The 115343-nt window shown below is 72.0% G+C and carries 107 protein-coding genes, 1 other RNA gene, 1 pseudogene and 1 other annotated feature (1 of these 110 running past the window's edge); of the genes and pseudogenes, 36 read left to right on the plus strand and 73 right to left on the minus strand.

Annotated features, from left to right (window positions below; all coding sequences use genetic code 11):
• Window positions 1-410: 410 nt before the first annotated feature.
• The 4 genes from DQ239_RS11785 to DQ239_RS11800 all read right to left on the minus strand — a co-directional run bounded on the left by DQ239_RS11785 (window position 411) and on the right by DQ239_RS11800 (window position 6114).
• Complete coding sequence (locus DQ239_RS11785; RefSeq protein ID WP_113834623.1) at window positions 411-3029, minus strand: PHP domain-containing protein; 2619 nt, start codon at window positions 3027-3029, stop codon at window positions 411-413.
• Between the two features lie 5 nt (window positions 3030-3034).
• On the minus strand, window positions 3035-3757 hold the full coding sequence (locus DQ239_RS11790) for a PaeR7I family type II restriction endonuclease (protein WP_113834624.1): 723 nt from the start codon (window positions 3755-3757) through the stop codon (window positions 3035-3037).
• Complete coding sequence (locus DQ239_RS11795) at window positions 3754-5439, minus strand: N-6 DNA methylase (RefSeq protein ID WP_113834625.1); 1686 nt, start codon at window positions 5437-5439, stop codon at window positions 3754-3756. Before DQ239_RS11795 ends, DQ239_RS11790 begins: the two co-directional genes overlap by 4 nt.
• 261 nt (window positions 5440-5700) lie before the next feature.
• Complete coding sequence (locus DQ239_RS11800) at window positions 5701-6114, minus strand: response regulator transcription factor (protein WP_158544823.1); 414 nt, start codon at window positions 6112-6114, stop codon at window positions 5701-5703.
• Between the two features lie 69 nt (window positions 6115-6183).
• On the opposite strand from DQ239_RS11800, the gene DQ239_RS11805 reads away from it, so the two are divergent.
• On the plus strand, window positions 6184-6915 hold the full coding sequence (locus DQ239_RS11805) for a TIGR02391 family protein (protein ID WP_113834627.1): 732 nt from the start codon (window positions 6184-6186) through the stop codon (window positions 6913-6915).
• Between the two features lie 44 nt (window positions 6916-6959).
• Here the strand turns inward: DQ239_RS11805 and DQ239_RS11810 are convergent, their stop codons facing one another.
• Entirely contained in the window at window positions 6960-7214 is a 255-nt protein-coding gene (locus DQ239_RS11810) for a helix-turn-helix transcriptional regulator (protein WP_113834628.1), read from the minus strand.
• 291 nt (window positions 7215-7505) lie between these two features.
• On the opposite strand from DQ239_RS11810, the gene DQ239_RS11815 reads away from it, so the two are divergent.
• From DQ239_RS11815 to DQ239_RS11825, 3 genes are all read left to right on the plus strand, one after another.
• A complete protein-coding gene (locus DQ239_RS11815; RefSeq protein WP_113834629.1) occupies window positions 7506-8225 on the plus strand; it encodes a hypothetical protein in 720 nt (239 codons plus the stop codon).
• A gap of 90 nt (window positions 8226-8315) precedes the next feature.
• Window positions 8316-8633: a transposase gene (locus tag DQ239_RS11820; RefSeq protein WP_158544824.1), complete on the plus strand. Its 318-nt coding sequence runs from the start codon at window positions 8316-8318 to the stop codon at window positions 8631-8633.
• Window positions 8594-8722 (plus strand) — a sequence feature (AL1L pseudoknot). Its footprint overlaps the gene before it by 40 nt.
• Complete coding sequence (locus DQ239_RS11825; RefSeq protein WP_233489154.1) at window positions 8681-9592, plus strand: IS3 family transposase; 912 nt, start codon at window positions 8681-8683, stop codon at window positions 9590-9592. Its footprint overlaps the feature before it by 42 nt.
• Before the next feature lie 214 nt (window positions 9593-9806).
• Here the strand turns inward: DQ239_RS11825 and DQ239_RS20350 are convergent, their stop codons facing one another.
• Window positions 9807-9983 carry a hypothetical protein gene (locus DQ239_RS20350; RefSeq protein ID WP_158544825.1) on the minus strand — a complete coding sequence of 59 codons (177 nt, stop codon included), beginning with the start codon at window positions 9981-9983 and terminating at the stop codon, window positions 9807-9809.
• A 323-nt stretch (window positions 9984-10306) separates the two neighbouring features.
• On the opposite strand from DQ239_RS20350, the gene DQ239_RS11830 reads away from it, so the two are divergent.
• From DQ239_RS11830 to DQ239_RS11840, 3 genes are all read left to right on the plus strand, one after another.
• A complete protein-coding gene (locus tag DQ239_RS11830; protein ID WP_113834632.1) occupies window positions 10307-10573 on the plus strand; it encodes a hypothetical protein in 267 nt (88 codons plus the stop codon).
• A 75-nt stretch (window positions 10574-10648) separates the two neighbouring features.
• The gene (locus tag DQ239_RS11835; RefSeq protein ID WP_113834633.1) at window positions 10649-11044 is read left to right on the plus strand and encodes a hypothetical protein; all 396 of its coding nucleotides are present in this window, start codon (window positions 10649-10651) and stop codon (window positions 11042-11044) included.
• 319 nt (window positions 11045-11363) lie between these two features.
• Complete coding sequence (locus DQ239_RS11840; protein ID WP_147252095.1) at window positions 11364-12146, plus strand: TetR family transcriptional regulator; 783 nt, start codon at window positions 11364-11366, stop codon at window positions 12144-12146.
• 20 nt (window positions 12147-12166) lie between these two features.
• Here the strand turns inward: DQ239_RS11840 and DQ239_RS11845 are convergent, their stop codons facing one another.
• Window positions 12167-12913, minus strand: a complete 747-nt coding sequence (locus DQ239_RS11845) for a hypothetical protein (protein WP_113834635.1) — start codon at window positions 12911-12913, stop codon at window positions 12167-12169.
• A gap of 119 nt (window positions 12914-13032) precedes the next feature.
• On the opposite strand from DQ239_RS11845, the gene DQ239_RS11850 reads away from it, so the two are divergent.
• The 8 genes from DQ239_RS11850 (at window position 13033) to DQ239_RS11890 (ending at window position 18743) form a co-directional block, all read left to right on the plus strand.
• Window positions 13033-13362: a hypothetical protein gene (locus tag DQ239_RS11850; protein ID WP_113834636.1), complete on the plus strand. Its 330-nt coding sequence runs from the start codon at window positions 13033-13035 to the stop codon at window positions 13360-13362.
• Window positions 13363-13367: 5 nt separating this feature from the next.
• Window positions 13368-13583: a hypothetical protein gene (locus tag DQ239_RS11855; RefSeq protein WP_147252096.1), complete on the plus strand. Its 216-nt coding sequence runs from the start codon at window positions 13368-13370 to the stop codon at window positions 13581-13583.
• A complete protein-coding gene (locus tag DQ239_RS11860; protein ID WP_113834638.1) occupies window positions 13580-13768 on the plus strand; it encodes a hypothetical protein in 189 nt (62 codons plus the stop codon). Before DQ239_RS11855 ends, DQ239_RS11860 begins: the two co-directional genes overlap by 4 nt.
• 362 nt (window positions 13769-14130) lie before the next feature.
• Window positions 14131-16275, plus strand: a complete 2145-nt coding sequence (locus DQ239_RS11870; protein ID WP_113834640.1) for a type IV secretion system DNA-binding domain-containing protein — start codon at window positions 14131-14133, stop codon at window positions 16273-16275.
• Between the two features lie 203 nt (window positions 16276-16478).
• On the plus strand, window positions 16479-17231 hold the full coding sequence (locus DQ239_RS11875) for a replication-relaxation family protein (RefSeq protein WP_158544826.1): 753 nt from the start codon (window positions 16479-16481) through the stop codon (window positions 17229-17231).
• Window positions 17232-17246: 15 nt separating this feature from the next.
• The gene (locus DQ239_RS11880; protein WP_113834642.1) at window positions 17247-17600 is read left to right on the plus strand and encodes a hypothetical protein; all 354 of its coding nucleotides are present in this window, start codon (window positions 17247-17249) and stop codon (window positions 17598-17600) included.
• Between the two features lie 65 nt (window positions 17601-17665).
• Window positions 17666-18046 (plus strand): helix-turn-helix domain-containing protein, encoded by a 381-nt coding sequence (locus DQ239_RS11885; protein ID WP_113834643.1) that lies wholly within the window; start codon window positions 17666-17668, stop codon window positions 18044-18046.
• 28 nt (window positions 18047-18074) lie between these two features.
• On the plus strand, window positions 18075-18743 hold the full coding sequence (locus tag DQ239_RS11890) for an ImmA/IrrE family metallo-endopeptidase (RefSeq protein WP_113834644.1): 669 nt from the start codon (window positions 18075-18077) through the stop codon (window positions 18741-18743).
• On the opposite strand, the gene DQ239_RS20940 is transcribed toward DQ239_RS11890, so the two are convergent.
• The 13 genes from DQ239_RS20940 to cutA form a co-directional block, all read right to left on the minus strand.
• Window positions 18683-20059: a hypothetical protein gene (locus DQ239_RS20940; protein ID WP_233489124.1), complete on the minus strand. Its 1377-nt coding sequence runs from the start codon at window positions 20057-20059 to the stop codon at window positions 18683-18685. The genes DQ239_RS11890 and DQ239_RS20940 overlap by 61 nt on opposite strands.
• A 373-nt stretch (window positions 20060-20432) precedes the next feature.
• Window positions 20433-20808: a transfer-messenger RNA gene (gene ssrA / locus DQ239_RS11905) on the minus strand.
• A gap of 70 nt (window positions 20809-20878) precedes the next feature.
• Window positions 20879-22504: a DASS family sodium-coupled anion symporter gene (locus DQ239_RS11910; protein ID WP_113834645.1), complete on the minus strand. Its 1626-nt coding sequence runs from the start codon at window positions 22502-22504 to the stop codon at window positions 20879-20881.
• 99 nt (window positions 22505-22603) lie between these two features.
• On the minus strand, window positions 22604-23482 hold the full coding sequence (locus DQ239_RS11915) for a hypothetical protein (RefSeq protein ID WP_113834646.1): 879 nt from the start codon (window positions 23480-23482) through the stop codon (window positions 22604-22606).
• A gap of 41 nt (window positions 23483-23523) precedes the next feature.
• Window positions 23524-23901 (minus strand): VOC family protein, encoded by a 378-nt coding sequence (locus tag DQ239_RS11920; protein ID WP_113834647.1) that lies wholly within the window; start codon window positions 23899-23901, stop codon window positions 23524-23526.
• The gene (locus DQ239_RS11925; RefSeq protein ID WP_113834648.1) at window positions 23901-24797 is read right to left on the minus strand and encodes an amidohydrolase family protein; all 897 of its coding nucleotides are present in this window, start codon (window positions 24795-24797) and stop codon (window positions 23901-23903) included. The genes DQ239_RS11920 and DQ239_RS11925 overlap by 1 nt, the downstream gene beginning before the upstream one ends.
• A 37-nt stretch (window positions 24798-24834) precedes the next feature.
• Window positions 24835-25755, minus strand: coding sequence for an NADP-dependent oxidoreductase (locus DQ239_RS11930; RefSeq protein ID WP_113834649.1), 921 nt, complete (start codon window positions 25753-25755; stop codon window positions 24835-24837).
• A gap of 108 nt (window positions 25756-25863) precedes the next feature.
• Window positions 25864-26340, minus strand: coding sequence for an SsrA-binding protein SmpB (smpB, locus tag DQ239_RS11935; RefSeq protein WP_113834650.1), 477 nt, complete (start codon window positions 26338-26340; stop codon window positions 25864-25866).
• Between the two features lie 47 nt (window positions 26341-26387).
• Window positions 26388-27410 carry an acyl-CoA dehydrogenase family protein gene (locus DQ239_RS11940; RefSeq protein ID WP_113834651.1) on the minus strand — a complete coding sequence of 341 codons (1023 nt, stop codon included), beginning with the start codon at window positions 27408-27410 and terminating at the stop codon, window positions 26388-26390.
• A 37-nt stretch (window positions 27411-27447) separates the two neighbouring features.
• Window positions 27448-28341 carry a permease-like cell division protein FtsX gene (ftsX, locus tag DQ239_RS11945; protein WP_113834652.1) on the minus strand — a complete coding sequence of 298 codons (894 nt, stop codon included), beginning with the start codon at window positions 28339-28341 and terminating at the stop codon, window positions 27448-27450.
• Between the two features lie 47 nt (window positions 28342-28388).
• A complete protein-coding gene (gene ftsE / locus DQ239_RS11950; protein WP_199582959.1) occupies window positions 28389-29069 on the minus strand; it encodes a cell division ATP-binding protein FtsE in 681 nt (226 codons plus the stop codon).
• Between the two features lie 179 nt (window positions 29070-29248).
• Complete coding sequence (prfB, locus tag DQ239_RS11955; RefSeq protein ID WP_113834654.1) at window positions 29249-30361, minus strand: peptide chain release factor 2; 1113 nt, start codon at window positions 30359-30361, stop codon at window positions 29249-29251.
• Window positions 30362-30421: 60 nt separating this feature from the next.
• Window positions 30422-30748, minus strand: coding sequence for a divalent-cation tolerance protein CutA (gene cutA, locus DQ239_RS11960; RefSeq protein ID WP_199582935.1), 327 nt, complete (start codon window positions 30746-30748; stop codon window positions 30422-30424).
• 82 nt (window positions 30749-30830) lie between these two features.
• Between cutA and DQ239_RS11965 the strand changes: the two genes are divergently transcribed.
• Window positions 30831-31067 (plus strand): hypothetical protein, encoded by a 237-nt coding sequence (locus tag DQ239_RS11965; RefSeq protein WP_113834656.1) that lies wholly within the window; start codon window positions 30831-30833, stop codon window positions 31065-31067.
• Between the two features lie 246 nt (window positions 31068-31313).
• On the opposite strand, the gene DQ239_RS11970 is transcribed toward DQ239_RS11965, so the two are convergent.
• Window positions 31314-31808 carry a GNAT family N-acetyltransferase gene (locus tag DQ239_RS11970; RefSeq protein WP_199582937.1) on the minus strand — a complete coding sequence of 165 codons (495 nt, stop codon included), beginning with the start codon at window positions 31806-31808 and terminating at the stop codon, window positions 31314-31316.
• Window positions 31809-31903: 95 nt separating this feature from the next.
• Here DQ239_RS11970 and helR point away from each other — a divergent pair, with 95 nt between their 5' ends.
• Window positions 31904-34045 (plus strand): RNA polymerase recycling motor ATPase HelR, encoded by a 2142-nt coding sequence (gene helR / locus DQ239_RS11975; RefSeq protein ID WP_113834657.1) that lies wholly within the window; start codon window positions 31904-31906, stop codon window positions 34043-34045.
• Window positions 34046-34054: 9 nt separating this feature from the next.
• On the opposite strand, the gene DQ239_RS11980 is transcribed toward helR, so the two are convergent.
• Complete coding sequence (locus DQ239_RS11980; RefSeq protein WP_113834658.1) at window positions 34055-35674, minus strand: multicopper oxidase family protein; 1620 nt, start codon at window positions 35672-35674, stop codon at window positions 34055-34057.
• Window positions 35675-35887: 213 nt separating this feature from the next.
• Between DQ239_RS11980 and DQ239_RS11985 the strand changes: the two genes are divergently transcribed.
• Window positions 35888-36877, plus strand: coding sequence for a YihY/virulence factor BrkB family protein (locus DQ239_RS11985; RefSeq protein ID WP_113834659.1), 990 nt, complete (start codon window positions 35888-35890; stop codon window positions 36875-36877).
• An 8-nt stretch (window positions 36878-36885) separates the two neighbouring features.
• Here DQ239_RS11985 and DQ239_RS11990 read toward each other — a convergent pair whose 3' ends face one another.
• The 3 genes from DQ239_RS11990 to DQ239_RS12000 form a co-directional block, all read right to left on the minus strand.
• A complete protein-coding gene (locus DQ239_RS11990) occupies window positions 36886-37893 on the minus strand; it encodes a lipase (RefSeq protein ID WP_113834660.1) in 1008 nt (335 codons plus the stop codon).
• A gap of 87 nt (window positions 37894-37980) precedes the next feature.
• Window positions 37981-38742, minus strand: coding sequence for a hypothetical protein (locus tag DQ239_RS11995; RefSeq protein WP_113834661.1), 762 nt, complete (start codon window positions 38740-38742; stop codon window positions 37981-37983).
• Between the two features lie 286 nt (window positions 38743-39028).
• On the minus strand, window positions 39029-42805 hold the full coding sequence (locus tag DQ239_RS12000) for an ABC transporter ATP-binding protein (RefSeq protein WP_113834662.1): 3777 nt from the start codon (window positions 42803-42805) through the stop codon (window positions 39029-39031).
• Between the two features lie 208 nt (window positions 42806-43013).
• Between DQ239_RS12000 and DQ239_RS12005 the strand changes: the two genes are divergently transcribed.
• Window positions 43014-43442, plus strand: a complete 429-nt coding sequence (locus tag DQ239_RS12005; RefSeq protein ID WP_113834663.1) for a hypothetical protein — start codon at window positions 43014-43016, stop codon at window positions 43440-43442.
• A 21-nt stretch (window positions 43443-43463) separates the two neighbouring features.
• Here the strand turns inward: DQ239_RS12005 and DQ239_RS12010 are convergent, their stop codons facing one another.
• From DQ239_RS12010 to DQ239_RS12030, 5 genes are all read right to left on the minus strand, one after another.
• A complete protein-coding gene (locus DQ239_RS12010) occupies window positions 43464-44444 on the minus strand; it encodes a phosphotriesterase (protein ID WP_113834664.1) in 981 nt (326 codons plus the stop codon).
• Window positions 44445-44475: 31 nt separating this feature from the next.
• Window positions 44476-45972 (minus strand): AMP-binding protein, encoded by a 1497-nt coding sequence (locus DQ239_RS12015; RefSeq protein ID WP_113834814.1) that lies wholly within the window; start codon window positions 45970-45972, stop codon window positions 44476-44478.
• A gap of 93 nt (window positions 45973-46065) precedes the next feature.
• Window positions 46066-46815, minus strand: a complete 750-nt coding sequence (locus DQ239_RS12020) for an aminoglycoside phosphotransferase family protein (RefSeq protein ID WP_113834665.1) — start codon at window positions 46813-46815, stop codon at window positions 46066-46068.
• 292 nt (window positions 46816-47107) lie between these two features.
• A complete protein-coding gene (locus tag DQ239_RS12025) occupies window positions 47108-47359 on the minus strand; it encodes a hypothetical protein (RefSeq protein ID WP_113834666.1) in 252 nt (83 codons plus the stop codon).
• A 39-nt stretch (window positions 47360-47398) separates the two neighbouring features.
• Window positions 47399-47773: a hypothetical protein gene (locus DQ239_RS12030; protein ID WP_147252098.1), complete on the minus strand. Its 375-nt coding sequence runs from the start codon at window positions 47771-47773 to the stop codon at window positions 47399-47401.
• Window positions 47774-48361: 588 nt separating this feature from the next.
• On the opposite strand from DQ239_RS12030, the gene DQ239_RS12035 reads away from it, so the two are divergent.
• Window positions 48362-48589, plus strand: coding sequence for a hypothetical protein (locus tag DQ239_RS12035; RefSeq protein ID WP_113834668.1), 228 nt, complete (start codon window positions 48362-48364; stop codon window positions 48587-48589).
• Window positions 48590-48773: 184 nt separating this feature from the next.
• On the opposite strand, the gene DQ239_RS20630 is transcribed toward DQ239_RS12035, so the two are convergent.
• From DQ239_RS20630 to DQ239_RS12095, 11 genes are all read right to left on the minus strand, one after another.
• Entirely contained in the window at window positions 48774-49589 is an 816-nt protein-coding gene (locus DQ239_RS20630) for a hypothetical protein (RefSeq protein ID WP_199582967.1), read from the minus strand.
• 423 nt (window positions 49590-50012) lie between these two features.
• On the minus strand, window positions 50013-50480 hold the full coding sequence (locus DQ239_RS12050; protein WP_113834670.1) for a hypothetical protein: 468 nt from the start codon (window positions 50478-50480) through the stop codon (window positions 50013-50015).
• Entirely contained in the window at window positions 50477-50890 is a 414-nt protein-coding gene (locus tag DQ239_RS12055) for a TadE/TadG family type IV pilus assembly protein (RefSeq protein WP_113834671.1), read from the minus strand. The genes DQ239_RS12050 and DQ239_RS12055 overlap by 4 nt, the downstream gene beginning before the upstream one ends.
• On the minus strand, window positions 50880-51086 hold the full coding sequence (locus DQ239_RS12060) for a hypothetical protein (RefSeq protein WP_113834672.1): 207 nt from the start codon (window positions 51084-51086) through the stop codon (window positions 50880-50882). Before DQ239_RS12060 ends, DQ239_RS12055 begins: the two co-directional genes overlap by 11 nt.
• Before the next feature lie 29 nt (window positions 51087-51115).
• Window positions 51116-52057 carry a type II secretion system F family protein gene (locus DQ239_RS12065; RefSeq protein ID WP_199582944.1) on the minus strand — a complete coding sequence of 314 codons (942 nt, stop codon included), beginning with the start codon at window positions 52055-52057 and terminating at the stop codon, window positions 51116-51118.
• Window positions 52054-52743 carry a type II secretion system F family protein gene (locus tag DQ239_RS12070; RefSeq protein WP_233489126.1) on the minus strand — a complete coding sequence of 230 codons (690 nt, stop codon included), beginning with the start codon at window positions 52741-52743 and terminating at the stop codon, window positions 52054-52056. The genes DQ239_RS12065 and DQ239_RS12070 overlap by 4 nt, the downstream gene beginning before the upstream one ends.
• 170 nt (window positions 52744-52913) lie before the next feature.
• Complete coding sequence (locus tag DQ239_RS12075) at window positions 52914-54134, minus strand: ATPase, T2SS/T4P/T4SS family (protein WP_233489128.1); 1221 nt, start codon at window positions 54132-54134, stop codon at window positions 52914-52916.
• 39 nt (window positions 54135-54173) lie between these two features.
• A complete protein-coding gene (locus DQ239_RS12080) occupies window positions 54174-54611 on the minus strand; it encodes a hypothetical protein (RefSeq protein WP_113834673.1) in 438 nt (145 codons plus the stop codon).
• 30 nt (window positions 54612-54641) lie between these two features.
• Window positions 54642-55541, minus strand: coding sequence for an IS5 family transposase (locus tag DQ239_RS12085; protein ID WP_199582945.1), 900 nt, complete (start codon window positions 55539-55541; stop codon window positions 54642-54644).
• A 95-nt stretch (window positions 55542-55636) separates the two neighbouring features.
• A complete protein-coding gene (locus DQ239_RS12090) occupies window positions 55637-55957 on the minus strand; it encodes a hypothetical protein (protein WP_113834674.1) in 321 nt (106 codons plus the stop codon).
• A gap of 951 nt (window positions 55958-56908) precedes the next feature.
• Entirely contained in the window at window positions 56909-63319 is a 6411-nt protein-coding gene (locus tag DQ239_RS12095; RefSeq protein WP_113834675.1) for a DNRLRE domain-containing protein, read from the minus strand.
• An 878-nt stretch (window positions 63320-64197) separates the two neighbouring features.
• On the opposite strand from DQ239_RS12095, the pseudogene DQ239_RS20945 reads away from it, so the two are divergent.
• Window positions 64198-64325, plus strand: a pseudogene (locus DQ239_RS20945) (IS481 family transposase); the annotation flags it as partial.
• A gap of 91 nt (window positions 64326-64416) precedes the next feature.
• On the opposite strand, the gene DQ239_RS12100 reads toward DQ239_RS20945, so the two are convergent.
• The 4 genes from DQ239_RS12100 to DQ239_RS12115 form a co-directional block, all read right to left on the minus strand.
• Window positions 64417-64881 (minus strand): SRPBCC family protein, encoded by a 465-nt coding sequence (locus DQ239_RS12100; RefSeq protein WP_113834676.1) that lies wholly within the window; start codon window positions 64879-64881, stop codon window positions 64417-64419.
• A gap of 18 nt (window positions 64882-64899) precedes the next feature.
• The gene (locus DQ239_RS12105) at window positions 64900-65319 is read right to left on the minus strand and encodes a nuclear transport factor 2 family protein (RefSeq protein WP_113834677.1); all 420 of its coding nucleotides are present in this window, start codon (window positions 65317-65319) and stop codon (window positions 64900-64902) included.
• 73 nt (window positions 65320-65392) lie between these two features.
• Complete coding sequence (locus tag DQ239_RS12110) at window positions 65393-68011, minus strand: bifunctional diguanylate cyclase/phosphodiesterase (protein WP_147252100.1); 2619 nt, start codon at window positions 68009-68011, stop codon at window positions 65393-65395.
• 130 nt (window positions 68012-68141) lie between these two features.
• Window positions 68142-69680, minus strand: a complete 1539-nt coding sequence (locus tag DQ239_RS12115; RefSeq protein ID WP_113834679.1) for an acetolactate synthase large subunit — start codon at window positions 69678-69680, stop codon at window positions 68142-68144.
• A gap of 242 nt (window positions 69681-69922) precedes the next feature.
• Between DQ239_RS12115 and DQ239_RS12120 the strand changes: the two genes are divergently transcribed.
• Window positions 69923-70219, plus strand: coding sequence for a WXG100 family type VII secretion target (locus tag DQ239_RS12120; protein ID WP_113834680.1), 297 nt, complete (start codon window positions 69923-69925; stop codon window positions 70217-70219).
• Window positions 70220-70304: 85 nt separating this feature from the next.
• Here DQ239_RS12120 and DQ239_RS12125 read toward each other — a convergent pair whose 3' ends face one another.
• The 11 genes from DQ239_RS12125 to DQ239_RS12175 all read right to left on the minus strand — a co-directional run bounded on the left by DQ239_RS12125 (window position 70305) and on the right by DQ239_RS12175 (window position 87441).
• Window positions 70305-70892 carry a hypothetical protein gene (locus tag DQ239_RS12125; protein WP_113834681.1) on the minus strand — a complete coding sequence of 196 codons (588 nt, stop codon included), beginning with the start codon at window positions 70890-70892 and terminating at the stop codon, window positions 70305-70307.
• Window positions 70889-72172, minus strand: a complete 1284-nt coding sequence (locus tag DQ239_RS12130) for a hypothetical protein (RefSeq protein ID WP_113834682.1) — start codon at window positions 72170-72172, stop codon at window positions 70889-70891. Before DQ239_RS12130 ends, DQ239_RS12125 begins: the two co-directional genes overlap by 4 nt.
• The gene (locus DQ239_RS12135) at window positions 72169-73626 is read right to left on the minus strand and encodes a putative T7SS-secreted protein (RefSeq protein WP_113834683.1); all 1458 of its coding nucleotides are present in this window, start codon (window positions 73624-73626) and stop codon (window positions 72169-72171) included. Before DQ239_RS12135 ends, DQ239_RS12130 begins: the two co-directional genes overlap by 4 nt.
• Window positions 73623-73916 carry a hypothetical protein gene (locus DQ239_RS12140; RefSeq protein ID WP_113834684.1) on the minus strand — a complete coding sequence of 98 codons (294 nt, stop codon included), beginning with the start codon at window positions 73914-73916 and terminating at the stop codon, window positions 73623-73625. The genes DQ239_RS12135 and DQ239_RS12140 overlap by 4 nt, the downstream gene beginning before the upstream one ends.
• Window position 73917: 1 nt before the next feature.
• Complete coding sequence (locus DQ239_RS12145; RefSeq protein ID WP_113834685.1) at window positions 73918-74547, minus strand: hypothetical protein; 630 nt, start codon at window positions 74545-74547, stop codon at window positions 73918-73920.
• Window positions 74544-78920 carry an FtsK/SpoIIIE domain-containing protein gene (locus DQ239_RS12150; protein WP_113834686.1) on the minus strand — a complete coding sequence of 1459 codons (4377 nt, stop codon included), beginning with the start codon at window positions 78918-78920 and terminating at the stop codon, window positions 74544-74546. Before DQ239_RS12150 ends, DQ239_RS12145 begins: the two co-directional genes overlap by 4 nt.
• A gap of 9 nt (window positions 78921-78929) precedes the next feature.
• Window positions 78930-80948: a serine/threonine-protein kinase gene (locus DQ239_RS12155; protein WP_113834687.1), complete on the minus strand. Its 2019-nt coding sequence runs from the start codon at window positions 80946-80948 to the stop codon at window positions 78930-78932.
• A gap of 13 nt (window positions 80949-80961) precedes the next feature.
• Window positions 80962-82248, minus strand: a complete 1287-nt coding sequence (locus DQ239_RS12160) for a hypothetical protein (protein WP_113834688.1) — start codon at window positions 82246-82248, stop codon at window positions 80962-80964.
• 1 nt (window position 82249) lies between these two features.
• On the minus strand, window positions 82250-85084 hold the full coding sequence (locus DQ239_RS12165; protein ID WP_113834689.1) for a hypothetical protein: 2835 nt from the start codon (window positions 85082-85084) through the stop codon (window positions 82250-82252).
• Between the two features lie 138 nt (window positions 85085-85222).
• Window positions 85223-86158 carry an NADP-dependent oxidoreductase gene (locus tag DQ239_RS12170; protein ID WP_113834690.1) on the minus strand — a complete coding sequence of 312 codons (936 nt, stop codon included), beginning with the start codon at window positions 86156-86158 and terminating at the stop codon, window positions 85223-85225.
• An 86-nt stretch (window positions 86159-86244) separates the two neighbouring features.
• Window positions 86245-87441 carry an acyl-CoA dehydrogenase family protein gene (locus tag DQ239_RS12175; RefSeq protein WP_113834691.1) on the minus strand — a complete coding sequence of 399 codons (1197 nt, stop codon included), beginning with the start codon at window positions 87439-87441 and terminating at the stop codon, window positions 86245-86247.
• Between the two features lie 161 nt (window positions 87442-87602).
• Between DQ239_RS12175 and DQ239_RS12180 the strand changes: the two genes are divergently transcribed.
• The gene (locus tag DQ239_RS12180) at window positions 87603-88031 is read left to right on the plus strand and encodes a DUF4190 domain-containing protein (protein WP_113834692.1); all 429 of its coding nucleotides are present in this window, start codon (window positions 87603-87605) and stop codon (window positions 88029-88031) included.
• A 55-nt stretch (window positions 88032-88086) separates the two neighbouring features.
• Here the strand turns inward: DQ239_RS12180 and DQ239_RS12185 are convergent, their stop codons facing one another.
• The 3 genes from DQ239_RS12185 to DQ239_RS12195 all read right to left on the minus strand — a co-directional run bounded on the left by DQ239_RS12185 (window position 88087) and on the right by DQ239_RS12195 (window position 91015).
• Complete coding sequence (locus DQ239_RS12185; RefSeq protein WP_113834693.1) at window positions 88087-89040, minus strand: CoA ester lyase; 954 nt, start codon at window positions 89038-89040, stop codon at window positions 88087-88089.
• Window positions 89041-89210: 170 nt separating this feature from the next.
• Window positions 89211-90143 (minus strand): DMT family transporter, encoded by a 933-nt coding sequence (locus DQ239_RS12190; protein ID WP_233489129.1) that lies wholly within the window; start codon window positions 90141-90143, stop codon window positions 89211-89213.
• A complete protein-coding gene (locus tag DQ239_RS12195; RefSeq protein WP_199582946.1) occupies window positions 90140-91015 on the minus strand; it encodes a PhzF family phenazine biosynthesis protein in 876 nt (291 codons plus the stop codon). The genes DQ239_RS12190 and DQ239_RS12195 overlap by 4 nt, the downstream gene beginning before the upstream one ends.
• A 25-nt stretch (window positions 91016-91040) precedes the next feature.
• Between DQ239_RS12195 and DQ239_RS12200 the strand changes: the two genes are divergently transcribed.
• The 3 genes from DQ239_RS12200 to DQ239_RS12210 all read left to right on the plus strand — a co-directional run bounded on the left by DQ239_RS12200 (window position 91041) and on the right by DQ239_RS12210 (window position 93645).
• Window positions 91041-92279 (plus strand): CBS domain-containing protein, encoded by a 1239-nt coding sequence (locus DQ239_RS12200; protein WP_199582947.1) that lies wholly within the window; start codon window positions 91041-91043, stop codon window positions 92277-92279.
• Window positions 92272-92793, plus strand: a complete 522-nt coding sequence (locus tag DQ239_RS12205) for a DUF1003 domain-containing protein (RefSeq protein ID WP_113834696.1) — start codon at window positions 92272-92274, stop codon at window positions 92791-92793. The genes DQ239_RS12200 and DQ239_RS12205 overlap by 8 nt, the downstream gene beginning before the upstream one ends.
• Window positions 92794-92892: 99 nt before the next feature.
• Window positions 92893-93645, plus strand: a complete 753-nt coding sequence (locus DQ239_RS12210) for an aquaporin (protein WP_113834697.1) — start codon at window positions 92893-92895, stop codon at window positions 93643-93645.
• Window positions 93646-93651: 6 nt separating this feature from the next.
• Here the strand turns inward: DQ239_RS12210 and DQ239_RS12215 are convergent, their stop codons facing one another.
• From DQ239_RS12215 to DQ239_RS12225, 3 genes are read right to left on the minus strand one after another with little or no spacing between them, the layout of a single operon-like run.
• Window positions 93652-93969 carry an AzlD domain-containing protein gene (locus tag DQ239_RS12215; protein WP_113834698.1) on the minus strand — a complete coding sequence of 106 codons (318 nt, stop codon included), beginning with the start codon at window positions 93967-93969 and terminating at the stop codon, window positions 93652-93654.
• On the minus strand, window positions 93966-94664 hold the full coding sequence (locus tag DQ239_RS12220; protein WP_113834699.1) for an AzlC family ABC transporter permease: 699 nt from the start codon (window positions 94662-94664) through the stop codon (window positions 93966-93968). Before DQ239_RS12220 ends, DQ239_RS12215 begins: the two co-directional genes overlap by 4 nt.
• An 11-nt stretch (window positions 94665-94675) precedes the next feature.
• The gene (locus tag DQ239_RS12225) at window positions 94676-95197 is read right to left on the minus strand and encodes an SRPBCC family protein (protein ID WP_233489130.1); all 522 of its coding nucleotides are present in this window, start codon (window positions 95195-95197) and stop codon (window positions 94676-94678) included.
• Between the two features lie 154 nt (window positions 95198-95351).
• Here DQ239_RS12225 and DQ239_RS12230 point away from each other — a divergent pair, with 154 nt between their 5' ends.
• A complete protein-coding gene (locus tag DQ239_RS12230) occupies window positions 95352-96503 on the plus strand; it encodes an Mrp/NBP35 family ATP-binding protein (RefSeq protein ID WP_113834701.1) in 1152 nt (383 codons plus the stop codon).
• Between the two features lie 103 nt (window positions 96504-96606).
• Here DQ239_RS12230 and DQ239_RS12235 read toward each other — a convergent pair whose 3' ends face one another.
• From DQ239_RS12235 to sigE, 4 genes are all read right to left on the minus strand, one after another.
• On the minus strand, window positions 96607-96972 hold the full coding sequence (locus tag DQ239_RS12235) for a twin-arginine translocase TatA/TatE family subunit (RefSeq protein WP_113834702.1): 366 nt from the start codon (window positions 96970-96972) through the stop codon (window positions 96607-96609).
• A gap of 28 nt (window positions 96973-97000) precedes the next feature.
• On the minus strand, window positions 97001-98452 hold the full coding sequence (locus DQ239_RS12240) for a trypsin-like peptidase domain-containing protein (protein WP_233489131.1): 1452 nt from the start codon (window positions 98450-98452) through the stop codon (window positions 97001-97003).
• Window positions 98453-98565: 113 nt separating this feature from the next.
• Entirely contained in the window at window positions 98566-99138 is a 573-nt protein-coding gene (locus DQ239_RS21300) for a zf-HC2 domain-containing protein (protein WP_199582949.1), read from the minus strand.
• Window positions 99135-99722 (minus strand): RNA polymerase sigma factor SigE, encoded by a 588-nt coding sequence (gene sigE, locus DQ239_RS12250; protein WP_113834820.1) that lies wholly within the window; start codon window positions 99720-99722, stop codon window positions 99135-99137. The genes DQ239_RS21300 and sigE overlap by 4 nt, the downstream gene beginning before the upstream one ends.
• A 212-nt stretch (window positions 99723-99934) precedes the next feature.
• Between sigE and DQ239_RS12255 the strand changes: the two genes are divergently transcribed.
• Window positions 99935-100588: a class I SAM-dependent methyltransferase gene (locus tag DQ239_RS12255; RefSeq protein WP_113834703.1), complete on the plus strand. Its 654-nt coding sequence runs from the start codon at window positions 99935-99937 to the stop codon at window positions 100586-100588.
• Between the two features lie 86 nt (window positions 100589-100674).
• On the opposite strand, the gene DQ239_RS12260 is transcribed toward DQ239_RS12255, so the two are convergent.
• Window positions 100675-101175 carry a 2'-5' RNA ligase family protein gene (locus tag DQ239_RS12260; RefSeq protein WP_113834821.1) on the minus strand — a complete coding sequence of 167 codons (501 nt, stop codon included), beginning with the start codon at window positions 101173-101175 and terminating at the stop codon, window positions 100675-100677.
• A complete protein-coding gene (gene glgC / locus DQ239_RS12265; RefSeq protein WP_113834704.1) occupies window positions 101175-102395 on the minus strand; it encodes a glucose-1-phosphate adenylyltransferase in 1221 nt (406 codons plus the stop codon). The genes DQ239_RS12260 and glgC overlap by 1 nt, the downstream gene beginning before the upstream one ends.
• A 108-nt stretch (window positions 102396-102503) precedes the next feature.
• Between glgC and glgA the strand changes: the two genes are divergently transcribed.
• From glgA to DQ239_RS12285, 4 genes are all read left to right on the plus strand, one after another.
• Window positions 102504-103679, plus strand: a complete 1176-nt coding sequence (gene glgA / locus DQ239_RS12270; RefSeq protein ID WP_113834705.1) for a glycogen synthase — start codon at window positions 102504-102506, stop codon at window positions 103677-103679.
• Window positions 103680-103917: 238 nt separating this feature from the next.
• Window positions 103918-104892, plus strand: coding sequence for an ABC transporter substrate-binding protein (locus tag DQ239_RS12275; protein WP_113834706.1), 975 nt, complete (start codon window positions 103918-103920; stop codon window positions 104890-104892).
• A gap of 11 nt (window positions 104893-104903) precedes the next feature.
• Entirely contained in the window at window positions 104904-106001 is a 1098-nt protein-coding gene (locus DQ239_RS12280) for an iron ABC transporter permease (protein ID WP_233489132.1), read from the plus strand.
• On the plus strand, window positions 105998-106798 hold the full coding sequence (locus DQ239_RS12285; RefSeq protein WP_113834707.1) for an ABC transporter ATP-binding protein: 801 nt from the start codon (window positions 105998-106000) through the stop codon (window positions 106796-106798). Before DQ239_RS12280 ends, DQ239_RS12285 begins: the two co-directional genes overlap by 4 nt.
• Before the next feature lie 3 nt (window positions 106799-106801).
• Here DQ239_RS12285 and DQ239_RS12290 read toward each other — a convergent pair whose 3' ends face one another.
• From DQ239_RS12290 to DQ239_RS12305, 3 genes are read right to left on the minus strand one after another with little or no spacing between them, the layout of a single operon-like run.
• Entirely contained in the window at window positions 106802-107776 is a 975-nt protein-coding gene (locus tag DQ239_RS12290) for a patatin-like phospholipase family protein (protein WP_113834708.1), read from the minus strand.
• 42 nt (window positions 107777-107818) lie between these two features.
• On the minus strand, window positions 107819-108670 hold the full coding sequence (locus DQ239_RS12300) for a biotin-dependent carboxyltransferase family protein (RefSeq protein ID WP_113834709.1): 852 nt from the start codon (window positions 108668-108670) through the stop codon (window positions 107819-107821).
• A gap of 1 nt (window position 108671) precedes the next feature.
• Entirely contained in the window at window positions 108672-109301 is a 630-nt protein-coding gene (locus tag DQ239_RS12305; RefSeq protein WP_233489133.1) for an allophanate hydrolase subunit 1, read from the minus strand.
• 75 nt (window positions 109302-109376) lie between these two features.
• On the opposite strand from DQ239_RS12305, the gene DQ239_RS12310 reads away from it, so the two are divergent.
• The 4 genes from DQ239_RS12310 to DQ239_RS12325 all read left to right on the plus strand — a co-directional run bounded on the left by DQ239_RS12310 (window position 109377) and on the right by DQ239_RS12325 (window position 113419).
• A complete protein-coding gene (locus tag DQ239_RS12310) occupies window positions 109377-110468 on the plus strand; it encodes a hypothetical protein (protein WP_113834710.1) in 1092 nt (363 codons plus the stop codon).
• Window positions 110469-110775: 307 nt separating this feature from the next.
• Window positions 110776-111279, plus strand: a complete 504-nt coding sequence (locus DQ239_RS12315; RefSeq protein WP_158544827.1) for a response regulator transcription factor — start codon at window positions 110776-110778, stop codon at window positions 111277-111279.
• A gap of 99 nt (window positions 111280-111378) precedes the next feature.
• Window positions 111379-112065, plus strand: a complete 687-nt coding sequence (locus tag DQ239_RS12320) for a response regulator transcription factor (RefSeq protein WP_113834712.1) — start codon at window positions 111379-111381, stop codon at window positions 112063-112065.
• Between the two features lie 64 nt (window positions 112066-112129).
• On the plus strand, window positions 112130-113419 hold the full coding sequence (locus tag DQ239_RS12325) for an ATP-binding protein (RefSeq protein WP_113834713.1): 1290 nt from the start codon (window positions 112130-112132) through the stop codon (window positions 113417-113419).
• A gap of 29 nt (window positions 113420-113448) precedes the next feature.
• On the opposite strand, the gene DQ239_RS12330 is transcribed toward DQ239_RS12325, so the two are convergent.
• On the minus strand, window positions 113449-114978 hold the full coding sequence (locus tag DQ239_RS12330) for an ATP/GTP-binding protein (protein WP_113834714.1): 1530 nt from the start codon (window positions 114976-114978) through the stop codon (window positions 113449-113451).
• On the minus strand, window positions 114975-115343 hold the 3' portion of the coding sequence (locus tag DQ239_RS12335) for an SCO6880 family protein (protein ID WP_113834715.1). 1161 nt of this gene lie beyond the right edge of the window; only the last 369 of its 1530 coding nucleotides appear in the window; its start codon lies beyond the right edge, outside the window; it ends in the stop codon at window positions 114975-114977. The genes DQ239_RS12330 and DQ239_RS12335 overlap by 4 nt, the downstream gene beginning before the upstream one ends.

Genomic DNA, 115343 nt, shown 5'->3' on the forward strand with positions numbered 1-115343 from the left:
CTCGGACACCGTCGAGGCCTTCCGGTCGGGCAGCTTGGTCGCTTCCGATCTTGGAAGGCCTCGACCCGTTCCCGGCCTCAGCTCCCACGCGCGAGTCCCTCACACCCACCGCAGGTACGAAGAGCCCCTTATCCCATCGCCGACTCTTCCGGCGCCTCGCAGACGTCGCTGCATGCCGCGCTTGTCCAGAATGTTGCGAATGGCCGAGTGTGACCGGTTAGTTAGTTCGGCGATTTCACGCAGCGACCGGCCAGCCGCGTAGGCGCTCAAGACAAACTGCTCGACCCGTTGCTGTACAGCCGGATCAGGTCGCGGCACGTTCGTCCCTACGAATTCAGGCAGCGGCCGGAGTTGCGGCCGCGGCGGATAGGGCGCCAGACCTTCGACGGATAGTGCTGAACTAGAGCGCGCTAGTCCTCAGTGGAGACCAGCAGCTTGCGAGTGCGCCGCTTAAACGGAACCGGGCCGCCTTCCAGGTGATGCAGCGCCAACCGGTTCAGGTCATGGCGCTCCAACGAGCCGCACGCCTCTACTTCGCCCTTGCCGGCCGTCGCCTTCATGGTCACGATTTGCTCGGCGTCACCGCTCACAACAATTCCCGGACTACGCGTTGCGAAGATGTATTGTCGGGATCCGCGCAGGGACCGAAGCCGGTCTACCAGATACTCCTCGATCCACGGCGCGTGCAGAGCGTCCTCAGGCTGATCCACCAGCACTGGCGTAGTGCCATCGGCCAGCAGGATGACGAGGATAGCGGTGCACTTCTGCCCGTGCGCCAGGCTCTCGATAGGGACATAGCTGCCACCGTCGGGCTTCTTAAACTTGACCGTTAAGACATCAGGCCGGTCAATCAGTTGCAGGTCGAGCAGCTGGACGCGCAGGTCGCGTTCCTCGATATTGGCATACAGGCGCGCTAGACTAGTGGCATCTATACCCGCGTCCGTATTGACGAGTTCATTGAAGGTGCCATCAAGCATATGACGGGCGAAACGGATTGGGTGAATTGTCCGAGCGATGGCATCCAGGACGTCCTCGCGGACCCGTGATCCCACTTTCAGTATGTTCAGGTCGTCCCTGAATGCTGTCCAATTGCCCGTATTGGGAACGTCCAGTTTGACGAACCCGGCCGTCTTTTCATTCAAGGTGAGCACACGCTGCCGCCGCAGATCACGGCGCTGGCGGCGCAGATCCTGCAGGCGCGCAATGAGCGTTTCACGCGCGCCCGTTACTTCCTCCAGCGCTGGACGAGCGACCTTGTCCAACTCATCCTTGGCAGCCCGCGCCTCAACCAACTTGGCCTGCAGCGATTCGAGCCGTCCGCGAAGTGAGATCAGTGACGAGCCCGGGTTGATCGCTTCGAGCTTGGCATCCAGCTGCTGCTTGAACGCCTCAAACCGCGTCGACCACTCACCCTTGATTGCGACCAGCTCGGCAGTTCCCTTGTCCATAGCCGCCTTGAGGTCGGCTACCGCCTTGTCAGCCGCCTGCTGCAGGGCATCAACCTGCGCCTCAACCTTTAAAAACAGATCGTCGTTACTCTCGACCGGTGTCGGCCGCTTGGCCTCTGGTACAACGATTGCCGGCGGCGCCAGGCCGGCCACCTGGTCTGACAGGGTCCGCAGCGCGGTACGTTCCGCCTGCCAGGCTTCCTGTTGCTTTACGACGTCAGTGTCGAACAGGGCCGCCAGCTGCCGAACCTGTTCCTCCAGCTCGACCTGCTTGGCAGCGAGCACCTCCAGCTCCTCGACGCGACGACGTCCATCGAGCAGAGACTCGGCGTTTGCCTTCAGATCGCGCCGGGTGCGTGCAAGGTCAGCCTCGATAGCCGCGAGGTCAATACCGGCGTCGATCAAAGACATCCGGCCCACCGGTTCGCGCGAATACTCCAGAACCTCGCCCTGAGAGAAGGCGGCAAGCGTGACAAGGGCGGTCGGGTCCGCGTCCACGACCACCCAGTCGTCGGCAGTCTGCTGCAGCACGGTCGGCCCGGCGCTGCCATCAGCTGCGAAGACGCGCTCGACGACATAGCGTTGACCGTCCGCCGCGAACTGCACGCGCACGACGCCCGTGTCCCCGAGGGCTGCCTGGAGGCGGGAATGCACTTCTTTCCAGATGGCCGGAAAGGCTCGTTTGTCGATCTGCTGGTCAAAGGCATACCGGATAGTCTCCAGCACCAGCGATTTGCCGGCACCGGTACCACCCAACAGACAGTTCAAGTCAGCGCACAGCTCAATGGCCTGCCCGCCCAGGAAGCCGCCAGTCAGCTCTACCCTCTCAATAACGGGATGGCTGGCCTCGGCCGCCACCGGCTCCAAGGAGATGCGCAGGTCGGGATCAGCCAGCGCGTGTCGGATGCCCACCAGGTCCGGACGGCTAGCCTTAACCCAGGTGCGCCGCGCCCCGATGCCAGACAAGGCATGCGTGCTGCCGACCGGGTCCCAGGTGTCCGAGCCGCGCACGTAGGCCACGGCACGCTCATCCTTGAGCTTATCGTCAACCGTGGTCCGCGTATCGAGGTGCACAACCTCTAGCGCAGACAGGTGCTCCGCAAGCAATGTCTTCTTGAGATGGGCACCGACGCCGAGCTTGAGCAGGCCCTTGGGCTTCTCAATGTGCGCCGGGATGGCGATGCCGCCGGCGTCCTCAACGTGGCGCGCGGTGTCCATGATGCCGTAACTGGCGGCTACATCGAGCTTGCCGTGGTCGGCGGATTTGATGCCGAGGACGACCAGCAGGTCGTTGATAACGGCACTGCTGGTGCCCTCTTCAAAGATGGCCAGCAGATGACCTTCGGTGGTGCTAATCTCGACACCCGGCAAGACAACCAGCTCGGTCCCCGCAGCGGCAGCGGCGACCTGATCACACCAGGCTGACGTGTTGTGATCGGTGATAGCAATAGCGTCCAAACCGGCAGCCAGCGCGGCAGCAACGATGTCAGCCGCCGTGCCATAGTTCTCCGGCTTGGCGTCTGACGATCCCGGCGTATGGACGTGGAAATCGACAGCCCAAAACTTGGCGTGCTGCCCCATGACCTTCAGTAGTCCTGCTTCGCCAGGGCCTTGATGTAGGACGCCCGCCCCACGATGGCAGCTCGGAAGGCCGCGAAGGACAGCTCGTCCGCCGGCTGATGGATCGGCGTCGTCGGATCAGCCGAGGACGTCACGAAGCAGGCAGCGTCGTAGAGGCGCTCCCGCAACAGCCGCTGACACAGGATCTGGTAGCGGTCCTTGTAGGAGGTCTGTTCAAAGACCGGATCGGCCGGGAACAGCGACTTGGCGACGCGGACCGGTGTCGTCGACTTGGCGTGCTCCTCTAGGAAGAAGACATAACCGACCCACGGCCGGACGCCGCCAAAGGAGCCGGCCTCCCAGGCTCGCCAGATGTCAGTGGCGTTGCCGAGTGCTTCCTCGACCCGGTTGTTGAAGTTGTTGCCAAAGGATGGTCCCACCTGGGACTTGAACTCGATGGCCGCCACCAGGACGTCGTCCTCAACGACTAGCAGGTCCCACTTCTTGGTCGGTCGGTAGTAGCCGGGTAGTTCGACGCCGGCCGAGCGCTTGATGCTCTCCTTGTTGAATCCCGATGCCACAAAGGCGTCTTCAATGAGCTGCGCCATCGCGTCCAAATGGGCGCCGCCAGTCACCTCACCGCGGGTGCCGGCGTCGGTCTTACCCTCAGCTAGCTTCTTGGCCGCTTGGGCCTGTCGGACGCTCCAATAAGATCGGACAGCCTGTTCAAACTTCTGATCGTCGGTCATTCAGCAAATCCTCCAATTTCATTAAGCTTGTAAAGCCGCACCGCCACCGCCGTTGCAGCCTCGACGTCCCGAGCTTCAAAGGCCGCACTCAAGGCATCTGCGTCGGCCGGCGTCACCGACGCCAGCTCCGGCACTCGGATGCGCCTGAGGTACTGCGACTGGAACCGCAGCGTTCCACCTCGCATCTTGACGGCATAGGCCTCGATGAAGGCGTTAGCGACACGCGACATCAGCAAGCCGCCCAGGACGCGCAGGTCCCACTTGTCGGAGGTGACGTAGTACAGGTTGTGGTGCGGGTAGGCCGCGCCCTCGTCAAGGACGGGATGCAGCGTCATCCGCATGTCGGGGATCAAGAGCTTGGGACGGCCGGTCAGCCCGACATCGACGCGGTCGATGGTCCGGAACCAGGTCTTCGGCCGGGCGGTCGCCACATGGCGCTTCCGGAGAGCGGCGCCGTGCTGCTCCAAGTAGCTGCGTAGGCGCGGGTAGTCGTCCAGCTCGACCAGGCCAGTCGCTTGCCACGGGCTGACTAGGTAGTTGCCGGACCACTCGAAGGCGCCGGATGCCAGGTCCCGCACCATAGCCATCGGCAGCAGGCGGTCATCTTCGACATCGATCCGCTCGGGAACGACGTAAATTTTGTCGGCCCCCGTGGCGATACCGATTCCCACCTTGGTGCCGGTGGCGGCGTCTTCCAGCGGCCGGAAGTTGTCCGTCAGGTATTCGATCATCGCCAGGCGCCCCGGCGAGCCCTGAGGCCAGGACTCGGCACCTCTGAACCAGTGCGGCAGCCGGGCGAGCTTGTACGGCTTGCCCTTCGGTCGGACGACCCCGGACCCGCCGGCCGCGAAATCCAGGACGTCGGCTGCATGGCTTGGACCGAAAGCCGCCGTCGTGTCAGCGATGACAGCTGAAGCTTGGCTGCGGTTGCTCAGTACAGTCACGGCAGGGTAGGCGCTGACCTCGTTCTCGAACGCATCCACGTCGTGCATTGTCACCACGGCGTCGACGGAGAAGCGCTCACCGATCAGTTGACGTAGGTGCTTGCCGTATTGATTACGCATCCAACGATCAGCGCAAATAAAGCCCAGCTTGCCGTCGGGCTTGAGGCTGCGCAGGCCCCGTTCAATGAAGCCGATGAAGACGTCGGCGCGGCCCGTCATCGTCGGCCAGGTACTTCGGTACGCCGCCATACGGGCCGGCGGGATGTCTTCAAGGCGGATGTACGGCGGGTTACCCACGACCACATCGGCGGTCGCCAGCTCAAACTCGGCCAGGAGGTAGTCCCCCGGGTTGACCCAGGCCTCTGCAATAAGCTGGGTGTCATCAGCGGGCCAGCCGTCGGCCATCAGCACGCTCCGCACCACGCTGCGGGCCTGCATGACGTTGTCCGGGAGCAGGTCGAAGCCTTGGACGGCATCCCGTGCCTCAGTAATGTCGCGGCCATGCGTACGGCAGGACTTGCTCAGGCGTTCGGCGATGACAGTAAGGAAGGCGCCACAGCCACAGGCGGGTTCGACGAGTTGCAAAGCGGCAAGGTCGCGGTCACTGGTATAGCCGACAAGGTCAAGGATCAGTTCGACGACCCAGCGTCGCGTGAAGACTTCACCGTGCTCGCCTGAAAGATCGAGCGGCGGCTGAGGAAGTGCTAAAGCCGCTTGGAACGAGCTTGTGCTTTTCATTGCGCTACTGCCATACTGCTCATTATTTTATGGTCAGCCCACCACATAAGCAAGGCAGATTTGCTCGGCACAGCCTGAGACTGTACGTGCCAGCAACGACGCAACCCCGTCACCAGCGACCGACTCGCTGCCGTTCGGGCCTGCCAGGGTGTCAGCAGGGCTAGCGACCAGCGGCCTGCTCGGCGGCGAGGCTCACCGCACCTCGGTCCCGTCGGCGCAGACCGGGCTTGGCCAAGACCACGGGGCCCGCAGCCGCTGGAGCTAAGAATTGTCGTTATGGTCGAGCAGCCCCGGCCAAGCTGTCCCACCGGCGGCCACCTCGCGGACGTAGTTCTCCAAGTCGTCAGGGTCGACCGACTTGTGCAGGTAGCCGACCGCGCCGACGGCACGGGCCCGGGCATAGTCAGCTGGCCCGGCGCCGATGGCACTGAAGAAGATCACGTGGCAGTGGGGCTGTACCGCCAGAAGCGCCTCAGTGGCCGCCCAACCGTCGCCGCCATCCATGTTGCAGTTCATCAGCACGACGTCTGGAGCAAGCGTGTGGGCTGCGTCGACCACCTGGTCACCGCGACCGCAGCCGCCGACAACGCGGACGTCTTCTGTCCGGTACTCGAAGCAGGCGGCCAAGCCTTGCCGCACGACCAGGTGGTCATCCACCACCATCACGCGGATCACGCCGCCGAGCCTGACACGGGAGGTGGCGACACGGCAGCGACGCATGAGCTAGCGTCACCTGCCATCACGATGAGCATGTCCGGCCCCGTAGAGCCTGAGTTGATCCGGCAGCTCCCGACGGCCGAGCTGGCACTGCACCTGCTGACCACCCTGGCCAAGGGTCGGACCGTCAACGCCAACAGCACGCTGCGTGGGGCAGAACAGGCCTTTGTCTACAACCGCGAGCCTGACGTCGACCTCCTGCTCGGCCGCCTGTCGGACGCCTGGGCCTGGCTCGAGTCTCGTGGTCTCATCGGGCCAGCGATCAGGGACACCGGGTCGGCCTGGCGGCGCCTGACCGCCGCGGGGCAGGAACTTGCGCAGGACGCCGCAGCACTGCCGAAGTTGTGGGGAGGTGAGCGGCTGGCCGGGGCGCTGGACCCGGTCCTGGAGGATAAAGTCCGGCCGATCTTCAACCTCGGCGACTACGAGACGGCCTGCTTTGCGGCCATGAAGGCCGTCGAGGTCGAGGTCCGGCGGGCGGCCGGGCTCGGCGACTCGGTCATCGGCGTCGCCCTCATGCGCGAGGCTTTTAAGCGCGACGGCGGGCCGCTGGCTGACAGCGAGGCTGACCCCGGCGAGCGGGTGGCGCTGATGGAGCTGTTCGCCGGCTCGATCGGGGCCTTCAAGAACCCGTCGAGCCACCGCACAGTGCACTTCGATGACCCCGTTGAGGCTGCGGAGGTTGTCCAGCTCGCCAACTTGTTGCTGCGCCTGCTCCGGCGTGCAGAGGCCCGGCGGCAGACACAGGAAGAGCCGTAAGCACAACAGGGGCGACGTCCCGCCCGTACATGGGCCAAGGGCCTTCAGTCCGCGTCGCGCGGCGGCTTCAGACCGCGGACAAGCTCGGCAGGGTCGACTTTCAGCCCGCTGGCAAGCTTCAGGATGTTGTGCAGCGTCAGGTTGCGCCGACCGCGCTCCACCTGGCCGACGAACGTCCAGTGCAGCCCACAGGCCTCGGCCAGGCCTTCCTGGCTGAGGCCGAGCTTCTGCCGCCGTGTGCGCACCCGCTCGCCGAACTGGGTAGCGGCCGGCGAAACCGGGGCGGCGGAGACAGGCATGGCCGGGCAAGCACATACGTCCCATGACCCTGCGACCAGAGACGATACGCCCCATGACCTTGCGTCCTAGTCGAGTCCGCCTTACGTTGACCGGGCCGGTCGACCGTCGGCCGGACCCCTCAAGGGGCGGACATGAGGGTGGGGTGGCACCGACATGAACGGTGGCGGCGGTTGAACATGAGGTCGTCTTGACCATCTGACCGGAGCGCCGCGGCGGTCCTGCTTGGCGGCACGGCCGCCGCGGTGTCTCCATGGGCCAGCGACTGTCGGCACGCTGCGGACACTTGCCCTATGGACGAACACCGCCACCTCGCCGACGGCGCAGGCGCCAACGACGCTGTCCAGGTCGCCACGCGACGTTACCTGTCGTCGGAGCACCTTTGGTCGAGCCTGCACGCTACCCGTCGTTGCCGGGCGATTGAGACCGAGCTCCTCGGTAAGGTCCGCGTGGACATTGAGCACCGGACCTATGCCATGACCGCCGTACTATCTGCCGTCGCCTTCCTTGAGGCACTGGTCAACGAGACGTACGACGACGCCCACGACACCCAACATGACAGCGGCCGCATCGCCGCACTTGACGGACGGGCCCGTGGCCTGATGGCCGCGTTCTGGCAGGCCACCCGAGGCCGCGACCGCTACGTCGGCGTCCTCGACAAGTACCGCATGGCCCTGCTTTTCGCCGGCGCTCCGCCGTTCGACCAGGGCGCGAACCCGTACCAAGACGCCGAGCTGCTCATCCGGCTGCGCAACGAACTGGTTCATTTCCGGCCGACGTGGCACGAGCAGGGCGTCCCCGACAAGTTCGGCGACAAGCTGGCCGAGCGCTTCGCTCCCAGCGGACTGCTGCCGGCCAACGACGGTTCCCCGTGGATTACTAGGGCCCTCGGAGCTGGCGGGGCCGCGTGGGCCTACAACACCTGCAAGGCCTTCGCCGACGCTTGGACGGACCGGCTGGGGATAGCGCGGGCCTACGAGGCCGACTTGGCGGCCTGGGAGCAAGGCCCCTAACCCAGTGATGAAGCGACCATCCCGGTCGCTACGGCCAGTGTCCCGTACCGGGTCTGATGGAGGCTCTCAATCCACGTGAGGATGAGAGTCATGGCGGCACCGAGGAAGTACCCCGACGAGCTGCGTGAGCGGGCGACCCGGATGGCGGTCGACGCCCGGCGTGACCCCGCGACCCGGACCGGGGCGTTGAAGCGGATCGGCGAGCAGCTGGGCATCAACCCCGAGACGCTGCGCAACTGGGTCATCCAGGCCGAGATCGACCAGGGCCACCGGCCGGGGACCACGACCGATGACGCCACCCGGCTGGCCGAGCTCGAACGTGAGGTCCGCGAGCTGCGCCGGGCGAACGCCATCCTGAAGAGCGCGTCGGCTTTCTTCGCGGCGGAGCTCGACCGCCCGTCCCGCTGATCGTCGCCTTCATCGACGCCCACAGGCTCGAGCACGGGGTCGAGCCGATCTGCGCAGTCCTCACCGAGGCCGGCGCGAAGATCGCCCCGAGCACCTACTACGCGCACCGGTCGCGGCCGCCGTCGGCGCGGTCGGTGACCGACGCGGCCACCACCGAGGTCATCGAGCGGGTGCACGCCGAGAACTACGGCGTCTACGGCGCCCGGAAGGTGCACGCCGAGCTGCGCCGGCAGGGCCACCGGGCGGCCCGCTGCACCGTCGAGCGGCTGATGCGCACGGCCGGCCTGCGAGGCCTGAGCCGGGCGACCGGCCCGCGGACCACGGTGCCCGGCACCGGCCCGGACACCCGCCCGGACTTGGTCGACCGCGCGTTCACCGCGACCGGCCCCGACCAGCTGTGGGTCGCTGACATCACCTACTGCCGGACCTTCTCCGGCTGGGTCTACGCCGCCTTCGTCATCGACGTCTACTCCCGGCGCGTGGTCGGCTGGCAGCTGTCCCGCTCGCTGCGCACCGACCTGGCCCTCGACGCCTTGGAGATGGGCATCTGGACCCGCCGGCGGGCCGGCCGCGACGTCGGCGGCCTGGTCCATCACTCGGATAAGGGATCGCAATACGTTGCCGTGCGCTACACCCAGCGCCTCGCCGAGGCCGGCGCGGTCGCCTCGGTCGGCTCGACCGGGGACAGCTATGACAACGCGCTGGCCGAGGCGTTCAACTCGCTGTTCAAGGCCGAGCTGGTCCGCAACCGCGGCCCCTGGACGGGCATCGACATCGAGCTCGACTACTCGGACTGCGGCGTCGAGTACGTCAACGTCGTCGACTTCATCGCCAGCTCAGAGCGGACGCGGGTGTCGCAGAGCCCCAAGACCGTGCCGGGGCAGCGAATCAGCGTCGGCTTCGACGGCTGGGTGTTCCCCCGGTCCGGCGTGGCGTTCGTGTGGGTTACGAAGCCGTAGGGCGGCAGGCTTCGCTCGAAGCACTGGAGCACCGGTCGCACTGCCACAAGCCAGTATGGCGTCACACCTAGGGACGCCCGCATTCTCAATAAAACCCAAAGGGCCGGAAAGCAGAAAGCTTCCGGCCCTTTGGCGGGGGTGTCCGACTTCTCTTCGGCTCGTTTAACGGGCGGCTGAAAACCCACCCGCCCCCTCTTAGTTTACACCAAGTTGATCAGTACTTGGTGTCGACGACGTTGTGCTGTGAGTCGTAGATCGTCGTCATGTGGTTGCCCTGGGTGTCCTGCTGCGACACGAAGAAGTGGTCGTCCGAGTACTTCGGGTCGTCCACGCTGCCGATCGTGACGCGGTAGGTGCCGTCGTCCGAGATGTCGCGGTGCTGCCCAGCCATGTCATCCCCAATCCCTCCTAGCTCCAGCAGCTAGAAGTCCGAGCCGGCGCGATGGGAGCGGCCACCCCGGGAAGCGGCCTGCCTGAGCAGTGCCGGAGCTGCATCAGGGATGCCAAGGCTGACACAGCTGAGCCAACGGTGCAAGAGCTGTCCCACCGCCGGTACGTCTTGTACCAGACGTGGAACAGCAGTGTTTACGTTGGTGACGACTAGGGGTAGGTTGGTGCGACCTGATCCGGTGGCGGGACCAGGTCAGGAAGGTCGTCCCGCATCGACCGCCCCCACTCACGGCGCTCGCGCCACGACGCGCACAGGGAGGTGTCATGAGCGCAAACGACCGCTTCGGAACCGGCGAGGTCGGTGGGTCACCGGACTACGAGCCGCCCGTCCATGGATACATGGATGGCTACGGTGAGGTGACCGCCTCCTTCGGCCGCGGAGCAGCCGACGGGGAGACCCTCCTCGCCGACGGCCACGCCCGGAGCCGATCGCAGTTCGACGGCCACCGCGGCAAGCGAGGTCACGACCACTACGACGGCCAGGGCGGCGGTGCAGACCACCGCGGCAAGTACAACGGACCCGGTCACTGACTGAGGTCGCGGGCAGTTTGGCAGTTCTGCCCCGCATCCCTATGATGCGAAATCAAAAACTGCCATAATAGAGGTATGACAGCGTACATAACCTCGGAAACCACCGATGACCTCAAGCGGGCCTATCTCAGCCTGCTTGAGATAGCCGACTCGGCGCCGCACCTCGCCCAACAGTGCGGCGATGTTCTATTTGCGCTCGGCACCCTTGAGATGGCTCTCAATGCCGACGGTTGCTCCCAAGCGCCGTATCACAATCTGAAAGAGTACTTCTTGTACCTGGAGGACACGCAGCGGCCCGATACCGACGGGCATCAGCGCCAGCAGGCGGTGCGCCAGATGGAAAAGTTCAAGCGATCCGTACGCAGTTGGGCGCAGAGCGAGCCCTCCACGCCTGCGGCTGGGGCGCCGGCCGTTGAGGTGCGACCTTCCGATCCTGAGACCCAAGCGGGCACAGCGGGACTGTCCTCATAGGTGAGGTGCGTGCAGCGCGTCCAGACCATCGCCGGCTGACTGAGCTGACCCGCGCGGCGACCAGGTCCAGGCGGCTGCGCTCCAGCTCCGAGGATGCCCTCACTCTATGGGGCAACCCACAGGGGGCTCCGACACGCTGTGCGTTGACGGGGCGTCTAGGTTTGGGGCATCCAGTACCACCTGGCGACAGCACACTGCCGCGTGAGTATTGCCAGTACTGATAGGGAGCACGAACGAACTGTTGGCTGCCACAGATGCGCTCCAGCTGCCCAAGGCTCAGGAGCCCGAGGACCAGCACGCTTCGCAGGTGCGTCGCCGGATGCTCGACGCTGCGCAGCGACTCGTCGAACGAGCTGGCGGGCTGAGCGTCAACTTGGAGAACCTGAGCTATCCCGACATCCTCAAAGAGGCTGGGGTGGCGCGGACATCGGTCTACCGGGAGTGGAAGACCAAGGAGGACTTCTACGTCGACCTCCTGTGTGACCTGGCGGGGCCGAGCTGGCAGGGAACCGCCGCCTTCGACGAGAAGACCATCAAGATCGCCCGAGACATTGTGGCCGACCGCGTTGCCGAGCTCCAGGAACCGGCAGGACGCGAGCAACTCCTTCGCGACGTTGTCCGTGTTGCAGCGCAACAGAACTTCGATGCGCTCATGTCATCCACGGCCTGGCGGACCTACGTCGCGTTGAGTGCGACGGTCATGGGGCTACCCGACGCCGACAGTCGTCAGCGCGTGCTGGCAGCGCTGCAAGAGGCAGAGCGGACCTTTATACGCAACATGGCTGAGTTCTACGCCGACATGGCGACGGTCCTCGGCTTTCGCCTGAGAGCGCATGCCAAGTCCTTTGACGTCGTTGCCGCGGCTGGGGCCTCCGTCGTAGAGGGCATGGGGCTCCGCAGATTGCTGGCCCCTGAGTTGGTAGACCGCCCACTCGATGTCGAAGGACCCCACGGCGCGGAACAGTGGCACCTCGCCGCCTTCTCGTACTGGACAATCCTGCAAGGCATGATCGAAGCGGACCCGGACTATGACTACGCCAAGGCCCTTGCTACGTATCTGAAGCGGCTCGCCCAGCGCGAGCTGGCCGCCGGAGTGCACTGACGCCTCTCGTCGCCTTCGGCCTAACGCCACCAGAGCGCGTACAGCCGGTCGCGCCGCGGGTCACGGAAGCGGCAGATGTAGGCGCCCTCATGCGGGCGCAGTGGGTAGCGCTCACGGGCGAAGGCGACCTCGAAGAAGCTGTCGGCGACCACCGCCCAGACCGCCGTCGGGTAGGGGTGCTCCAAGAACGAGACGCCCATGGTCAACGCGCTCGGCCGCCAGTCACGCGGGAAGCCGTAGACCAGGCAGGGCGGTGACGGCTCCGACGTCGGGTTGTCGAGGTGCTGGCTGTCGCCGACCTGGTTGCCGCCGTCGACCGCGGTGAAGCGCGACAGGGTGCAGCCAAGGATACGGTCGCCGCGCACCGCCGCCATGACCACCAGGTGGCCGGCGAAGTAGTCGGTGATCAGGCTGGCGCGCAGCTCGGCCAGCTTCTCGTCCGACCAGCGGCTGAGCGTCTTGACGGTCCGGCCGATGACGCGGCCATAGCCCGTGCGGCGCTCCATCAGCCAGTCCGTCTCCGGCCCCGTCGGCTGCCGGCCGAGGTGCTGCGCCAGGTCGAGGCCGAAGTCGACCGCGAGCGCCGTCGCCCGCTCCCCCGGGCCGAGCGCCGCCAGGGCAGCCCGTAACCGCTCGTACGCCTCCTGCGGGTCGCTGGTGCCAAGCGCCGACATGACGGCGCCGCTGGCGTCCAGACGCGCCCTGGTCAGGCCCGGACCCTCGCGCAGCTTCCGGAGCTGCTGCCAGACCGGATCGTCCGTGTCCACTGACCTGTCCCATCTTTGGGGTCTGGATCGCCTCCTGACGCGCCCGGGGCGCCCGGAGCCTCGATGACGTGGCCGTTGCCTCTCAGCAGTCCGCTGAGACGGCCACGTCAGGAGGCACCATGCACACCCTCTCCCCCTACGGCAGCGCTGACCTGCTGCCGAGCGACGCCCGCCGTGCCGGCCGGGCCGTCAGCCGCTATCAGACCGGCGGCCAGCTGCGCACCGCCCAGGTCGACGTCGACACCGACGTCGCCATCGGCAAGGCCGAGGCTGCCACGGCCGTCACCGGTGCGGCGATGGCCAACGTCGTCCGCGTCGCGCAGGCGCAGCGCCACCTTGAGCAGCTGGCACCGGAAGCCTCGGGCCGCCTGGCCCTGCTGGCCGACGATCACGCCCTCACGATGGCGGACGTTTGCACCGACCACCGGCGTGCCCTGCGGCGGCGGTGACGGCCATGCTGACCGTCCTGGCACTCGTCGGCGTGCTGGTCCTTGGGTTGGCCCTCGGCCTCGTCTGGCGCGGCGCCGTCCTGATCGGCGACCGCCGGACGCTCGATCGGCTGGCCAGCCAGCTGGAGGCCGAACAGTGCATGGCGGCTGCCACGCACGCCACCCTGGCGGCCATGCGCCAGACCGTCCGGCGCGGCGTCTCCGGCGACCGCCGTCAGTGACGCGGCCGCCGCGGTCGTGGGCCGCCAGCATCGTGGGCTTCTGCTTCGCGGTGCTGGCGGCCTGCCTGGCCCTCAACTGGGCCGCCGAGCTGCTGCGTGAGGCCCTCCCCGTGCTCGTCCCGGTGGGCGTCACCGTGCTCGTCGGCATCGGGCTCTGGCGCTGGCGGCATCCCCGCGGCTGGTAAGCGGCCGACGCGTCCATAACAGCGTACGCACCGTTCCATTCGGTGCCGCTGAATAGACAACAATGGTTGACCGTTGAGTCAACTCAACATATAACAAAAGGACGTGCATGTTGAGTTGACTCAACACTTAATACGGCACGGTGGAAGGGGGGTAGCAATGAGCAATAGGCATCGTCGACAGTCGAAAGGAGGGAAGCGCATCCGCCGCATTTCCGTCCGTGCCGTCTGTCGGGAGCAGCCCGACCTGCACAAGCTGAGCCGCGCCCTCATCCGGCTGGCCATGGAGCAGGCCGCCGCGGAGGCCGCCGCCAAGGCGCAGGCCGAGAGCGAACACACGCCAACGCGCACCACGGAGGCAGCTGATGACTAGCCCGCGCGCCCTTGTCTGGCGACAGCTGCACTGGCAGCGACCGCTCGAGCTGGTGCGCAGCGCAGCGGTCCTCCGTCAGTGGGCGACCGACGCCCGCAGTCCGGTGGTAGTCCTCGAAGCCCGCGCCAGCGCGGCCGGCGTGGTCTATCTGCTCGGCGCAGCACCTGCGGCTATCACCGGCCTGACGACGGCGCTCGGCGACCTCGCAGGCGCTAAAGCCACGACGCTCGGCCAGGAGGCCGCCCGTCTCCCCGTCGACGTGGCAGGCAGCCTGCGCCTGAGCACCCGGCATCGGCCGCTGAAGACGGCCGAGCCTGAGACAACCGTCTACGCCATCCTGGCCGCCCTGACGCGGGTGCGCGCTAGCGAAGAGCTGGTGCTGCAGTTGGTCCTCGGCCCGCGGCGCATCCCCTTGGCCGTGCCGACGCACAGCCCGTCCGCGCTGACGGCGCCCTGGTACGTCACCGCCTGGCACGGCAATGGCAGCACGCTCGACGGCGACAAGCGCACAGCCCTGCGCACCAAGGTTTCCGACCACGGCTTCGCCTGTGCGATCCGCCTCGGCGTCCGATCGGCAACGGCAGAGGCCCGTCGTGTCCGGCTGCTCGGGCTGCTGGCGGCGCTGCGCACGGTGGAGGCTCCCGGCGTCCAGCTCCGCCTCGTCCCTGAACGTCCTGACCGGCTGAACACCGCACGGACGCCCTGGCGCTGGCCGCTGCGGTTGGGCGTGCCGGAGCTGGCGCCCCTCACCGCCTGGCCGCTCGGCGATGGCTTCCTGCCGGGCCAGCCAGCCGCCCACCCACGACCGCTGCCGCCGACGCCGGGCACCGTGGGCCGCAAGCGCGTCCTGGCCAGTGTGACGGCGCCCGGACACCGGGGCACGCTGGCGCTCGGCATCCCGGCAGCGCTCCAGCACCTGCACGTCGTCGGCCCGACGGGCACCGGCAAGTCGACCTTGCTGGCCAACCTCATCCACCAGGACATCGCCGACGGCCGGGCGGTCGTGGTGGTGGAGCCCAAGGGCGACCTGGTGGCTGATGTCCTGGCCCGCGTGCCGCCGGAGCGCTGGGACGACGTCGTCGTACTGGATGCGCAGGACCCAGTACCGGTCGGGCTGAATCCACTTGCCCGGCACGGCCGGCGCCCGGAGCTCGTCGCCGACACCGTCCTGTCGATCTTCAAGCAGCTCTACGGCAAGAACGTCGGGCCGCGGAGCCAGGACATCCTCTACGCCAGCCTGCTGACCTTGGTGCGCCGCGACGACGCCAGCTTGGCCATGCTGCCGCTCCTGCTGACCAATCCCGGCGTCCGCCGCCGGCTGACGGCCGGCATCCGTGACCCGCTGCTGCTCGAGCCGTTCTGGGCGACCTACGAGGCCTGGTCCGAGGCGGAGCGCCTGAGCGCCGTCGCACCGGTCATGAACAAGCTGCGGCCGTTGCTCCGGCCCGGACTGCGCGGCGTGCTGGCGCAGCGGCAGCCCCGCTTCGGGCTGAAGCAGGTGCTGACCGAGCGCCGCATCCTGCTCGTGCCCTTGCAGCGCGGCGTGGTCGGCGACGACGCCGCCCGACTGCTCGGCTCGCTCGTCGTCGCCGAGCTCTGGCAGACGCTGCAGTCGCGGGCGGCCATCCCGGCCCAGCGCCGCCACCCGGTCATGGTCTACATCGACGAGGTCCAAGATTTCTTGCACACCGGCACGCCGCTCGACGAGGTGCTGGCCCAGACGCGCGGCTACGGCGCCAGCTTCACCCTGGCGCACCAGTTCCTCAAGCAGCTGCCGGACACCATGCAGAGCGCCGTGCTGGCCAACGCCCGTTCCCGGGTGGCCTTCACCCTCAGCGAGGCTGACGCCCGCGTCATCGCCCGCGGTCACCCCGAGCTCAGCGCCGACGACCTGGCGGCCCTCGGCGCCTACGCGGTCTACGCCAGCCTGTACACCGGCCAGGGCGTCAGCCCCTTCGTCTCCGGCAGGACCCTGCCGCTACCCCCGCCGACCGCCGACCCGGCGGAGCTGCGGCGTCGCAGCCGGGAGCGCTGGGGCCGTCCGCTCGACGAGGTCGAGGCCGGCCTGGCCGACCTGCTGCTGCCAAGTTCGACCGCACCTGAGGCACCGACTGGGCGCCGCCGGAGGCAGCCATGAGTCCGGCTGAAGGGTGGTCCGATCGGTGGTCCGATCGCGTCGAGCCCGAGACGATGAACACCGAGGTCGGCGCTCGGTACCGCGGCGATACGGCGCCCGAAAGTCTGTCCTCCCTCGTGCGCTCCGGAAGGTCTGTCCGGGGGCGGACCAGCGCCCGGCGGCTGCTCCGGCTGCAGAGCGATCTGAGCGACCGCGAGCGCGGTGTGCTGCTCGGCCTGGCCGACTGCCGGCTGCTGACGACGGGCCAGCTGCAGCGCCTGCACTTCGCTGATCACGCCACCGAGGGCGCCGCCAGCCGCATCTGCCGCCGTGTCCTTGCCCGGCTCCAGCGCCTGGGTGTCATCGAGCACCTCGACCGCCGCATCGGCGGGGTGCGGGCCGGTTCGGCGTCCTACGTCTGGCGCGTCGGCCCGGTCGGCGAGCGCCTGCTCCGGCAGGACGATGGGGCGCCCCGCGGCCGCCACAAGCAGCCCGGGTTGCGCTTCGTCGATCACGTGCTGGCCGTCGCTGAGTGCAGCGTGCAGCTGGTCGAGGCTGACCGCCGCGGCGACCTGGAGCTGCTGACCACTGAGCACGAGCCCACCTGCTGGCGCGGCTTTCTCGGAGCCTACGGCAGCGCAGAGACGCTCAAGCCCGACCTGTACGCCGTGACGGCGACCGCCGAGTACGAGGACAGCTGGTTCATCGAGGTCGATCGCAGCACCGAGAGCCTGCCGACGCTGCTCAAAAAGTGCGCCCAGTACGAGCGCTACCAGCGCACCGGCCGGGAGCAAGAGCAGCGCGGCGTCTTCCCGGCGGTGCTCTGGGTGGTGCCAGACGACCGGCGGGCCGAGGTCCTCGTCGCGGCGATCCGCCACCGCTACGGCACCGACCACGAGCTGTTCCGGGTCACGACCGCAGCCAGCTTCGTGAGCGTCATCGTTGGCGCCGCCGACCCGCCGGGGCCAAGCAACTAACCGAAAGGAGGCGATATGAGCCATGAAGTACAACAACACGAACAAGAACTGGAGCAGCAACGCACCGAGACAGCCTGGACCGTCTTCCAGCTGTGGTCCGGCAGCCGAGACGAGGACTGCTTCCGCCGCAGCTACCTCGGCCACTACGCCAGCCGCGACGCCTTCGGCCAGGAGCTGCTGGCCCGGCTCGGCGCCGACGGCCGCATCTACCGGCTGCCCGACTGGCTGCAGGCCTACATCCGCCTTGATGGCGAGGCCGTGGTGCAGGACTTCGAGGCGGCCGGCCACTTCTACGTCTTTGACGCGCCAGACGACGGTGGCACGTTCGTCTTTGACGCTTATGAACACCCGGCCCGCGTTGTGGAATAAGCGCCGAAACGTTGAGTCAACTCCACAATAGGGCGATAATAGGAACACTAACAGGAGCACTGCCTATGACCCCATCTCAGCGCGACGAGCTTGCCGAACTACTGACAAGTCGCCGGAAGGCCAAGGGCCTGTCCATCCGCGGCGTGGCCAGCGTCGCCGGCGTTGACGCTGCCACGGTGCTCAGCCTGGAGCAAGGCCGCATCGAGCAGCCGAAGGCCGCCAAACTGCGGGCCATCGGGGGCGCGCTCGGCATTCCCGCCGCCGAGCTGTACGCCGCCGTCGGCTGGCTGCCAGGGGCTGAACTGCCGGCCTTCCGCCCTTACCTGCGCTCCAAGTACCGAGAGCTGCCCGAGGAAGCCGTCACCGAGATTGAGGCGGTCTTTGATCGCCTGTCCCGGGACTACGGCCTGCACGGACCACGGGACGGGGAGGACGAACGCGCCTAGAGCAACGACTAACGAAAGGAGGAACGCCATGAGAGAGACCACTAACGAGAACCGCAGCGTCCTGGCGTCCCTCCGGGCCGTCATCCCGATCCGGCCGCTCGAGCCGAGTGAGGCACTACAGGTCGCCGAGCTGCAAGCCGCCCGGTTGCTGGAGCTCACCAACAACACCGAGGCGCCGCTCGACTGGACGGTCATCGCCGGGCTGCCCCGCCTGCGCATCCGCCGCGAGTCCTTGCCGACCTCTGGCATGAGCTTCTGGGACGGCCACAACTGGGTCATCGTGCTGAACCGGGACGAGCCACGAACGCGCCAGCGCTTCACCCTGCTGCACGAGTACAAGCACATCGTCGACCACGGCGCGACCGACCGGCTGTACGTCGGCACGGGTCGACACCAGGCCTCGGATCAGGCCGAGCAGGCCGCTGACTACTTCGCCGGTTGCGCCCTCATGCCCAAGCGGCTGGTCAAGCGGGCCTGGGGGCAGGGGCTGCAACAGTCGGCCGCCCTCGCCTGGCGCTTCGGTGTCTCTGAGCGCGCCATTGAGGTCCGGCTGGCACAACTGGGCCTTGTGGAGCCGCGGCCGCGCTGCACGCCACCGTCCACAGCCCGAGCCGACTTCCGACCCCGACGCGCCTACTATCGCCAGTTCTCCCCGGGGTGGCTGGGCCAGCCCGCGCACGAAGGGGCCCCCGCATGAACAGCCGCCGCCTGGACGCGCCGAAACGGGCCGTGCTCTACCTGCGGGTCAGCACGGTCAGCCAGGTGACCACGGACTACGACCCCGAGGGCATCTCCATCCCGGCCCAGCGCGCGGCCTGCCAGCGCAAGGCCGAGGGGCTGGGCGTCGAGATCGTCGATGAGTACGTCGAGCCCGGCCGCTCGGGTACGAGCATGAAGAGCCGGCCGGCCTTCCAGGCGATGCTGGAGCGCATCAAGACCCAGCGCGACGTCGATGCCGTCATCGTCTACAAGCTCAGCCGGATGAACCGGAACTGGGAGGAAAGCGCCCAGGTCATCATGCAGCTGCGGGCCGCGAAGGCCCAGTTGCTGTCGGCCACCGAGAACATCGATGAGACCCCGGTCGGGCGGCTGACGCTCGGCATCATGAGCGCCATCAACGAGTTCCGCTCCGCTGAGGACGGCGAGGACATCCGCTACAAGATGGGCGAGAAGGCCAAGCGCGGCGGCACGATCAACAAGGCGCCCCTTGGTTACCGCAACGTCCGCGAGGACTTCGAGGGCCGCCTGGTGCCCAGCGTGGCCGTCGACCCGGAGCGCGCCCCGCTGATCCGCCAGGCCTTTGAGCTCTACGCCACCGGCGAGTACAGCCTGGACCGGCTGACGCAGACGATGGCCGACCTCGGCCTGAGGAGCCGGCCGACGAAGCGCTTCCCGGCCAAGCCGGTCTCGCTGGAGCAGCTGCGCCAGATCCTGGCCAACCCCTACTACACCGGCGTCCTGGTCTACCAAGGCGCCCTCTACCCCGGTCGGCATGACCCGCTCGTTGACCAGCGGCTCTTTGAGCGGGTCCAGGAAGTCGCCGACCTGCGCTCCCGGCGGGGCTCCCGCGACCACGTCCACTCGCACTTCCTCAAGGGCATGCTCTTCTGCGGCCGCTGCCAGAAGGCCGGGCGGGAGCATCGGTTGATCCTGACCGAGGGCAAGGGGCGCGGCGGGTCCTACTTCTACTTCCTCTGTCGGGGCCGCCAGGAAGGCGTCTGCGACCTGCCGTACCTCCGTGTCGAGGGGGTTGAGGACGCCGTCGAGCGCGAGTACGCCAACCTGGCCCTGCCGCCGGACTTCGCGGCCAGCGTCGAGGCCCGGGTGGGCGAGACGATGGCCGATGAGCAACGCTCCACGCGCCAGCTGCGCAGCAACCTCAACGCCGAGTTGGCGCGCCTGAGCAGCGCCGAGGAGCGCCTGATCGACCTGGCTGCCGAGGGCGCCCTGCCCGTCGCCAAGGTCCGCTCGCGGCTCACCAAGCTGCAGCAGGACAGGGAGCGCATCGGCCACCAGCTGGAGACGGTCGAGCAGGACCTGGCCGAGGGTGCCGAGGCCCTGACGGCTGCACTGCGGTTGCTCGACAAGCCGCAGCAGCTCTTCCAGACGGCCGGGGACACCACTCGGCGGCTGCTGACCCAGACCTTCTACGAACGTCTCTACATCGACGATGACGACATCACCGAGGTCCGCTATCAGGAGCCCTTCGGTGATCTGCAGGAGGCCGGGCGTACCTGGTCAGCCGCGCTGTCCGGCGGTCGCCGCGGTCGGACGGCGTCCAGACAAGCGAAGAGCCCCGACACCAACGGTGCCGGGGCTCTTCAAGGGGGGTGGGCCGCCTTGCTCGCCTCCGCGTCGTTGGACGCGGGTTCGAGCAAGGCGGCTCTGGTGGAGGTGGCGGGAATCGAACCCGCGTCCTTCGACGCATCACCAGGGCTTCTCCGAGCGCAGTCTGCGTTGCCTCTGCTCGACCCCGTCGATCATGCAGACAAGTCGACGTGACGGGCCCAGTCGCTGTGCGATGTCCCGAACGCGCCCGCGACCGGCACGTGCGGTGAGTCATCTAGCTGATGCCAGGATCCGGGTCGATGACGAACCCGGGCTGACAGACTCGCCTAGCTGCTATCAGGCAGCGAGAGCGAAGTCGCGCTGATTGGAATCGGCGCTTATGGGGTTTGCAACGGATCGTTAACGAGATGATCGTTGCCTTCCTCGGCTCGCTTCCCCTGGTCACCCGACCGAAGTCGAGACCATTCACCCCCTGTGTAGTTGTGCAGACAGCCTAACGGCAGGCACCAGGGACTTGTTCCCCCGGCGCCGCCGCCACGGCCGTCAGCCGACGCTGCCCAGCACGAGGTCCACCATCACCGGCAGCAGGATCACGATCAGCAGCGCGCCCAGGATGTCGAAGGAGATGCCGCTGCGGATCATCTTCGTGATGGGCACGACGCCCGAGCCGTAGGCGATCGCGTTCTGCGGCGTCGACACCGGCAGCATGAACCCGAATGACGCGGCGAACGTCGCGGCCAGCGCCGGCACGAACGGGTTGATCCCGGCCGCCATGGCCACCGGGATGATGATCGGCACGACGACGGCGGCCGAGGCGGTGTTGCTGGTCGTCTCGCTGATGATGATCGCCAGGATCACCGCGAACACCGTGATGGCGAAGGTGCTGCTCAGGCCCAGGTTGTCCGCCGAGGCGTTCCCGATGGTCTCGGCCAGCCCGGTGCTGGCCAGCAGCGAGCCGAAGATGATGCCGGTGCCGAAGAGCAGGATCGTGCCCCAGTCGATCTTCGCCGCGTCGCTCCAGTTGAGCGTGAACTCGCGGGCCTTCCAGTCGGTGGGCAGCAGGAACAGCAGCGAGGCACCGAGGACGGCGATGATGCCCTCGTCCATCCGGTCGCTGATCGTCGTGTACAGGTCCGAGTCGGTGCCCGCGGTGAGCGCGATGACGCCGGGGAAGATCCAGCAGGCGACGGTCAGGCCGAAGGCGATCAGCGTGTTCTTCTCGGCGCGGGAGAACTTCCCGAGACCGGCGCGCTCGGCCTGCACGTACTCGTTGACGCCCTCGATCCGGCGGATCTCCGGCCGGTTGAGGAGCAGCAGGACGGCGACCAGCGCGACGAACATCAGCGCGCAGATGGGCAGCGCCATGAGCATCCAGTCGAGGAAGCCGATCCGCTCCCCGGTCGCCTCCTCGATCAGCCCGCGGCCGATGAGGTTCGGCGGGGTGCCCACCGGGGTGATCAGCCCGCCGACGCTCGCGCCGTAGGCCAGCATCAGCATCAGCGCCGCACCCACCCGCAGCCGCAGCGGGTCGAAGTCGGGCTTCACCAGCTCCTTGTCCTGCAGGAGCTTCGCGATCACCGAGAGGATCCCCAGCGCCGTCGGCAGCAGCATGGCCACGGTCGCGGTGTTGGACACGAACGCCGACAGCAGGCAGGTGATCGCGCCGAAGGCGATGACCACCCGGTAGGTCGACGTGCCGACCCACTTCAGCGACAGCACGAACATCGCGAACCGCCGCGCCAGGCCGTGCTTGAGCATGGCCATCGCGAGGATGAAGGCCCCGATGAAGGTGAACACCGTCGTCGAGCCGAACGGCGCCAGCGCGTCGTCGGCCGGGACGACGCCCATGGTCACGATCGCGCCGATGCCGATGAGCCCGCCGATCGGGATCGGCACCGGCTCGGTGATCCACAGGACGATGACGCCCAGCAGGATCGCCGCGAGCAGGTGCTGGTCGCGCGGCAGGTCGAACGGGATGAGCGCGAAGACGATGGTGACGGCCGGCGCCAGGAACAGCCCGACGGTGCGCCGCCCCTTCTCGAACCGCTCCTCGGCGGGGCTGAGCTGCTGCTCCCCGAGGCTGCGGTAGGTCGCGCTGCCGCGGAACGCGGCGTCGACGTCGGTGCGCGTGCCCTGCTGCTGCTCCTGCTGCCGCTCCGTCGCGGTCATCTCGCCTCCCGGGCCTGGGGAACGATCCGACCCTAGAAGGACCCTCTTGTCCCCCACCACTGGCGAGCTCGCGGCGGGCCCTGCAGGAGGGTCGGGCGATCAGCCCCTGGCCAGGCCCGACGTGGCCAGGGCACCGTTGGCGACCAGGGTCCGCGAGAGCTCCTTGGCGATCTCGATGACCCGTGCGGTGCGCTCGGGCCCGAGGAGCAGCCAGGGATCCGCGGAGAGCGCGTCGGTGTGCACCTCGAGGCGGGCGCGCAGCTCGGCGCCCTCCTCGGTGAGCCCGGCGTCGTCCATCAGCCCGCGGTCGGCCAGCGCCTGCACGGCGTCGGCCCACTCCTGCTCGCTCCACCCGCGGGTCGCCTTCGCCGCCTCCGGCGTGAAGCCGCGGCCCAGGGCGGTGTGGGTGACCAGCGCCTCGATGCCCGACAGGCCGGAGTGCAGCAGCGCCGCGACGTGCCCGTCCCCGCGGTGCTCGCGCAACAGCGTGGCCGCGTGCCAGAGGACCAGCAGCGGCTCCTCGGGCCAGGGCAGGTCGGCGTGCCCGGCGTAGAGGGCGCGCCCCTCCGGCGTCAGCACCGTGGTGGCCTCGCGCAGCAGCTCCCCCAGCTCGGCGACCTCGTCGGAGGACGCCGAGTCGCCGAGCAGCCGGGTCAGCGAGGCGCGGGCGGCGTCGAACCGGGCGGCCAGCACCCGCTCCGGCGAGGCCAGGGTCCAGGCCTCGGGGATGGTGCGCGCGACCAGCGTCGGCGAGAAGTTGTAGAACGTCGCGATCACGGTGCCGGCGCCCACCGGACCCATGGCCGCGGACCGGCCGGCGAAGTAGCACATCCGACCGGGGCGCAGGCCCGCCGCGGTCAGGTGCTCCTCGGTCTCGGGCGCGAAGTACACGTGGGAGTGCAGGAGCTCGACGGCGCGGTGGGCCCGCGCGATCTGCTTCGGGTCGAGGGCGGCAGAGGACTGACCGGTGGGGACCATGCGCCGCACCCTAGCCATGCGCCCCTGTCGGACGCCCGCCGTCAGCGGCGCACGAACAGGCAGAACGGGTGTCCGGCGGGGTCGCGTAAGACCCGCACGAACTCCTCGTCGTCCTCGTGCCCGCCGATCTGCTGCGCGCCGGCCTCCTCGGCGAGCGCGCAGGCGGCGTCGAGGTCGTCGACGAGCAGGTCCAGGTGCTGCTGCATCTGCTGGGTGCCCGGCTCCGGCGGCCAGACCGGCGGGACGTGGTCGCGCTCCAGCTGGAAGGACAGGCCGGTGCTGCCGTCGGCCGGCCGCAGCGTCGCCCACTGGTCGGTGTCGTCGCGCAGCGGCCAGCCCAGCAGCCGCTGGTAGAAGCGCGCCAGCCCGCGGGGGTCCGGCGTCCCGAGGACGCTCGCGACCAGGGTGACGTTCGGCATCAGGTCTCCAGTTCGAACAGTCGGGCGCCATTGCCCCAGAGGACGGCGCGCAGCCACTCCTCCCCCAGTCCGAGCCGGTGCAGGGCCTCGAGCTGGTGGGCGTAGGCGTAGGGGATCGACGGGAAGTCGCTGCCGAGGAGCACCTTGTCCCGCAGGTCCGACAGTCTCGGCAGCTCGGCGCGGTCGAAGGCGTTGGAGCCACGCTCGGTGAAGTCGGTGGCGAACATCGTCGTGTCCAGGTGCACGCGCTCGTACCGCTCAGCCAGGTCGAGGAAATCGCGGTACTCGGGCATGCCGAGGTGGGCGATGACCAGCTGCAGCCGGGGGAAGCGCTGGAGCAGCCCTGCCATCGGCTCGGGCCCGGTGTGCTCGCCGGCCAGGGGGCCCGACCCGCAGTGGATGACCACCGGGGTGCCGGTCTCCTGCAGCCGCGCCCACACGTCGTCGAGCAGCCGGTCCCGCGGGTCGAACGCCCCCACCTGCACGTGCACCTTGAACACCCGGGCACCCCGGTCGAGGGCATCGGCGACGTAGCCGGCGGCGTCCGGCTCGGGGTAGAAGGTGGCCGACTGCAGCACCTGCGGCCGGCCCTGCGCGAACTCGTGCGACCACTCGTTCAGCCACGCGGCCATCCCCGGCTTGTGCGGGTAGGGCAGCGTCGAGAAGGCCCGCACACCGAGCTGCTCCAGCACGGCGAGCCGTTCCTCGACCGGCAGCCGGTAGGTGATCGGCCAGGCGGCGGTGCCGTAGTGGTCCCGCGCCCGGCCGAAGTAGTCCCACACCTTGGCCTGCACCCGCTCCGGCAGGAAGTGCACGTGCACGTCGACCAGCCCGGGCAGCCCGAGCTCCCGCCAGTAGCGCGGGACGTCGGCGTCGTCGACCGGAGCTGCGATCACGGCTGCGACCCTAGGGCGCCGGTCGGGGGCGGTCCGGTCAGAGGGTGACGACGACCTTGCCGCGCACGTGCCCCTGGGCGACGAGCCGGTGGGCGGCGACGAGGTCCTCGAGCGGGAACGCCTTGGCGATCGGCACCCGCAGCTGGCCGGCGTCGGCCATCCGGCCGAGCTCCTCCAGGTCGTGCTGCTCGGGGCGCACGAAGACGTAGCGCCCGCCCATGTCATTGGCCGAGGGGTCCACCACCGACGCGATGCGGGCGACGTCGCGCACCTGCTTCGGGGCGTCCGCGAGGGCATCGCCGCCGACCAGGTCGAGCACCGCGTCGACGGGCTCGGACAGCTGCCCGCTGATCGGTCCGGCCGAGTAGTCGAGCACCTCCGCGGCGCCGGCGTCCCGCAGGAAGCCGTGGTTGCGCGGGCTCGCCGTCCCGATCACGTGCGCGCCCAGGGCGACGGCGATCTGCACCGCGTTGAACCCGACGCCGCCCGCCGCGCGGTGGACCAGCACCCGGTCGCCCTCGCCGACGTCGAGCACCTCGGTCAGCGCCTGGTAGGCGGTCAGCCCGGCGAGCGGGAGCGCCCCGGCCTCGGCGAAGGAGAGCGACGCCGGCTTGTGCGCCAGGCAGCGCTGCGGCGCGGGCACCAGCTCGGCCGCCGTCCCCCACTGGACGTCGTCCCGGCGGACGTAGCCGAACACCTCGTCACCGGGTGCGAACGCGACCACCGCCGGGCCCACCGCCTCGACGACACCGGCGACGTCCCAGCCGGGGATGATCGGGAAGTGGTGCGGGAAGAAGCTCGCCAGCCCGCCGGCGCGGATGCCCATGTCCACGGGGTTGACGCCCGCGGCCCGCACGCGCACCAGCACGGTGTCCGGCCCGACGGGCGGATCGGCCAGGTCGTCGCGCAGCGTCAGGACGTCGTCGTCCCCGAACCGGTCGTAGGCCATTCCTCGCATGCCGCCCACCGTAGGCGGGTGCGTGGGGCGCGGCGCAGGACGGCTACCGCGGGAACCCACCCGGTACCGCGTTGCACGGCGGTACCGGCATCGCTCCGGCGGTAGCGGTCAGCGGCGGCCCTTCACGTACCGGCCGAACGCCTTCTGGATCTCCCGCCGGGAGTCGCGCTCGGCCATGTCGTGCCGCTTGTCGTAGGACTTTTTGCCCTTGGCCAGGGCGAGGGTGGCCTTGACCTTGCCGTCCTTGAAGTACAGGTCCAGCGGGACGAGCGTCAGCCCGCCCTCCTTGATCTTGCCGATCAGCTTGTCGATCTCGCTGCGGTGCATGAGCACCTTGCGCTTGCGGCGCGGCGTGTGGTTCGTCCACGTGCCCGCGACGTACTCGGGGATGTGCACGTGCTGCAGCCACACCTCGCCGTCGTCGACCGAGGCGAACCCGTCGACGAGCGAGGCACGGCCGGCACGGAGGCTCTTCACCTCGGTACCGGTGAGCACCAGGCCCACCTCGTAGGTGTCGAGGATCGAGTAGTCGTGCCGCGCCTTCTTGTTCTGGGCGATCAGCTTGCGCCCTTGTTCTCGCGGCATGTCGCCAGGTTAACGCCGGGGATGCCGCGCGAACTTCCCGGTGACGATCACGGCGCCGCGTCGCGCCGCAGCTGCGCCTCGGTCGGGGCCTGCACGGGCAGGAACGCCACCTCGCGCACCCGCCTCGCCGTGCCGCTGCCCGCGAGGTAGCCCGGACTGCCGGTCACCGCCGACTCCAGGCGTACGGCGGAGGCGGCGACGTCCATCGCGTCCAGCCGGAGCCGGGCGAGGTCGCCGGGGGTGGTGCCGACCCGGGAGCCCGCCCGGTCCTCCATCCGGTTCGCGACGTCGTCGCGGCGAGCGGCGAGCTCCTCGTGCTGCGGCCGCAGGACAGCGGTGACGCCGATCAGCCGCCCGGCAGCCGCGTCGAGCACGGCGTCCGCCAGACCCACGGCCAGGGCCGACTGCAGGAGCAGCATCGTCGGCCGGCACAGCCCCATGAAGTCGGCGAGGTCGTCGCTGAGCACCTGCCCGCGGCCCACCGCAACGCCCTCGAGCTGCAGGGCACCGGTTCCAGTGCCGTTCAGGCCGAGCAGGTCGCGGCGAGGTGTCACCGTCGCCCCGGGTGCGGTGCACCGGAACGCGACCACCATCCGGCCCTCGTCCGGAGTGCGCGCCGGGGCCACGACCACGGCGTCGTCGAACAGGTTCGAGGTCCACTCGATCGTGCCGGACAACCGCCAGCCGTCGCCGTCGGGCGTCGCGAGGACGGGCAGTTCGCCCCGGCCGGCGAGATCGGAGATCGCCGGCGCGAGCGCGGACGCACCGGTCACCTCGGCCGTGCGCAGGACCGGTCCGAGGTCGGCACCCGGATCGTCCGGCGGGGAGTAGCCGAGGTAGTCGATGACCATCCGCTGCGACCAGGCCGAGAAGGCCGCGGCCAGCGACGCCGTCGCGAGCTCGCGGACCAGCCGGACCGAGCCGAGCAGCTCGTCCACCGGGTCCGCCCCCGGTGCGCCGAAGGCACCGAGCTCCCCGAGCCGACGCAGGACCGGCCGGACGTCGGCCCGCCCGGTGTCCAGGTCGACCGCGTCCTGCTCACCGAGGCCCGTCGCGCGCGCTGCCGTCATGGAGGCGTCCTACCCACCTCCGCGCGAACGGAAAGCGCTAGAGGCGCACGTACAGGCGGAGCGTCACGTAGGCGGCGGACGCGGCCAGCGCGACGCCGACCCCCGTGATGATCGCGCTGTTCAGGATCACCGCACTCCACTCGACCTGCGGGATGATGCCCGCCTTGATCGGCCCGGCCAGCGTCTTGTCGACGAACAGCACCTTGGCCACCACCAGCCCGCCCGCGGCCAGCAGGCCACCGATGAGACCGGCGAAGGCGGCCTCGAGGATGAAGGGCAGCTGGGTGTACCAGCGGGAGGCGCCGACCAGCCGCATGATGCTGGTCTCGTTGCGGCGGTTGAACGCGGCGAGCTGGATCGTGTTGGAGATCAGCAGCAGGGCCGCGAGCGCCTGGACGACGGCGACGGCGAGCGTCCCGTTGCGGGCGCCGTTGAGCAGGCTGAAGAGCCGGTCGAGGAAGTCGCCCTCGTCCCGGACCCGGTCGACGCCGTTCTCCCCGTTCGGGAACTGCTCGGCGATGACCGGGTAGCGCTCGGGGTTGACCAGCTCGACGCGGAAGCTCTCCGGGAGCGCGTCGGCCGGCGTGTTCTCCACCAGCTCGGGCTGCTGGCTGAACTGCTGCTGGAAGCGCTCGTACGCCTCTTCCTTGTTCTCGTAGACGAAGCTCTGCACCTCCGAGGACGAGCTCAGCTGGGCCTCGATGGCGTCGCGCTGCTCCTGGGTGACGTCGTCGGTCAGGAAGATGGACACCTGCACCTTGTCGTAGAAGATGTCCTTCATCTTCGGGATCATCCCGCCGGGTCCGCCGATGAGCAGACCGACGCCCATGAGCCCGAGCGAGATGGCCGTCGTGAGGATCATCGCGACCGTCATGGTGAGGTTGCGACGCAGCCCGGTGGCCACCTCGGAGAGCACGAAGTTGACGCGCATGGATTCCCTGTCGTGGAGTTCGGAGAGGCGCGGTCAGCGGGGCGGGGTCAGCGGCCCACGCCGTAGACGCCGCGCGACTGGTCGCGGGTGAGTGCTCCCCCGTTGAGCTCGATCACGCGGCGCCGCATCGAGTCCACGATGTGGTAGTCGTGCGTCGCCATGATCACGGTCGTCCCGGTCCGGTTGATCCGCTCGAGCAGCAGCATGATGCCCTCGCTGGTCTCCGGGTCGAGGTTTCCCGTCGGCTCGTCGGCCAGCAGCACCAGCGGGCGGTTCACGAACGCGCGGGCGATGGCCACGCGCTGCTGCTCACCGCCGGAGAGCTCGCTGGGCAGCCGGTTGGCCTTGCCCTCCAGACCGACCATCTCCAGCACCTCGGGGACGACCCGCCGGATGGTGCGGTGCGGCTTGTTGATCACCTCGAGGGCGAACGCCACGTTCTGCGCCACGGTGCGGTTGCGCAGCAGGCGGAAGTCCTGGAAGACGCACCCGATGGTGCGGCGGAGCTTGGGCACGTGCCACTTGCTCATGGTGTTCAGCGTCTTGCCGTTCACCACGATGGTCCCGGAGGTGGGGTCCTCCTCCTTCAGCAGCAGCCGCAGGAAGGTGGACTTGCCCGAACCGGAGGAACCGATGAGGAAGACGAACTCACCCTTGTCGATCTCCGTGGTCACGTCGTCGAGAGCCGGCCGGCCGCTCGCCGGGTACAGCTTGGTGACGTGTTGCATTTCGATCACGAGGCGCAACGGTACTAGGAACAGGTCCCTCTACCCCGGGTTCGCCACGGAACTCGCGGGACTCGTTCTCGCCGTCCGTGACCGCGCGCCGGAAATGCCCAGGATGCCGGTCACGCACAGTCGGGATGCGGCCGTCACCGGCCGCCGGAGTGACCTCGCCTACAGGCGGTCTAGGCCGCCTCGCCCTCCTGCTGACGGCGCCACCGGATGCCGGCCTCGATGAAGGCGTCGATCCCGCCGTCCAGCACGTCGCCGGGGTTGCCGCTCTCCTGCTCGGTGCGCAGGTCCTTGACCATCTGGTACGGGTGCAGGACGTAGGAGCGCATCTGGTTGCCCCAGCTGCTCCCGCCGTCGCCCTTGAGCGCGTCCAGCTCGGCCCGCTGCTCGGCCTGCCGGACGACGAGCAGCCGCGCCTGGAGCACGCGCAGGGCCGCGGCCCGGTTCTGGATCTGGCTCTTCTCGTTCTGGCAGGACACCACGATGCCGGTGGGGATGTGGGTCATGCGGACGGCGGAGTCGGTGGTGTTGACGCTCTGCCCACCGGGCCCGGAGGAGCGGAAGACGTCGACCCGGATCTCGTTCTCGGGGATGTCGACGTGGTCGGTCTGCTCGACGACCGGCAGCACCTCGACGCCGGCGAACGAGGTCTGCCGCCGTCCCTGGTTGTCGAACGGCGAGATGCGCACCAGCCGGTGGGTGCCCTGCTCGACCGACAGCGTGCCGTAGGCGTAGGGCACCTTGACGGCGAAGGTCGCCGACTTGATGCCGGCCTCCTCGGCGTAGCTGACGTCGTAGACCTCGGTCGGGTACTTGTGCCGCTCGGCCCAGCGCAGGTACATGCGCATGAGCATCTCGGCGAAGTCGGCGGCGTCCACGCCACCGGCCTCCGACCGGATGGTCACCAGGGCTTCGCGGGAGTCGTACTCGCCGTTGAGCAGCGTGCGGACCTCGAGCTCGTCGATGACCGCCCGGATGCTCTCCAGCTCGCGCTCGGTCTCCTCGAGGGTGGCCTCGTCCCCCTCGTCGGCGGCCATCTCGTGCATGAGGGCGACGTCGTCCAGGCGGGTGCGCAGTTCCTCGACCCGCCGCAGCGTGCCCTGCAGGAAGGACAGCCGGGAGGTGAGCGCCTGCGCGGCCTCGACGTCGTTCCACAGATCCGGCGCGGCGGCCTGCTGCTCGAGCTCGGCGATCTCCTGGCGGAGGTCGTCCACGTCCAGGACGGCCTCGATCGACTCCAGGGTCGTGTTCAGTTCGTCGAGTACGACGGAGAAGTCAGCGGCCACGTCTACCCAGGGTAGTGGGCGGCGCGACGGCCGGAGCCATCGCTCGCGGAGGCGGCGGTCTCACGGCTCCCGGGTCTCCTCGACGATCCAGCGGAGGTAGGCGGGGTTGCCGCCCACCACCGGCAGCGCGAGCACGCACGGCACCTCGTAGTCGTGCAGCTCACCGACCCGCGCCACGACGGCGTCGACGAGCGACCGGCGGGTGTGCAGGGCGACCCGCGCCTCCGTCTCCTCCTGCACCGCGCCGTCCCACCGGAACACCGAACGGACCGGGGCGACGTGCTGCCCGCAGGCCACGAGCCGCTCCTCGACCAGCGTCCGGGTGAGCGCGGTCAGCCGCCCCGCGTCCGCGTCGGTGACCACGATCTCGCAGCACTCCTCGTCCACGCCCCGATCCTGGCGCACCGACGGGCGGGCGACTTGGCTGCGGCCGGATTGAGCTCGCCGGGCCCGGGGGTAGGAGGCGCGCATGAGCGACGAGAAGACGATCGAGATCGACGGCGAGACCTACGTGGTGCGCCACGACGGCGAGGGCCTGCAGGTGGGCCGGCGGGTCGACGGCGACGTGACCTGGCTCGACACCGTCGACGACAGCCTGCTGCCCGAGGCCGCCCGCTCGGCGGTGCAGTCCGGGGACATGTCGAACGAGGCGCTGCAGACCGCAGTGCGCGGCGTGCTCGCGGCCGAGGTGCGGCGCGGCGGCTGACCGCTCCGGAGTGAGACGCCGCGGGGCGGCCGCGGACGCGCGCGGCCGCCGCCGCGCCGGCGGCGGCGGGACGGGCACGGTGGGGGAGGGACCGTCGCCGTCGACGACGTCGCCGCGCTGGCCGGTACGTACTGGGTGTCCGCGGACCCCGAGCGTGCCGGCTACACGCGCTTCCGCACGGTGGACGGCGAGATCACCGCGATGGAGAGCATCTACACGCCCTGAACCGTGGCCGCCCACCTGCCGTCAGCGGTGCCGCTCGTACTCGACGAGCACCGGGTGCGGCGGGAAGGAGGTGCACCGCTCCTCCCCCGTGACCGTCCACCCGAGCTTTTCGTAGAACCGCCGTCCGCGGCCGTTGCCGGCGAAGACCCACAGCCGGACCCGCCGCACCTCGGGCGGGAAGGTGGCCAGCAACGCGTCGTGCAGCCAGGCGGCCAGCCCGCTCCCCCAGGTCTCCGGCGCCGTGCCGAAGTGCAGCAGCTCGTCCTCCCGGCGGGCGGCGAAGCCCAGGAGCCGCCCCTCGGGTCCGGTGACCACGGAGGCGGCGACGGACTCGTCGCGCAGCTCCGCGACCCACTGCTCCCGGATGGCGTCGGCGGGGAACGGGTGCGTCTCCTGCGGGAACACCTCCGCCAGACCCAGGACGGCTCCCCGACGCTGCAGGTCCACCAGCTCGCCCAGATCGGCCGGCTCCATCGGGCGCAGCGACCACGCCGCGTCGTCCGGATGCCGTCGCACGCCGACCCTCACCTTCTTTGTAGCAGTTCCGGGCGCCCCTCATGAGGCCGAGGAATTCCTCCTATGGTCCCTGGCCTCAGATCGGAGCTGATGCCGTGGAACCGCTGACCGCCCGCACGTTCGCCCTCCCCGACAGCCGGTCCGCCAAGGCCGATCCGGCCCTCATCGCCGCCGACGAGCAGCACTTCGCGGCGATCGCCGCGAGCCTCGCCTCCGCCGTCGCCGAGCTCTCGGCACGGCTCGACGCCGAGCGCCGCTCCCCCGGTGGCGACGGCGAGGCGGCCCTGAACCGCGACCTCGAGGTCCACCGGCTCACCTCCCGGTTGCGCACCCTGCGCCGGTTCGGCCTGGACCTCTGCCTGGGGCGGATCGTCGCCGCCGACGACGCCGAGCCGGTGTACGTGGGCCGGCTGGGCCTCACCGACGACACCGGCCGGCGGCTGCTGGTCGACTGGCGCTCCCCCGCCGCCGGACCGTTCTTCGCCGCGACCCACGCCTCCCCGATGGGACTGGTCAGCCGGCGTCGGTACCGCTGGACCCGCGGCCGGATCACCGACTACTGGGACGAGGTGTTCGCACCCGACGGCCTGGAGGGGCACGCCGCGCTGGACGACCAGTCCGCGTTCATCGCCAGCCTCGGCAGCACCCGATCGCCGCGGATGCGCGACGTGCTGGGCACCATCCAGGCCGACCAGGACGCGATCATCCGCGCGGGCTCCCCCGGCGCCCTCGTCGTCGACGGCGGCCCGGGCACGGGGAAGACCGTCGTCGCGCTGCACCGGACCGCCTACCTGCTCTACGCCGATCCGCGGGTGGGGCACGACCGCGGCGGGGTGCTGTTCGTCGGTCCGCACGAGCCCTACCTGGCCTACGTCTCCGACGTGCTGCCGAGCCTCGGCGAGGACGGCGTGCGGACGGCGACGCTGCGCGACCTGGTGCCCGAGGGCGCGACGGCGGCGGTCGAGGCGGACCCGGAGGTGGCGCGGCTGAAGTCGACCGCGCGACTGGGCGGGGCCGTCGAGGCGGCGGTGCGGTTCTACGAGGAGCCGCCGGCCGGCCGCCTGGTGATCGAGACCCCGTGGTCGGAGCTGCGGCTGACCGCCGACGACTGGGCCGAGGCCTTCGCCGCACCGGACCCCGGCACGCCGCACAACGAGTCACGCGGCCGGGTGTGGGAGGAGCTGCTCGCGATCCTGACCGACCAGGCGGCGGACGACGTCTCCCCCGACCAGCTCCGCGCGGTGCTCGACCAAAACCGGGAGCTGCGGACCGCCTTCGACCGGGCGTGGCCTCTACTGGAGGCGACCGACGTCGTGGGTGACCTGTGGTCGGTGCCGGCCTACCTGCGCCGGTGCGCGCCGTGGTTGTCCGCCGACGAGGTGCGGGCGCTGCAGCGGCCGGAGGCGTCGGCGTGGACGCTGTCGGACCTGCCCTGGCTGGACGCGGCCCGGCAGCGGCTGGGCGACCCGGGGGCGGAGCGGCGGCAGCGCCAGCATGACGCCGTCACCGCCCGCGAGCGCGAGCGGATGGCCGGCGTCATCGACGAGCTCGTCCAGGCCGACGACTCCGAGCTGCTGCTGATGACCTCCCTGCGGCACGGCGACCTGCGCGACGCCCTGGTCGACCAGGCCGCGCTGCCCACGGCGGACCGCGATCCGCTGGCCGGGCCGTTCGCGCACGTGGTGGTGGACGAGGCGCAGGAGCTGACCGACGCGGAGTGGCAGATGCTGCTGCTCCGCTGCCCGTCGGGGAGCTTCACCATCGTCGGTGACCGGGCGCAGGCGCGACACGGGTTCGCGGAGTCGTGGGAGGAGCGGCTGGCCCGCGTGGGGGTCAACGCGGTGCGGCTCGCCTCGCTGACCGTCAACTACCGGACGCCGTCGGAGGTCATGGCCGAGGCCGAGCCGGTGATCCGTGCAGTGCTGCCGGACGCGAACGTGCCGACGTCGATCCGCTCGAGCGGGGTCCCGGTGCTGCACGCGTCGGCGGCCGAGCGGGACGCCGTGGTGGCCGGATGGCTCGCCGAGCACGCCGAGGGCATCGGCTGCGTGATCGGCGATCCGACCTTCCCCGCGACCGACCGGGTGCGGTCGCTGACCCCGGTGCTGGCCAAAGGGCTGGAGTTCGACCTCGTGGTCCTGGTGCACCCGGAGTCCTTCGGCACGGGTGTCGAGGGCGCGGTGGACCGCTACGTCGCGATGACGCGGGCCACCCAGCGCCTCGCCGTCCTCACCTGAGACCAGCCGTCAGGACGCGGGCAGGTTCCGCGCGGGGGCTGAGAAGGGGTCGTTCGCGGCCGTGTTCTCCCCGACCCGGAACTGGTACATCATGTCGTGGTCCTCGTGGCTGGTGTTGTGGCAGTGGATCATGTACCGGCCCGTGCGGCGGATCGGCTGCCCCGCCGCGTCGGTGCCGATGGCACCGCCGAAGCGGGCGATGATGCGGATGTTCTCGTTCTCGCCCAGGTAGACGACGTCCTTGGGCCCGCGCTCGAACGGCTGCGGTGGCCGGCCGTTGCGGTCCAGGACCTTGAAGTCGACCAGGTGCACGTGGATCGGGTGGAACCAGCCGCCGGAGTTGTTCTGGAACTCCCACAGCTCCACGTCGCCGGGCTTGGGGTCGGCGAGGACGTCCTCGAACCCCGACCGTTCGACGTCGGCCCAGGTCTTCTGGTCGATCGTCCACAGCCCGTTGCCACGGCGGAACCGGAAGGTGCGCCTGCGGACCGCGTCCGCGGCCGTCAGGTCCATCAGCGGCTTCTCACCGGGGACGGCCGCAGTCGCCGGGGGCAGGGTGAGCGGGGCTTCCCGGAGGGGAGGGCTGTCGGTGACCTGGAAGGCCATCACCTTGTCGGTGTCGTCATAGTCGATCGCGTTCTCGACCCCGAGGTTGCGCAGCTCGACCCGCTGCCCGGCGCGTAAGGCGCTGAAGTCCACGACGACCTCGTAGCGCTCCGCCATGCCGGCCTTGAGCGTGGTCACCTCCACGGGGGCCGGCATCAGGCCACCGTCGGTGGCGACCACCGTCATCGGCGCCTGGGGCGAGAGCTGCAACCGGTAGCCGCGCCCCAGCGAGCCCACCAGGATGCGGAACCGGTAGCGGCGTCGCTGCACCGGCAGCACCGGCCACGGGACGCCGTTGACCAGGATCACGTCGCCGTTGATACCGGACTCGCCGTTGTCGTCGAACAGGAGCTGGCCCCTGCTGGTGAAGGCCGCATCGGTGATCATCAACGGGATGTCGAACTCGCCGCTGGGGAGGGTCCCCTCACCGGGGTTGCGCACGACGTAGAGGCCGGCCAGACCCATGTAGACGTTCGTCGTCGTCCGCATGACCGCGTGGTCGTGGTACCAGATCGTGCGCTCCTCCTCGATGTTGTCGTACAGGTAGTCCTTGTACTGGCCGGGCCGGGTGAGGTCGTTGGCGTAGCCGTCGTACTGCGGCCGGGACGGCGCCCCGTGCAGGTGCGTGGAGGTCGCGGGCAGGTAGCCCAGCGTGGGGTGCTTGTCCGGCAGGTAGTTGGCCTGGCGGACGACGATCGGCACGTTGCGGGTCGCGCGGATGGTCGGCCCGGGGAACTGGCGGTTGTAGCCCCACATGGTGGTCTTGAAGCCGGGGATGACGTCAGCCTCGAACTGGCGCTGTTCGATGGTGTACAGCAGGCGCTGCACCCCATCGACCGTCACTGCCCCGCTCGGGAGCAGATCGGTCGGCCGGCGGAACGGGAGGGTGTAGGGCCTCGGCAGGTTCCGCAGTTCCGAGACCCTCTTGGCGCTCAGCGTCCCGGACAGCGGGAGCGCGAGCGCGGCTGCGCCGAGAGTGCCGATCTTCAGCGCGTCGCGGCGGGTGATCTCTGGTTGGTCCATGGGGGTCTTCTTCCGGGTTCTGGCCCCGTGGGTTGCGCTGTCGTGGGACGAGGGTGGGCCACCTCCACCCGCCGTCGGTACCCCGCTCCTGGGGGTCTTCGGGAACCCGAAAACACGGGGAAACCGCGGCCGGGCGCCGCGGGCGGGTCCGATGTGCGTGTGACGTCGGCCGGTCCGGGAGCGCGGGGGCGGTCGTCGTGATCGACTGCGCGCGTGGCTCTCGTGGACCGGCTCGACCGCCTGCAGCGCCGTCATCCGGCGGCGGGCTTCCCGATCGCCGTCGTCTACAAGTACGTCGACGACTCCGGGCCGTTCCTGGCCGCGCTGATCACGTACTACGCGTTCGTCTCGATGTTCCCGCTGCTGCTGCTCTCCTCGACCATCCTCGGCACCGTGCTGGCCGGGAACCCGGAGCTGCAGGAGCGGCTGATCGACTCCGCGCTCAGCCAGCTGCCGGTGGTCGGCGAGCAGCTGGGCGAGCCGCAGAGCCTCAGCGGCGGCACCACCGCCGTCGTCGTCGGTGTGCTCGGTGCGCTGTACGGCGGGCTGGGCGTCGCGCAGGCGCTGCAGCACGCCATGAACACCGCCTGGAACGTGCCGCGCAACAACCGGCCCAACCCGTTCCTGGCTCGCGGCCGCAGCCTGCTGCTGCTCGCCACGGCCGGGCTGGCGGTGATCGGGACGACGGCGCTGTCCACGGTGGGCGCGGCCGACGCCGGCTCGTTCGGCGGGGTCGTGCGGACCCTGGTCCTGGTCGCATCGGTGCTGATCAACGCGGTGATCTTCACGTTCGCGTTCCGGTTGGCCACCACCCGCAAGGTGAGCCTGCGCGACGTGCTGCCGGGTGCGCTGCTCGCCGCCGTCCTCTGGCAGCTCCTGCAGACCTTCGGGGTCACCTACGTCAGCCGAGTGATGGACAGCGCGAGCGCGGTCAACGGGGTGTTCGCCCTGGTGCTCGGCCTGCTGGCCTTCCTGTACCTGGCCGCGGTCTTCGCCGTGCTCTGCGTGGAGGTCAACGTGGTCCGCGTCGACAAGCTCTACCCGCGCGCACTGCTCACCCCGTTCACCGACGCCGTCGAGCTCACCCCCGGCGACCGGCGCAGCTACACCGGCAAGGCCAAGGCCGAGCGCCTCAAGGGCTTCGAGACCGTGCACGTCACCTTCGACGAGCCCGAGCGGCAGTCGGGGCGCGACGGCGACTGACCGCCTCCCTACCGGCGGGCGAAGACGTACGGCTTCAGCGGGGGCTCCTCGGGCACGTCCGGGGCGTTGCCCGCCGGGTTGCCGGCGTAGGTGACGAGCCCTGCGAAGTCGGTGGCGAAAGTCGCGGGGTTCACGCCGGGTTGGTACAGCTGCGCGCACGTGGTGACCGGGATCCGGGTGCGGACGGCGGGACCTGGGTGGGCGAGCGCGTCGGCGACGATCGCGAAGCCGACGGCGTCGAAGCTGCCGATGGCGAAGTGCTCGGCGGTGTTCGTCGGGCAGACGTCCTGCAACGCAATGTTGGCGATCCGGCCCTGTCCGGTGCGCAGCGCGGAACTGGGGGTCGGGCCGGCGTTGGGGACGACGACCTCGTCGAGCCGGGTGTAGGCGACCGTGTAGTCGATGCCGGCGAAGGTCTCGGCTCCGCTGTTGAGCGCGCGGAGGAACTGCGACTGCGAGGCCTGCTGGTGGAACGCCGGGTTACAGTCCCCGCACGTGACGTCCGAGAGGACGGTGCCGTGGTTCGAGGGGCTCAGCCCGACGACGTCGTCGACGGTCGTCCGGGTGTCGGGCCAGAAGCGCAGCGCCCACCGCGGCACCATGCCGCCCTGGCTCCAGCCGACGACGTCGACCTCGCGGCCGGACTTCCGGTTCATCGTGCGCAGCGAGTGGACGACGTACTCGGCGGCGACCTGGATGTCACCGGTCGCGTCGAACGGCAGCGTGACGGCGCACCAGCGGATGCCCATGGCGGTGAAGGCGCGCTCGTAGTTCCAGGAGAAGTTCGGCTCCGGCGTCACGGTGGTGCCGGGGACCAGCAGCACCGGGTCCTTCGTCAGCCCGGTGAGCGGTCCGTTGCAGCTGAGGGCCGCGTTCAGCTGTGCCTTCGGGACGCTGAGCGCCGGACCGGGGCGGTCGAGCGGCGCGAACCCGTCGGTGGCGGACGCCGCCCCGGGCAGTGCGACGACCATGGCGGCTGCGGCCGCCGCCACCAACCAGGAACGGACTCCGCGCACGGGGCACTCCTCGACTCCCGGGCACGCTCCGGCGCGCGCCGCCGGGTTGGTCAACGACCCGTCCGGCCGCAGGTTGTGGTCGTCCGGTCAGCTGGTGAACAGGCGCACCGCCCCGCTGCGTGCCGCCTTGAGGATGTCGTCCCAGACGCCGGCCTTCTTGGCCGGGTTGGATCGGGCCAGCTCGGCCGCCTCGTCGGCCACCGCCGCCGCGTTGCCCGGCGGTGCCGCCACCTCCTGCTTCACCGCGGTGTACAGGGAGGCGCAGCTCTGCTGGACGCTGAAGGCCTGCCGGAGCAGGTCCTGCCACTGGACTCCCGGGTTCGTCTGCGCCATCGCTCCGAACTCCTGGGCGCACCCCGTCACCAGGTCCCGGTACCGGCCGGTCCGCGATTGCGGCACCTTGCTCGCCAACCAGTCGCCCACGGAGCCGGCTGCCATGGCGGTCGCGGTCCCCCGCGCGTCGACCTGCATGTCGAGGGTGAAGGACTCCCCCGTCTGCGACGTGACCGTGACCGACACCCCTGGCGGCAGCAGGGCCGCGCCGGTGGAGAACGTGCCTGCCGGGACAGCGCTCGCGACCGCCAGTTCGCCGATGGTGTCTCCGGGCGCGTCACCGAACTCCCAGTCCACCGCGCTCTCGACGGGGAAGACCACCAGCGTGGAGGCGGCGGTGATGTTGGCGAGCGTGAGCACCGCGCCGTCCGTGCTCCGGCACGCCGTGACCCAGGCGTCGTACCGCGCATCGATCTCGAGGCGGTCAGGCGTGTCCGGGGTCTCCTCGCAGCCCGCCTCCGCCGCGGTGCCGGGCTGCGCCGGGCCGGCCGTTCCCGGTCCGGCGGGGGTGGGCACGCCGTCCCCACCCGAGGAGTCCGGAGGAGCCGTCGTGCCTCCGTCGCCGCCACCGTCGTCCGGGGCGCACGCGACGATGACTGCCGACGCCAGGGACGCCGCGGCTGCACAGCGCCAGTCCCGCGCCGATCGACGACTCGTCCGATGAGATCTCATGGGGGCTCCCCGACGCAGGGTCGCGATCGGGGGCAGCGTGACGAGCAGGGCGCCCGCGTGTCTACCCACCGGCGCGCGGTGCTGAGGGCAGGCCCCAGTCCGGCGCGACCGGATCGCGTGCGACCGCGGGTCAGTCCATGAGCGGGTCGGCGTCCTCGTCGGCCATGAACGCCGCCCACAGCGCGGCATAGGCACCGCCCGCGGCGAGCAGCTCGTCGTGCGTCCCGATCTCGACCAGCCGCCCGTGGTCCAGCACGGCGACCCGGTCCGCGCGCGCCGCCGTCGTCAGCCGGTGGGCGACGACCAGCGTCGTCCGCCGCCGCGCGACCGCGTCGGCCGCCCGGGTGACCGCGGCCTCGGTGGCCAGGTCCAGCGACGCCGTCGCCTCGTCGAACAGCAGCACGTCCGGGTCGACCAGCTCGGCGCGGGCCAGGGCGAGCAACTGCCGCTGCCCGGCCGACAGCGCCCGGCCGCGCTCCCCCACCCGCGTGCGGTAACCCATCGGGAGGCCGGCGACCATGTCGTGCGCGCCGACGGCCCGGGCGGCGGCCTCGACCTCGGCGTCGGTCGCGTCGGGCCGGCCGTAGGCGATCGCGTCGCGCACCGTCCCGGCGAACAGGTACGCCTCCTGCGGCACCACGCCCAGCCGCGCCCGGTACTGCAGCAGATCCAGCGAGCGCAGGTCAGCACCGTCCACGCACACCGCGCCGGACGTCGGGTCGTAGAACCGGGCGACCAGCTTGACCACCGTCGATTTGCCGGCCCCGGTCTCGCCGACCAGCGCGAGCGTCTCCCCCGGCGCGACGGTCAGCGACACGTTCCGCAGCGCCGGAGCGGGCGCGCCGCGGTAGGCGAAGGTGACGTCGTCCAGCCGGACCTCCCCCTTCAGCCGCCCCACTGGTTCCGCGTGGTCGGCGGCCGGGGTCGACGTCGGGGTGCGCAGCAGGTCCCGCACGCGCCGCAGCCCGACCGAGGCCTGCTGGTAGCTGTCGAAGACCTGCGAGAGCTGCTGCACCGGTGAGAAGAAGGTGTCGACGTAGAGCACGAAGGCGATCAGCACGCCGGCGGTGATGCTGCCGGAGGTGAGCCGGGCCGCGCCGACCGCGAGCACCGCGGCGGCGGCCACCTCGGACAGGAACTCGACGAACGGGAAGTAGGTGGCGATGTACCGCTGCGCCCGCAGCCGGACGTCGCGGTAGGCCCGTGCGTAGCCCTCGAAGACGGCGGTCGAGTGCTCGGTGCGGTCGAACGCCTGGATGACCCGCACCCCGGCGACGTCCTCCTGCAGCCGCGCGTTGACCGCGCTGACCCGCTCGCGCGCCTCCGTGTAGGCCGGCACCGACCGCGACCGGAACCAGACGGTGGCCACCGCCAGCACCGGCAGCACGGCCACCAGCACGAGCGCCAACTGGACGTCGAAGAGGAACAGCGCGACCAGCACCCCGGTCAGGGTGAGCACGCTGACCACCGCGGTCGTGAGCCCGGTCTGCAGGAACGCCGACAGCGCGTCGACGTCGGTCGTCATCCGCGTCATGATTCGGCCGCCGAGCTCGCGCTCGTAGTAGTCCAGGCCGAGCCGCTGGAGCTGGGCGAAGGTCTTCACCCGCAGCGTGTAGAGCAGCCGCTCACCGGTCCGCCCGGCCAGCCAGGTCGAGCCGCGGGACAGCCCGTAGTCGGCCACCACGACGGCCAGCGCGATACCGGCCACGGCGAGCAGCAGGGACAGCGACTGTGCGGCGACGCCGTCGTCGACGCCCTTCCGGACGAGGGCGGGGATGGCCAGCTGGGCGGCGGTGTCGCCGGCGACGAGGAGGAGGGCCCCGGCCAGAGGCCAGCGGAAGGGCCGGATCAGCCGCCACAGCGAGAAGTCGGGGTCGGCGGCCCGGGCCCGATGCGCGGGCACGTCCGGCAGCTCGTCCGCCGGCAACAGCCGGTCGACCAGCTGTCGCAGCGCCGGGGTGGGAGCGGCGGCAGCGGCCATGCCCGCGCCTCCTCCGCCTCCGCGCCCGGGCGCGCCGATGGCGGCGGTGGCGGCCCGCGACGGCCCGTCGTCCTCGGCCGGCGTCTCGGGCTCCGGCCAGGCCTCCGGCGTGATGCCGCCGGGGCTCTCGACCAGCGGCGGGACGTCGCCCTCCGCTCCGGAGAGCAGCATCCGGTACAGCGGTGACCGCGCCTCGAGTTCCGCGGCGGTGCCGACGTCCACCACCCGGCCGGCGTCCAGGACGGCGACCCGGTCGGCCAGCGCCAGGGTGGACCGCCGGTGCGCGACCAGCAGCGTGGTCCGGCCCCGCATCTCCCGGCGCAGCGCCTCGTGGATCCGCGCCTCCACGGCCGCGTCGACGGCGGACGTCGCGTCGTCGAGGACGAGCACGCGCGGGTCGACCAGCAGCGCACGGGCCAGCGCGACCCGCTGGCGCTGGCCGCCGGACAGGGTCAGCCCCTGCTCCCCCACCACCGTGTCGTAGCCGTGCGGCAGCTCGCTGATGAAGCCGTCGGCCTGCGCGGCGCGGGCGGCGGCGCGTACCTCGTCGTCCGTGGCGTCCGGGCGGCCGAAGGCGATGTTGGACCGGACGGTGTCGGAGAACAGGAAGCTGTCCTCCAAGACGACGCCGAGCGCGGACCGGAGACCGTGGATCTCGAGGTCGCGGACGTCGACCCCGCCGATCCGCACCGCCCCTCCGGACACGTCGTAGAACCGGGGCAGCAGGTTGACCACGCTCGACTTGCCCGAGCCGGCGGTGCCGATGAGCGCGAGGGTCTCCCCCGGCTCGATCCGCAGCGACACCCCCGACAGGACCGGCCGCTCGTCGTCGTGGCCGAAGGTGACGTCGTCCAGCTCGACGGTCAGCGGCCCCTCGGGCAGCGCGCCGGTGCCGGAGACCAGCTCGGGCCGGGCGTCGACGATCTCCAGGACCCGCTCGACCCCGGCCCGCGCCTGCGGCCCGATGGTGAGCAGGCCGGCCAGCTGGCGCACCGGGGAGACCAGCGCCGCGAGGTAGGTGGCGAAGGCCAGGAACGTGCCGAGGCTGATGTCGCCGCGCAGCGCGAGCCAGCCGCCGAGCGCGAGCACTCCCACCTGGCCCAGCGCCGGCACGCCCTGGAGCAGGGGGTTGTAGCGCGAGGTGTAGCGGACCACCCGCATCCGCGTGCCGTACAGGCGGCGGGCGCCGGCGTCGACCCGGTCCAGCTCCCGGTCCTCCTGACCGAAGCCCTTGACCACGCGGACGCCGGTGACGGCCGCCTCGACGTCGCCGACGACCGCCCCGGCCTGCTGCTGCGCCGCCCAGTTCGCCGGGAACAGGTCGCGCCGCGAGCGCAGGCCCACCCACCACAGCGCCGGGCCGACGGCGAGCGCGACCACGGTGAGCAGCGGGGACAGGTAGGCCATGACGCCGAGCGAGACGACGAAGAGCAGGGCGTTGCCGGTCAGGTTGGGCAGGAAGGCCAGCAGCCCCTGGACCAGCGTCACGTCGCTGATCGCCCGGCTGACCGTCTGGCCGGTCTGCATCCGGTCCTGCCCGGGCCCGTCGAGCCGGGCGAGCGCGGCGTGGACGTCGTTGCGCAGGTCCATCTGGACGTCGAGGGAGAGCCGGCCGGCCAGGTACCGGCGGACGAACCCGGCGGCGAACCGCAAGGTCCCGGCCCCGACCAGCGCAAGGACGAACGGCGTCACGTCCACCGCGCGGCCGGCCTCGACGCCGGCCACCACCCGGTCGACGACCTCGCGGGTCAGCAGCGGCGCGATCGCTGCCACCACCGACGCGACGAGCGCAGCGGCGAAGGCCCCGAACAGGTCACCGCGGTGGCGCAGGCAATAGCCGACGAGCCGTGTGAGCCAGCCGGCCTCGGGCGGCGGTGGCTCGGCCAGGCCGCGAGTGCCGGTCGGCTGGAGTTCGGTCGCCGTCACGAGCTGGCCGCCGCCCCCGGGAGGACGACGGAGGGGGACGGCACACCTCCAGTGTGCGACGGACCGTGCAGTCCGCGCCGGAAGGGGTCCGGCCGGTCAGCCCGACGTCGGGGCGGGGCCGACGCGTTGCCGCGCTCAGGGGCAAGGACCTCCCGTGATGCGCCGTCTCCGGATACCGTGCGTTCGACCTACCAGCACGAGGATGATGATGCGTCGCTCGCTCCTGGCCTGCGTGATCGGCTGCGCACTGACGGCGTGCGGTGGCGGTGGGTCGTCCGACGGTGCTGCCGAGTCGTCCGCCCCGTCGGCTGCGGCGGAGACGACCACCGCCTCCACGGCCGACCGGGCCGCCGCCGCGCAGGCATGCACCGAGACCCGTCTCGCCCTCGCGCCCGTGGCCGACGGCCTCGCCGGTGGGGATCTGGAGAGCGCCCTGCTGTCCGCCGAGCTGCCGAGCACGGAGCCGTCCGGGACGACGCCGACGGTGGAGCTGGCGCTGGGGAGGTTGGAGCTCCAGTTGTCCTTCGCGAAGCAGGCGGCAGAGCTCGGCGTCTTCGGTACCGACAACCGGGCGGACCTGCAGCGGGCCTTCGACGAGCTCGCCGACGCCTGCACGGGGATCGGCGCCGACTTCTGATTCCGCCGGTCCGTCAGCCGGTCACTCGAAGTAGCGCCGCGGCGCCTCGACCAGCATCTGCCGGATCTGCTCCTCGGTGACGCCCCGCTCCCGGAGCAGCGGCAGCACGTCCTTGCTGATGTGGGTGAAGTTCCAGTTCGGCGCGATCTGCTCCTTGGCCGCCTGCGCCTCGACGCCGGGGAAGTAGTCGATGTAGCAGCTCGCGTCGTGGGCGAGCACCATCCGGTCGGCGTAGCCGCGTCCGGCGAGCGCGACGATCGTGTCCACCCGCGACGTCGTCGGGTTGTAGATGTCCAGGCCGAAGCGGTCCATGCCGAGCAGGCAGCCGGCGTCGGCCAGCTCGCTCAGGTAGTCGAGGTCGTTGCTGTCGCCGGCGTGCCCGATGACCACCTTGGTGAGGTCGACGCCCTCGTCGCGGAACACCTGCAGGGCCAGCCGCCCCGCCTGGTTGCCCACCGACGTGTGCACGGTGATCGGCGCCCCGGTGTCGCGATGGGTGGCCGCGCAGGCGCGCAGGTTCCGCTCCACGCCGAGGGTCAGGCCCTTGGCCTCCACCACGCACTTGAGGAACGCCGCCTTGACGCCGGTGTTCGCGATGCCGTCGCGGATGTCGCGGGTGAAGTCGTCGACCATCGGGTCGCGCGGCAGGTCGAGCAGCAGGCCCGGGCCGCGGTGCTCGTACTGGTGCGGCAGCTCGTCGTAGGTGTACAGGCCGGTGGCGACGATGATGTTGAGGTCGGTCTGCTCGGCGACCCGCTGCACCCGCGGGATGTAGCGACCCAGCCCCCACACCGTCGGGTCGAGGATCGTGTCGATGCCGAGCGCCTTGAGCTCGTTAAGCTTGGTGACCGCGTCGGCCACCCGCTCGTCCTCGTCCCACCAGTCGCCGTCGCCGTAGTTCTGCAGGTGCTCGGTGGAGAGCACGAACACGTGCTCGTGCATGAGGGTCGGCCCCATGTCGGCGGTGTCGATCGGGCCACGGACGGTCTCGACGGTGGGCATGGCTTCCCCTCGGGTAGTTGGGCTGTCGGGCTCAGCGCACCGGCTGCCAGTCGGTGCCCTCGCGCAGCGTCGGCTTGAGCACCTTGCCGCCGGGGTTGCGGGGCAGCGGCTCGGAGCGGACGACGACGTACTGCGGCACCTTGAAGTCCGCGAGCCGCTCCTTGGCGAACGCGATCAGCTCGGTGGCGTCGAGCGAGCTGCCGGGCAGCGGGACCACGACCGCGCCGACCTTCTCGCCCATCATCGAGTCGGCGACGCCGACGACGGCGACCTCACCCACGGCCGGGTGCGCGGCGAGGGCGTTCTCCACCTCGACGCAGTACACGTTCTCGCCGCCGCGGTTGATCATGTCCTTCTTGCGGTCGACGATGTAGACGCGTCCCTCGTCGTCCATGCGGGCCAGGTCGCCGCTGTGCAGCCAGCCGTCGACGAACGTCTCCGCCGTCTGCTCGGGCTTGCGCCAGTAGCCGGCGACGACGTGCGGGCCGCGGATGAGCAGCTCCCCCACCGCGGTCTCCGGATCGGGCGCCTCCACCTGGACGTCGACCACCGGGGCCGGGTAGCCGACGGAGTCGGCGTGCTCGGCGGCGTCCTCGTGCGGCAGGTAGGTGGAGACCGAGGAGGTCTCGGTGAGCCCGAAGCCGTTGCCCACCCGCGCCGTCGGGAACGCCTGCTGGAGGCGGTGCACCAGGTCGGGGGCGATGGGCGCGCCGCCGTAGCTGAGCGACATGACCGAGCTCGTGTCGATGTCGGCGAAGTTCGGCTGCTGGAGAGCCAGCCAGTAGATGGCCGGCACGGTGGTGAGGACGTCGACGCGCTCGTCCTGGATCGCGCGCAGGAACGCCTGCACCTCGAACGCGGGCATGATCACCGACGTCCCGGCCACCGCGGTGACCACCAGCAGTTGGGAGTTGCAGCCGGTGACGTGGAACAGCGGCACGGATATCAGCGTGGTGCGGGGCTCCCGGCCGAGGTTCAGGCAGCGCAGGCAGGTCTCGATGTTGGAGATGTAGTTCTCGTGGGTGGTCATCGCACCCTTGGGGAAGCCCGTCGTGCCGGACGTGTAGAAGATGCCGGCCAGGTCGGTGTGCGCCTGGTCGGTGGTCTCCAGCGGCTCGCCGTCGGGCAGGGCGGCGCCGGGCTCGAAGACGAAGGCGGCGCCGGAGTCCTCGACGACGTAGCGGACCTCGGGTTCGGCGAAGCGGGTGTTCACCGGGACGACGACGGCGCCGGCGAGCAGCGTGCCCCAGAACGCGTAGACCCAGTCGTTGCCGTTGGGCAGCCGGTTGGCGACCCGATCGCCCGGCTGCACCCCGCCCGCGCGCAGGCCACCGGCGACCCGGGCGGCACGGTCCCACAGCTGCCGGTAGGTCGCCCGCTCGCCACCGAGCTCGACCAGGGCCTGGCCGTCCGGGCGCCTGTCCACCGCCGACCGCAGGACCTCGGGCAGGTTCCGCGGCAGGTCCCGGTAGCGGCGGATGCCGTCCGGGCCCTCCTCGATCCCACTGCGGTCGAAGGGGTACGGCATGCCGACCTCCGTGACGTCGTCGTCCGGTGCTGGTTCCCGGAGTCTGTCGTCGGGGAGGCCGCGCGTCCAGACCAGCGCGACGCGGGCGCTCAACTACCGGCAGTCCGCCAGCAGCGCCTGCAGTTGCGCCCGCCCCTCGTCGGCGAAGACCAGGTCGTCGTGCTCGGTCGCCCAGGCGATCGTGCTCACGGCCGCACGCGCACGGTAGACGCGCAAGAGGTGGCGGGTGCGGTCGTCGATGGGCCGGCCGTACCCGGCCAGGAAGGCCTGCTGCAGATCGGGTCGACCGCTCCACTCCCGCGCCTCGAGCCGCTGCAGGTCCACCCACCACGGCTCGACGTCACAGGCCCCGAAGTCGATGAGGCGGACGTGACCCGCATCGTCGACCAGCCAGTTCCGCTCGGTGTTGTCCCGGTGGGCGGGGACGCCGTCCACCGGGCCGAGGTCGGCGACAGTTGCCGCGATAGCCCGCGCCCGGCCAAGATCCGAGGCGTCGACCAACGCCGCCGCGCGCTCGGCCCAACCGTCGAAGCTCTTCAGGAGCTGCTGCGCGTAGTCCGGCAGAGGCTGCGGCGGCGCGCTCTCGTGCAGCCGGCGCAGCAGCCGCCCCGCACGCTCGTGGACAGCCGGCTGCTCGGACCACCGCGGGCTGCTGGCCAGGTCACCGGGCAGGAACGTCACCACCAAGACCTGCGCGGTCTCATCGAGGTCCAGCAGTTGCGAGGCGTCGCCGGCGAGGAGCGGGGTGAACTCGCGGAGCGCCCGCACTTCGCGGGCGAACGTACGGGGTGAGCGCACCCACTTGACCACGACGTCTCCGGAGCCGGTGCGCACCCGAGCCACACACGCGACTCCCCGTGCGGCCAGGTCCACTCCTCGACCAGCTCGACCCGGCCGTACCGGTCGGCGGCGATCCGGAGCAGCTGTGACGTCCCTGGCTCGGAGCAGGTCACCACCCGACCCTAGCCAGCTGGGGACCGCTTCGGTGCCCAACGTCCTGCCTCAGCGTCAGGGTGCTGAGCACCGACTCGAAGGCCGACGGCGCGACAAAGCCGTTGTCGTGGCTGGACGACGAGGCACGAACGCTTCTCCAGCGTGCACGCCGACGTCATCCAGAAGGGGATGAGCAAAGGCTTCAGCGGCTTTCCTCGGTGGAATCCGGGCAGCCCTCGACGGAATGGACCTGCTGGTCGAGGAAACTTTCCGCCCAGTTGGCTTCGCGGAGAAGGCGAGGAATGACAACGCCAGCCAGGAGAATCACGAAGGCCAACAGGCACAGGCGCAGCAGATCCTGGGCTAGTGCCACCTGACCGATCAACACGAGGATGACGAAGAGCATCGAGAGCGCCGAGCGCCGCTGAAGTTCCAATTGCCGCGCAAGGCTCACCGCGAGGTCCAGATGAGCGGGATCGAGCGGCTCGCGTCCTCAAATCTCGCGGACCAGCTCCTTCCGCTGCCCGGAGGTCAGCACGCTCGCCGGCATGCGCCAGCCTGCCCCGAACAGTCCTGCTCGACCGAGCGACACGAGGGAGGCGACACCACCTACCGCACCGATTCCGAGGAGGGTGAAGCCGACCGCGTACTGCCATGAAGCAGGCTCGTTCACGTCAGTGGAGTGCCAACCAGCGGCAGTGCCGCTTCCCAGGGCCACGCCGACCACACCGACGGAAAGCACCGTTCCGGCGGCGATCAGCCAGACCGCCCTCCACTGCTCGCGCTGGCGTGCTACTGCGGTCGGCGTCGAGCGATTATTCAGGATGGAGTCCGCTTCGGCGCAGCGCTCATCATCGGCGCTAGCCACCGTCATAGTCTTCCACGCGTCACCTTGTCGTCCCGGCGGACACGAATCAATTCCCCCAGCGCGAGGGAGAGCGCTTTAAGTGGAGCACTCGGCAAGCTGGATGCACGGGCGATCAGCAAGCTCGATTTGCATCGCATGTCATCGCGCTGGAGCCAACCCCCATGGTTCTCGACCGACCCGACCCGTCGCAACCATCACAGCTGTCCTGCCGCGGCAAATATCATCGCGAATGCAATTTCGGCCCGCCTCGTCGGTAGCGGCGCTCTCCGTCGCGTGGGGCGGCGTCCCCGCTGGGACGTCAGCGACGCGTCCCGGTGCGGGCAGCCCCGTGGATGCGGTACCGGCCGGCGACGCGTCGTCACCCGCCCACGTTCCCGCGGGAACGTCCCGACCGGGCGTTCCCGCGGGAACGTCCGGCCCGAGGCGTGCTCGTCCTCGTCGCACGGTGACCATCGGCCGGGGGCGGGCTCGGCACCCGGGACCTCTGCCCCTCCCGCCGGACCGCGACAGCACTACCGTCGTCCTCGGGCGCCGGGTCGCCGTCGTCCGGACGCCGGTCTCCGTGGCCGGCCTCCCTCGGGAGTCGTCATGACCGTTCCCGTCGATCGGCCGCCCGCCGCGGACGAGCAGAACCGTCCCGTCGCCGAGCACCCGGACCCTCCGGACCGGAAGACCACCGCCGAGAAGCTCGGCATCGAGGACCACATGGTGCTGCTGCTGGCCGTCGTGGCGGCCTGCGTCCTGCTCGCCTTCACCGCGAAGATCCTCCTCACCGCGCTCGGCGGGGGGACGGACTACGTGCCCTGGGGCGACTGACTACCGAGGGCGCGAGGCGGGGCAGCGATCATGGCGCGGAGCCCTAGCCCTCCGGCGTCAGCTGTCGACGTAGCGGTCGCGCTCGACGACGAACTGACCGGTCGCGGTGTTCGCGTCGATGAACTCCGGCAGCAGCGGAATCCGCACCGTCACCGTCACGCACACCGAGCGATTTGCTCCGGCCCTACCCAGTCGGCGGAGTGATTCGATATATGAACACGGCAGAGTCGTCGTACGTGCGGTGGCGGTGATATTTGCCGTCAGATGTGAGCCAGAACTCCACACGCACATGATCCCCAACGTCTCCTGGGTCGTCACACGACCACGTCAGTTCGACATCACTCCCGATGACGCTTTGACGGGTTCTCAGCCCGACAACCAACTCCCATTGAAGGGGGCGCCCTTTGGGATCAGTGGCCCTGCATTGATACGCGACCGAAGTTCCAAAGGGCAGAGACATGCCCGTATGACAGGTACCACCGTCTAGAGCAGTCGAACCGGTGGTCGTCTTGCCGAACTGGTCGGTGATCGACTCGATGCGGGGGTAAAAGTCACCGCTCGGGTCTTCGCTACTCATGTATACCGCCACTCGATTACGAAGCTCGCCAGCTATTCCGGAGAGTAGGTCTGCTTCGAATGGAAGCAACTCTCTGCTATGCCCTACCGTGTTGCGCAGGTTCTCCATGCGACGCAAGAGAGCGCCAGTGTCCGCCTTCTTGCCCAAAGCGCCGGAAAGATGGGTCCAATGCTTCTCCGCTATTTCAACCAGTTCGTAGAACTCTGCATAGGCGAGCAAGTCCTGCGGCACCGCAGCGACACCCTTCTTGCCACGCTTCGCTTCCTCATCAGATCGCCGCGATAGCCACTTCTCTCGTTGCTCTTTTTTGCTGATGCTCTCTAGCCAGCCCGCGCCCAGAGCGCGGGGGAAGGCCGCTGACATGAGCTGGCGCAACGCCTGTTCCCCTGTAGCGAGGGCTCGGCCGGAGTCCATTGCAGGCACCAATGCTGTCTACCGCAGCAAGCGCAACTCGGCTAGCCGACTACCCGTTGCCCTCTCGGCAAACGGGTCCAGCGAGTCGGCGGTCTAAGCGGAGACGCCATGCATGTCCTCAACGGTGGCGTTGACGGCCAGCGACCCGAGGCCCTTCGGAGCCGGTGCGAGGAGGAGGTTGCCGAAGAACGCGGCGCCGGCCGTGCGGGCGATGTCTCGGGTCAGGCCGAGGCTGACCGCCGGACGCGAGAATCGGCGTGGTCAGCTACGACCGACCGCGCGGGGCGATGAACACCCGCCCCGGCTCGTTCACCCAGATCTCCTCGACCTCGGGGTCGTCGAGATAGCCCTGCAGCGGACCGAAGCCGGCCACCCGGTCCAGCACGTCGCGGACGATCGACGCGGCGGCGCCGATCGGCGACAGCGCCGAGGTCAGCTGTCGACGTAGCGGTCGCGTTCGACGACGAACTGGCCGGTCGCGGTGTTGGCGTCGATGAACTCCGGCAGCAGCGGGATCCGCACCGTCACCGTGACGCAGACGGAGAACTCCTCCCCCGGCGTCAAGGTCGGTGAGTACGAGCCGGCCGCGTCGCAGTCCGAGCCTTCCGGCGCGTACTCCACCCGCACGTCGGTCGCCTCGACCGACTGGTCCTCCACCGCCAGCTGCGCGGCCCGCAGCGCCTGCTCCTGCCCGGTCACCGGGTCGGACGCGGTGCCCATCGCCCGGCCCGCCTCGCGCGCGGCCGCCGTCGCCGCGAACACCCCGCGCTGCACCGCCGAGAACCCGGCCACGATGTAGACCAGCGGCACGAACACCACCAGCGCGATGAACACGAACTCCACCAGCGCCGACCCGCGCTCGCCGTCGACCTGCCCGAGCCGGGCGCGCAGCCACCTCACGCGCCCTCCTTCACCGCACGACCGGTGACCTCCAGCGGCAGCAGGTTGCCCAGCGCCGAGATCAGCGAGGGCACCGACCCCGAGCAGCGGACGACCACCAGGGTCAGCCCGCTCGGGTCGGTCTCCTCCGCCGACGTGCACGCCAACCCCTCGGCGGTCCGCTCGGTGGTCGCCCGCGCGACGACCTCCACCGTCCGCGCGGCACCCAGCGACGAGTCGACGTCGGCGTTGGCCGCGAACCGGGCGCCTTCCTGCGCGCTCGCCGTCACCACGTTGCGGACGTGCGCGTAGACCGCCACCTGCAGCACGGCCAGCAGCAGCGCGACGATCAGCAGCGAGACCAGCACGAAGTCGACGACGGCACTCCCCCGCTCACCGTCGTCGTCCGGGCGGGACCGGCTAACCGGCACTCGTGACGGAGGTGAGCGCGTTGCTCACCGCGTCGACGATCGCCGTCCGGAAGGGGATGAGGATGGCCAGCACCAGTGCCGCCGTCATCACCGTGATCATGACCCAGCCCGGGACGTCGCCCCGCTCCGGATCGTCGGCCTCCAGCCGCGCGGTCAGAGCCGCCAGGGCCGCGATCAGGTACGCGAACGGGCGCATGGTGCGTCCTTTCTCCGTGTCCACCGGCATCACTGCGCCAGCGAGACGATACTGATCAACCCCGGGAACAGGGCGAAGAGAACGGTGACCGGCAGCACCAGGAACACGACCGGGACCATCATGGCGATCTCCTTGCGGCCACCGGCCTCGAGCAGGCGGCGCTTGCCGGCCTCCCGGACGTCGGCGGCCTGGGCGCGCAGCACCTCGGCCAGCGGGGTGCCCCGCTCGATGGCCACGAGCAACCCGTCGATGAAGCGGGCCAGCGCGTCCACCGAGGTCCGGTCGGCCACCTGCTGCAGCGCCTCGGTCAGCGGCACACCCGCTCGCGCCCGGCCCAGCGCGTTGCCGAGCTCTCGGGCGAGCTCGCCACCGGAGAGCCGGGTGACCCGCGCGATGGCCGCCGTCGGGCTCTCCCCCGCCGTCACCGCGAGCGCCAGCAGCTCGGCGACCACCGGGAACTCGGCCAGCAGCAGTTCCTCGCGGCGGTTCACCTGCTGGGTCAGCCACCAGTCGCGGCCCAGCACGCCGCCGACCAGCCCGGCCACGCAGAGCAGGAGTGCGCTCAGCACGTTCAGGCTGCCGGCCGCCGCGGAGCCGACACCGGCCACCAGCACGCCGCCGAGCAGGCCGAGCCCGCCCCACACCACCTGCTCGACGCGGAAGTCCTCGACGGTCATCTCGCCGCCCAGCGCGTCCAGCCGGCGGCGCACCGCGGCCCGTCCGCCGAGGAAGCGGTCGACCAGCCGGGCGCCGTCGCCGATGGCCGGGCCGAACACCCGCCGGACGGCGACCAGCAGTCCGGGCTCGGTGACGGTGCCCAGCAGCCGGGACGGCGGAGGGGTGTCGTGCACGTAGGGCGCGAGCCGGTCGACCAGCCGCACGGCGCGGAACGGCGGCGCGTACCGGACCGCGAGGATCAGCCCGGACGCCGCGGCGAGGCCCAGCAGCATGCCGAGCAGTCCGGGGCTCACTGCAGCACCCGCACGTCCTGGGGCAGCCGCCCGATCCGCAGCATGAGCCGGTAGGCCACCAGGCAGACGGCGCCGCCGCCGAGCAGGATCACCGTGCCCAGCGGGGTGTCGTAGGCCGACAGCGTCGTCGACTGGGTGGCCAGCAGCAGGAGCACCACCCACGGCGCGGCGACCGCCAACCGCGCGGCCGAGACGACCCAGCCCTGTCGGGTCTCCAGCTCGGCGCGGGCCCGGGCGTCCTCGCGCAGGAACGTGGCCAGGGTGCGCAGCACCCGGCCGAGGTCCGTGCCACCCACCTCGCGCGCCACCCGGAGCGTCTCCACGATCCGGTCGCCCACCGGGTCGGCGAGGTCGTCCTTGAGCCGGTCGAGCCCTTCGCTGAACCGGCCGCTGGAGCGGTAGTCGGCGGCGAACCGGGTGAACGGCGGGCGCAGCACCTCCGGGCCGCGGGTGCCGAGCGCCGCCAGCGCCTCCGGCAGCGACATCCCGGCCCGAACGGCCGAGGAGAGGTTGTCCACCACCTCCGGCCACACCTCGCGGAGGTCGGCCTGCCGCTTCGCGGCCAGCCGGCGCACCTGCGCGTACGGCAGCGCGAACCCGAACAGCGCGAAGGCGAGGCTCACCGTCACCGTGCCGGTGGTCAGCAGGACGACGACCAGCACGAGCAGCCCCAGCCCGACCTGCAACGCGATGAGCTGCGCGGCGTTGATGCCGGTCAGCCCCGCCGCGCCGAGCAGCTGCTGCGTCCGGCCCGGTCACTTCGCCGCCGTCGACCGCTGGGGTGCCCGCGGACCGCTGCGCCAGATAAGCAGCAGCCCCAGCCCGAACAGGAACCCGAGCAGCGCGCCGGACTCCGTCATGCCAGCAGCCCGGCCAGGTCGAACCCGCGGGCGGTGAACCGGTCGGGGTGCGGCGGATAGCCGTCGGCCCGCACCAGCCGCCCGTCCCGGCTGGTGAAGATGTCGGCGGTCTCGATGACGCCGCCCTCGGCACGGCCGGGCAGCGCCAAGATCTCGCGCACCCGCCGCTGCCCGGAGGGATCGGTGCCGACGTGCACCACCAGGTCGACGCTGGACGCCACGGTGGGGACGACGAACGCCGTGCCGATGTTCTCCCCCGCCAGCAGCGGCAGCGTGCACATCTTCACCACGGCCTCGCGGGCGCTGTTGGCGTGCAGCGTGCACATGCCGGGCAGACCGGAGTTCAGCGCGATCAGCAGGTCCAGGCACTCCTCCTGCCGCACCTCGCCGACGACGATCCGCGAGGGCCGCATCCGCAGCGCCTCCTTGACCAGCCGGCGCAGCGGGATCTCCCCGGCGCCCTCGAGGTTCGGCTGGCGGGTCTGCATCGCCACGACGTCGGGCAGCGGCACCCGCAGCTCGAAGACCTCCTCGCAGGTGATCACCCGCTCCTGCGCCGGGATCGCCGCGCACAGGCAGTTGAGCAACGTGGTCTTGCCGGCCTGCGTACCGCCGGACACCAGCACGTTGAGCCCCGCCGCGACGGCGGCCTCCAGGAACCGCGCCGCCTGCACCGTGATGGTGCCCAGCGCGATCAGCTCGTCCAGCGAGTGCGCCTGCAGCACGAACTTCCGGATGTTGACCGCCATGTGCCGGCGGGTGATGTCCGGGATGACCACGTGCAGCCGCGACCCGTCGGGCATCATCGCGTCGACGAACGGCGTCGACATGTCGATCCGCCGTCCCGACGTGCGCAGCATCCGCTCGACCAGGTCGGCCAGCTCACCGGGCGCGAGAATCGTCGTGGTCAGCTCCGACCGGCCGCGCCGGGCGATGAACACCCGCCCCGGCTCGTTGACCCAGATCTCCTCGACCTCGGGGTCGTCGAGGTAGCGCTGCAGCGGACCGAAGCCGGCCACCCGGTCCAGCACGTCGCGGACGACGGACTCGGCGTCGTCGATCGGCGGCAGCGCCGAGGTCAGCGACCGCTCGGAGTAGTCGGCGACGACGTCACGGACCAGCAGCCGCACCGGGCCCGGGTCGGTGAACGGGTCCAGGCCACGGCGACGGATGAGCTCGCGGACCTCGCCGTCCACCACGTCCAGAGCGCTCGCCACGGCGGGACTGTAAGAGAACGGATCGGCCCGAGGCGGGGCTCAGCAGCCTTCCTGTGGACGACGGGGGGCCAGGTCCACCCACGCGGGTGAACGTCCGACCCGATGCTGGGTCAGCCCCCCCGAACGGACCGCCGCGCGCACGCCCCAGCCGGTGACGGTGTCGGCTGCCCGGCGCCACAGCGGCCGCCCGTGGCGCTCCAGCCGCGCCAGCCGGGCCTCGAGGTCTGCGACCCGCCCCGCATCCGAGCTCTCGACGTGCGGACGGGCAGCCATCGCGGCCAGGCCATCGGTCAGTCCGGCGACCACGCCGGCCGCATCCTCGGCGGACAGCCGCGCCGTGCCGACGCACGTTCCGCCGCGCCACAGACTGAGGACGGCCACCCCCTCCTCGACGTGCGTCGAGACCCGGATCGACCGGCCTTCACCGCGGGCGTCCGCTGCCCAGTGCCCGTGCACGGGCAACGCGACCACTGTCATCGCCTCAGCGGGCGTTGGGTAACCCGGTGACTACTCGTTGAGGTCTTCGGCGAGCCGCCGGGCGGCCTCGGTCTCGATCGGACCCTCGGGCTCGATGTCCTCGCCGGCCAGACGGGCGGCCATCAGCCGGATCATGGCCACGTCGATCATCGCCTCGGCGTGGGCGGTCTTGCGTTCACAGTCGCGCGCCAACCGTCTGCACCTCGTCAACCAGCCGAAGGTTCGTTCCACCACCCAGCGGCGGGGCAGCACCTGGAAGCCTTTCACGTCGGCGTTGCGCGGCACGACCACCAGCTCGATCCCTTCGTGGTGCTCGGCCCAGCCGATGAGGCCTCGATCGACGGTGTTGACGTAGCCGCCGTCGACCCAGACCAGGCCCAGCTGCGGATGCTCGGCGTGCACGCCGGTGAGCAAGAGTTTGGCGCCGGCCCGGTCCTGCACGCCGGCGGCGTGCACCACCCGGTGCAGCAGCAGCCCGTTGGTGTCGACCAGCAGGTGGCGCTTGCGGCCGCGGACCCGCTTGCCGGCGTCGTAGCCGTTCGCCTCGCCGCCCTCGGCGCTCTTGGCCGACTGGGAGTCCAGCACCGCCGCGGTGGGCTGGGCGTCGCGGCCGTCGCGTTGCCGGACCCGGTCGCGCAGCGCCGCGTGCACCTGCCGCCAGGTGCCATCGGCGGCCCAGGCGCGAAACCAGCGGTAGGCCGCGTCCCAGGGTGCCAGATCGTGCGGCACCAGCCGCGAGGCGCAGCCGGTGCGCAGCACGTACAGGATCGTGTCCAGGACCAGCCGCCGGTCGTACTTCAACCGCCGCCCACCGTGCCGCGGGTTGACCACCGGCAACAGCGGCTCGATCTGCGCCCACTGCGCATCGGTCAGCGACGTGTCATATCGGGAAGAGACCGCCGGGCCCGGCGGACATGTACAGACACACATCCGCCCGGACCATCACCGCGGCACCGCGGCAGACCAGCCGCAACGCCGGTCACCGAGCACATCGACTCAGGTCGTCACGATCTGACCCGGACCGGTTACCCAACACCCTCTGAGGCGCTGACGATTGAGTCAATGTCGGCCTTCGCGACCTTATGGCCGGGACCGTAGAACTTGCACTGGATGGCTGTCAGGCCATCGCCGTCCCGGTTGGCGGCCACCAGATCGATTCCGGTGTTCGGGCGGCCGTCCCGCCCTGGCCAGTCCGACCAGAGCCAGACGTCGGTGAACCGAGCAGTCCACTCCGGGTCGTTGGTGAGGTAAGCGTGGATCAGCCGCTCGAACCGATCGCCCTTGTCCCGCTCGTCCAGGGCCGTGGCCCGCAGCTCGTCCAAGACAGCTTGGATGGTCTCAGTCACGCTTCGCATCCTGCCCGACGGCACCGACGGACCGAGTTGCCCCGCCCGACAAAGCACCGACGGTCGCGGTTAGTGACGCCGGCCCTAACGGGACACTCTGCGGCCCCTTGGAGGGCGGCGTGTGGTGTCAGCGCCCGACGTACTGCTGGAGAAGATCGTGCAGCGAGACTCCCTCCACCTCTGTGCGCAAAACTCGGGCTCCGCATAAGGGTGGCGGCACCGGTATTACTCGTACTCTCCGGCCCTACGACAGTGGCTGGGTAGCCAGGACCCGCTCTCCGCGGCCGGCGGTAGCAGCCGGCAACCCTCCGTGGGCGTAACAAGATTCGGCACATGACGACATGTCAGAGAGGGCCACTCGGGACATCCTGCCACCTCCGCAGCGCCAGCACGCCAACATAGAGACACCTGGAAACCCGCACTGCATTATCAAAGACCCATCGGGTGCGACGCAACCAGACCCGCTACTTCGCGAAGTGCTGCAATTGTCTCGGATACGTCATAGGCACTACGGGTCACCGAGTACGCGGTGAATTCCCCTCGTTGATCATTCACCTCTACATCCCCCTTTACAATCGCCCATGAGTCACTTCCGCCGTTCCACGCGTCTATCCAAACCTCGACCGTCCACACCACCAAGCTGCCATCTACTCGCTGCGCCGCCACAAACGCAGAAGCGCCACCGCCGCTCCCATCAGCAAGGCCCGTAAAAATAGATGTTCCGATGCGCGGGCTACTTTGACCTATCTCGAACTGATTGCTATTCGACACTCGAATGCTTGAGTAGAGGCGACCCAGAGCACCGTTGATTGTCAAGTCGGCGATGCAACGGAATAGCAAGGAGCTGCCTGCCAGGTCCGAGCCCGACTGGCCATTCGCCCCGGCGCCGCGCGACGTCAAGACGGCTGGTTCTGGATAATGAGATGGCTTATCGCTGTGACGGCCTGTCCGTCACATACGACATCCCCACAATTCGGCCCTGATGGTCGTTCGAGTGTGCGTCTCATAGTTGCCCGCCCTAAAGATTTGAAGGATTGTGATTGTTGCATGCATGTAAATCAGCGTTCCCTCATCGGGATTCCAAGGCAGACGCCCGTGTGCCGTATGGTAATTGGGATACCGGTTTCTCAATCCGCCATCCCTTCGGTCTCGTCCGACGCCGAACGAGATACTCCCTCTGATGACGGTCCTGTCTAGCTGTAGACCGGGCAAAGCAAGAGCCGCCTTCGTTAGTGATGCACGAAAGGCCCAATTGCCGTTATCCCTGTACAAGGTGAAAGCGCCCAAACCACTCGACGACGTCTTGGTGAATGAGCGACACTTAGAAGCTCGTCCGTCGAGGTCCTCCGTGTTGATCGGATCACCATATGTATAGACGTAGCTATTTGCACAACCTCCTGGAAGGCTGTCTCTTGTCAAGAAGCGACCGAGATTGGGCGCATAGAGCCGCGCCCCCATGAGCAACAGCCCGGAGTCATCACGGGCTCGCTGAGCTCCGCCGAGCCAGCCATGCTTTATGCCGGCCGTATCTGGGGGCGGAGCGACTTGGTTCCCGAACTCGTCATAATCGTGCCAGGCGTCAATTCCTACCGCCACCGCGCCAACGGTCTGCAGCGAGACTTTAGCACTTGTGTCTCCATGAAGATTATGGAGGTGGACACTTACCACACTGCCAGAGACTTCTACAGCCAATTCTTGATTGATTGAGGATCCGTATCGGATGGTCGTGGTAGCACCGTCAACATTCGTCGTAGCCCAACCGGGGTTGTCCGACTGATTCGTGTAATGACGGACGAGGTTTTCCGTGACGATGCCCGCGCTGTCGGTCTTGGTGGCCGTGGCGCGACGACCAGCTGGGTCATAGGTGTACTCGGTTGTGGCGCCGTTCTGACTGACCGAGCGGGCAGCATCCGAATCGTCATAACCTACGGTTAGCGCCCCAGCCTCCCGACTGGGAGCATCTGTGCCAGGCACAACAATTTGGCGTCCGAGCTCGTCATAGACGTGGCCTCCAGCCCCACTAGAGCCAGACTCGACGCGGTCAGCGGAGTCATAGGTCCAGCTGCGAGTCGTCGGCGAGTCGGTCGTGCATTCCCCGTCAGTCCCGGAAATCGTCGTTGCCAGGGCGGTGCGATTGCTATTGCCGTCAAGGTCATAGCTGCGGACCACGCACGGAGTAGCAGAGCCGATCGAGATATCGTCAGACACCGGATCTCCAGCAGCAGCTGCAGTTCGGTCGGTGACGGTGATCAAGCGGCTGGCTCGGTCATAGGTGTACGTGCGGGCGTAAGCATTCGCACCCACTGTGCCTGCGGCAGGGTCAGTCGCAGTGTTGAAAACGGTGCCTCTGGGAGTGCTTTCTGCAACAACCCTACTAGCCACGTCGACAGCTTGGCTCCAAGCCAGCCACGTTTCATGTCCGTCATCGGCCGGCCCGGCATAACTTAGACCAATCGCGTTGCCGACCTCGTCGTAGGCCGTCTCCTGAACAATTCCGCCTGGCAAGTCTTGTTGAACCAGCCGACCCGCTGCGTCGTACTCCCCGGTGATCACGCCGCCACCGGTGACCTCAATCTTCGTGGGTAGGCCGCGGCGCTCGGAGTCGCTATCGTAGGTATAGGTGGTAGTGCCGGTGGGATCAACTACCTCGGCGACATGACCTGAGCTAGCATAAATTGTGCGAGTCACTTCGCCACCCCTATCCGCGTAGCGGATCGTGCGGCCCCAAGCGTCGTACTCGCTTTCAATGCGGTCGATCTCGTTATCTGCGCCATCCATTGAGGTAATGCCTGTGGCCAATCCTGTCGCCTCGTCATAAAGCACACGGGTGGCTGGGACCGGCTTAGAAACGCCCAGTCCAGTCACGGTAGTTGTGCTGACATCTTTTCGACCGTCGTCCAGATAGGCCGTACTGTTCGTACGCGTAACGCCACCAGAAACCTCTACGACCTCCGAGGGAGCCAGAAGCATGGTGTAGCCGGTTGTGTGAAGACCCGAAACGGTGGGGGAGCTTTCCGCTGATCCGGTGCGGCAGGGAAGTCCGGCCCACTGCGGCGCCAGCCCGCAGGCACTGTTCAGACTGTTTGCGGCCGCGGTGTAATAGGTAGTGATGGTCGTGCCTGCGTCGGTTCCGGACGACTTAGGTTGGCGGGTTTCGATCACTCGGCCGCTGTCGTCGTAGCGAGTCTTGCTTGTGATGTTGTTGGCGGCGCTGTCCATAACCGTGGTGCTGGTGGTCGATGCGCCGAGCACCCAGCCGGAGGTGACGCCGGTGACCGAAGCGCCGTCGATAGGGGCATAGCCGGTAAGGGTTTGGCGCACAACAGGCTCCCCAGACGAGGAAGGAACGCTCGGGTCTGAGGTGCCGGTGTCAGAAGCAGCCTGGGTCAGGGTTACGGTTGTGGGAAGCCGCCAGCCCAAGCCAGTCGCCGGGTTGACCCCAGCGTTTGGCGCCCCCTGGTCGTAGTCCACGTGGGTGTGAGGGCGGACGCGGTCACCGTTTACGCCGACCTGGCGGGCCGGTTCCCACGTATCGGTGATGAGGGTACCTGCCGGGATAATCACCGTGCCCGCAGCAATAGCACCGCCGCCTGGGCCGGAAGCAGCGCTGGTTGTCGCAATGTCGGGGTTGTAGCGGGTAATGGTGGCATAGGAATCAGCGTCGGCAAGAGGGGTGCCCGCGGGCAGATTGCTCTCGTCGGCCGCTTGCCGGATGAGCGCAATCGCACCGGGTGCAAGTTCGCGAACAACACGGCCGCCGCCGTCGTACTCGGTGGCGGTGAGCTGCCAGTCTCCAGCGCCGTAGCTTGCGGTGTTGACCGTGTAGCCGAGAGCGTCGGTGTAGTACAAATCGGCGTAGGGCCAGTCTGCTGCAGCAACCGACGTTGCTGTCGACGTATTGACCGGATGCCCGGCGTCGAACACTGCCGCCCCATAGGTTGGTGCCTCGGTTTGCCCCCACATGGCCACGGCAGATGCCCGCATGTCGGGCAGGCCAGATGATGACATCGTGCCATTGATTCCGTAGACGCAACGGGACTGCACGGTAGCCGGTCCACTGCCCAAGGCGGGATCGCGGGACACAGTGAGCAGCCCGTGGCTGCCCTGGGAAGTGGCGCCGTAGCCGAAGGTCCACTTGGCCTGCCCTGATGGGGTGAGGCTGGCCAACAGCGGTGTCGTCGACCCTGCCGGGGCGTCGCTGTAGCCATAGCGGGTGGTCAGGTCGGATCGAGGGTCGGTGACCGCGGTGAGCTGCCCGGCGGAGTTGTAGGCGTAGGAGGCCACCTGGACCGAGTCCATGCCGGCACCGCCGGCCTTGTCCGGGTTGTAGGCCTCGTACCAGATTCCCTGCACCTGACCGATGTAGTTGCCGGCGGTGCTATCGGTTGCCGTCGTGGCCGTGGCGTAGGAGATGCGCAGGGCGCGGCAACCGGGGTTCAAGGCGCCGGTGGCCGGGCAGGTCACCCCTGGTTGGACAGCCCCGAGGATGCGAGTGACCCGCCCGGCGGAGTCGTGGCTGAAACTGGTGGTACCTGCCCCGCCCGGTTCAGTGACCGCCGCCGGTGCCCACCCGCTGGGCTTGCCCGCGGAGTAGGACAAGCGGGACCACGTGGTCACTGTGCCGTCGTCCTGGGTCAGGGTGATGGTCGCGGACGAAGTATCGCCGGTGAGGGTAAGAGTGCCGCCATAAGTGCGGGTGTCTTCATCGACGGGGGCGTAAGTGCCGGTTGCGTCTTGCACCTTGCCTTCGCCCGGCTGCCGGTACACCAGGGTGGTGCCGTTACCGTCGACCAGAGCGATGGTTCCGTCGAGGATGGTGTTGTCCACCACCATCAGACCAGCCAGGCCGACGTCGGGCCCGTCCAGGTTGGCGGTCCAGCCGGGGCCGAAGACAGCGTTGGTGGCGTCGGCTTCGCCCGCGAACGAGGCATAGGACCGGGAGATCGACAGGTCGCCGGTGTAGCCCGGCACCACCACGTCAGTGGCGTCGATTGCCAGTTCGCCCGTCCACAGCGACACCTCACCGGGTCCTGCGTCGGCGGTCGGGAACCCGTCGCCGAATGCGTGTGGCACGCGCAGCACAGAGGTGCGCGTTGCCGTATCGCCGGTCCGAGTGCAGCGCGTGATGCCTGAATCGGAGTACGCGAAACACACTTGCACGTCCAGGAGCACCGGAACACGCTCCTTGCCGAGGTCAGCCGCGGCCGCGGCCGCCGACCACGCCTGCGACACCGATACCGTGTTTCCAGCGGCCACGGCAGGTAGGACGTCGGCCCGCGTCCACCCCGTGGTGGACCCAAGGGTCGTGCTGAAATTGGCCGGCTCCGAGGTCCCGGCGGCCCGCCAATAGATCGACGGGGTCACCGTTCCGGTGCCGGCGGGTGGCGCAGAAGCCCTGATCGTGACCGTGTCGGTGGACTTCGCTGACGATGTCGGGCTAGTGAGGCTAGCGCCACCGGCGCCGAAGTTGAAGGTCGTGGCTCCAGAGATGTTGCCGGCTTTGTCGATCGCCCGCACGTCCAGGGAGTGCGAGCCAGTGGCTGCCCACGACAGTGTGGCCGTCGGCGGTGAGCCGGCCGCGGCGACCGTTACCCACGAGCCACGGTCCTTGGAGTACTGAAAGTTCACGACGTCGGTGGAGGTGCTCTTGAAGGTGAAGGTGTTCGACGCTGGCGCTGGATCCTTCCAACCGCCACTGGTATAGCCGGTGGACACGATCGTTGGTGTAGCCGGTGCGCTGGTATCGACGATGAAGGTCCACGGTGCCACAAACGATTTTGAGGTCAACGACCCGTCGTTGCTCCAGGCCCGCACGGCATAGCTGCGACCGTTTACCAGCGCCGGCGTAGAACTGCCTGGCGTGAAAGTAGAGCGTCCTCCTGATGCGACGGTGGAACCGGCGAGCTGATTCCAGGTGGCAGTGGTGCCGTCGAGTAAGGAAAACAGTCCGCGGACGCTGCCCCCGTCAGCATCGGTGACCACCGCTGACAGCGTCGGCTTTGTCGTCGTCGCGTACAGCACTCGGTTCGGGTCGCTGCTGCTGGGATACCAGGCGTACTGCCCGGGCGTCATCGAGGGGCTGGCCGGGGTGTTCGGGTACGAGTTGTAGGTCACCCGCAGGTGTGGCTCCGCCGGGTCATCGGCGCCAGGTGCGTAGTTGGCCGAGCGATACCTACGCCACGAGTTGCCGTCCGTCTCGTCAGCGGCGATGATGCGAAACCCAAAATTTGCCGACGGGTTGTCCGCCCAGTGCTGCACGATTGGCGTCACCGGGAAAAGGGCGTCTCTCTCGCCGACCATACACCGGGGCTGCGCGCTGTACGCCGGGGAGTAGGCGCCCTGACCGGATGTAGTCGCCGACGGCTGGGCCGCCCAGGTAACCGCGGTAGCCTCCCAGGCTTGCGTCACCCGTTGGGCCAGCACACTGGCGGGGGTGCAGCCGAGTCCTGAGTAGAAGTTCCTCAACTGCAATCCCGCGCTGAGGATCTTCTTGCCATTCAGCGCATCAGTCGGCACCTTCAAGAACGAACGCGCCCGATTGGCCCCGCCGTCGTAGGTGCCGGCCCTCAGCTCCAGGGAACCCGCCTGAGAACTTGTGTAGCCGGTCTGGGTCCAGGTGTCGGAGCTGATCAATTTTGACCAGGCCGGGTCAATCGTCACGGGGTACTGGGTGTCAGGATCGGCCAGAAAGCCAGCATCGGCAGTCAGCACCAAGACCGGACTGGTCGCTGGCCCCTCCAGCGATGTCTCGAGCGGCACAATTCGGGCCGGGTCACCCGATGCTTGATCGACCTGCGTGTCCCACATCATCGGACGCGGCGCGTAGAAGACGACCTTCCCCGCCTCGTCGCGGACAAAAATGCCGCCGGACTCCGCGTCCACGGTGGCCGCCAGCCCTTCGGACAGAGTTAACGGGAAACTCAGTGTCACGTCACCGTCCGGTGGCCCGTTGAGGACCACTGAGTGCGTGAATCCGTCACTCGATGCCGCGACCTGGACATCCGCGCCCGTCGAGGCCGATGGCTCCTCGCCCTCCGGCGATTCGGCTGCCTCTGTCACGCCAGTGACGTCCTCAGCAGCGCCGGGGTAAGTCGCCACCTCATCCTCCAGCACCGGCGCCGGGAGATCTCCCTCCCAGCCCAGTTCCAGCGAGGCGGGCTCGCCGGCGGAGTTCACTGACGTCAGCTCCGCCAGCGGAGCTCCGCCAGCATCACCACTGTCAGCACCGTTGGAGAAGACCACTTCGGCCGGGCCAGCTGCTGGCTCGATGCCCTCCTCGGTCTTCGTAAGGGACAGATCTGCGTTCTCCCACTTCCCGGACTGCTCGTCCCGCGCAAAGACGGGCGCCGAATAGGAGTCCATCGTCTAGGTGCCATCCGCGTTGGCCCAGACTTTCGTGGAAGCTGTCCGCTGGGACAGGTCCTCCACCGGATGTCCCTGCACCCTCGCCGTCAACGCCGCCGAGACCGAATCCGGTCGCTCGGTGATGTTTGGGTCGGCCCCCTCGACCGCCGGCGTGTCAGGTGCCGCAGAAGCCGACGGCACTTGCAGGCCGACCGCCACTACTGCACATGAGGTGAGCACTGCGAGGTTGCGCACCCGTCGCAGCACCAGCCCTCCCTCCACCTTGGTGGGAACGAGGTGCGAGATACCTCGCCGCCGCCGATCACGCGGCGGTACAGCTACACCGGGCACCACTGAGGACCACCGAGGAGACACCGAAACCACCGTTCGCCAGAAGCGTCACGTCCGCGCCGCTCCGACAGCCACGAGGACAAAGCGGAATGTAGGGGTCGCAGGCTCGCGGCAGTAGCCCGATTCACACTGAAAAAAAGGGCTGCACTCCCATGAGCAACTTGCGCCCCAGGCGGCACACAGGCCCCTTGTGCAGCCTCGGATGCTGCAGACCGGGGGCGCTGAACCCTTCGCAGAAAAGAGTCCCGCTGGCTCGAGAAAGTTGACTGTGCCTCTGGTGACGCAGTCACCCAGGCACATACGTCAAGGGAATTGCATCGGGGGAGGGTCGCCTGAAGTGGTGTAGATCGGGTCCCCAGTCTTGATGGCCGTGGCGGTCACCGACGTGAAGTGGCTTGGCGCTACCCAGGGGAGGGTCCGGCCGGGACGCTCGACCCCTCCTCCCCGACGGTCAGCTCGCCGCAGCGCATACCGCAGCCGGTGGTTTGCAAGGTGGTGCATCTGCGGTAGAAGCAGCGGCTGGGTCCGGTGGCGACCGCCGTCTCGACGGCGAGACCGCCGCCACCGCCCACGCGCTCTGAGCCAAGCACGAGACTCTTTCGCGAGCCACGGCATCACCGTCGAGCGCGCGCTGACCGACAACGGCAGCGCCTACCGCGGCCACGCCTGGCGATGTAAGCATCGACGACTCGACCGCCGCCTCCGGCCGAGGACTCGCGCGATGCACGACCCTCGGCCTCTACGGCGACGGAGGGCGCCCGCCGTCAGCCGGCCTCGGCGATCCGCCGGATCGCATCGAGCGTCTGCGGGATGCCCGCGTGCGCCGCCCGGGTGCGGTCGGCGATCTGCTCCTCCGCGGCGTCGCCGTAGCGCTCGTGGAAGAACGCGATCCCGTCCGGGAGGAACTCCCACGACTCGGTCAGCCGCGTGCCCTCGTCCACCGGCTCCATGGCGAAGCTCCACCGCACGAGCCGGCCGCCGACCAGCCAGGCGAACTCGCGGCCCCGGTCGGCCGCCACCACCTGGCTGCGGGTCTCCCAGGTCCGCGCGGGCGTCTCGTTCCGGCCCGTGAACCAGGCACCCACCCGGGCGCCGTCGCCCTCGTCCCACCAGCAGGCGCGGCACTGCGGGCTCCACTCCCCGGTACGGGTCACGTCGGACACCAGGTCGTACACCGCCTCCGGCGTGGCACGGACGACGACCGACGACGAGTACGCGAGGTTCTCCACCGCCGCAGTCTGCCCTGGTCAGGAAGGCCGTGTCCCGTCCGCGCGGATCAGCACCCGGCCGTCGGGGTCCTCCACCGTGTAGTGGATGGTCTGCATCCGGATCCGGCCGTCCTCGATCAGGTACGAGTCGGCTCCGTCGCGGATCCGGAACGGCCCGTCGTCGACGGTCCACTCCAGGAAGGCCAGCCGCCCCTCGACGAGCCGGTTGACGTAGGTCCACCGCCCGCTGGGGATCTCGGCCATCAGCTGGCGGGCGAGCTCGCGGATCCCGGGGATGCCGCGGAACACCCCGCGCCCGGTGAGCACGACGACGTCCTCGGCGACGTTGCGGGCCAGATCGGCCTCGAACCCGTCCGGGACGGACGCGAGGCGGAGGTGGTCCTCCAGCACCTCGCGCGCCGAGCGCGCCGCCAGGTCCTGCGACTGCGCACCGGTCACGGCGACCTCCCGGGTCGGTCGGATCGCCTCGATCGTCCTCCTCCGCCCCCGCGGAGCGGAACAGGCGCCGGTGTCAGGCGCCGGCGCGGGCGGAGTCCGCGACGAGCAGTAGCGAGGCGTCCACGGTCTCCAGCGGCCGGGCGAACAGGTACCCCTGGGCGAGGTCGCAGCGGCCCTCGACCAGCAGCTGCCGCTGGGCCTCGGTCTCCACGCCCTCCGCGACGATCTCCAGCCCGAGCGTGCGGCCGAGGTCGATCATCCCGCGGACGATCGGCGGCATCACGCCGTCCTCACCGATCGTGCCGACGAACGAGCGGTCGATCTTCAGCACGTCCACGGTGAACTGGCGCAGGTGCGCCAGCGACGAGTAGCCGGTGCCGAAGTCGTCCAGCGCCAGCCGGAGGCCCAGCGCGCGCAGCGCGGCCAGGCACTCGCTGGCCCGCTCCGGGTCGGCCACCAGCGCCGTCTCGGTCACCTCGAGCACCAGTGCCGACGGCGGCAGCCCGCTGGCGGTCAGGGCCTCGGTGATGTGCTCGACCAGGTGCGGAGAGGTCAGCTGGACCGCCGACACGTTCACCGCCACCGTCAGGTCCCGGCCGTGCTCGGCGCGCCATCCCGCCGCGGTCGCGCAGGCCTCGCGCAGCACCCACGCGCCGATCGGCTCGATGAGCCCGGAGGCCTCGGCCACCGGCACGAACCGGTCCGGCGGCACGGGGCCCAGGGCCGCGGAGTTCCACCGCAGCAGCGCCTCGAACCCGGTGACCGAGCCGTCGGCGAGGTCGACCACCGGCTGGTAGACCAGCCGGAACTCCCCCTCCCCCAGGGCGCCGCGCAGCTGCTCCTCCAGCTCGCGGGCGGCGACCGCGGAGGCGCGCATCCCCGCGTCGAAGACCACCGACCGGCCACGGCCGGCCATCTTCGCCGCGTACATCGCGATGTCGGCGTCACCGACCAGCGAGTCACTGGTGGCCCCGGCGTGCCCCACGGCGATGCCCACGCTGCCCGAGACCGTGACGGTCTGCTGCTCCAGAGCGAACGGGACGGCCAGGGCGGCGAGCACCCGCTCCGCCGTCGCGACGGCCTCCTCGGGTTCCGATCCGGCCTGCTCCACCAGGACGGCGAACTCGTCACCGCCCAGCCGGGACACGGTGTCGTCGATGCGGACCACCGAGCGCAGCCGCCGGGCGACCTCGCGGAGCAGCGCGTCGCCGGCCGGGTGCCCGAGGGTGTCGTTGACCCCCTTGAAGCCGTCGAGGTCGATGAACACCACCGCCGGCTGCCCCGGGCCGCGGACCGCGCGCCGCAGCGCCTGCTCGACGCGGTCGGCGAACAGCGCGCGGTTGGCCAGGCCGGTGAGCGCGTCGTGGAAGGCCTGGTGGGCCAGCGCCTCCTCGGCCCGCTTCCGGTCGCTGATGTCGGTGAGGTGCACGATGACGCCGCCGACGTCCGGGTCGTCGGTCAGGTCGGCCGCCCGGATCCCGATCCAGACGTTCTCCCCGCCGCGCTCGCACAGCAGCTCGGCGTCGACGACCTCGCCGGCCGCCCGGATCGCCCGCTCGATGGTCACCTGGACCTCGCGCGGGTCCCCGCCGAAGGACCGGACCAGCTCGGTGGCCTGCAGCTCGCCGTCGCCGTCGACCCGCACCATGTCCGGGAGCGTGGCCCGGTCGCTGAGCAGACGCCCGTCGCGGCTCACCACGACCACCGCGTCCGAGCTGTGCGCCGCGAGCGCCGCGCTGTACCGCTGCTGCGAGACCAGCCGCGCCCGTGCCCGGGCCTCTCCGGCCACGAGCAGCGCCGTCCTCGCGAAGACCAGCGTCGTCAGCACGGCGGTGGCGACCAGCACCAGGCCGGCGGCCTCCTCCGCGCCGATCGCGTCGACGTAGGCCTCCATGACGGCCGGGACCAGCAGCGCGCTCAGGCACACCGCGAGCCGGCCCATCCCGCCGTGCGGCTCGCCGGCCGTCTCCGGCTCGCCGGTCCCGCGGTTCATCCCGCAGGCCAGCGCCATGAGGAGGGTGCCCAGCAGCCAGCCGGTGGCCAGCCACGCGCTCCCGCTGCGGAACTGCCCGTCCACGAGGTAGGCGACGTCGGCCAGCAGCCAGGCCCCGGCGCCCAGGGCGACCGTGACCGACGCCTCGAGGCGCCGCACCCCGGTGACCACCAGGCGGAAGACGAGGGCGATGATCGCGGCGTCGAGGGCGGGGTTCAGCGCCCACACCAGCCGGCTGCCCAGCGGCAGCGACGCATCGTGGACGACGTGGGCGATCGCGAACTGCCACAGCACCACGACCACCGTGACGAACACGACGGCGGCGTCGATGGAGCCGGCGATCCGTTGCTGCCGGCTCCGGCCGTGACGTGCCGACGCCCGCAGCAGCCCGAAGCCGAACGCGGCGTACCCGGCGAGGTTCACGACGTCGGACGGTGCGAGTCCGCTCGTCACCCCGAACTGGGCCTCCACCCACCACACGGCGTCGCCCAGGACCGACAGGGTGACGCCCAGCGCGACCGGCCACGCGATCCTGCGGGAGCTCGCCGGCTGCCGGCTGGTACCCCACCAGGCCACGGCCACCGCCGCGACGCCGACCGCGTAGTACAGGACGACGCCCGCGCCGGTGCCGAAGAGCGCGGCACGCACCGCCAGCACGGCCGCGACCAGCACGGCCACCACCATGTTGCGTGCGCTCACGCCGCCACCCACCTCCCGTTGGACACAACCGATCCCGGGAGGAATCGACACCGGAGCAACGGACCTGAGCGGGACCGGAACTCGACTCCCCCTCCCGGGTGACGCGGGGAGCTGGGCGGGTCGGGGCGGGCTACCGCAGGGTGGCGACGACGAGGTGCGGGCCGGGCTCAGCCAGGGCGTGCCGGAGCTGCTCGGCCAGCTCCTCGGCCGTCTCCGCGCGCGAGGCCGGGACGCCCATGCCCTGCGCGATCGAGACGAAGTCCAGCGCCGGCCCGGTGAGGTCGAGGAGCTTGCGCGCCCGCTCGCCGTCGCTGGCCGCACCCACGCGGGTCAGCTCGTGCTCGAGGATCGCGTACGAGCCGTTGTCGCAGATGATCGTGGTGATGTTCGCCTGCTCGCGGGCGTAGCTCCACAGCGCGGAGATCGTGTACATCGCGCTGCCGTCGGCCTGGATGCCGATCACCGGCCGGTCGGGGCAGGCCACGGCCGCACCCAGCGCCATGGGCAGCCCGTCGCCGATCGCACCGCCGGTGAGCGACAGCCAGTCGTGCCGCGGACCGGCGGAGGTCAGCTCGGTGAGGCCGGCACCCGAGGTGAGCGCCTCGTCGACGACGATCGCGCCCTCCGGCAGCAGGGCGCCGACCACCGCCGCCATCGCCCGGGGGTTCAGCGGGCCGCTGGGCAGCTCGGGGGTCTCGCGCTCCATCACCTGCGGCTCGGCTCCGGGCGCGGCCAGCTCGGCCAGTGCCTCCAGTGCCGCGACGCCGTTCTCCCCCGGCTGGCTCAGCACGTGCACCGTGCAGTCCTCCGGCACCGGGTGCCCGGGCATGCCGGGGTAGGCGAAGAAGTGCACCGGCGCGGTGGCACCGGCCAGGACGAGGTGCTTGGTGCCCTTCAGCGCGGCCATCGCCATCTCCGGCGGGTAGGGCAGCCGGTGCAGGTCGGGCAGCCCGGCGCCGCGGGCGGTGCGGGCGGGGAACGTCTCGGCCACCAGGCGGACGCCGGTGCCGGCGGCGACCCGCGCCGCGGCCAGCTGGCCCTCGGGCGACGCCAGGACGTCACCGCCGAGGAAGAGCACCGTCTCCTCCCCCGTCAGGACCGTGGCGATGCCCTCGATCAGCGACGGCGCGGCGTGCGGCCGGGGCCGGACGTGCAGCGGCTCGGCGGGCTCGGCGCCGTCCTCCCACGACACGTCGGCGGGGAGGATCAGCGTGGCGACGCCGGCCTTCTTCGCCATCGCGACGGCCTCCGCGGCGTCGCCGGCCACGTCGGCCGGGGACAGCGACCGGCGGACCCAGCCCGAGACCGTGCCGGCGACGGCGTCGATGTCGGACTCCAGGGGGGCGTCCAGGCGCTTGTGCGAGCGGGCGTGGTCGCCGACCACGTTGACCAGCGGCGCCCCGCCCCGGCGCGCGTTGTGCAGGTTGGCCAGCCCGTTGCCGAGGCCGGGACCCAGGTGCAGCAGCGTCGCGGCCGGCCGCCCGGCCATCCGCGCGTAGCCGTCGGCCGCGCCGGTGGCCACGCCCTCGAACAGGGTCAGCACACCCCGCATCTCGGGGACGTCGTCCAGCGCCGCCACGAAGTGCATCTCGGACGTGCCCGGGTTGGAGAAGCAGACGTCCACGCCCGCGTCGACCAAGGTCCTGATGAGAGCCTGCGCACCGTTCACGCCCCGACCCTGGCACGAGCCCGGGCGGGGAGCGACCTCAGGGGTCAGGAGCTCACGGCTCCGGCACCGGCGACCGAGCGACGGCGTCGACCAGGTGCCGGCGACGAGCACGGCGTCACCCGGACCTGTGGACAACCCCCGGAACGGGCGCGTGACCGGCTGCGGACTGTTACGGTCCGCTCCGTATCCGTCCTGTCCCGTCGGTGCCAGGACGCACCCGGGCCGTCCCGATTGGACTCACCATGGCGAACGTCAACGTCACCTACCAGCAGATGGAAGACGCAGCCGGCCGGCTCACGAACGGGCGCACGGAGATCGACGGCATGCTCGGTCAGCTCAAGAGCCTGGTCGACCAGCTGGTCGCTGAGGGCTACGTGACCGACAGCTCTAGCCGCAGCTTCCAGGCCTCATACGACGAGTTCACCACCGGCGCCCGGAACATGATCGCCGGCCTCGACGGCATGGCCTCCTACCTCAACCAGGCCGCCGCGACCTTCCGCGACGCCGACACGCAGCTGGCCAGCGCCCTCGGCCGCTGATCACCGTCCAGCACGACGGAGGCCGCCTCGCACCGCGAGGCGGCCTCGGTCGTTCCCGGGGCACATCAGCCGGAAGACCCGGCGGTCACTCCACCCGGACGACGAGGGCGGCGGCCATCCGGTCGGCCTGCTCCACGAGCGCATCACCGAGCGCCAGTGCGCGCCAGGATGTGGTGATCCTCAGCAGGGCATCGTCGACGCCGGGCAGCTCCAGCACGTAGGACACCCGCTCGACGACCGATCCGCCGTCGTCGCCCCCGCGGAGCTCGTGCTGCCGGACCGCCGGCCCGGCGACCAGGAGCCGGCGATCGACCTCGGGCGGGTCCAGGTGCTCCGGCTGTTGCACCGCCAGCGCCCGGGCGACGTCGTCGAGGTCGGGCAGGTCGCCGGCCGTGCCGAACACCAGCTCGACGTGGCAGTAGGCGACCACCGGCGTCAGGGCCTGCGGGAGGAAGACGAACGCCAGCTCCACCTGGGCCGCGTAGGCCTCGCGGGCGTGCGCGAGCACCGAGTCCGTCGTCGCCAGCACCGCCGTGTCCGCCGCCTCGGGGCCGGCGAGCGCACGCACCAGGTCTTCGGCCCAGGCCGCCGCCTCGGCCGCGTCCTCCGGCACCGCGTACCACCCCGGATCGGGCTCCAGCTCCAGCTCGAGTTCCGGGTCCTCGGCGCTCACGCGGGCGCTCCGGGCCGGTCCAGCACCAGGCGGCGCCACAGCAACCGCCCCCACTGGAGGCCGGCAGTGAGCACGAGCGTCACCACCAGCGCGATCGTGCCGACCGGGGGGTGGTCCACGAGGAACCCGTACAGCAGCAGGAACGCCGCGAAGGGGGCGGTCTGCCAGACGGCGGCCTGACCGGGTAGCCCGGGGGGCCACGTGAATGCGGAGACGGTCGCCGGCCCCGGGGGGGAATGGAGCCCCCGGGCCAGCTGCTCCTCCTCCTGCGGCCGCCGCGCGGGGGCAGCGCTCCGGTCCAGTAGCAGGCCGGCGTCGGCACAGGCCTGCTCGAGGGCGGTGTCCGCACCGTCGGCACCGAACCAGATCGGCCAGGGCAGGGTCGCCCGCGGCGTCCCGTCGGCGGTGCGCAGCTCCAGCTGGGCGCTCGGCGTGCCCGGTCGGACCACCGCGGCGGTGGTCACCCCACGGGGTCCGCCGCGCGGCAGCCTGCGCTCCCGGCCGAGCCCGTCGACCACGACGACGTCCTGGGCCTCCAGGCGCAGCTGCGCCGTCCGGCGGAACCGGCGCGTGGTGCTGCCGACCGGCCGCGGCCGCACCGTGACCGCGCCCGCTCCCGTATCCCGGCCGGTCAGCAGCGCGGACGCCCACAACCCGGCGGCGACGAGGGTGCTCAGCAGCAGCCCGAGCGCGGCGGCCGTCCAGAGCCCGACGGGCGGCTCGTCGTCGAAGATCGCCCAGATCAGCGCGACCGTCGCCACCACGACGGCTGCCGAACGCACCACGGTGTAGGCCACGGGCAGCCGCCGCCAGGCGCTGAGCGGGGGCGGCGAGGCGGTGACCGCGGCGGCGAGCTCCGACGCCGGTACCGGCCGCACCGGGATGCCCGCCTGCTCGATCAGGTCCGCGACCCCGGACCGCTCGAGCGCCTCCCGATGGCGGGTCAGCTCGTCGGCCTCGGGCACCCAGTCGGCCAGCTCGATCCGAGCCACCCGGGAGCCGTCGGGAGCCAGCAGGTCGACCGCGCCCAGGGAGTGCGGCGCGACGTCGGCGAACACCGGGCCGCCGAGGTGCGCGGCCGTCGCGACGTCGCCGTCGGCCCCCACCGAGAACTCGCGGAGCACCCGGCCGTCGCGCTCGAGTGCCAGCCGCTGCGGCTCGGCGACCAGGCGGACCGTCCGGACGACGTCGCGCTGAGGGATGCCCCGGGCGGCGGGGCGGGCCGGCTCCGGGGTCAGGGCCACGCGACCGGGCTCCGCGCGGGAGGAGGTCTCGGTCATCGGGGCTGGACGGTGGTGCGGTCCTCGAGGCCCTCGAGCAGACCGACCTGGTCCGCGCCGTCGGTGCCGATCGGCCCGAGAGTCGCCCCGGTGAGCGTGCCCATCTGCCACCGCAGCGAGTTCGTGTAGGCCTCGACCGCCGGGGTCGTGCGCGCGGCCTCGGACAGCTGCCCGAGCTTCGCGAGCTCCAGCCTGGCGGCGTCGTCCAGCATCGGGTTGCCCACGGCGCCGCGGACCAGCGTGGCGGTGTGCCCCCAGTTCATCGGGGCGGCGTACCGCGCGAGGTCGGCGATGCCCTCCCCCGTCTCGCGGAGGATCGTCACCGGGTTGAAGGCCGCGCGGAGGCCGGTCGGCAGCCGGGTCGCGGCGTGGGAGAGGCCGTCGGTGACCTGGTCGCGGGTCAGCCCCATCCCGGGCTGGGTCTTGGCCTGCGCGCGGGCCCGGATCGTCATCCGCCGCAGGGCCTTGCCGCCGACGCGGGCACTGCCGCGCGCCGCCACCATGCCGGCCACGAGCTCATCGGTCCGCGACGACTGCGCGGCGGCGCGGGCGCCCCGCGCACTCAGCTTGACGCCAGTGAGCGCCGCGCGGCCGATGCCGAGGGTGACCAGGGAGAAGGCGTTGAGCCCGACCTCCAGCCAGCTGCCCCTGCCCTGGAGGACGAGCACGAGCGAGCCGATGAGCGCGAGGGCGGAGGCTAGCGCGGCCAGGCCGGTCAGCACGGCGGCGGCGATCTGCCCGATGACCGGGATCCAGCCGACCAGCAGCGCGAGGACCCCGAGAGCCGCGGCGAGGTCGGACAGGAACTCGGTGATCTCCTTGAGGTTGCGGTCCAGCCACTCGACGGCCTCGCCCAGCGCGTTGCGCACCCCGGCGAACCGGCCGTCGTCCAGCCCGTCGCTGCCGGTGATCTCCTCGATGGCGCCGGCGGCCCGCGAGGCGGCGGAATCGCGGGCGGTCTCGGCCTCTCCCAGCATCCGCCGCGCACGGGAGAGGTCGGCCGCCGCGTTGTCGGCCTGCCGGTCGAGGTGCGAGGTGTCCGGCGGCGGCGTGTCCGGCGGGGCCGAGGCGTGCTGCCGGGCCTGCTCGCGCCGGGCACGGTCGGCCGCTCGGGACTGCCGCTCGGCCTCCTGGGCCAGGGCCAGGGCGCTGTCGGCGCGGTGCTGCGCCGAGCGCAGCTCACCGCTGTAGGTGCGCAGCGCGCGGCCGGCGACGTCGTAGCGGTCGACCGCCCTGTCCAGCTTCTCGGCGACCTCCCGCCCCTGGTGGCGCCACTCGTTCCCGGCGTCGCTGTCCCAGCTCTCGTCGCGCGCCAGCGCGCGCAGCCGGGCCGCCTGGTCGCGCAGCGCGGTGGCGGTGTCCTCGTAGCGGCGGCCGATCCGGTCGACCTCGTCCGGGTCGCCGGGGACCGGGTCGCTGCCGGCGAGGGGGCTCCAGTCGGTGGGCCGGCTCACGAACCGGACTCCTCGAGGGCGGCGGCCAGCTCGTCGTCGACCTGCCGGTAGGTGCGAGCGGCCTCGCGGGTCATCTCGGCGAGATAGGTCATGTCCTCGAGGAAGTCCTCGCGGCGCACCTTCCAGCCCTCGGCGAACTCCCCGATGCGGGACGCCAGACGGGGGTGGCCCACAGCGGCGCGAGCGTCGTCGGCGATGTCACCGGCCCGCTGGAACTCGCGGCCGAGGACGCCGAGCTGCCCTCCTGCCTCCTCGAGCAGAGCGAGGTCGACGCGGAGCGAGTCGGACATCTCATCCCTCCTGGAGCAGCGGTCGAGGAATCGTAACGGCGTCGTCGCTGTCCGGCGCCTCGCCGGCGGAGCCTGTGGACGACCACCGCAGGGTGGTGGCGACGGCGTCGAACACCTCCACCAGCGCGTCGGCGAGCGGCTCCATCGGCGTCCGGAACTGGAGCACCAGCGCCCGCGGGTGCTGCGGCACGGGCACGTGCAGGTCGAGGCAGGTGGTCGCCGGCTGGTCCTCCTGCTCGGACTCCTGCCGCCACCGCGCCCGGAGGGCCGGCCCCGCGGGGAGCAGCACGTCGGTGACCTGCGCGCCCTCGTCGCGGCGGCGGCGGGCCAGCGCCGCCAGCTCGGCCGGGGAGTCCAGCGGCACGCTGCTCACCAGCAGGGAGGCCGACAGCGGGACGCCGGCCAGCGTGCCCACGGACAGGAACAGCTGGAGCCCACCGGCACCGGCCGCGCGGGACGCCTGCCGCTCGAGCTCCGCCCGGGCCTCCGCCTTGAGGTGCGGCGCGTCGTCGATGCCCCGCCACTGGGAGTCGACCAGCGCGGCGATCTGCTGCCGCCACCGCCCGGACCCGAGGTCGACCGCCCACCAGCCGTCCGGGACGACCAGCTCGTACCGATCGGGCGAGGTCACGCCGGCACCGCCGGGGCGGAGGGCACGGCGACCGTGAGCAGCGCGCTGTCGCCCAGGTGCAGCAGCCCGCGACCGGGCTGCACCGGCTGGCCGACGGCGCTGCGCGGGATGCGGACGCCGATGAGGTCGCCGTCGGTGGAGCCCTGCGGCGAGAGCAGCACGCCCTGCCGCGACTTCCGGGCCTCCACCTGCCAGCCCGAGAGGCCGGTGCAGATGCTGTCGGCGTTGCCAGCGAGCACCAGGCTGCGGCCCGGCCCGGCCGCGCCCTTGAGCACGTCCCGGAAGAGTTCGGACGCCGGGCAGTCGCGCAGCACGTCGCCGTCGTCGAGCAGGACCACCAGCGGGCGGTCCGGGTCGGCGGTGAGCAGGGCCCGCCACTCGTCGGCCGGCGCGGAGGCGTCCGTGACGACGCCGAGCACACCGGGCCGCCCGGCCAGCTCCCGCAGCGGCGAGGGCTTCGGGGCGCCGACGACGACCGCGGTGCCCTGCCGCAGCAGCGACTCGGCCATGACCGCCAGCAGCGTGCTCTTTCCCGACCGCCCCGGCCCGGCCACGACGAACGCCGGGCCGCTGCGGGCGAGGTCGGGTCCGACGCCGGTGAGCTCGTCGCCGCCCACGCCCACGAGCGCGAACTGCGGTCCGGCGCCCGGGGGGCGCAGCTCCCACGCGTCCTCGAAGGCGATCCGCGCGGGCAGCACGTCGACCCGGAACGGGCGCGCGGACCGCGGCACGAGGGCGTCGCGGACGTGCGCGGCCTTGCCGATCTCGGTCAGCGCCGCCGCCTGCCCCTGACCGGAGGCGTCCTCCGCGAGCAGCGCGACCTGCGTCTCGACCGCGCCGTCGACGGTGATCGCGCGACCGGGCGGCAGGACGTCGGGCACCTGCTTGGCGCTCACCCCGATCAGCGGGTAGTCGCCGCGGTCGGCCAGGCGCAGGACGAGCTTGTTGTCGGTCAGCGAGGCCAGCCTCGAGGTGCCGAGGGACCGGTCGCCGGTGATGACCGCGGAGATGCCGACCGATGCGCCCTCGCGGACGATCGCCATGATCACGTCGGTCAGCCGGCCGCCGTCGACCTCGCCCAGCGTCGGGGTGAAGCCCTCCCAGCGGTCCAGCAGCAGGAGGACGTGCGGGAGGCGCCCGTCGGCCGGCACCGTGCGCCGCTGCTCGCTGATGTCGGCGAACCCGCCGTCGGCCAGGACCTGCTGCCGGCGTTCCAGCTCGCGGGCCAGCCGGTCGAGCAGCCGGACCGCGCGCTCGGTCTGCGTGCGGGTGACCACCGCGCCGCACTGCGGCAGGTCGGTGAGGGGCAGCAGCGCGCCGTTGCCGCAGTCCAGCCCGTAGAGGTGGACGTCGGCGGCCGAGCACCGGCTGCCGACGGCGCCGGCCAGCGTGCGCAGGACCTGCGAGCGCCCGCTCTTCGGCGAGCCGATCACCAGCAGGTGCCCGTCGGCGGCCGGGTCGAAGGTGGCGGGGCGCCGCTCCTGCAGCGCGGGCAGGTCCTGCAGCCCGAACGGCAGGCGGGCCGCCGACGCCGCACCGGCGGCGGGTGTCCCGACGTCGGCGATCAGCAGGCGCTCGGGCAGCGCCTCCAGCCACGGACTGCGCTGGGCCGGCACCGACTCGGTGCGGGCCGCCCCGCGGACCGCCTCCACCAGCACCGACAGGTCGGTGACCTCGACGTCGGATGCGGCCGCCAGGGACGCCGGCCGGGCGGGCGCGGCGTAGCCGATCTGGTGCCAGGACAGCGGCGCGACGAACGGCGGCGCGGCGGCCACCGGCCGCGCCCCGGGACGGCGTCCGCCGATGCGGCCGGCCTGGAAGGGCACCAGGCCGCCGGAACCGAGGCGGGCGTACCCGCGACCGGGCGCGGACTTGGGGATCCGGGCCGCGTCGGCGGCGTCGAGGACGTCGGTGCTGTCGGCGCCGTCGGTGACCCGCAGCGCGATGCGCAGGTTGGTGTTCGCGCGGATCTCCGGCGACACCACGCCGCTGGGCCGCTGGGTGGCCAGGATCAGGTGGATGCCCAGCGAGCGGCCGCGCTGGGCGATGTTGACCAGGCCGGGAACGAAGTCGGGCAGCTCGCGGGCCATCGAGGCGAACTCGTCGATGACGATGAGCAGCCGCGGCAGCGGCGGGCGGCCGGGCTCCCGGGCCTGCAGGTCGACGTAGTCGTCGATGTCCTTCACGCCCGCGCCGGCCAGCCAGTGCTCGCGGTACCGCAGCTCGGCACCCAGCGAGGTGAGCGCGCGCTCCACGAGGTGCGCGTCGAGGTCGGTGACCATGCCGACGGTGTGCGGCAGGTGCACGCAGTCCTTGAACGCGCTGCCGCCCTTGTAGTCGACCAGCACGAAGTTCAGGGCGTCGGGCCGGTTGGCCACCGCCAGCGAGGCGATCACCGTCTGCAGCAGCTCGGACTTGCCGGCACCGGTGGTGCCGGCGACCAGCCCGTGCGGGCCGTCGGTGCGCAGGTCCAGCGTGAACGGCCCGTTGAGCCCGGCGCCCACCACCATCTGCGTGGTGCGGCCCTCCAGCTGCCAGCGGGCACGGATGTCGTCGACGGTGGGCGGCTCCATCCCCAGCACGTCCAGCAGCCGCACGCTGTCGGGCAGCACCGCGTCGTCGTCCTCGTCGCTCACGTCGCGCAGCGGCGCCAGCGCGCGGGCCGCGGCCTCGGCGAGCTCGGTGGCGACCGGCTCGGCGAGCACGGCGGGCACCGGGTCGTGGCCGCTGCGGCGCACCAGCAGGGCGGAGTCGTCGTCGGCGTCGTACACCGCCGTCGCCCGCGCCGCCTCCGGCAGGAAGCGCTCCTCCTCGTCGGCGCACACGGCGTAGACGCCGACCTCCGGGCCGTCCTGGAGGACCTGCCCGAGACCCGGGGTGGCGCGCAGCGCGCGGAAGCCGTGCACCACGACGACGTGGGCCGGGAAGGACTCCGGGTGCACGCGGCCGCCTCCGGCCGCCGCCTGCTCGCGCCGCGCCTTGATCAGCGCAGTCAGCTCGGCGACCCGGGCGGCGACGGTGTCGGCGTCGTTGCCGACGAAGGCGACCGGGCCCTCGCCGTCGGCGGGCCGGGCGTGCGGCAGCCAGCGCAGCCAGTTCCACTCGGCGCTCGAGCGGGAGGCGAGCAGCGTGAGGGCGAGGTCGCGGGGCGGGTGGTGCACGGCCAGCTGCAGCACCACCCAGCGCAGCAGCCCGGCCAGCCGGTCGGCGGGCCCGGCCAGGCCGACGACGCCGGCCTCGCGCAGCGGGACGACGACGGGCACCGCGTGCACCGTGCGCTGCTCCGGCGGCTCGTCGGAGAGGCCGCGGCGGACCACGACCACCTCCGCGGGCAGGTCGGCCGCGCCCAGGCGCAGGTCGAGGGCGTCGGGGTCGGTGCGCCGTCGCTCCCACAACCGGCGGCGCGGCAGGACGGCGGTGAGCAGCACCTCGGCGGCGTCGGGGTGACCGGTGCGCCGGCGGGCGGTCTCCTCGGCGAGCGCGACGCGGATGCGCTCCTGGGCACGGGCCAGGTCGGCCTCGTACTCCTCGCGGGCCCGGCGGTCCTCGCGGGCGGTCTGCCGCCGGTCGGAGACGGTGTTGCTGATCATCATGACCGGGCTGGCGACGGCGAACATCAGGTACAGCGGCGAGCGCAGCACCACGGCCAGCACGATGCCGATGGCCAGCGGGGCCAGCACCATCACCAGCGGGAAGCGGCGCGGCTCGCGGGCCGTGGGCTCCTGCGGCAGCTGGACGCGCACCGCGCGGTCCGAGGGCAGCAGCCGCGGTGCGCGGACGAAGGCGCGGGTGCTCGGGCCGGCCGGTTCCACGGCGGCGTCCGACGGCGCGGCCGGCACGATGACCAGCTGGGTGTCGCCGAGCCGGAAGCTCTGGCCGGGCGCGACGGGCGTGGGCTCCTCGGGCACCGGCTCGCCCTCGAGCTGGGTGCCGTTGGCCGAGCCCAGGTCGGCGAGGGTGGCGCCCTCGGCGGTCACGGTCAGCAAGGCGTGCCGGCGCGACATCGACCGGTCGGCGAACCCGAAGGGGCTGCTGCGCCCCAGCTCGTGGGTGCCGATCGGCAGCTCGGCGACCAGGCCGGTGCCGGGCCCGCTGGTCACGTGCAGCTGCCAGCCGCGCGCTGGGGGCGGGGGCCGCTCCCCTGCCACCGCGGCGGCGGTGAGCCGGACGACGCTGCCCTCGACCAGGGGTGACTCGCCCACGGGGTGGTCGTCGTCCAGCCGCCGGCCGGCGAGGAACAGGCCCTCCGCGGGAACGCCGGCGGTCCGGCCCAGGGCCGCCGCGACGTCGCCGACCGGGGTGTCGTCGTCGGTGTCGAGGGCGACGTCGAGCAGGTCGCGGTCGGTCTGCCCGACGCTCAGCTGGATGCGCACGCGGGATCCTCAGCCGGCGCTGTTCTGCAGCACGTCGAACGTGCGGCTGCGGGACTCGAGGTCGCCGAGCCGGACCGACACGGTGCACCGGGAGCCCACGGTGTTGGCATAGGGCACCCGGTCGACGAAGGCCAGCGACCCGGTGCAGTCGTCGGTGCGCACCTCGAGCTCGCCGCCGAGCTGCCGCAGCAGCACCGTGGGGGCGGGGGTGCGGCTGCTGAAGACGACGGAGATGTTGTCCGCCGCGTCGGTGCCCCGCCACACGGGCAGGACGACGAGGTCGACGGACCCGCCCACGCGGACCGTGCCGCCGATCTGCACCTCGAGGGCCTCCAGCCGCTGCGCGGGGTACACCGCGGTGGCCACCAGGCCCTCGAGCGCGGCGTCGATCGCGGTGCCCCGCTCGACCAGGCCCTCGCGCAGCTCCGCTGCGCTTCCGTCGTCCCCGCCGGGGAGGGCGACGGTGTAGCTGGCGGTCGCCTCGCCCCCGGCGGGCACGTCGACCGGCACCTGCCAGCCGCACGCCGTCGTCGGTACGCCGGGCGTGACGTCGCGGACCGCCGGCACCGACCAGGTGACGTCGGGGCACGGTGCGCCGTCCTCCGGGGCGGGCACCGCCTCGAACAGCGGCCCGGCCATCGCGTCCTCGGCCGTCCAGGTGACGGTGGTGGTGAGGGTGCCCGCCTCGGGGTCGTAGGCGGCCTCGCGGGCGACGGCCAGGCCCGAGGGCAGCTGCCCGGTCGGGCCGATCGCGGTGACCTCCTCGACGGCCGTCCCGGTCGCCGTGGCACCCCGGGTGCCGGCCGGCCCGTCGTCCCCGGAGGTGAGGGCGACCACGCCGACGACGGCACCGACGGCGGCCAGCGACCCGGCCACGGTCCACCAGGTGCGGCGGTCGTGCAGCCAGCCGCGGGACTTTCCCTCCTGGTCGGCCGCCGGCGCGGGAACCGGTTGCGGGCGGGGAGCGCGCAGCTGGGTCTGCGCCGAGGCGGCGTCGTCCCCCGGCGCGGGCTGCGGCGCTACCCACGGGCTCTCCGCTGCTGGGGCGGCGGCCGGCAGCTCCGCCGGGGCCGCGGCGGCCTTGACGTTCGTGGCGCCGGGGTCGAGGTCGGGCGCGGGCCGGTGCCCGAGCACCCCGAAGGCGGGCACCTCCCCCACCCGGGCCGACGCCCACGCCTGCGGCTCGGGGACGACGGGCAGCGCGCCGACCTCCGCGACGGCCGGCAGCAGCTCCCGCAGGGCCGCGGCCGCGGCGGCGGCGGGCGGGCGGCGGGCCGGGTCCTTGGCGAGCAGCCCCTGCAGCACGGCGTCGACCGAGGCAGGCAGACCGTCGACCGGCGGCGGCTCCGCGGTGACGTGCCGGTTGGCGACGGCGTAGCCGGTGCCGCCCCCGGCGAACGGGGGCCGGCCGGCGAGCAGCTCGTAGAGGACGATCCCGGCGCCGTAGACGTCGGAGGCGGCGCTGACGGTCTCGGCGGTGAAGATCTCCGGCGCCATGTAGTCCGGCGTGCCGAGCACCCCGGTCATGCGCACGGTCGTCTCCTGCGCCAGCCGGGCGATGCTGAAGTCGCTGAGCAGCACGGCGGGCGGCTCGGCGTCGGTGAGCAGCACGTTGTCCGGCTTGACGTCGCGGTGCAGCACACCGCGGGCGTGCGCGGCGGCCAGCGCCTCGAGGACGTCGGCGGCGATGCGCACGGCCTCGGCCACCGGTAGCGTGCCGGCCGCCCGCAGCCGCGCGCGCAGGTCCGCACCCCGTACGAGGTCCATGACGATGGCGAGGTCGTCGCCCTCGATGACCAGGTCGCGCACCCGGACGACGTTCGGGTGCACCAGGTCCAGCAGGATCGAGCGCTCCTGGACGAACCGGGTCAGGATCTCCGGGTCGCGGGCGAACTCCGGCCGCAGCAGCTTGGCCGCGACCTCCTCCCCCGTGCGCTGGTCGACCGCCGCCCAGACCTGGCCCATCGCCCCGCTGCCGAGCTGCCGCTCCAGGACGTAGCGGCTGCCGAGCGCGCGGGTGGTCTGCATGCCTGTGGTCCTCTCAGCCTTCGTCGGCCGGGAGGACGAACCAGGAGAGGGCGGGCGCGCCCTGCTCCACCCCGCGGTCCGGGCCGCGGGTCGTGGCCTGCAGCAGCGCCACGCCGTCGTCCCCGAGCGCCTGCCCGGAGTCGAAGGTCAGCGCCGGGCCGCCGAGCCCGTCGTCGGCGCCCAGCTCCAGCTCCCGCAGGGCGGTGAGGACGTCGCCGGGGTCGGTGGACGCCGCCTGCTCGGCCGCGGTGGCCAGCGCCAGCACGGCGTCGTGGCTGCGGACGTCGGCGGTGGCCGCACCGTCCCGGCCGAAGGTCTCCGGGCCCAGCAGCGCCGGCACGGCCGCGTCCTGCGCGGCCAGCCGCACCGCGGCCAGGAAGTGCGCGACGCCGGGCTCGGTCGATGAGTCGGTGACCGCGGGGCCGACGGTGAAGAACTGGCCGGCGGTCGTGGCCGTGCCGCCGGCGCCCAGCTCGGCCAGCCGGCCCCCGAACGCGGGAGCCAGTGCGGACGGCGCGAGGACGACCGGGAGGGTGGGTGCGACGCCCTGCAGCGCGGCCACCGTCTCGGCGGAGGTCTCCGCGGAGGCGCCCACCACCACGGCGTCCGCGCCGCCGTCGGTGAGCGGGCGGGCGGCCGCGGCGACCTGGCCGGCGAGGGCGTCCCCCGCGGTCAGGGGAACGCGGAGCGCGGGGTCGGCCAGGGCGGCGAGCTCCTCGCCAACTCCCTCGCCGGTCAGGGTCAGCGGCGCGCGCTGCCCCCGGTCGGCCAGCAGGCCGCTGATCCGCTCGGTCACCTGCGAGGCGCTGGGGCCGGTGCGCCAGGCGGCCTCTCCGGTTCCGCCGTCGCGAGCGTCGTAGGGCAGCAGGACGGCGGTGTCCGCGGCGGCCGCCAGCGGCAGCGCGGCGTCCAGGTGCGGCCCCGCCGAGGCGTAGACGATCCCCGCGACGCCCGAGTCGAGCAGCTGGCGGGTGGCGGCGACCGCCCCCTCGGGGGTGCCGCGGTCGTCGACGACCTCCAGCTCCACCCGGTCGTCGTCGCCCTCGTCGAGCCGGAACTCCGCCACCCGGGCTCCCGCGGCCGGTGCGGCGAACTCCCCGCCCTCACCGCGGGCGCCGAGTGCGGTGACGACGACGCCCACGCGCACGGGCTGCTCGACGTCGCCCAGCAGGGAGAGCTCCACGGCCGGCGCCGGGGCCGGGGCGAAGTCCTCGCCGCTGCTCTCCTCGTCGGTGTCGCCCCCGGTGCACCCGGACACCGCCAGCGCGGCCAGCGCCAGGCCGCCGATCAGTCGCCGCACGTCAGCCCTCCGCACCGAGTCGGAAGACGAACACCGTCGACGACGTCGAGCCGCGGGGCAGGTCGATGCCGAAGGGCCCGAAGCCCTGGGCCGCCTGCAGCGAGCGGGCCAGCTGCTGCGACTCCAGCTGCGCGTCGGCCAGCTCGGCCATCCGCACGCCGCGGAAGCTCGCCGCGCTCTGGCTGGTCTCCTGCACCTGCTCGGTGCGGACCCCGGTCTGGCCGGCGCTGTTCTGGATGACCCCGAGCAGCCCGCGTCCCTGCGCGGCCGACCCGAGGTCCAGCAGCACCTTCTGCAGCTGGGCCTGCAGCGCGGCCGAGGCTGCCGACTGCGACTGGTTGGCCGCACTGATCTGCTCGGCGAGCCGCCCGATCGAGGACTGCGCGGCCTCGTCGAGGTCCTGCTCGGCGGCGGCCTGGACGGCGTCGAGCCGCGCGGTCTGCTCCTCGACGACGGCCTTGCCCTGCTCCAGCTGCTGGGTGGCGGAGGCGCCGAGCTGGCCGGCGAGGTCACCGCTGAGCCCCTCGAGCGAGGAGTCGGCGTCCTGGCCCGCGGCCGCGGCGTCGTCGGCGGCGTCCCGAACCTCCTCGGCACCGGCGGCGTCCACCTTGCTCGAGGCGTCCTCGATGAGCGAGCGGATCGCAGCCGCCACCGTGACCTGGGTGCACTCGACCTGGGCGAAGTGCGTGGCGACGGCGTTGAGCGTGGGCTCAGTGACGACCGGTTCCGGGTTCTCGCAGGTGTAGCCCTCCTCGTCAGGGGCCTGGGGAAGCGGTGCGTCGTAGAGAGCTTCGAGCTCGCCGAGCATTTCCCCCAGAGCGGTCTCCAGCAGACGGTCCGAGATGGGGCCGTTCGCGAGGCTGGAAAGGCTGGCCAGCGGGCCGGACAACAGCGCGCCCAGCTGTCCCTTCAGGTCGGTCAGCGCCGGCTGCAAGCCGTCGAGGCCGGAACGGGCGGCGGTGGTGGCGGCGGTGACCTCGCTCCAGGCTGCGGCCTCCTCGGCGACCCGGTCGACCAGCGGGTCCGGAGTGCCCGGGACGTCCGGTGCTGCGAGGCCAGCACAGGTCTGCCCGTCGACGGAGCGGCGCATCTCGTCGTAGTCCGCGGAGGTGGCCGGGTTCGTGGCGGCGTCCACGGCACAGATCGAGGCGGCCAGGGCCTCCAGCTGGGCGGTGATGCTGCCGGTGCCCTGGAGCTCCGTCAGCCGCTCGGCGGCGAGGTCGTCGATGGCGACCAGCTGGTCCCGCACGCCTCCGGCGTCGATGGCGTCGACGGCCAACGAGGCGTCCTCAATGCCGTCATCCAGGGCTCCAAGTCCGGTCAGCAGGTCACCGGCCGCGTCACCCGGTCGGGGAAGAGTGGCCAACGCTCGCCCTGCGGTCTGCAGTTCGCTCACCGACGTCACCAGGTCATCGATCAGCCCACCGACCGTCTCGATGGCGGCGAGGTCCAGCGTGCCGGCGACCGCGCTCCCCTGCGTCTGCAGCTCGTCCGCGAGCTCGACCAGCTCGGAGCCGGCACCGACCAGGCGGCAGACCAGCGCCTCGCCGCCCGGGGTGCAGGACCCGGCGTCGCCGATCGCCTCGCGCAGCGTCGTGCGCAGGTCGCCGACGCAGTCGCCGCTGGCCGAGGCCAACTCGCGCAGCTGGTTGCTCACGGTGGCCAGCTGGCCGAGCAGCGTGCCGGCCACCTCGCTGTCCGTGCCCGAGCCGCCGCAAGAGACCGGCGAAGGCGGAGCCTCCCGGGTCGGGGTGCCGAAGTAGTCCTTGACGCTCTGCACCGCCGTGCTCAGCGCACCGGTGGCCTGGCCGTTGGTCGACCGCACCGTGCCGGCGACGGAGGCGTCCAGCGCCTCGAGGTCGGCGAGCACGGCCGCGGCGGCTGCGTCGACGTCGGAGGCGGTGCGGGTGAGCGCCTCGGTCGCCGCGGCACCGACCTGACCGGCGTTCACGCTCAGTGTCTGCTGCACCGAGAGCAGGCTGTCGGTGACCTGGGCCAGCGTCGCGTTGACGTCGGCGATGAGGCCGATCGTGTTGTTCTCCGAGCCGACCATGGCGGCCGTCCCGCCGAAGGCGTCGCCGACCAGTCGTGCCACGGAGGTGTCGGTGGCCAGCCCCGGCTGGACGGCCAGGCTGAGCTCCGGGAGCTCGAAGTCGGTGGCGTCCTGCACCAGGGTGAAGGTGGTGCTGGGCGACAGCCGCGGCGGCGCGAGCAGCGAGGCCCACTGCACCGTCGTCCCGCCCTCGCCGGCGCTCACCACGCCGTTGGTGGTGCCGGGCTCGGTGGCGCCGGGCTGCGAGCGCACGAGGGTGGCGGCGCTCTCCTCGGGCATGGTCGCGCTGGCGACGACGGTGAGCGGCGTGGTGACCAGCTCGTAGCTGTCCCGGGCGACCCCGGCGGCGTCGTACTGGAACCGCTCGGGACGCACGGTGGTGTTCTGGACCGTCAGGTTGATCTCGACCCGGCCGCTCACGCCCTCGAGGTCGGCGAGATCGGTGCCCACGCGGCCGTCGTGGCGCCACGACGTCGTGATCAGCACAGGGAGGTCCCCGGCGTGCTGAGCGGGGTCCAGGCCGCGCGTCTTCGTAGTGGTCGCGTCGCCGTCCTCGTCCCGGCTGACCAGCGCCGAGGTCAGCCGGGTGACCCCGCCGTCGGTACCGAGATCGACGGTGACCGCCTGCAGCGCGCGCTGCGGCGCCTCGTCGGCGAGCACGACGGGCGCACCCACCGCGGCCACCCCCAGGAGCACCGCCGAGGCACCCGCCGTGATCCCCCACCGGCGGCCGATCCTCGGCCTGACCCACATCCCCCGCCGCCGGCCGCTCGCGCCCTTCACGACTGTCTCCCCGTGTGTCTTCCTGCCCCCGCGCTGCCGCATCCCGACCGGGGACGGCAGCAGATCCCGCCGGAGGGTAGACGGAACTGTCCGTATCGGTCCAACCCTGTCTCCGTCACCGTCCCTGGTGGGAGCGGCTCAGAAGGTCAGGACGATCCGCCCACGGACGCCGCCGGCCTCGAGGAGCCGATGCGCATCGGCAGCCTGCTCAGCCGGGAACACCCGGGCCACCCGCAGCGTGAGGACGCCGTCCTCCGCCTGCCGGCGCAACCGGTCGAGCCCTTCCCGGTCCTCGGCGGCCCGCGCCACCTGGTTGGGGAGGCAGCGCACGCCGCGCTCGCCGTCGCCCTTGTAGCCGCGAACGGTGGCCATGACGCCGCCGTCCTTCACCGCGGGCAGCACGAGCTCGTCCTGCACCGCGCCGTCGGCCAGGCCGTCGACGCCGTCGGGGTAGCGCTCCCGGATGCGCGCGGCGACGTCGTCCCCGCGCCGGACGACGACGTCGGCGCCCAGGCCGCGCACCAGCTCCTCGTCGGCCTCGGACGCGTCGGCGACGACGGTGAGCCCGTCGGCCGTGGCCAGCTGGACGACGAAGCCGCCGAACGCGCCCGCCGAGCCGGTCACCGCGAGCACCTGGCCCGGCTGCAGGGCCATGCGGTCCAGCGCCATGCGGGCGGTCAGCCCGTTCATCGGGAGCGTGCACGCCTCGACGGCGGTCGTGCCCCGCGGCGCCCGCACCACCGAGTTGCCGGGCAGCACCTTGTCCTCGCGGTAGGCGCCGTGCGGCCCGATCGGGACGACGATGCCCATCGCGAGGTCACCGACGGCCAGGTGGTCCACCCCCTCCCCCACCTCGGCGACGACGCCGGCGACGTCCATGCCGGGCACCCACGGAGGGTTCTTGAACGGGTCGCGCGTGGCGTAGGCACCCGAGCGAGCATGGGTGTCGGTCGGGGCGACCGCGGCGGCCTGCACCCGGATCCGCACCTGACCGGGCCCGAGCGGCTCGGGCTCGACGTCGACGACGTGCAGGGCCTCGGGCCCACCGAACTCGGTCACTCCGACTGCGCGCATGGGTCCTGCCTACCGGACAAGCTCGCGGCCGGCCCCCTGCAGGGGCCCGCCGCGAGCCTGCGAGTGGCGGGGGGCAGGGGGTCCTTCTACTTGAGCTTGTACTCCTTGAGCAGGCCGCGGCTGATGATCGTCTTCTGGATCTCGCTGGTGCCCTCGCCGATGAGCAGGAAGGGCGCCTCGCGCATGAGCCGCTCGATCTCGTACTCCTTGGAGTACCCGTAGCCGCCGTGGATGCGGAACGACTGCGTGGTCACCTCGGCGCAGTACTCGCTGGCCAGCGTCTTGGCCATGCCCGACTCGACGTCGCTGCGCTTGCCGGCGTCCTTGAGGCGGGCGGCGTTGACCATCATCAGGTGGGCGGCCTCGACCTTGATGGCCATCTCGGCCAGCTGGAAGGCGATCGCCTGGTGGTGGGCGATCGGCTTGCCGAAGGTCTCGCGCTGCTGGGCGTAGGCGATGGCGAGCTCGAAGGCGCGGATCGAGATGCCGCAGGCGCGGGCCGCCACGTTGACCCGGCCGACCTCGACGCCGTCCATCATGTGCGCGAAGCCCTTGCCGGGGACGCCGCCGAGGATGTCGCTGGCCTTGGCCTGGTAGCCGTCGAACACCAGCTCGGTGGTGTCGACGCCCTTGTAGCCCATCTTGTCGATCTTGCCGGGGATGGTGATCCCGGGCTTCACCTCGCCGAAGCCGGCAGGCTTCTCGACCAGGAAGGTCGTGAGGTTCTCGTGCGCGCGCTCGGCGCCCTCGTCGGTGCGCACCAGCGCGGCGACCAGGGTGGAGCTGCCACCGTTGGTCAGCCACATCTTCTGGCCGTTGATCGTGTAGTCGCCGTCGGCGTTCTTCGTCGCCTTGGTGCGGATCGCGGCGACGTCGGAACCCAGACCCGGCTCGGACATCGAGAAGGCACCGCGCACCTCGCCGGTGGCCATGCGCGGGAGGTAGTGGTCCTTCTGCTCCTGCGTGCCGTGCTGGCGCAGCAGGTAGGCCACGATGAAGTGGGTGTTGATGACGCCCGAGACGCTCATCCAGCCGCGCGCGATCTCCTCGACCACGAGGGCGTAGGTGAGCAGCGACTCGCCGAGGCCGCCGTACTCCTCGGGGATCATCAGGCCGAAGATGCCGAGCTCCTTGAGCCCGTCGACGATGTCCTGCGGGTAGGCGTCGGCGTGCTCGAGCTCCTGCGCGTGCGGGATGATCTCCTTGTCGACGAAGCTCCTGACCGTCGACAGGATCTCCTGCTGGATGTCGGTCAGGTCCGCGGTCTGGGCCAAGCGGGTCATCGGTCTCCTCCGGGGACTCCGGTGTCCGTAGTTACCCGGAAGTATGGGCCACCCCCGCGGGGCGCTCGCCGCGTGGTGGCCCGCGCGCCCTCACCGCCAGGGAGCCGGTGCCCGTGGTGGAGTAGCGCGACCGGTCCCGCCGGCGAGCAGGAGGAGATCCGATGAGCACTCCGGACGACGGCGCAGCCCGCGAGGGGCAGCCCGCGTACGGCCAGGCACCGTGGGGTCCGCCCCAGTACGGGCCGGAGCAGTACGGGCCGGGGCAGTACGGGCCGCCGCCCCACGACCAGGCGCCGTACGGCCAGTACGCGCCGCCGCCGTACGGGCAGCCGGGCTACGGCTACCCCTACGCCCGGCCGACCAACACGCTGGCGATCCTGTCGCTGGTGCTGGCCTTCGTGTTCGCGCCGGCCGGGCTGGTCACCGGCATCATCGCCCGCCGGCAGATCCGCCGGACGCACGAGGACGGCGCCGGTCTCGCCCTGGCCGGGATCATCGTCGGCGGCATCGCGACCGCCTTCTTCGTGCTGCTGATCGTCGTGTGGCTGATCGCCGTGATCTCGCTGACCAACGACGGCTTCGCCCCCTGAACGCGACGACGGCCGCCCGGAGAGTTCTCCGGGCGGCCGTCGTGGGCAGGCTTGCTCAGTCCTCCGGAGGCGTGAAGGACGACGTCCGGGACAGCCCGGCGGCGCGACCCTTGCCCGCGATGACCAGCGCCATCTTGCGGCTGGCCTCGTCGATCATCTCGTCGCCGAGCATCGCCGAGCCCTTCTTGCCACCGGCCTCCGACGTCGCCCAGTCGTAGGCGTCGAGGATGAGCTCGGCGTGGTCGTAGTCCTCCTGCGACGGCGAGTAGATCTCGTTGGCCGCCTCGACCTGACCGGGGTGCAGCACCCACTTGCCGTCGAAGCCGAGGACGGCGGACCGCTTGGCGACCTCCTCGAACGCGGGCACGTCACGCACCTGCAGGAAGGGGCCGTCGATGGCCTGCACACCGCGGGCGCGGGCGGCCATGAGGATCTGCATGAGGATGTAGTGGAACGGGTCGCCCGGGTAGTCGGGGTGCAGCGCGCCCACGACCAGCGACTTCATGTTGATCGAGGCCATGAAGTCGGCGGGGCCGAAGATGATGGTCTCGATGCGGTCGCTGGCGAAGGCGATGTCGTTGACGTTGATGAGGCCCTGCGCGGTCTCGATCTGCGCCTCGATGCCGATCCGGCCGACCTCGTAGCCGTTGGCCTTCTCGATCTGGGTCAGCAGCATGTCCAGCGCCTTGACCTGGGCGGCGTCCTGGACCTTCGGCAGCATGATGCAGTCGAGGTTCGCGCCGGCGCCGCCGACGACCTCCAGCACGTCCTGGAAGGTCCACTCCGTCGTCCAGTCGTTCACGCGGACGGTGCGGATCTTGTCGCCCCAGCCGCCCTCGTTGAGCGCCGCGACGATGTTCTTGCGGGCACCGGGCTTGGCCAGCGGCGCGCACGCGTCCTCGAGGTCGAGGAACACCTGGTCCGCAGGGAGGCCCTTGGCCTTCTCGAGGAACCGCGGGTTGCTGCCGGGAACGGCCAGGTTGGAACGGCGAGATCGGAGCTCGGCCACAGTGCCTCCGCTAGATCGAGGTCGGGGGAATCGGTCGTGCGGAGCGTAGCGACGGCGGATTCCGGGCGCTCACCCGCTGTTGATCATCGTCATCTGGTCGCTCGACCCGCCGATGGGAGGCTCCGGACGACGATGATCAACTGCAAGGAGGAAAGGACCGCCGCTGCCGCTCAGGTTGCGGGCTCGACCAGCGTCGTCGGCCGGCTGCCGCGCACCACGAGGGCGACCCCGGCGACGACGGCGAGCATCCCGGGCAGCGCGAGCAGCGGCGGCGCCTGCTGCAGGAGCACCAGCGCGACCAGCGTCGCCCCCGGCACCTCGAGCAGGATGACCAGGCTGACCATCGTCGGGCCGACCGTCGAGAGCACCAGGTTGAGCAGCGTGTGCCCGAGCAGCTGCGCGCAGACGGTGATCCCCGCGATGAGCAGCCAGTCGCGGCCGCTCAGCCCGCCCAGCGGCACGTCGGCCAGCACCGCGCCGAGCGCCACCACGACCGCGCACACCGAGTAGGCGACGACGGCGTAGGCGGAGGTGGACAGCCGCTCCCGCGCCCGCGCGCCGGCCAGCACGTACCCGCCCGCGAAGATCGCCCCGAGCAGGGCCAGCCCGTCACCGGCCAGCGCCTCCAGGCTCACCGACACGTCGACGCCGGCGATGAGCCCGGCTCCCGCGACGGCGAGCACCAGCCCCCACCAGACGGGAGCCGGCAGCCGCACGCCGACGAACCGCGCGGCCAGCGCCGTCCAGATCGGGGTCGTGGTGACCAGCGCGGTGGAGGCCGCGACCGTGGTCATCGTGAGGCTGGGCAGCCAGGCGGCGAAGTGCGCGGCCAGGAACAGCCCAGCGACGACCGAGCTGCCCAGGTCGCGCAGCGCCAGCCCCTGCAGGCTCGCCCGCTCCCGCGTCAGCAGCACCGGCAGCAGCACGGCGGCGCCGACGGCGTTGCGCCAGAAGGCGACCGCCAGCACCGGGGCGGCCACCAGCGCGGTGAGCGGCCCCGACATCGAGACGCCGAGGACGGCGACGCCCATGAGCGCGACGTCGCGACCCCCGGGCCGCTGCACCGCCCAGGAGGACGCCGCACCGGAACGGTCCTCGATCACCCCTGCGGAACCCGGATGCGGCCGCTCGCGATCGGAACGACCGTCCCGCGGACGGTGGTCGCCGTCGCCTTCCCGGCGGCCGCCGTCACCGTGCACCGGAGCAACGAGGGCCGGCCCATCGCCTCGCCCTGCCGCACGGTGAACGCCGTCGTCCCGTCGCCGGGAAGCAGGCCGGTCTCCACCAGCCAGACGCCGGTGCCCAGCGCCGCCGAGCCGGTCGCCGGGTCCTCGCCCCAGGCGAGGTCGCCGGCGAAGACGCGCGCGGTGGCCGTGGCGGTGGCGGCGTCCCAGGACAGCACCGACACGCCCTCCCCCACGGACAGCGCGCGCAGCGCGGCGGGGTCCGGGACGGCGCGGTCGACGGCGTCGGGGCGCACGGAGAGGTAGGCGAACGGCAGCCCGCAGCCGGCGACCTCGACCGGGACGCCGGTGACGTCGGCCGGGTCCAGGCCCAGGGCCCGGGCGAGCTCCTCGGCGGCGGGCCCGTCCTCCAGCGTCGGCGTCCCGCCGGACAGGGTCGCCCCCTCGTCGTCGACGACCACGTCGAGCACCCCGGCGCCGCACTCCTGGCGCAGCGTGCCCGCCGCCAGCCGGCCCGCGCGCACCAGCGTGTGCGCCGCGCCGACGCTGGGGTGACCGGCGAAGGGCAGCTCGGCATAGGGGGTGAAGATCCGCACCCGGTAGTCCGCGCCCGGCTCGGTGGGGGCGCACAGGAACGAGGTCTCGGAGAGGTGGAACTCGTTGGCGAGCGCCTGGCACTGGGCGGTGCTCAGCGCGTCGGCGTCGTGCACGACGGCCAGCGGATTGCCGGCGAAGGCCCGCGGCGCGAACACGTCGACGATCTCGTAGTCCAGCGCGTCGGGGCCGTTCACGGCGCCGACGGTAGCCTTCCAGCCTGTGACGACGGTGACGAGGGCGTACGTCTCCCGGCTCGCCGGGCTGACGGTGTTCGACCCCAACGGCGACCGCGTCGGCAAGGTGCGCGACGCCGTCGTCGCCCTGCGCGTGGGCACCGCCTGCCCCCGGGTGCTGGGCCTGGTCGTCGAGGTCGTCGCGCGGCGCCGGATCTTCGTCCCCATGGGCCGGGTCACCGCGGTCGACCCGGGCGCGGTGATGCTCGCCTCCGGCACGCTCAACCTCAAGCGCTTCGAGCAGCGGGCCGGCGAGACGCTGGTCCTGGGCGAGCTGCTGGACCGCTCGGTCACGATCCTGGAGAGCGGGAAGCCGGCGCACGTCGTCGACGCCGGCATCGAGCAGACCCGCACCGGCGACTGGCAGCTGTCCAAGCTCGCCGTCCAGGAACCGGGGCGGCTGGGCCGCCGCGGCCAGCTGCACACCCTGGCGTGGGACGAGGTCGGCGGCCTGGCGCTGCCGCAGACCGGGCAGGGCGCGGAGACGCTCATCGCCACCTACCGGGAGCTCAACGCCGCCGACATGGCGCACGCGCTGCAGGAGCTGCCGATCAAGCGCCGGCACGAGGTCGCCGAGGCCATGGACGACCAGCGGCTGGCCGACGTCCTCGGCGAGCTGCCCGAGGCCGACCAGGTGGTCATCCTCGGCACGCTGGAGGAGCAGCGCGCCGCCGACGTCCTCGAGGAGATGGACCCCGACGACGCCGCCGACCTGCTCGCGGAGCTGTCCAACGTCGACCGCAACCGCCTGCTGGAGCTCATGGAGCCCGACGAGGCCGAGTCGGTGCGCCAGCTGCTCAAGTACTCCGAGGACACCGCCGGCGGGATGATGACCAGCGAGCCGGTCATCCTGGCCCCCGACGCCACCATCGCCGAGGCGCTGGCCCGGGTGCGGGAGCCGGAGCTCACCCCCTCGCTGGCCAGCCAGGTCTACGTGTGCCGGCCGCCCTCGGCCACCCCGACGGGGCGCTACCTGGGCCTAGCGCACATCCAGCGGCTGCTCCGCGAACCCCCGTCCAGCCTGGTGAGCGGCATCCTCGACGACCTCGAGCCGCTGCGCCCGGAGGCACCCCTGGCCGAGGTCACCCGCTACTTCGCCACCTACAACCTCGTGGCCGCCCCCGTCGTCGACGCGCAGGGCCGGCTCGTCGGGGCGGTCAGCGTGGACGACGTCCTCGACCACCTGCTGCCGGGCGACTGGCGCGAGCGGGCCCGCCGTGGCTGACGGCCCGCGGCTCGACGTCCCCCGCGGCGGTACCCGGCGGTTCACCGGGTTCCTGCGGCTGAACCCCGACACGGTCGGCGCCTTCGCCGAGGGCATCGCGCGCTTCCTCGGCACCGGCCGCTTCCTCGCCGTCCAGACGATCGTCGTGGCCGTCTGGATCATCCTGAACGTGGTCGCGGTCAACCTGCGCTGGGACCCCTACCCGTTCATCCTGCTCAACCTGGCGTTCTCCACCCAGGCCGCCTACGCCGCGCCGCTGATCCTGCTGGCGCAGAACCGGCAGGCCGACCGGGACCGCGTGCAGGCCGAGGAGGACCGCGCCCGCGCCGCCTCGACCCGCGCCGACACCGAGTACCTGGCGCGGGAGCTCGCCTCGCTGCGCGTCTCGGTCGGCGAGCTGGCCACCCGCGACTTCATCCGCAGCGAGCTCAACCGGCTGACCGTGGACGACGCCGGGGACGAGGGCGAGCGCCGGGAGAAGAAGGCCAAGAAGAAGCGCGACCCGGTCGCCTGACACCCGGTTGCGCCCCTGAGGTGTCCCACCCCGCCCGGGTGGGCACCGGGGCCCCACTGACCCGCGCGGGGCGGGTCGTGCCACGGGGGTGGACCACGCATGGGTGCTGTCGACGTCGGACGAGGACCGGCCGGAGGGTCCTCGCGGGGCCTGTACGGCAGCCGGATCGGTGACCGCCTTCCCCGGTCGGCGACGGCGGAGGTCGTCGGCACCGCGCTGCTGGTGTTCGTCGGCACGAGCGCCGCGGTGGCCGCCGGCACCGGCGACGACTACGACTCCCTGGGTGTCGTGCTCGCGTTCGGGGTCACGCTGGTGGCCCTGGCCGCCGCCTTCGGCCACGTGTCCGGGTGCCACCTCAACCCCGCCGTCACCCTCGGGCTCGCTGCCTCCGGGCGCTTCCCGTGGCCGGCCGCAGCCGCGTACGTGGGCGCCCAGCTGGCCGGTGGCCTGCTGGGCGCGGCGGCGACGTGGGCCTGCTACGGCGACCGCGGGCGCACCGACGGCAACCTGGGCGCGACCCTGCCCGCCGACGGCGTACCGATCGGCCGGGCGTTCCTCGTCGAGCTGCTGGTGACGTTCCTGCTGGTGCTCGTCGTCATCGCGGTGGCCACCGACGACCGGGCCGAGAACGGCATCGCGCCCGTCGCCGTCGGGCTGGCGCTGGCCGCGGCGATCTTCGCGGCCGGCCCGCTGACCGGTGGCGCGGTCAACCCGGCCCGGGCCTTCGGCCCCAACCTGCTCGCCGGCGAACTGGCGCCGCTGTGGCTCTACCTCGTCGCGCCCACCATCGGCGGGGTGCTGGCCGCCCTGCTCTACGCGCGGGTCTTCGCCCGCACCGAGCCGCCGGAGTGACGGCGCTCAGCCCGCGAGCAGGTGCACGCCCGCGCCGGTCGCCCCGGCCAGGGCGATGACAACGATGAACGGCGCCCGCAGCGCCAGGGCCAGGGCGGCCACCGCCAGCCCCGCCAGCCGCCCGTCGACCACGATCCGGTCGTCGCTGGTGAGGCCCTGGACGGCGACGAGCGCGGCCAGCAGGGCGGCGGGGACGAAGTCGACGATGCGGGCCACCCAGGGCTGCTCCACCCAGGCGGCGGGCACCGACATCCCGGCCAGCTTCAGCAGGTAGCAGCCGATCGAGGCGACGACGACCGCCGTCCACAGCACGTCGTCGCTCATGCCGGCCGCTCCGCGGTCCGGGGCCGCCCGGCCAGCGCCACGGCGACCACCGCGGCGATGACCTGCACGCCCACCGGGACGAACGGGGTCAGCGCCAGCGCGACCACCGCTCCCCCGAGCGTCACCCGCCGCTGGGCCCGTGGCTCGGTCGAGCCCGCCGCCGTCAGGCGCGGCCACAGCAGGGCGAGGAAGGCGGCCGGGACTACGGCGTCCAGCGCCGCCTCCGCCGCGCCGCCGAGGCCGGAGGCGCCCAGGGCGCCCACCAGCGTCATCGCGTTCCAGCCGAGGTAGATCGTGCCGCCGGTGGCCCAGAACGCCAGCCGGCCCAGCTCCCGGCCCGGGGCGGCGACGGCCATCGCCGTCGACTCGTCGATCACCCAGTGCGCCGCGCCGGCCCGGCCGAGCACGGTGCGGGGAGCCAGCAGCGGGGCCATCCGCACGCCGTACACGGTGTTGCGGGTGCCCAGCAGCAGCGCGCTGCCGACCGCCGCCGGCGCGCTGCCCCCGGCGCCGATCACGCCGACCAGCGCGAACTGCGAGGCGCCGGAGAACATCAGCAGGGACAGCGTCATGGTCTGCCAGACGTCCAGCCCGGCGGCGTCGGAGGCGGCACCGAACGCGATGCCGTAGAAGCCGACCGCCAGCCCCAGGCCGACGGCGTCGCGCAGCGTGCGGGATCGGGCGGGGGCGGACACGTCCGCCGAGATTAGGCGCCGGTCGGCGCGGACCCGGCGCGCGCCCGGCGGCGCACCGTGCGGTCGAGGATGCCGAGGGTTCCCTTCAGCGCGCTCTCCGGGACGATCGGGAAGGTGAGGAACGGCCGGTAGTCCTCGCGCAGGTCCGACCAGTCGCAGTACGAGGTCACCCGGGTGCCGCCGTCGGCGGGTTCCAGTCGGTAGCCGTACACGTGCCGCAGCGGCGGCCGGATCGTGCCCTCGATGGTCCAGGCGATCTCGCGGTCGGGCTCGTAGGCGGTGATGACCACCTCGACGTCGTACTTCCCCATCGGCAGGTCGCCCAGCGCCTCCCGGTCCATGTGCACGAGGAACCGGTCGCCGACGGCCGAGACCGGCGCGCCCTCGGCGTCCATGAGCATCCCCGAGGCGTCGATGTCGACGTGGCCCTGCGGATCCCGCAGCACCGCGAAGACCTCGTGCGGCGCGGCGGGGATGACGCGGGTCACCTCGATGCGCTCGGCGGCGGGCGCAGCGTCCTCGAGAGCGGTCACGGGTCGGATCATGGCAGCCGCTGCGCACGAGATCACCCCCCGCGACCGGCGGTCGGCCGGAGGGCCCGCCGTACAGTGGCAGCGACCCGTGTGCGCAGGTAGCGCCGAGGCCTGCGGCCGGACGGGTCCCCCGTCGAAGGAGACAGACCCACCGATGTCCGACACCATGACCGGCACGCCGGCGCTCGACGCCATCACCGCCGCTCTGGCCACCGTCCAGGACCCCGAGATCAACCGTCCGCTCACCGAGCTGGGCATGGTCAAGGACGTCCAGATCGCCGCGGACGGCTCCGTGCGCGTCGAGGTCTACCTGACCGTCGCCGGCTGCCCGATGCGCGAGACGATCACCAACCGCGTGACCCAGGCCGTCGGCGCCGTCCCCGGCGTGACCGCCGTGCAGGTCGGCCTGGACGTCATGAACGACGAGCAGCGCGCCGAGCTGCGCAAGACCGTCCGCGGCACCGACGTCGCCGACCCGGTCATCCCCTTCGCCCAGCCGGGCTCGCTGACCCGCGTCTACGCGGTCGCCTCCGGCAAGGGCGGCGTGGGCAAGTCCTCGGTCACCGTCAACCTGGCCGCCGCGCTGGCCAAGCGCGGCCTGTCCGTCGGTGTCGTCGACGCCGACATCTACGGCCACTCGGTGCCCCGGATGCTGGGCGTGGACGACAAGCCCACCCAGGTCGACAACATGATCATGCCGCCGCAGTCGATGGGCGTGAAGGTCATCTCGATCGGCATGTTCACCCCGGGCAACACCCCGGTCGTGTGGCGCGGGCCGATGCTGCACCGCGCGCTGCAGCAGTTCCTCGCCGACGTGTGGTGGGGCGACCTCGACGTCCTCCTGCTCGACCTGCCGCCCGGCACCGGCGACGTCGCCATCTCGATCGCCCAGCTGCTGCCCAACGCCGAGATCCTCGTGGTGACGACGCCGCAGCTGGCCGCCGCCGAGGTGGCCGAGCGGGCCGGCGCGATCGCGACCCAGACCCACCAGCAGGTGGTCGGGGTCATCGAGAACATGTCGTGGATGGAGCTGCCCGACGGCTCCCGCATGGAGGTGTTCGGCGCGGGTGGCGGGCAGACCGTCTCCGACGCGCTGACCCGCACCCTCGGCGCCCGCGTGCCGCTGCTCGGCCAGATCCCGCTCGACACCCGGCTCCGCGAGGCCGGCGACGCCGGTGCGCCGATCGTGCTGGCCGAGCCGGAGTCGCCGGCCGCGCAGGCGCTCACGAAGATCGCCGACGGGCTGGCCAGCCGCCAGCGCGGCCTGCAGGGCATGTCGCTGGGCCTCACCCCGGTCCGCCGCTGACCGCAGCTCCGCCTCTTCTGGGGTGTTCCTCCCGCTCCCCAGGTCCTGCAGGACCTCCGGAGCACGAGGAACACCCCAGAAGCACGTCCGGGGCCGGGCGGGCCTAGGTCGCGTCCGGGTCGAACGGGGGCGGAACCAGGTTGTCCCGCGGGCGGGCGACGACCGGACCGGCGGCCGCGGTGGCCGCCGTGCTCCCGGAGAAACCGCCGGCAGGCTCGTCGTCGTCGAAGAGCTGGCTGCGGATGAAGGTCCGCGGGTGGTACTTGCGCAGGTCGAGGTCGCGCAGCTCGGGCAGGTCGTCGCCGATGCTCTCGTTGACCTGGGCGCGGACGCCGGTGATGGCAGCGCGGACCTTCTTGAGCCCCACAGCGGCGTCCTTGGCGAGGTGCGGCAGGCGCTCGGGACCGAAGATGAACAGCGCGGCCAGCGCGAGGACGAGGATCTCGCCCCAGCCGATCGAGTCGAACACGACGCCCCCCTTCCTCCGGGCCCCCAGCCTAAGCGGCGTCGAGGGTGGCGCGGAGTTCCTGCGAGCCGCCGCCGCGCACGACCTCGACGGTGACCTCCTCGCCGGGTGCGTACCGGTCGACGGCGACGACGAGCTCCTCGGAGCTGCCCACCGGGTCTCCCGCGATCGCGATGATGACGTCGCGCTCCTGGATGCCGGCGTTCGCCGCGGCGCTGCCGGGCTCGACGTTGAGCACGAGGGCGCCGTCGCGGGTGCCGTCGGTGACCGATCGGGCGTTGACCCCGAGTGAGGAGTGCACCGCGCTGCCCGTGGAGATCAGCTGCTCGGCGACGTCGCGGACGGTGTCGATCGGGATGGCGAAGCCCAGACCGATCGAGCCGCCGGTGGTGCCGTTGCCGCCGAGGGAGGCGATGGCGGTGTTGATGCCGACGAGGGCGCCGGTGCCGTCCACCAGCGCGCCACCGGAGTTGCCCGGGTTGATGGGGGCGTCGGTCTGCACCGCGCTGATGACGGCGTTGGTGTCGCTGCCCTCGCCGGCCAGGCGCACCGGCCGCTCGAGGGCGCTGACGATGCCGCTGGTCACCGTGCCGGCCAGGCCGAGCGGCGAGCCGATGGCCACCACCGGGTCGCCCACGACCACGCTGTCGGACCGACCCAGCGTCGCGGTGACCAGGCCAGGCTTCTCGACCTTGATGACGGCGAGGTCGCTGGCCGGGTCGCGGCCGACGATGCGCGCCTCCGAGCCGCTGCCGTCGGAGAACACCGCGCGGATCTCCGCTCCGTCGACGTCGGCGGCCCCGGAGACGACGTGGTTGTTCGTGACGATGTAGCCGTCCTCGCCGTCGATGACCACGCCGGAGCCGGTCGCGCCCGCCTCGCCGACGCGCACCTCGATGGAGACCACCGCGGGCATGACCTCCTCGGCGATGGCGGAGACCGAGCCCGGCTCGCGCGTGGTGCCGGGATCGACCTGGGTGAGCGTCGTGCCGGGCGAGAGCAGCGGCGACTCCGGGGTGGCGCGGGTCAGGAACCAGCCCACGCCACCCCCGATCGCACCCACCACGAGGACGGCGAGCAGCACCAGGGCGGACAGCCGCACGGAGAGGTCGCGCAGCCGGACCCGCTTGCGGCCCTTGCCGTCGACGACGATGGGCCCGTCCTGCTCCTCGGGCTCCGGGTAGACCGCCGGCGCCCCGAGCCCGGCCGGGGCGTACGGGTCACGCCACGGGTCGCTGCGGGCGTCGGCCTTCCACCACGGGCCGGTCGCGGTCCGGCGTCGTCCCGGCCGGCCGGCCGGCGGCTCCTGCAGGCCCCGCTGGCCGGGGGCGCCGGGCGCGAACGCGCGCAGCACCGCCTCCGGGGGCGGCGGCGGGGTGGGACGGGCCGGCGGCCGGGGGCGGTCCTCGGCGAAGCTGCCGGCGACGCTGTCCGGACGACCGAAGGCGACCTGGTGGCCGGGGCCCGGTTCCGGAGCGGTCACGCGGCGCGGCGAGAGGCGGTCGGGCACCTCGCCGAACGGCCCGTCCTGCCCGGAGGGGCGGACGAAGGCCTGGTCGTCCGGAGGCGGCGGGGCGCCCCGGTCGTCGGAAGTGGTCAGGGGGTGCCGCCCTGCCCGTCGAGCGGAGTGGCGGTCCGCACGTCCACCGTGCGCACCACCGGGGGGACGACCTCGGTGTGCTGGCGGACGGCGGAGTCCGCCGCCGTGCCGGGCGCGGCCGGGACGTCGGCGGGGAGGTTGAGCGCGAGCGCGGTGACCCCCGCACCCAGGCCGGCGAGCGTGCCGACCAGTCCACGGCGCAGCCACCGGGCGTGATCGGGGCGGGCCGGGCGGTCCCGCGGGGAGAGGTCGACCTCCCAGGCGCCGGCGCCGTCGCGCACGGTGAGCCGGGTGGCGTCCGAGCCCAGCGACATCGGGCCGCCGCCGGCACCGGGCACGTCGGCGGTGAAGGGGATGGCGCACAGCCGCGACACGAGGTCGCCGGGCACGGCCACCTCCTGCGAGCCGTGCAGGGCGTCCTTGGCCTCGCGCTGCGCCTGGATCGCCATCCGGCACTGCAGGCAGCCGGACAGGTGCCGGGCGGCGCGCGCGGCGGGGCCGGCGGTCAGCTCGCCGTCGACCAGGGCCGCGATCGCCTCCTGCGCCAGGTGGCTCTCGGGGATGCTCATCGCGTTCCGCCCCCTCCCAGGATCACGTCGTCCTCGGTGGCCACCCGGCCGGGGGCGAGGTGGGCCAGCGCCTGCCGGAGCTGGACCCGGCCGCGGTGGATCCGGCTACGCACGGTGCCGAGCTTGATGCCCAGGGTCGCCGCGATCTCCTCGTAGGTGAGCCCCTCGATGTCGCAGAGGACGACGGCGACGCGGAACTCCGGGGAGAGCGCGTCCAGCGCCGCCTGGATCTGCGGGTCCAGGTGCGTGTCGGCGTAGACCTGCTCGGGGCTGGGCGCGCGGCCGGGCAGGCGCTCGGTGTCCTCAGGCAGGGCGTCGAACCGGATGCGCTGCCGGCGCCGCACCATGTCGAGGAAGAGGTTCGTGGTGATGCGGTGCAGCCAGCCCTCGAAGGTGCCCGGCGAGAAGTCGGCGAGGGAGCGGAAGACCCGGACGAAGGTCTCCTGGGTCAGGTCCTCGGCGTCCTGCGGGTTGCCCGAGAGCCGGTAGGCCAGCCGGTAGACGCGGGCCGAGTGCTCGCGCACGACCTGCTCCCAGGTGGGCGCGACCCAGCTCTCGGCCTCGGGTCGCGCGGGCTCGGACACCGCACCAGTATCGCCGACGGACGGCGCGGCGACCGGATCGGCGTCGGGGGTTCGCTCGGACAGGGGTCGCGGGAGGCGCACGTCCATCCCAACGGGCGGGCGAGCGGGCGGTGTTCCCGCGGCCCACCCTTTCCAGCGAACTCACAGCTCGGTCACGGTCCGGGGCGTCCGGAGGGCTCCTCCCAGGGGGCGGCCACTACCCTCGGCCGGTGATGAGCGCCCAGGAACCGCCGCCGGGGAGCGGCTCGGGCGCCGCCTACGCCGACCGCTACGCCGGCGAGTCCGAGGAGATGACCGCCGCGCGCGAGCGGGCCACCCGGCTGCCCGGGCCCCCACCCGTCGAGCCCTCCGTCGGCGCCACCCTCGCCGTCCTCGCCTCTGGCCTCGGAGCGCGCGCGGTGGTGTCCATCGGCAGCGGCGGCGGCCTGTCCGGGCTGTGGCTGCTGCGCGGCATGCGTCCCGACGGCGTGCTCACCGCGCTGGACGACGACCCCGAGCAGCTGCGGGCGGCCCGCGCCGCGTTCGCCGGCGCCGGCGTGCCACCCGGCCGGACCCGGCTGATCTTCGGCACGCCCGCCGAGGTCCTCCCCCGGCTCTCCTCGGGCGCCTACGACATGGTGGTCTGCGCCGGAGCGCCCCGCGCGTACTCCGCGCAGCTGGACGGGGTGCTCGCCCTGGTGCGTGTCGGCGGGACGGTGGCGCTCCACGGGCTGCTGGCCGGTGGACGGATCGCCGACCGCACCGTGCGCGATCCGCAGACGGTCGCCTGGCGGGAGATCGCCCGCACCGTGCGGGAGGACGAGGACCTCGTCTCCACCGTCCTCCCCATCGGCGAGGGCCTGCTCGTCGCCACCCGGCGCAGCTAGGCCGGCCCCCCGCCGAGTGCGGAGTTGATGCCGCTCGCACCGGCGCGCCGTCGCGTGTCGGCGACCGCAACCCCGCACTCGGCCGGTCAGGCGAACGCGAACTCGTCGACCGGTGCCCAGGGGCCGCCGAGGTAGCGCCACAGGCCCAGCCCGCGGGCCCGGACGTCGGACGGCGCGAAGTCCGCTAGTAGCCCCTCGTGCAGCGCCCGGGCGGCCGCCGGCGCCACCTTGTTCTGCACCGTCACGTGCGGCGCGTGCTTCTGCCGGTCCTGCGGCGTGAGCCACGGCTGCCAGGCCGCGGCGAGCCCGGCGCGCAGCGCGGCCAGCTCCGGCGACGCCAGCGAGTAGGCGACCCCGCGGCCGAGGAAACGCACCCCGGTCACGGCGACGTCGAACGCCGGTCGGTCCGCCGCCCGCGCCAGATCGGCCCGGACGGCGTCGAGCTGCTCCCCCGGCAGCGCGTGGAACAGCGTCACGTGCGCCGAGAGGAAGTTCCGCTCGGCCGGGAAGTGCTGCTCCCGCAACCGGTCGAACCGCTGCTGCGCCGCGTCCTCCAGCAGGAGCGTGACGATCAGCGGCTCCGGCATCACAGCAATGCGCGGGCGCCCTTGCCGAGCACGGTCACGCCGCCGGCGCTGACGTGGTAGCGCTCGCGGTCGAGATCGAGGTCCACGCCGATGCGGGCACCGGGCGGGACGATGCTGTTCTTGTCCAGGATGGCCCGGCGCACGATCGCGCCCTCGCCGATGACGACGCCGTCCATGACGACGCTGCCCTCGACGCGGGCACCCCGCTCGACCCGGACCCCGGGCGAGATGACCGAGCCGTGCACCGCGCCGCCGCCGATGATCGCGCCGGCGCTGACCATCGACTCCTCCGCCCGGCCGCCCAGGACGAACTTCGCCGGGGGCAGCTGGGGCGGCAGCGTGTAGATCGGCCAGCGGTCGTTGTAGAGGTTGAAGACCGGGGTGACCGAGACCAGGTCCATGTGCGAGTCGTAGTAGGAGTCCAGCGTCCCGACGTCCCGCCAGTAGCCGTGGTCGCGCTCGGTGGCACCGGGGACGACGTTGGTCGAGAAGTCGTAGACCCACGCGTCCCCCGCCGCGGCGAGCATCGGCATGATCGAGCCGCCCATGTCGTGCGCGGAGTCCTCGTCGGCGGCGTCGGCGCGCAGCGCCCCGAGCAGCGCATCGGTGGTGAACACGTAGTTGCCCATGGAGGCGAAGCTCTCCTCGGGCGAGTCCGGCAGGCCGGGCGGGTCGGCCGGCTTCTCCAGGAAGCCGAGCACCTTGCCGTCGGCCGCCGCGTCGATGACGCCGAACTCGGTCGCCTCGCGGCGGGGCACCCGCAGCCCCGCGATCGTGACGCCCGCACCGGTCTGCAGGTGCTGGTCGATCATCTGCCGCGGGTCCATGCGGTAGACGTGGTCGGCACCGAACACGACGACGATGTCCGGGCGCTCGTCGTAGATCAGGTTGAGGCTCTGGAAGATCGCGTCGGCGCTGCCGGTGTACCAGCGCGGCCCGAGGCGCTGCTGCGCCGGCACCGGCGTGATGTAGCCGCCGAGCAGCTGCGACATCCGCCAGGTGGTGGTGATGTGCCGGTCGAGGCTGTGGCTCTTGTACTGGGTGAGGACGGCGATCTGCCGGATGTCCCCGTTGACCAGGTTGGAGAGCACGAAGTCGATGAGGCGGTAGTTGCCGCCGAAGGGCACCGCCGGCTTCGCGCGGTCCTGGGTCAGCGGTGACAGCCGCTTCCCCTCACCGCCCGCCAGGACGATGCCGAGCACCCGAGGACCGCCACGCATGTCGAGAACGTAACCGCTGGCCGCCGCCCGTACGTCATCGAGCGACCCGGTAACACTCGGAGGGGGCATCGGTGGGAGTGACCAGGTGGTTCCGCCTACGGTGACGGGGTGCGCATCGGCATCGTGACCCGTGAGTGGCCGCCGGACGTCTACGGCGGCGCCGGCGTCCACGTCGAGCACCTCGTCGCCGCCCTCCGCGGGCTGCCGGAGGGAACCGTCGACGTCGACGTGCACTGCTTCGGCGGGCCGCGAGACGACGCCACCGCCCACGCCGTCCCCGCGGGGCTGCGCGAGGCCAACGGCGCGCTGCAGGCCCTCGGCGTGGACGTGGAGATCGCCGCCGCGCTCGGCGACGCCGACCTCGTGCACAGCCACACGTGGTACGCCAACGGCGCCGGCATGCTGGCCGCGCTGGTCCACGGCGTCCCGCACGTGGTCACCGCGCACTCCCTGGAGCCCCGGCGCCCGTGGAAGGCCGAGCAGCTGGGCGGCGGCTACCGGCTCTCCTCCTGGGTGGAGCGCAGCGCGTACCTGGCCGCCGACGCGGTCATCGCCGTGAGCCACGGCATGCGCACCGACGTCCTCGACGCCTATCCCGAGCTCGACCCGGCGCGCGTGCACGTCGTCGGCAACGGCGTGGACGCCGAGGCCTACCGCCCGGTCGAGTCGCCGGACACCGTGCGCGCGCTCGGCGTGGACCCCGACCGCCCCTACGCGCTGTTCGTCGGCCGGATCACCCGGCAGAAGGGCGTCATGCACCTGCTGCGCGCCGCCGAGCAGCTCCCGCCGGACGTCGGCCTGGTGCTGTGCGCCGGCGCCCCGGACACCCCGGCCGAGCGCCAGCAGGTGGCCGACGCGGTCGCCGAGCTCCAGTCCCGGCGCGACGGGGTGGTGTGGATCGAGGCGATGCTCCCCCGCGAGCAGCTCGTCCCGCTGATCACCGGCGCCACCGTCTTCGTCGTCCCCTCGGTCTACGAGCCGCTGGGCATCGTGAACCTGGAGGCCGCGGCCTGCGGCACCGCCGTCGTCGCCAGTGCGGTGGGTGGCATCCCGGAGGTGGTCGACGACGGCCGCACCGGGCTGCTGGTGCCCTACGACCCCGACGACGCCGCGGCGTTCGAGGCCGGCCTCGCGGCGACGATGACCGAGCTGCTGCGCGATCCGGAGCGGGCGGCGCGGATGGGCGCGGCGGGGCGCGAGCGGGTGCTGGCGGAGTTCGGCTGGCCGGCGATCGCCCGGCGGACCGTCGAGGTCTACCAGGCCGTCCTGGCGGGGCGGGCGTAGCGGAGCCGCTGGTACCGTTCGACCGCCGGCCCGTGCGCCGGCGGCGCAGCAGCAGCGAAGTCCGGTGCGAACCCGGCGCTGTCCCGCAACTGTGAGGCACCCGCTCCCGGAGCAGACGGTGCCGTAGCCAGATCGCCTGCTCTGCGTCCTGCAACCGACCCTCGCGGCTGGGGTCGCGCATCGGGCGTCGGGTCAGCTCGGAGCCGGCCCTCGCCGCCTCCGCTGGAGGCCCCTCCCCGTGTCCGGTTCCCTTCCCCGCGCGACGCGGTCCGCATCGCCCTCCCGCCGGCGGTCGCTCGTCGCGCTGCCGGCGCTGACCGCCCTGGTCCTCACCCTCGCCGCGTGCGGTGACTCCGCCGAGGGCGACGACGAGGGCGCCGCCGCGTCGCCGTCGGCCGCCGACTTCCCGGTGACCCTCACCGCCGACAACGGCGAGGTGACCATCGAGGAGCAGCCCGACGCGATCGTCTCCATGTCCCCGTCGGCCACCGAGACGCTGTTCGCCATCGGCGCCGGCGACCAGGTCGAGGCGGTGGACGACAACTCGACCTACCCCACCGACGCGCCCATCACCGACCTGTCCGCGTTCACCCCGAACGCCGAGGCGATCGTGGGCTACGACCCGGACCTCGTGGTGCTCAGCGACGACCAGAACGGGATCGTCGACGCGCTCGAGGCCCTCGACGTCCCCGTGCTGCTGCTCGGGGCGGCCGAGGACCTCGACGACGCCTACGCCCAGATGGAGCTGCTCGGCGAGGCCACCGGGCACGCCGACGAGGCCGCCGACACCGTGGCCGACGTCCAGGACCGGATCCAGGCCGCCGTCGACTCGGTGCCCGCCGACGCCGCGGGGCAGAAGGTGTTCCACGAGCTCGGCCCGGAGCTGTACTCCGCCGACAGCTCCACCTTCATCGGCAGCATCTACGGCCTGCTGGGCCTGGAGAACATCGCCGACGCCGCGCCCGACCCGAGCGGCGGCTACCCGCAGCTGTCCGCCGAGTTCGTCGTCGAGCAGGCGCCCGACCTGATCGTGCTGGCCGACACCAAGTGCTGCGACCAGAGCGCGGCCACCGTCGCCGAGCGGCCGGCCTTCGCCGCCGTCCCCGCCGTCGTCGAGGGCCGGGTCGTCGAGGCCGACGACGACGTCGCGTCCCGCTGGGGCCCGCGCGTCGCGGACTTCGCCGAGACCGTCGCCGAGGCGCTGCAGGGCTGAGGAGCGCCCCCGTGAGCGCCACCACCCACCGCACCCGGCCCGGCCGTCCGACGGCCGGGCCGGGCACGGTGCATCCCCGGCGGTCCACCGCCGTGGTGACGGGCGCCGCGGGCCTGGCGCTGGTGGCGGCCGTGCTCGCCGGCATCTGGGTGGGCGCCGTGCCGCTGGCTCCCGGCGGGGTCGTGCTGACGCTCGCCGACCGGGCGCTCGGTCCGTTCGGGATCGACGTGCCCGGCGGGCTGACGGGCACGCAGGCGGCGGTACTGCTGCAGCTGCGCCTGCCGCGGGTGGTGCTCGCCGTCCTGGTCGGGGCCGCGCTGGCCGTCTCCGGCGCGGCCTACCAGGGCGTGTTCCGCAATCCGCTCGCCGACCCCTACCTCCTGGGGGCGGCGGCCGGCGCGGGCCTGGGCGCCACCCTCACCATCGCCTACTCCCCCGTCCAGTCGCTCGGGCCGGTGGGCATCGTCCCGCTGGCCGCCTTCGCCGGGGCGCTGTTCGGCGTGTTCTGCGCCCTGGCCCTGGGCAGCGTCGCCGGCGGCGCGCACAGCCCCACCCTGCTGCTGGCCGGCATCGCGGTCGCCGCGTTCCTGGCGGCGGCGCAGAACCTGGTCCAGCAGCAGAACACCGACGACCTGCGCGAGATCTACGGCTGGATGATCGGCCAGCTCGGCAGCTCGCAGTGGTCGGACGTCGTGCTGGTCCTCCCCTACCTGGGCCTGGCCTGCGCGGTCCTGCTCTGCTGCGGCCGGGCGCTGGACGTGCTCGCGGTCGGCGACGACGAGGCCGGCTCGCTGGGCGTGCACCCGGGCCGGCTGCGCCTGCTGGTCATCCTGGCCGCCTCCCTCGCCACCGCCTCGGCCGTGGCGGTGAGCGGGCTCATCGGCTTCGTCGGCCTGGTCGTGCCGCACATCGTGCGCCGGCTGGCCGGCGGTTCCTACACCCGCGTGCTGCCGCTGTCGCTGCTGGTGGGCGGGGCGTTCCTCGTCGTGGCCGACCTCGTCGCCCGCGTCGTCCTGGCGCCGGCGGAGCTGCCGATCGGAGTGGTCACCGCGTTCGTCGGCGCACCGTTCTTCGCCGGCCTGCTGTGGTTCGGGGCGCGACGCCGGTGACCGCGCCGCAGCCGGAGTCCGCCGGGCGAGGCGCCCGCGTCGAGGTCGTCGGCCTGGGCGCCGCCTACGGCCACACCCGCGTCCTGGACGCCGTGCGCTTCACCGTCGAGCCCGGCGGCTGGCTCGCCGTCATCGGCCCCAACGGCTCGGGCAAGTCGACCCTGCTGCGCTCGGTGCTCGGGCTGCAGGCCCACGAGGGCCAGGTCCGCATCGACGGCGTCCCGACCACCGGCATGCCGCGCCGCGACCGCGCCCGGCTGCTGGCCTACGCCCCGCAGCTACCCGTGCTACCCGAGGGCATCAGCACCCGGGAGTACGTCACCCTCGGCCGCACCCCGCACCGCCCGCTGCTGGCCGCGCCCCGCCGCTCCGACCGCGCGGTCGTCGCCGACGTGCTGCAGCGGCTGGACCTCGAGCCGCTGGCCGACCGGCTCCTGGCCACCCTGTCCGGCGGCGAGCAGCAGCGGGCCGTGCTCGCCCGGGCGCTCGCGCAGCGGCCGCGGGTGCTGTTCCTCGACGAGCCCACCGCGGCGCTCGACCTCGGTCACGCCCAGCAGGTGCTCGACCTGCTCGACCGGCTGCGCCGCCAGGACGGGCTGACCGTCGTGAGCACGCTGCACGACCTCACGCTGGCCGGCCAGTACGCCGACCGGCTCACGCTGCTCGCCGCCGGTCGCGTCGTGGCGGAGGGCACCCCCGCCGAGGTGCTCACCCCCGCGGCGCTGGCCGAGCACTACGGCGCCCGGGCCCAGGTGGTCTCCGGTCCCGACGGCCTCGCGGTGCTGCCGGTCCGGTGAGGGTCAGCCGCCCGACTGGGCGGTGCGGAGGAGCTCGCCGACCTCGGGCCGGGCGGCGTGCGCGCCGGCCGCCAGGAAGGACTGCTGGATCACCTCGCCCAGGCGGTGCCGCGCCATCATGTCGTCGCCCATGACCTCCTGCTCGGCGGCCCCCGGGGCGAAGACCACGGTGGGGATGCCGGCCGCCTCCAGCGCCCGCACCTCCTGGCGCAGCAGGCGGGCGGAGTGCCTGCGGGCGGCCGCGTAGACGCTGAGCGAGAGCCCGGCCGGTCCGGCCATGGGTGCGACGACGACGGCCAGGTCGATCCCGGCGCCCCGCAGCAGCGCCGCGTTCGTCGGCGAGTGGGCACCGCCGTCGACGTACGTGTGCCCACCGATCCGCACCGGCGCGAAATACCCGGGCACGGCGCAGGACGCCGCGACGGCGAGGTGGATCGGCGGCCGCGTCGTGTCCGGGCGGCCGAAGACCTCCCGTCGGCCGTCGTGCCGGTGCACGGCGCAGATCCACAGCCGGTCCTCGGGCCAGCCCGGCCGCTCCAGCTCGCGCAGGGCGGCCAGCTGCTCGGTGATGTCGCGTCGCCCGGGCGCGATCAGCGCGCCGGCGGCGGCGACCGGCCGGAACCGCCACGGGCGGGTGAGCGCCCGCTGGACCATCCCGAGGGCGGGCAGCTCCAGGGGACGGCGCAGCAGCTCCAGCGCCCGGAACGGGGCCAGGTCGGGGATCTCCGTCGCGGCGATCTGGCGCAGCACGTCGCCGTCGCCGGAGAGCGGGGCCTTCACCGTCCACGCGGCGAGGTCCTCGGCGCGCACCCCGAGCCGCAGCAGCGTCCCGGTGATCGACCCGGCGGAGGTGCCGACGATCAGGTCGGCCGACCGCGGGTCGAAGCCGACGTCGTGCTCGAGCACGGCCAGGACGCCGGCGTGATAGGCCTGCCCCACCACGCCGCCGGCGCCCAGGACCAGGCCGACACGCGTCACGCGGCCATCCTCCTCCGCGGAGGGAACCGCCAGGGCAGAGGGTCAGCCCACCGCCCGGAAGCGCACACCGTCCCCCGGCCGCAGCTGGGCGGCGAGCGCGAGATCGGCGGTGACCACCACCGCGAGCACCGGGTAGCCGCCGGTGACCGGGTGGTCGGCGAGGAAGAGCACCGGGGCGCCGTCGGGCGGCACCTGCAGCGCGCCCGGGACCAGGCCCTCGCTGGGCAGCTCGCCGTCCCGGGCCCGCCCCAGTCGCGGCCCGGTCAGCCGCAGCCCGACCCGGTCGCTGGCGGAGCCGACCTGCCACTCCTGCGTGGTGAGCGCGGTCCAGGCGTCGTCGGCCAGCCAGTCGCGGCGCGGGCCGGGGAGCACCCGGAGCACCGGCCGATCCGGCGGCGGCCCGACCGGCGCGACGTCCACGAACGGCTCGTCGCCGGCGAGGTCGCCGACCGGCAGCAGCGTGCCCGCGGCCACCGGCGGCGGGCCGAGGCCGGACAGCGTGTCGGTGCTGCGCGAGCCGAGCACCGGGGGGACGTCGACGCCGCCGCGCACCGCGACGTAGCTGCGCAGGCCCTGCCGGGGCGGGCCGAGCGCCAGCACCGACCCGGCGGGCAGCGTGGTGGGCGCGGCGAAGGGAGCGGCCCGGCCGTCGATCTCCACCGGTGCCGGTGCGCCGGTCACGGCCACCAGCACGGTGCGCCCGGCCCGCACCCGCAGCCCGCCGGCGGTGACCTCCAGCAGCGCGGCCTCCGGCCGGTTGCCCACCAGCCGGTTGGCCAGCGCGGCGGCGGGGACGTCGGCGGCGCCGGAGCGGGTCACCCCGAGGGCGGCGGACCCGGGACGGCCGAGGTCCTGCACCGTCGTCAGCGGGCCGGTGGCGAGGACGGCCAGCACGTCAGCCCACCTCGCGGAACCGCACCCGCGCGCCGGGCACCAGCAGGGCCGGCGGATCGCGGTCGACGTCGAAGAGGACGGCGTCGGTGCGGCCCACCAGCTGCCAGCCGCCGGGCGAGGAGCGCGGGTAGATCCCGGCGTACGGGCCGGCCAGCGCCACGGCACCGGCCGGCACCCGGGTGCGCGGGGTCTCCCGCCGGGGCACGTGGAGATCCTCCGGCAGCCCGGTGAGGTAGCCGAAGCCGGGCGCGAACCCGCTGAAGGCCACGGTGAGCTCGACGCCGGTCAGCGCGGCCACCACCCCGGGGACGCTGCGGCCGGACAGCCGGGCGACCTCGGCCAGGTCGGGTCCGTCGAGGACGACCGGAACGGTGACCAGCGGCCCACCATCGGCCGGCCCCGCGTCGGCGGTCGGGAGCCGGCGCACCGCCGTCGCGTCCAGGTCCGTCGGGCGGCGGTCGAGGACGACCAGCACGGTGCGCGCGGCCGGCACGACATCGCGCTGGCCGGGCAGGGGCGCCGCCTCGAGCGCCCGGCGGATCGCGGCGACCGCCTCCGGCCCGTCGACCTCGACGAGCAGGGCCCGGTCGCCGTAGGGCAGCACCCGCACGCCGGTCGGTGTCGGCTCCACCGGATCATGATTGCCGACTCCCCGCCCGCCGCCCCTCGCGGCCGGGCGGGCTTCCCGGACCCAGGAGGACCCCCCGTGGCGCAGGCCGCCCCACCCGTCGTCGTCGTCGGCCTGGTCGCCGCACCCGGGGCGGCGGCCGACCTGGCCGCGGGCCTGTGCGACGACCTGGCCGCCGAGCTCTCCGCGCAGCACCCCGAGGTCGCCTGGCAGGTGCGGTCCGTGGAGGACGGGCTGGTGCAGCCACCGGCCGACGACGCCGAGCTGGTCGCCGCCACCCGCGACCGGCTGCTGCGGGAGGACTGGGATCTCGCGGTCTGCCTCACCGACGTGCCGCTGGAGAGCGCCCGCCGCCCGGTGGTCGGGCACGCCAGCCCGGTGCACGGCGTCGCGGTGCTCTCCCTGCCGGCGCTGGGTGCCGTCGGCCGGCGCCGGCGGGCGCTGCAGACGACGATCGGGCTGGTCCAGGCGCTGGCCGGCGACGGCGAGCCCGACGACGACGGCGATCGCGCGACGATCAGCCGCCGGCTGCGGCAGCTCGCGGTCGACCCGGCCGACTCCACCGAGGGCGTGCGGTTCACCGCGCGCGTCCTCACCGGCAACCTCTCGATGCTGGTCGGCATGGTGCGGGCCAACCGGCCGTGGCGGCTGGCCATCCGGCTCTCCCGCGCGCTGACCGCCGCCATCGCCGCCGGGGTCTTCGCCCTCATCACCCCCGACATCTGGCGGCTGGCCGACGTCTTCGGCTCGGTCCGGCTGGCCGCGGTCGCGGTGGGCTCGATCGCGGCCACCGCGATCACCCTGGTCGTCGGCGCGGAGCTGTGGGAGCGGACCCGGTCGCGGCGGTCGCGCAAGCAGGTGACGCTGTTCAACCTGGCGACGCTGGGCACCGTGGTCATCGGCGTGCTCTCGCTGTACGCGGCGCTGTTCGTGCTCGCGCTGCTCGGCGCCCTGCTGCTCGTGATCGACCCGCTGTTCACCGAGGCGCTGGGCCACCCCGCCGGATTCACCGACCACCTGGAGCTGGCCTGGCTGATCAGCTCGCTGGCCACCGTGGGCGGCGCACTCGGCGCCGGCCTGGAGACCGACGAGGCGGTGCGCGAGGCCGCCTACACCTACCGGCCCGGCGGCACGGAAGCCGAACCGGCCGACGCGTCCACCGCGGGCTGACCACCGGGCGTGGCGACGGTCCCTACAGGGTCGGAAGGCCTCGCCCAGCTCAGGGGTCCCCGGAACCCCCCAGGTCAGGGCGGAACGGGAACGCTGCCGGCACCTGTCCGGTAGCAGCACGCCCTCGACAGGCGGCCCCCGGAAGTGGGGGGTACCTTCACCCCGCGTCGCGGGGCTGTCGCACTGTGCGGACGGATGCATGCTGCGGGTACGGCCCGCACCGTCCACCGAGATCACGGTCGGACAGGGGCTGGGACAGCAAGGAGCGAGACGGACAGGGAGCCCTCTCCCACGACAGGACCTGGAGGTGACGCGCGTGATCCGGCTGCTGCTCGCGGACGACAACGACTTCGTCCGGCAGTCACTGGTCGAGCTGCTCACCGCCCGTGAGGACATGAGCGTGGTGGCCGAGTGCTCCGACGGGGACGAGGTCGTGGAGGCCGCGGAGCGCACGCACCCCGACGTCGTCATCGTCGATCTCGCGATGGCGCGCGTGGGCGGGCTCGAGGCCGCCCGGCGCCTGCTGGCCGTCCAGCCGGACGCGCGCATCGTCGTCCTCACCGCCAACCTGTCCGCCACCGCCGTCCGGGAGGCGCGCGAGCTGGGGGTCGTCGGGTACCTGCTCAAGGACGCCGATCCCGAGGAGCTACCGCACCACGTCCGGGCCGTGGCCGCGGGCGGGACCGCCTGGCAGGCGCACCGCGGCACACCCCCGACCGACTTCCCGTACCTGACTGAAGCGTCTATGACCTCTACGGAGAGTAGTGACGCAACAGGGAGACCCTCGGAAAATCAGGGTCTTTGGTCCTAAACATGACGCTACGGATTCCAATAGTGGAGTCTTTCTAGTCCGATGAGTTCCTCCTGAGGCACCCGCCGAGGATTCGCCGCCCCTGAGGAACGATGCTCCGTGACGACCGTCCAGCTCGACCGGTCCCCTGCGCTGCACAACGCGACCGTCCTCGTGGTCGATGACCATCGCACCTTCGCCGAGCTGCTCTCCGGGGCGCTCGTGGCCGCCGGGATGGCGTCGGTCGGGACAGCCGCCTCGGCCGCCGAGGCGGTGTCGATGGCGGCGGAACTGCACCCCGACATCGTCGTGATGGACATCCAGATGCCCCGGGAGGACGGCCTGTCGGCCACCCGGCGCATCCGGGAGGTGGCCCCCGAGGCGGTCATCGCGGTGGTGACCGCCCACCGCGATCCCGACTGGGTCGTGCGGGCGGCGCAGGCGGGGGCGTCGGCGTTCATCCCCAAGAACGGGTCGCTGGCCGAGATGCTCGACGTGCTCGGGCGCGTCCGCGCCGGCCAGATGCTGGTGGCGCCGTCGGCCTTCACCGGTGGCCGGGCGGAGACCACGTCGCCGCGCACCGGCCGGGAGGCCCGCCCCGACCTGACCCGCCGGGAGCAGCAGGTCCTCGACTGCCTCGGCCAGGGCATGCAGGTGAAGACCATCGCCCGGGTCCTCGGCATCACCCAGGAGACGTGCCGGGGGTACGTGAAGTCACTGCACTGCAAGCTGGGCGCGCGCTCGCAGCTGGAGGCGGTGGTCAAGGCGCAGCAGCTCGGCCTGCTCGGCAGCGTGGATGAGCGCTGAAGCACCACCGTCGTCGAGCCCGCCGGGGTGGATCGACGGACCACCGAAGCGCAGACGCCCCTGGTTGCGCCTGGAGATCTGGGCCTTCCTGATCGTCCCGCTGGTCGTCCTGGTCGCCGTGGCCGGCGGCGCCGTCCTGCTCAGCGAGCGGATCGCACGGACCAACGCCCTCACCGAGGCCGAGCAGGCCGCCACCCGCTTCACGCGACTCCTGCTCGCACCGGCGCTGGAGGGGGCCCTGGCCCAGGAGGCCGGCCGGTGGGACGAGCTGGAGCGCCTGGTCCACGCCCGCCTCAGCGACGGGTCGATGACCTTCCTCTTCGTCTGGTCGACCGACGGCGACATCGTGTACTCCAGCGAGCCGGAGTCCATCGGTGAGTGGTACGAGCCCTCCGGGGACCTGCTCGCGGCCATCGACGGCCGGACCGTCGCCGGGATCGCGGAGGTCGACGACCAGCCCGAGGCCTCGTACGAGCACGGCCCGACCGACCCCTCGGTGGAGGTCTACGTCCCCCTCGACCTGACCGACCGACGGGTCGTCGTCGAGGCCTACTTCAGCTACGACGGCATCGAGCAGCAGGCCGCCGTGGTGCGCAACCAGTTGATCCCGCTCGCCGTCGGCGCGCTGGTCGTCCTGCAGCTGGTCCAGCTGCCGATCGCCACGTCCCTGGCCCGCCGCGTCCGCCGGCAGGAGACCGAGCGCGCCGAGCTCATGGCGCGCTCCCTCACGGCGTCCGAACGCGATCGGCGGGCCCTCGCCGCGGACGTCCACGACGGGCCGGTGCAGGACCTGGCCGGCGTGAGCTACGCCCTCAGCGCCCTGCGCACCAGCGTCCCCGACGACCGGCGCGCCTCCGTGGACCGGCTGGTCGCCGCGGTGCGGAACGCGGTGCACTCGCTCCGCGTGCTCATGATCGATCTGTACCCGCCCGACCTCCGGGGCTCCGGCCTGGCCGCCGCGCTCGAGGACCTGGCCGAACCGTTGCGCAACGGGGGCCTGACCGTGGAGATGCGCACCCCGGAGGTGCCGGACCTGAGCCCGGACAGCGCGGCGGTCATCTACCGGACGGCGAAAGAGCTGCTGGCCAACGTGGGCCGCCACGCCGACGCGCACACCGTCTGGGTCGACGTCGAACCGGTCGAGCACAACCGGGCACCGGCCATCCGGCTGACCGTCAGCGACGACGGAGTGGGCTTCCCGGCGAGCGGTACGGACAAGCGCAGCGAGGGCCATCTGGGCCTGCGGTTCGTGGCCGACCGCGTGCGGGACGTGGGCGGTGTCCTGGAGCTGCGGGACCGCCCGGGTGGCGGCGCCTCCGTGACGGCGGTCATCCCCACCGGCTTCACCCCCTAGCCGTCCCGATCGGTCAGCCCCGCGGTGGATCATCGGTCCGGGGACGGCGCGGGGTCCCGGGTTGCCGGCCCGCCCGACCGGGAGAGCTCGTGCCAGATCTTGTTGGTGTCGTTGAGCTCGCGCTCGACCCCGGTGAGCGCCACCTGCACCGGGATCCCCGGGCGTCCCCCGACCTTGACCAGGAACCTGCCGCGCCCCGGAGGTTCGGCCTGCGACCCCCGTCCCGGGTCCCAGGCCGGCGGGTCCTGCCAGCCGATGAGCAGGTCCTGCTCGGCACGGGAGAGCGGCACCGCGGAGGTGAGCATCGGCATCTCCGCCGACGGCAGCCCGCCGCAGATGACCATCCCGGAGCGCTCGACGAAGCCGCGCGCCTTCATCCGGTCCTCCTCGGAGGGCAGCGCCAGGAGGTCGCTCATCGTGTGGCTCACCATCGCCGTGGCCACGCCGCGCTGCCGGTTGAGCCGGATCAGCGCGTCGACCCGGTCGACCATCCCGCGTCCGGCGCGCAGCGCCCGCCACAGCTCGTCGAGGACGACGAAGTGGTGCCGGCGGGGCTCCAGGCCCGCGTCGGCCAGGGAGTGCGCGACGCTGACCGCGCCGAAGCCGTAGGACCAGCACGCGAGCAGCACCGCGGCCTGCAGGTCGTTCTGCGCGTCGTCGATGCTCGAGACATCGAAGGCGACCGGCACGTCGCGGCGCATCGGCGTGGTGGTGGGTTCGGCGAAGATGCGCCCCAGCCGCCCGCCACCGGTGAGGCCGACGAGCGTGGCCTCGAGATCCTCGGTGACGTCGTCGTAGCGGGCCCGGTCGCCCCGGTCCAGCGCGGCGGCCCGGACGTCCTCGGGCGCGGCGCGGAGCACCTCGAGCAGGTGCCGCAGGGTGGGCGCCCCCAGGCGCGCCGAGTCGTGCGTGTCGTCGAGCACCCGCAGCGCGCGGTCGAGGACGGTCTCCTCGCGGTCGGTGGGCGGCGCGGAACGCATGACGGTGATCAGCGCGGAGACGATCGCGTGCCGGCGACCGTGCGCGTCGGCGAGCAGCTGGCTGCGGGCGTCACCGGTCAGCCGCTGCGCCGCCGCCGTCGCCTCCCCCGGATCGAGGACGTTGAGGTGACCGCGCCCGGGACCGAGGGTGACGACCTGGCCCCCGATCGCCTCGACGAGGTCGACGTAGTCGGGCTTGAGGTCCCCGAGCACGAGCGGCATCACGCCGTAGGCGGCCAGGCCCAGCGCCATGCGCCGGACGACGGTGGACTTGCCCAGCCCGGGCTTGCCCAGGACGAACGCCGACGGGCTGCTGATCAGGTTCGCCCGCTGGAACCAGCTGACCGGATCGCAGCAGAGCGTGGCGCCGGAGAGCAGGTTGCGGCCCAGCGGCACCCCGATCATCGGCGTCCCGGTGCCCGCGGCGAACGGCCACAACCCGCAGGCCTGCACGGTGGTGGCCCGCCACCGGTCCGGTGCCTGGACGTAGGCGGCCGCTCCCCCGCCCGGTCCGGGCCAGCCGCGCGCCGGCGGCGCCGGGGCCGCGGTCGTCCGCCGCGCCCGGCGGGCGCGGCTCACAGGGACTCCCGGAACTCGCGGGGCACCGCCAGGTGCGCGTCGAGCACGATGCCCAGCGGCAGTGCCGCGGCGAACGCCGAGTCCTGGGACCCGTAGACCGGCCGCAGCTGGCTGCGGGCGGTGGCCGCCAGGTTCTCGACGGCGGCGCGGGCGGTGTCCACGGCCGCGCGGGCGTCGTCGAGCAGGTCGGCCTCCACGACGGTCGCCGTGACGAGCATCCCGAAGGCGACCAGGCCGGCGCCCCGCGCCTCCTCCTCGGCCGTCAGCTCCGCCGCCCCCTGCTCGAGCACGATCCGGGCGGTCGGCCGGGAGGAGGAGGCCGCGCGGAAGTGGGCGTTGCGCCGGTCCTGCTCGACCAGCCGGGC

The sequence above is a fragment of the Blastococcus sp. TF02-09 genome, from assembly GCF_003319105.1.
In the GTDB taxonomy this organism is placed as follows: domain Bacteria; phylum Actinomycetota; class Actinomycetes; order Mycobacteriales; family Geodermatophilaceae; genus Blastococcus.

What these genes read in the sequence shown, in the direction of transcription:
- DQ239_RS11785 (WP_113834623.1), bottom strand. Translation starts at nt 3,029, where the DNA reads ATGGGGCAGCACGCCAAGTTTTGGGCTGTCGATTTCCACGTCCATACG.
- DQ239_RS11790 (WP_113834624.1), bottom strand. Translation starts at nt 3,757, where the DNA reads ATGACCGACGATCAGAAGTTTGAACAGGCTGTCCGATCTTATTGGAGC.
- DQ239_RS11795 (WP_113834625.1), bottom strand. Translation starts at nt 5,439, where the DNA reads ATGAAAAGCACAAGCTCGTTCCAAGCGGCTTTAGCACTTCCTCAGCCG.
- DQ239_RS11805 (WP_113834627.1), top strand. Translation starts at nt 6,184, where the DNA reads ATGAGCATGTCCGGCCCCGTAGAGCCTGAGTTGATCCGGCAGCTCCCG.
- DQ239_RS11810 (WP_113834628.1), bottom strand. Translation starts at nt 7,214, where the DNA reads ATGCCTGTCTCCGCCGCCCCGGTTTCGCCGGCCGCTACCCAGTTCGGC.
- DQ239_RS11815 (WP_113834629.1), top strand. Translation starts at nt 7,506, where the DNA reads ATGGACGAACACCGCCACCTCGCCGACGGCGCAGGCGCCAACGACGCT.
- DQ239_RS11820 (WP_158544824.1), top strand. Translation starts at nt 8,316, where the DNA reads ATGGCGGCACCGAGGAAGTACCCCGACGAGCTGCGTGAGCGGGCGACC.
- DQ239_RS20350 (WP_158544825.1), bottom strand. Translation starts at nt 9,983, where the DNA reads ATGGCTGGGCAGCACCGCGACATCTCGGACGACGGCACCTACCGCGTC.
- DQ239_RS11830 (WP_113834632.1), top strand. Translation starts at nt 10,307, where the DNA reads ATGAGCGCAAACGACCGCTTCGGAACCGGCGAGGTCGGTGGGTCACCG.
- DQ239_RS11835 (WP_113834633.1), top strand. Translation starts at nt 10,649, where the DNA reads ATGACAGCGTACATAACCTCGGAAACCACCGATGACCTCAAGCGGGCC.
- DQ239_RS11840 (WP_147252095.1), top strand. Translation starts at nt 11,364, where the DNA reads ATGCTCGACGCTGCGCAGCGACTCGTCGAACGAGCTGGCGGGCTGAGC.
- DQ239_RS11850 (WP_113834636.1), top strand. Translation starts at nt 13,033, where the DNA reads ATGCACACCCTCTCCCCCTACGGCAGCGCTGACCTGCTGCCGAGCGAC.
- DQ239_RS11855 (WP_147252096.1), top strand. Translation starts at nt 13,368, where the DNA reads ATGCTGACCGTCCTGGCACTCGTCGGCGTGCTGGTCCTTGGGTTGGCC.
- DQ239_RS11870 (WP_113834640.1), top strand. Translation starts at nt 14,131, where the DNA reads ATGACTAGCCCGCGCGCCCTTGTCTGGCGACAGCTGCACTGGCAGCGA.
- DQ239_RS11880 (WP_113834642.1), top strand. Translation starts at nt 17,247, where the DNA reads ATGAGCCATGAAGTACAACAACACGAACAAGAACTGGAGCAGCAACGC.
- DQ239_RS11885 (WP_113834643.1), top strand. Translation starts at nt 17,666, where the DNA reads ATGACCCCATCTCAGCGCGACGAGCTTGCCGAACTACTGACAAGTCGC.
- DQ239_RS11890 (WP_113834644.1), top strand. Translation starts at nt 18,075, where the DNA reads ATGAGAGAGACCACTAACGAGAACCGCAGCGTCCTGGCGTCCCTCCGG.
- DQ239_RS11910 (WP_113834645.1), bottom strand. Translation starts at nt 22,504, where the DNA reads ATGACCGCGACGGAGCGGCAGCAGGAGCAGCAGCAGGGCACGCGCACC.
- DQ239_RS11915 (WP_113834646.1), bottom strand. Translation starts at nt 23,482, where the DNA reads ATGGTCCCCACCGGTCAGTCCTCTGCCGCCCTCGACCCGAAGCAGATC.
- DQ239_RS11920 (WP_113834647.1), bottom strand. Translation starts at nt 23,901, where the DNA reads ATGCCGAACGTCACCCTGGTCGCGAGCGTCCTCGGGACGCCGGACCCC.
- DQ239_RS11930 (WP_113834649.1), bottom strand. Translation starts at nt 25,755, where the DNA reads ATGCGAGGAATGGCCTACGACCGGTTCGGGGACGACGACGTCCTGACG.
- smpB (WP_113834650.1), bottom strand. Translation starts at nt 26,340, where the DNA reads ATGCCGCGAGAACAAGGGCGCAAGCTGATCGCCCAGAACAAGAAGGCG.
- DQ239_RS11940 (WP_113834651.1), bottom strand. Translation starts at nt 27,410, where the DNA reads ATGACGGCAGCGCGCGCGACGGGCCTCGGTGAGCAGGACGCGGTCGAC.
- ftsX (WP_113834652.1), bottom strand. Translation starts at nt 28,341, where the DNA reads ATGCGCGTCAACTTCGTGCTCTCCGAGGTGGCCACCGGGCTGCGTCGC.
- ftsE (WP_199582959.1), bottom strand. Translation starts at nt 29,069, where the DNA reads ATGCAACACGTCACCAAGCTGTACCCGGCGAGCGGCCGGCCGGCTCTC.
- DQ239_RS11965 (WP_113834656.1), top strand. Translation starts at nt 30,831, where the DNA reads ATGAGCGACGAGAAGACGATCGAGATCGACGGCGAGACCTACGTGGTG.
- DQ239_RS11980 (WP_113834658.1), bottom strand. Translation starts at nt 35,674, where the DNA reads ATGGACCAACCAGAGATCACCCGCCGCGACGCGCTGAAGATCGGCACT.
- DQ239_RS12005 (WP_113834663.1), top strand. Translation starts at nt 43,014, where the DNA reads ATGCGTCGCTCGCTCCTGGCCTGCGTGATCGGCTGCGCACTGACGGCG.
- DQ239_RS12010 (WP_113834664.1), bottom strand. Translation starts at nt 44,444, where the DNA reads ATGCCCACCGTCGAGACCGTCCGTGGCCCGATCGACACCGCCGACATG.
- DQ239_RS12015 (WP_113834814.1), bottom strand. Translation starts at nt 45,972, where the DNA reads ATGCCGTACCCCTTCGACCGCAGTGGGATCGAGGAGGGCCCGGACGGC.
- DQ239_RS12035 (WP_113834668.1), top strand. Translation starts at nt 48,362, where the DNA reads ATGACCGTTCCCGTCGATCGGCCGCCCGCCGCGGACGAGCAGAACCGT.
- DQ239_RS12060 (WP_113834672.1), bottom strand. Translation starts at nt 51,086, where the DNA reads ATGCGCCCGTTCGCGTACCTGATCGCGGCCCTGGCGGCTCTGACCGCG.
- DQ239_RS12080 (WP_113834673.1), bottom strand. Translation starts at nt 54,611, where the DNA reads ATGACAGTGGTCGCGTTGCCCGTGCACGGGCACTGGGCAGCGGACGCC.
- DQ239_RS12085 (WP_199582945.1), bottom strand. Translation starts at nt 55,541, where the DNA reads ATGTGTGTCTGTACATGTCCGCCGGGCCCGGCGGTCTCTTCCCGATAT.
- DQ239_RS12095 (WP_113834675.1), bottom strand. Translation starts at nt 63,319, where the DNA reads ATGGACTCCTATTCGGCGCCCGTCTTTGCGCGGGACGAGCAGTCCGGG.
- DQ239_RS12120 (WP_113834680.1), top strand. Translation starts at nt 69,923, where the DNA reads ATGGCGAACGTCAACGTCACCTACCAGCAGATGGAAGACGCAGCCGGC.
- DQ239_RS12130 (WP_113834682.1), bottom strand. Translation starts at nt 72,172, where the DNA reads ATGACCGAGACCTCCTCCCGCGCGGAGCCCGGTCGCGTGGCCCTGACC.
- DQ239_RS12140 (WP_113834684.1), bottom strand. Translation starts at nt 73,916, where the DNA reads ATGTCCGACTCGCTCCGCGTCGACCTCGCTCTGCTCGAGGAGGCAGGA.
- DQ239_RS12155 (WP_113834687.1), bottom strand. Translation starts at nt 80,948, where the DNA reads ATGCAGACCACCCGCGCGCTCGGCAGCCGCTACGTCCTGGAGCGGCAG.
- DQ239_RS12170 (WP_113834690.1), bottom strand. Translation starts at nt 86,158, where the DNA reads ATGCGCGCAGTCGGAGTGACCGAGTTCGGTGGGCCCGAGGCCCTGCAC.
- DQ239_RS12175 (WP_113834691.1), bottom strand. Translation starts at nt 87,441, where the DNA reads ATGACCCGCTTGGCCCAGACCGCGGACCTGACCGACATCCAGCAGGAG.
- DQ239_RS12180 (WP_113834692.1), top strand. Translation starts at nt 87,603, where the DNA reads ATGAGCACTCCGGACGACGGCGCAGCCCGCGAGGGGCAGCCCGCGTAC.
- DQ239_RS12210 (WP_113834697.1), top strand. Translation starts at nt 92,893, where the DNA reads ATGGGTGCTGTCGACGTCGGACGAGGACCGGCCGGAGGGTCCTCGCGG.
- DQ239_RS12215 (WP_113834698.1), bottom strand. Translation starts at nt 93,969, where the DNA reads ATGAGCGACGACGTGCTGTGGACGGCGGTCGTCGTCGCCTCGATCGGC.
- DQ239_RS12230 (WP_113834701.1), top strand. Translation starts at nt 95,352, where the DNA reads ATGTCCGACACCATGACCGGCACGCCGGCGCTCGACGCCATCACCGCC.
- DQ239_RS21300 (WP_199582949.1), bottom strand. Translation starts at nt 99,138, where the DNA reads ATGAGCATCCCCGAGAGCCACCTGGCGCAGGAGGCGATCGCGGCCCTG.
- DQ239_RS12255 (WP_113834703.1), top strand. Translation starts at nt 99,935, where the DNA reads ATGAGCGCCCAGGAACCGCCGCCGGGGAGCGGCTCGGGCGCCGCCTAC.
- DQ239_RS12260 (WP_113834821.1), bottom strand. Translation starts at nt 101,175, where the DNA reads ATGCCGGAGCCGCTGATCGTCACGCTCCTGCTGGAGGACGCGGCGCAG.
- glgC (WP_113834704.1), bottom strand. Translation starts at nt 102,395, where the DNA reads ATGCGTGGCGGTCCTCGGGTGCTCGGCATCGTCCTGGCGGGCGGTGAG.